Annotated in this window: 108 protein-coding genes, 8 pseudogenes and 1 riboswitch (1 of these 117 running past the window's edge); of the genes and pseudogenes, 73 read left to right on the forward strand and 43 right to left on the reverse strand. The window is 72.2% G+C overall.

Annotated elements, in window-relative coordinates:
- Positions 1-59: 59 nt before the first annotated feature.
- From IE275_RS26060 to IE275_RS26070, 3 genes and pseudogenes are all read left to right on the forward strand, one after another.
- A pseudogene (locus IE275_RS26060) lies at positions 60-615 on the forward strand (ABC transporter substrate-binding protein); the annotation flags it as partial.
- 32 nt (positions 616-647) lie between these two features.
- Positions 648-857: pseudogene (locus IE275_RS47250) on the forward strand (ABC transporter permease); the annotation flags it as partial.
- Positions 858-977: 120 nt separating this feature from the next.
- Positions 978-2,018 (forward strand): ATP-binding cassette domain-containing protein, encoded by a 1,041-nt coding sequence (locus tag IE275_RS26070; RefSeq protein ID WP_373299289.1) that lies wholly within the window; start codon positions 978-980, stop codon positions 2,016-2,018.
- Positions 2,019-2,199: 181 nt separating this feature from the next.
- On the opposite strand, the gene IE275_RS26075 is transcribed toward IE275_RS26070, so the two are convergent.
- Positions 2,200-3,696, reverse strand: coding sequence for a hypothetical protein (locus tag IE275_RS26075; protein ID WP_189713843.1), 1,497 nt, complete (start codon positions 3,694-3,696; stop codon positions 2,200-2,202).
- A 383-nt stretch (positions 3,697-4,079) separates the two neighbouring features.
- Between IE275_RS26075 and IE275_RS26080 the strand changes: the two genes are divergently transcribed.
- The 15 genes from IE275_RS26080 (at position 4,080) to IE275_RS26150 (ending at position 13,654) form a co-directional block, all read left to right on the forward strand.
- Positions 4,080-4,400, forward strand: coding sequence for a gas vesicle protein GvpO (locus IE275_RS26080; RefSeq protein ID WP_189713844.1), 321 nt, complete (start codon positions 4,080-4,082; stop codon positions 4,398-4,400).
- 34 nt (positions 4,401-4,434) lie between these two features.
- Entirely contained in the window at positions 4,435-4,902 is a 468-nt protein-coding gene (gvpJ, locus tag IE275_RS26085) for a gas vesicle protein GvpJ (protein ID WP_189713845.1), read from the forward strand.
- A gap of 12 nt (positions 4,903-4,914) precedes the next feature.
- Positions 4,915-5,664, forward strand: coding sequence for a GvpL/GvpF family gas vesicle protein (locus tag IE275_RS26090; RefSeq protein WP_189714046.1), 750 nt, complete (start codon positions 4,915-4,917; stop codon positions 5,662-5,664).
- Between the two features lies 1 nt (position 5,665).
- A complete protein-coding gene (locus tag IE275_RS26095; RefSeq protein ID WP_189713846.1) occupies positions 5,666-5,920 on the forward strand; it encodes a gas vesicle protein GvpG in 255 nt (84 codons plus the stop codon).
- Positions 5,921-5,926: 6 nt separating this feature from the next.
- Positions 5,927-6,844: a histone protein gene (locus tag IE275_RS26100; RefSeq protein WP_189713847.1), complete on the forward strand. Its 918-nt coding sequence runs from the start codon at positions 5,927-5,929 to the stop codon at positions 6,842-6,844.
- Between the two features lie 6 nt (positions 6,845-6,850).
- The gene (locus tag IE275_RS26105; protein ID WP_189713848.1) at positions 6,851-7,969 is read left to right on the forward strand and encodes an SRPBCC family protein; all 1,119 of its coding nucleotides are present in this window, start codon (positions 6,851-6,853) and stop codon (positions 7,967-7,969) included.
- Positions 7,962-8,354 (forward strand): gas vesicle protein, encoded by a 393-nt coding sequence (locus tag IE275_RS26110; RefSeq protein ID WP_229870577.1) that lies wholly within the window; start codon positions 7,962-7,964, stop codon positions 8,352-8,354. Before IE275_RS26105 ends, IE275_RS26110 begins: the two co-directional genes overlap by 8 nt.
- Positions 8,351-9,154, forward strand: coding sequence for a GvpL/GvpF family gas vesicle protein (locus tag IE275_RS26115; protein WP_189713849.1), 804 nt, complete (start codon positions 8,351-8,353; stop codon positions 9,152-9,154). Before IE275_RS26110 ends, IE275_RS26115 begins: the two co-directional genes overlap by 4 nt.
- A 3-nt stretch (positions 9,155-9,157) precedes the next feature.
- Positions 9,158-9,385, forward strand: a complete 228-nt coding sequence (locus tag IE275_RS26120) for a gas vesicle protein (protein WP_189713850.1) — start codon at positions 9,158-9,160, stop codon at positions 9,383-9,385.
- Positions 9,382-9,660 carry a gas vesicle protein K gene (locus tag IE275_RS26125; RefSeq protein ID WP_189713851.1) on the forward strand — a complete coding sequence of 93 codons (279 nt, stop codon included), beginning with the start codon at positions 9,382-9,384 and terminating at the stop codon, positions 9,658-9,660. Before IE275_RS26120 ends, IE275_RS26125 begins: the two co-directional genes overlap by 4 nt.
- Positions 9,661-9,815: 155 nt before the next feature.
- Positions 9,816-9,971, forward strand: coding sequence for a DUF6131 family protein (locus IE275_RS26130; RefSeq protein WP_189713852.1), 156 nt, complete (start codon positions 9,816-9,818; stop codon positions 9,969-9,971).
- 1,114 nt (positions 9,972-11,085) lie between these two features.
- Complete coding sequence (locus IE275_RS26135) at positions 11,086-12,606, forward strand: catalase (RefSeq protein WP_189713853.1); 1,521 nt, start codon at positions 11,086-11,088, stop codon at positions 12,604-12,606.
- 24 nt (positions 12,607-12,630) lie between these two features.
- Complete coding sequence (locus IE275_RS26140) at positions 12,631-12,789, forward strand: hypothetical protein (protein ID WP_189713854.1); 159 nt, start codon at positions 12,631-12,633, stop codon at positions 12,787-12,789.
- Between the two features lie 254 nt (positions 12,790-13,043).
- Positions 13,044-13,217 (forward strand): CsbD family protein, encoded by a 174-nt coding sequence (locus tag IE275_RS26145; protein ID WP_189713855.1) that lies wholly within the window; start codon positions 13,044-13,046, stop codon positions 13,215-13,217.
- Positions 13,218-13,294: 77 nt separating this feature from the next.
- A complete protein-coding gene (locus IE275_RS26150) occupies positions 13,295-13,654 on the forward strand; it encodes a low affinity iron permease family protein (protein WP_189713856.1) in 360 nt (119 codons plus the stop codon).
- A 70-nt stretch (positions 13,655-13,724) separates the two neighbouring features.
- Here IE275_RS26150 and IE275_RS46110 read toward each other — a convergent pair.
- Together IE275_RS46110 and IE275_RS26160 are read right to left on the reverse strand one after the other, a co-directional pair.
- Positions 13,725-13,931, reverse strand: a pseudogene (locus IE275_RS46110) (hemerythrin domain-containing protein); the annotation flags it as partial.
- Between the two features lie 49 nt (positions 13,932-13,980).
- Positions 13,981-14,928 (reverse strand): annotated as a pseudogene (locus IE275_RS26160) (TIGR03557 family F420-dependent LLM class oxidoreductase); the annotation flags it as partial.
- A gap of 215 nt (positions 14,929-15,143) precedes the next feature.
- On the opposite strand from IE275_RS26160, the gene IE275_RS26165 reads away from it, so the two are divergent.
- Together IE275_RS26165 and IE275_RS46855 are read left to right on the forward strand one after the other, a co-directional pair.
- On the forward strand, positions 15,144-15,695 hold the full coding sequence (locus IE275_RS26165; RefSeq protein WP_189713857.1) for a hypothetical protein: 552 nt from the start codon (positions 15,144-15,146) through the stop codon (positions 15,693-15,695).
- A gap of 92 nt (positions 15,696-15,787) precedes the next feature.
- A pseudogene (locus IE275_RS46855) lies at positions 15,788-16,018 on the forward strand (DUF6766 family protein); the annotation flags it as partial.
- 709 nt (positions 16,019-16,727) lie between these two features.
- Here the strand turns inward: IE275_RS46855 and IE275_RS47255 are convergent.
- Positions 16,728-16,823 (reverse strand): annotated as a pseudogene (locus IE275_RS47255) (IS481 family transposase); the annotation flags it as partial.
- 589 nt (positions 16,824-17,412) lie between these two features.
- A complete protein-coding gene (locus IE275_RS26180; RefSeq protein ID WP_189713859.1) occupies positions 17,413-17,832 on the reverse strand; it encodes a helix-turn-helix transcriptional regulator in 420 nt (139 codons plus the stop codon).
- A 189-nt stretch (positions 17,833-18,021) separates the two neighbouring features.
- Between IE275_RS26180 and IE275_RS26185 the strand changes: the two genes are divergently transcribed.
- Together IE275_RS26185 and IE275_RS26195 are read left to right on the forward strand one after the other, a co-directional pair.
- Positions 18,022-18,657: an STAS domain-containing protein gene (locus IE275_RS26185; RefSeq protein WP_189714047.1), complete on the forward strand. Its 636-nt coding sequence runs from the start codon at positions 18,022-18,024 to the stop codon at positions 18,655-18,657.
- 82 nt (positions 18,658-18,739) lie between these two features.
- Positions 18,740-19,481: pseudogene (locus IE275_RS26195) on the forward strand (Orn/Lys/Arg family decarboxylase); the annotation flags it as partial.
- Between the two features lie 143 nt (positions 19,482-19,624).
- Here the strand turns inward: IE275_RS26195 and IE275_RS26200 are convergent.
- From IE275_RS26200 to IE275_RS26210, 3 genes are all read right to left on the reverse strand, one after another.
- Positions 19,625-19,951 (reverse strand): plasmid stabilization protein, encoded by a 327-nt coding sequence (locus IE275_RS26200; RefSeq protein WP_189713862.1) that lies wholly within the window; start codon positions 19,949-19,951, stop codon positions 19,625-19,627.
- A 561-nt stretch (positions 19,952-20,512) separates the two neighbouring features.
- Positions 20,513-21,604, reverse strand: coding sequence for a hypothetical protein (locus IE275_RS47260; protein ID WP_189713863.1), 1,092 nt, complete (start codon positions 21,602-21,604; stop codon positions 20,513-20,515).
- An 837-nt stretch (positions 21,605-22,441) separates the two neighbouring features.
- Positions 22,442-22,981: an RICIN domain-containing protein gene (locus tag IE275_RS26210; RefSeq protein WP_189713864.1), complete on the reverse strand. Its 540-nt coding sequence runs from the start codon at positions 22,979-22,981 to the stop codon at positions 22,442-22,444.
- Positions 22,982-23,617: 636 nt separating this feature from the next.
- On the opposite strand from IE275_RS26210, the gene IE275_RS47105 reads away from it, so the two are divergent.
- Both IE275_RS47105 and IE275_RS26220 read left to right on the forward strand, forming a co-directional pair.
- Positions 23,618-24,823: a bifunctional class I SAM-dependent methyltransferase/NUDIX hydrolase gene (locus IE275_RS47105; protein WP_189713865.1), complete on the forward strand. Its 1,206-nt coding sequence runs from the start codon at positions 23,618-23,620 to the stop codon at positions 24,821-24,823.
- Between the two features lie 149 nt (positions 24,824-24,972).
- Complete coding sequence (locus tag IE275_RS26220; protein WP_189713866.1) at positions 24,973-26,202, forward strand: phosphodiester glycosidase family protein; 1,230 nt, start codon at positions 24,973-24,975, stop codon at positions 26,200-26,202.
- A 44-nt stretch (positions 26,203-26,246) separates the two neighbouring features.
- Here the strand turns inward: IE275_RS26220 and IE275_RS26225 are convergent, their stop codons facing one another.
- The 6 genes from IE275_RS26225 to IE275_RS26250 all read right to left on the reverse strand — a co-directional run bounded on the left by IE275_RS26225 (position 26,247) and on the right by IE275_RS26250 (position 31,508).
- On the reverse strand, positions 26,247-26,441 hold the full coding sequence (locus IE275_RS26225) for a hypothetical protein (protein WP_189713867.1): 195 nt from the start codon (positions 26,439-26,441) through the stop codon (positions 26,247-26,249).
- Positions 26,442-26,545: 104 nt separating this feature from the next.
- A complete protein-coding gene (locus IE275_RS26230) occupies positions 26,546-27,406 on the reverse strand; it encodes a phosphatidylinositol-specific phospholipase C/glycerophosphodiester phosphodiesterase family protein (RefSeq protein WP_189713868.1) in 861 nt (286 codons plus the stop codon).
- 171 nt (positions 27,407-27,577) lie between these two features.
- Positions 27,578-28,669: an acyl-CoA dehydrogenase family protein gene (locus tag IE275_RS26235; RefSeq protein ID WP_189713869.1), complete on the reverse strand. Its 1,092-nt coding sequence runs from the start codon at positions 28,667-28,669 to the stop codon at positions 27,578-27,580.
- On the reverse strand, positions 28,666-29,850 hold the full coding sequence (locus IE275_RS26240; RefSeq protein ID WP_189713870.1) for an acyl-CoA dehydrogenase family protein: 1,185 nt from the start codon (positions 29,848-29,850) through the stop codon (positions 28,666-28,668). The genes IE275_RS26235 and IE275_RS26240 overlap by 4 nt, the downstream gene beginning before the upstream one ends.
- Positions 29,847-30,824: an NADPH:quinone oxidoreductase family protein gene (locus tag IE275_RS26245; protein ID WP_189713871.1), complete on the reverse strand. Its 978-nt coding sequence runs from the start codon at positions 30,822-30,824 to the stop codon at positions 29,847-29,849. Before IE275_RS26245 ends, IE275_RS26240 begins: the two co-directional genes overlap by 4 nt.
- 111 nt (positions 30,825-30,935) lie before the next feature.
- Positions 30,936-31,508 carry a helix-turn-helix domain-containing protein gene (locus IE275_RS26250; protein WP_189713872.1) on the reverse strand — a complete coding sequence of 191 codons (573 nt, stop codon included), beginning with the start codon at positions 31,506-31,508 and terminating at the stop codon, positions 30,936-30,938.
- A 78-nt stretch (positions 31,509-31,586) separates the two neighbouring features.
- Here IE275_RS26250 and IE275_RS26255 point away from each other — a divergent pair, with 78 nt between their 5' ends.
- The 5 genes from IE275_RS26255 to IE275_RS26275 all read left to right on the forward strand — a co-directional run bounded on the left by IE275_RS26255 (position 31,587) and on the right by IE275_RS26275 (position 36,369).
- Entirely contained in the window at positions 31,587-32,621 is a 1,035-nt protein-coding gene (locus tag IE275_RS26255; protein WP_189713873.1) for an NAD(P)/FAD-dependent oxidoreductase, read from the forward strand.
- A 29-nt stretch (positions 32,622-32,650) separates the two neighbouring features.
- Entirely contained in the window at positions 32,651-34,189 is a 1,539-nt protein-coding gene (locus IE275_RS26260; protein WP_189713874.1) for an ATP-dependent DNA ligase, read from the forward strand.
- The gene (locus tag IE275_RS26265; protein ID WP_189713875.1) at positions 34,186-34,650 is read left to right on the forward strand and encodes an NUDIX hydrolase; all 465 of its coding nucleotides are present in this window, start codon (positions 34,186-34,188) and stop codon (positions 34,648-34,650) included. Before IE275_RS26260 ends, IE275_RS26265 begins: the two co-directional genes overlap by 4 nt.
- Before the next feature lie 71 nt (positions 34,651-34,721).
- Complete coding sequence (locus tag IE275_RS26270) at positions 34,722-36,107, forward strand: NADP-dependent succinic semialdehyde dehydrogenase (RefSeq protein WP_189713876.1); 1,386 nt, start codon at positions 34,722-34,724, stop codon at positions 36,105-36,107.
- A 25-nt stretch (positions 36,108-36,132) separates the two neighbouring features.
- A complete protein-coding gene (locus IE275_RS26275) occupies positions 36,133-36,369 on the forward strand; it encodes a DUF6213 family protein (RefSeq protein ID WP_189713877.1) in 237 nt (78 codons plus the stop codon).
- Positions 36,370-36,410: 41 nt separating this feature from the next.
- On the opposite strand, the gene IE275_RS26280 is transcribed toward IE275_RS26275, so the two are convergent.
- On the reverse strand, positions 36,411-37,637 hold the full coding sequence (locus IE275_RS26280) for an acyl-CoA dehydrogenase family protein (RefSeq protein ID WP_189713878.1): 1,227 nt from the start codon (positions 37,635-37,637) through the stop codon (positions 36,411-36,413).
- 169 nt (positions 37,638-37,806) lie between these two features.
- Between IE275_RS26280 and IE275_RS26285 the strand changes: the two genes are divergently transcribed.
- Positions 37,807-38,451, forward strand: coding sequence for a TetR/AcrR family transcriptional regulator (locus IE275_RS26285; RefSeq protein ID WP_189713879.1), 645 nt, complete (start codon positions 37,807-37,809; stop codon positions 38,449-38,451).
- Positions 38,452-38,539: 88 nt separating this feature from the next.
- Here IE275_RS26285 and def read toward each other — a convergent pair whose 3' ends face one another.
- Positions 38,540-39,079 carry a peptide deformylase gene (def, locus tag IE275_RS26290; RefSeq protein WP_189713880.1) on the reverse strand — a complete coding sequence of 180 codons (540 nt, stop codon included), beginning with the start codon at positions 39,077-39,079 and terminating at the stop codon, positions 38,540-38,542.
- A gap of 157 nt (positions 39,080-39,236) precedes the next feature.
- Between def and IE275_RS26295 the strand changes: the two genes are divergently transcribed.
- From IE275_RS26295 to IE275_RS26315, 5 genes are all read left to right on the forward strand, one after another.
- A complete protein-coding gene (locus tag IE275_RS26295; protein ID WP_189713881.1) occupies positions 39,237-40,475 on the forward strand; it encodes a MurT ligase domain-containing protein in 1,239 nt (412 codons plus the stop codon).
- 31 nt (positions 40,476-40,506) lie between these two features.
- The gene (locus IE275_RS26300; protein WP_189713882.1) at positions 40,507-41,235 is read left to right on the forward strand and encodes a type 1 glutamine amidotransferase; all 729 of its coding nucleotides are present in this window, start codon (positions 40,507-40,509) and stop codon (positions 41,233-41,235) included.
- 214 nt (positions 41,236-41,449) lie between these two features.
- Positions 41,450-42,475: a 6-phosphofructokinase gene (locus tag IE275_RS26305; protein WP_189713883.1), complete on the forward strand. Its 1,026-nt coding sequence runs from the start codon at positions 41,450-41,452 to the stop codon at positions 42,473-42,475.
- A gap of 106 nt (positions 42,476-42,581) precedes the next feature.
- The gene (locus IE275_RS26310; RefSeq protein WP_189713884.1) at positions 42,582-43,532 is read left to right on the forward strand and encodes a cytochrome c oxidase assembly protein; all 951 of its coding nucleotides are present in this window, start codon (positions 42,582-42,584) and stop codon (positions 43,530-43,532) included.
- A 62-nt stretch (positions 43,533-43,594) separates the two neighbouring features.
- Positions 43,595-43,765: a hypothetical protein gene (locus IE275_RS26315; RefSeq protein ID WP_189713885.1), complete on the forward strand. Its 171-nt coding sequence runs from the start codon at positions 43,595-43,597 to the stop codon at positions 43,763-43,765.
- On the opposite strand, the gene IE275_RS26320 is transcribed toward IE275_RS26315, so the two are convergent.
- From IE275_RS26320 to IE275_RS26335, 4 genes are read right to left on the reverse strand one after another with little or no spacing between them, the layout of a single operon-like run.
- The gene (locus tag IE275_RS26320) at positions 43,766-44,971 is read right to left on the reverse strand and encodes a sensor histidine kinase (protein WP_189713886.1); all 1,206 of its coding nucleotides are present in this window, start codon (positions 44,969-44,971) and stop codon (positions 43,766-43,768) included.
- On the reverse strand, positions 44,968-46,752 hold the full coding sequence (locus IE275_RS26325) for a sodium/solute symporter (protein ID WP_189713887.1): 1,785 nt from the start codon (positions 46,750-46,752) through the stop codon (positions 44,968-44,970). The genes IE275_RS26320 and IE275_RS26325 overlap by 4 nt, the downstream gene beginning before the upstream one ends.
- A 13-nt stretch (positions 46,753-46,765) precedes the next feature.
- Positions 46,766-47,164, reverse strand: coding sequence for a hypothetical protein (locus IE275_RS26330; protein WP_189713888.1), 399 nt, complete (start codon positions 47,162-47,164; stop codon positions 46,766-46,768).
- Between the two features lie 2 nt (positions 47,165-47,166).
- Positions 47,167-47,916 (reverse strand): LytR/AlgR family response regulator transcription factor, encoded by a 750-nt coding sequence (locus IE275_RS26335; RefSeq protein ID WP_189713889.1) that lies wholly within the window; start codon positions 47,914-47,916, stop codon positions 47,167-47,169.
- 78 nt (positions 47,917-47,994) lie between these two features.
- Here IE275_RS26335 and IE275_RS26340 point away from each other — a divergent pair, with 78 nt between their 5' ends.
- The 6 genes from IE275_RS26340 to IE275_RS26365 all read left to right on the forward strand — a co-directional run bounded on the left by IE275_RS26340 (position 47,995) and on the right by IE275_RS26365 (position 55,485).
- Positions 47,995-48,486 (forward strand): Lrp/AsnC family transcriptional regulator, encoded by a 492-nt coding sequence (locus tag IE275_RS26340; protein ID WP_189713890.1) that lies wholly within the window; start codon positions 47,995-47,997, stop codon positions 48,484-48,486.
- A gap of 127 nt (positions 48,487-48,613) precedes the next feature.
- A complete protein-coding gene (gene ddaH / locus IE275_RS26345) occupies positions 48,614-49,426 on the forward strand; it encodes a dimethylargininase (protein ID WP_189713891.1) in 813 nt (270 codons plus the stop codon).
- Positions 49,423-50,649: an ornithine--oxo-acid transaminase gene (rocD, locus tag IE275_RS26350; protein WP_189713892.1), complete on the forward strand. Its 1,227-nt coding sequence runs from the start codon at positions 49,423-49,425 to the stop codon at positions 50,647-50,649. The genes ddaH and rocD overlap by 4 nt, the downstream gene beginning before the upstream one ends.
- Before the next feature lie 122 nt (positions 50,650-50,771).
- Positions 50,772-53,324: a SpoIIE family protein phosphatase gene (locus tag IE275_RS26355; protein WP_189713893.1), complete on the forward strand. Its 2,553-nt coding sequence runs from the start codon at positions 50,772-50,774 to the stop codon at positions 53,322-53,324.
- A gap of 67 nt (positions 53,325-53,391) precedes the next feature.
- Positions 53,392-54,633 carry a PP2C family protein-serine/threonine phosphatase gene (locus IE275_RS26360; RefSeq protein WP_189713894.1) on the forward strand — a complete coding sequence of 414 codons (1,242 nt, stop codon included), beginning with the start codon at positions 53,392-53,394 and terminating at the stop codon, positions 54,631-54,633.
- Between the two features lie 129 nt (positions 54,634-54,762).
- Positions 54,763-55,485, forward strand: coding sequence for a lysophospholipid acyltransferase family protein (locus IE275_RS26365; protein ID WP_189713895.1), 723 nt, complete (start codon positions 54,763-54,765; stop codon positions 55,483-55,485).
- 105 nt (positions 55,486-55,590) lie between these two features.
- On the opposite strand, the gene IE275_RS26370 is transcribed toward IE275_RS26365, so the two are convergent.
- The 8 genes from IE275_RS26370 to IE275_RS26405 all read right to left on the reverse strand — a co-directional run bounded on the left by IE275_RS26370 (position 55,591) and on the right by IE275_RS26405 (position 62,605).
- Entirely contained in the window at positions 55,591-57,189 is a 1,599-nt protein-coding gene (locus IE275_RS26370) for an alpha/beta hydrolase (RefSeq protein ID WP_189713896.1), read from the reverse strand.
- A gap of 138 nt (positions 57,190-57,327) precedes the next feature.
- Positions 57,328-58,080 (reverse strand): urease accessory protein UreD, encoded by a 753-nt coding sequence (locus IE275_RS26375; RefSeq protein ID WP_189713897.1) that lies wholly within the window; start codon positions 58,078-58,080, stop codon positions 57,328-57,330.
- 1 nt (position 58,081) lies between these two features.
- A complete protein-coding gene (gene ureG / locus IE275_RS26380) occupies positions 58,082-58,759 on the reverse strand; it encodes an urease accessory protein UreG (RefSeq protein ID WP_189713898.1) in 678 nt (225 codons plus the stop codon).
- A gap of 47 nt (positions 58,760-58,806) precedes the next feature.
- Positions 58,807-59,469, reverse strand: a complete 663-nt coding sequence (locus IE275_RS26385; protein ID WP_189713899.1) for an urease accessory protein UreF — start codon at positions 59,467-59,469, stop codon at positions 58,807-58,809.
- Between the two features lie 33 nt (positions 59,470-59,502).
- On the reverse strand, positions 59,503-61,224 hold the full coding sequence (locus IE275_RS26390) for an urease subunit alpha (RefSeq protein ID WP_189713900.1): 1,722 nt from the start codon (positions 61,222-61,224) through the stop codon (positions 59,503-59,505).
- Positions 61,217-61,528, reverse strand: coding sequence for an urease subunit beta (locus IE275_RS26395; protein ID WP_189713901.1), 312 nt, complete (start codon positions 61,526-61,528; stop codon positions 61,217-61,219). The genes IE275_RS26390 and IE275_RS26395 overlap by 8 nt, the downstream gene beginning before the upstream one ends.
- 14 nt (positions 61,529-61,542) lie before the next feature.
- Positions 61,543-61,845, reverse strand: coding sequence for an urease subunit gamma (locus tag IE275_RS26400; protein WP_028808600.1), 303 nt, complete (start codon positions 61,843-61,845; stop codon positions 61,543-61,545).
- Between the two features lie 136 nt (positions 61,846-61,981).
- Positions 61,982-62,605: a TetR/AcrR family transcriptional regulator gene (locus IE275_RS26405; protein WP_189713902.1), complete on the reverse strand. Its 624-nt coding sequence runs from the start codon at positions 62,603-62,605 to the stop codon at positions 61,982-61,984.
- A 132-nt stretch (positions 62,606-62,737) separates the two neighbouring features.
- Between IE275_RS26405 and IE275_RS26410 the strand changes: the two genes are divergently transcribed.
- Entirely contained in the window at positions 62,738-63,724 is a 987-nt protein-coding gene (locus IE275_RS26410) for an ABC transporter permease (protein WP_189713903.1), read from the forward strand.
- A 55-nt stretch (positions 63,725-63,779) separates the two neighbouring features.
- Here the strand turns inward: IE275_RS26410 and IE275_RS26415 are convergent, their stop codons facing one another.
- The gene (locus IE275_RS26415; protein WP_189713904.1) at positions 63,780-64,058 is read right to left on the reverse strand and encodes a type II toxin-antitoxin system Phd/YefM family antitoxin; all 279 of its coding nucleotides are present in this window, start codon (positions 64,056-64,058) and stop codon (positions 63,780-63,782) included.
- A 73-nt stretch (positions 64,059-64,131) separates the two neighbouring features.
- On the opposite strand from IE275_RS26415, the gene IE275_RS26420 reads away from it, so the two are divergent.
- From IE275_RS26420 to IE275_RS26430, 3 genes are all read left to right on the forward strand, one after another.
- On the forward strand, positions 64,132-64,767 hold the full coding sequence (locus tag IE275_RS26420; protein ID WP_189713905.1) for an ATP-dependent Clp protease proteolytic subunit: 636 nt from the start codon (positions 64,132-64,134) through the stop codon (positions 64,765-64,767).
- A 7-nt stretch (positions 64,768-64,774) separates the two neighbouring features.
- On the forward strand, positions 64,775-65,080 hold the full coding sequence (locus IE275_RS26425; RefSeq protein WP_189713906.1) for a hypothetical protein: 306 nt from the start codon (positions 64,775-64,777) through the stop codon (positions 65,078-65,080).
- Between the two features lie 381 nt (positions 65,081-65,461).
- Positions 65,462-65,632: riboswitch (cyclic di-AMP (ydaO/yuaA leader) on the forward strand.
- Positions 65,633-65,635: 3 nt separating this feature from the next.
- Positions 65,636-66,109 (forward strand): C40 family peptidase, encoded by a 474-nt coding sequence (locus IE275_RS26430; protein ID WP_189713907.1) that lies wholly within the window; start codon positions 65,636-65,638, stop codon positions 66,107-66,109.
- Between the two features lie 37 nt (positions 66,110-66,146).
- Here IE275_RS26430 and IE275_RS26435 read toward each other — a convergent pair whose 3' ends face one another.
- A complete protein-coding gene (locus tag IE275_RS26435; RefSeq protein ID WP_189713908.1) occupies positions 66,147-66,626 on the reverse strand; it encodes an ATP-binding protein in 480 nt (159 codons plus the stop codon).
- Between the two features lie 213 nt (positions 66,627-66,839).
- On the opposite strand from IE275_RS26435, the gene IE275_RS26440 reads away from it, so the two are divergent.
- Both IE275_RS26440 and IE275_RS26445 read left to right on the forward strand, forming a co-directional pair.
- The gene (locus IE275_RS26440; RefSeq protein WP_189713909.1) at positions 66,840-67,700 is read left to right on the forward strand and encodes a helix-turn-helix domain-containing protein; all 861 of its coding nucleotides are present in this window, start codon (positions 66,840-66,842) and stop codon (positions 67,698-67,700) included.
- A 9-nt stretch (positions 67,701-67,709) separates the two neighbouring features.
- The gene (locus IE275_RS26445; protein WP_189713910.1) at positions 67,710-67,943 is read left to right on the forward strand and encodes a DUF397 domain-containing protein; all 234 of its coding nucleotides are present in this window, start codon (positions 67,710-67,712) and stop codon (positions 67,941-67,943) included.
- Between the two features lie 47 nt (positions 67,944-67,990).
- Here the strand turns inward: IE275_RS26445 and IE275_RS26450 are convergent, their stop codons facing one another.
- Positions 67,991-69,118: an 8-amino-7-oxononanoate synthase gene (locus IE275_RS26450; protein WP_189713911.1), complete on the reverse strand. Its 1,128-nt coding sequence runs from the start codon at positions 69,116-69,118 to the stop codon at positions 67,991-67,993.
- Between the two features lie 148 nt (positions 69,119-69,266).
- Here IE275_RS26450 and bioB point away from each other — a divergent pair, with 148 nt between their 5' ends.
- From bioB to bioD, 3 genes are read left to right on the forward strand one after another with little or no spacing between them, the layout of a single operon-like run.
- On the forward strand, positions 69,267-70,508 hold the full coding sequence (gene bioB, locus IE275_RS26455) for a biotin synthase BioB (protein WP_189713912.1): 1,242 nt from the start codon (positions 69,267-69,269) through the stop codon (positions 70,506-70,508).
- Complete coding sequence (locus tag IE275_RS26460; RefSeq protein WP_189713913.1) at positions 70,501-71,781, forward strand: adenosylmethionine--8-amino-7-oxononanoate transaminase; 1,281 nt, start codon at positions 70,501-70,503, stop codon at positions 71,779-71,781. The genes bioB and IE275_RS26460 overlap by 8 nt, the downstream gene beginning before the upstream one ends.
- A 2-nt stretch (positions 71,782-71,783) precedes the next feature.
- Positions 71,784-72,503: a dethiobiotin synthase gene (gene bioD / locus IE275_RS26465; RefSeq protein WP_189713914.1), complete on the forward strand. Its 720-nt coding sequence runs from the start codon at positions 71,784-71,786 to the stop codon at positions 72,501-72,503.
- A gap of 8 nt (positions 72,504-72,511) precedes the next feature.
- Here bioD and IE275_RS26470 read toward each other — a convergent pair whose 3' ends face one another.
- Complete coding sequence (locus IE275_RS26470; RefSeq protein WP_229870599.1) at positions 72,512-74,770, reverse strand: helix-turn-helix domain-containing protein; 2,259 nt, start codon at positions 74,768-74,770, stop codon at positions 72,512-72,514.
- A gap of 118 nt (positions 74,771-74,888) precedes the next feature.
- Between IE275_RS26470 and IE275_RS26475 the strand changes: the two genes are divergently transcribed.
- Together IE275_RS26475 and IE275_RS26480 are read left to right on the forward strand one after the other, a co-directional pair.
- Positions 74,889-75,575 carry an esterase/lipase family protein gene (locus IE275_RS26475; RefSeq protein ID WP_189713916.1) on the forward strand — a complete coding sequence of 229 codons (687 nt, stop codon included), beginning with the start codon at positions 74,889-74,891 and terminating at the stop codon, positions 75,573-75,575.
- Between the two features lie 91 nt (positions 75,576-75,666).
- Positions 75,667-76,344 carry a class I SAM-dependent methyltransferase gene (locus IE275_RS26480; RefSeq protein WP_189713917.1) on the forward strand — a complete coding sequence of 226 codons (678 nt, stop codon included), beginning with the start codon at positions 75,667-75,669 and terminating at the stop codon, positions 76,342-76,344.
- On the opposite strand, the gene IE275_RS26485 is transcribed toward IE275_RS26480, so the two are convergent.
- Positions 76,339-76,713 carry a fic family toxin-antitoxin system, toxin component gene (locus IE275_RS26485; protein ID WP_189713918.1) on the reverse strand — a complete coding sequence of 125 codons (375 nt, stop codon included), beginning with the start codon at positions 76,711-76,713 and terminating at the stop codon, positions 76,339-76,341. The genes IE275_RS26480 and IE275_RS26485 overlap by 6 nt on opposite strands.
- Positions 76,714-76,717: 4 nt before the next feature.
- Positions 76,718-76,996 (reverse strand): toxin-antitoxin system HicB family antitoxin, encoded by a 279-nt coding sequence (locus IE275_RS26490; protein ID WP_189713919.1) that lies wholly within the window; start codon positions 76,994-76,996, stop codon positions 76,718-76,720.
- 148 nt (positions 76,997-77,144) lie between these two features.
- Between IE275_RS26490 and IE275_RS26495 the strand changes: the two genes are divergently transcribed.
- The 9 genes from IE275_RS26495 to mug all read left to right on the forward strand — a co-directional run bounded on the left by IE275_RS26495 (position 77,145) and on the right by mug (position 87,587).
- The gene (locus tag IE275_RS26495; RefSeq protein ID WP_189713920.1) at positions 77,145-77,948 is read left to right on the forward strand and encodes an ABC transporter ATP-binding protein; all 804 of its coding nucleotides are present in this window, start codon (positions 77,145-77,147) and stop codon (positions 77,946-77,948) included.
- Between the two features lie 4 nt (positions 77,949-77,952).
- Positions 77,953-80,520, forward strand: a complete 2,568-nt coding sequence (locus IE275_RS26500; protein WP_189713921.1) for an ABC transporter permease — start codon at positions 77,953-77,955, stop codon at positions 80,518-80,520.
- A 46-nt stretch (positions 80,521-80,566) separates the two neighbouring features.
- Complete coding sequence (locus IE275_RS26505; RefSeq protein ID WP_189713922.1) at positions 80,567-81,457, forward strand: LLM class F420-dependent oxidoreductase; 891 nt, start codon at positions 80,567-80,569, stop codon at positions 81,455-81,457.
- A gap of 108 nt (positions 81,458-81,565) precedes the next feature.
- Entirely contained in the window at positions 81,566-81,991 is a 426-nt protein-coding gene (locus tag IE275_RS26510) for a GNAT family N-acetyltransferase (protein ID WP_189713923.1), read from the forward strand.
- A gap of 174 nt (positions 81,992-82,165) precedes the next feature.
- The gene (locus tag IE275_RS26515) at positions 82,166-83,500 is read left to right on the forward strand and encodes a hemolysin family protein (protein WP_189713924.1); all 1,335 of its coding nucleotides are present in this window, start codon (positions 82,166-82,168) and stop codon (positions 83,498-83,500) included.
- Positions 83,497-84,510 (forward strand): hemolysin family protein, encoded by a 1,014-nt coding sequence (locus IE275_RS26520; RefSeq protein WP_189713925.1) that lies wholly within the window; start codon positions 83,497-83,499, stop codon positions 84,508-84,510. The genes IE275_RS26515 and IE275_RS26520 overlap by 4 nt, the downstream gene beginning before the upstream one ends.
- A 158-nt stretch (positions 84,511-84,668) precedes the next feature.
- Positions 84,669-85,451, forward strand: coding sequence for an SGNH/GDSL hydrolase family protein (locus tag IE275_RS26525; protein ID WP_189713926.1), 783 nt, complete (start codon positions 84,669-84,671; stop codon positions 85,449-85,451).
- Between the two features lie 151 nt (positions 85,452-85,602).
- A complete protein-coding gene (gene purB / locus IE275_RS26530; protein WP_189713927.1) occupies positions 85,603-87,045 on the forward strand; it encodes an adenylosuccinate lyase in 1,443 nt (480 codons plus the stop codon).
- Positions 87,042-87,587: a G/U mismatch-specific DNA glycosylase gene (gene mug / locus IE275_RS26535; RefSeq protein WP_189714048.1), complete on the forward strand. Its 546-nt coding sequence runs from the start codon at positions 87,042-87,044 to the stop codon at positions 87,585-87,587. The genes purB and mug overlap by 4 nt, the downstream gene beginning before the upstream one ends.
- Positions 87,588-87,647: 60 nt before the next feature.
- Here the strand turns inward: mug and IE275_RS26540 are convergent, their stop codons facing one another.
- The 3 genes from IE275_RS26540 to IE275_RS26550 all read right to left on the reverse strand — a co-directional run bounded on the left by IE275_RS26540 (position 87,648) and on the right by IE275_RS26550 (position 89,807).
- Positions 87,648-88,091 (reverse strand): hypothetical protein, encoded by a 444-nt coding sequence (locus IE275_RS26540; RefSeq protein WP_189713928.1) that lies wholly within the window; start codon positions 88,089-88,091, stop codon positions 87,648-87,650.
- A gap of 68 nt (positions 88,092-88,159) precedes the next feature.
- A complete protein-coding gene (locus IE275_RS26545) occupies positions 88,160-88,885 on the reverse strand; it encodes an ABC transporter permease (RefSeq protein ID WP_189713929.1) in 726 nt (241 codons plus the stop codon).
- A 1-nt stretch (position 88,886) separates the two neighbouring features.
- Entirely contained in the window at positions 88,887-89,807 is a 921-nt protein-coding gene (locus tag IE275_RS26550; RefSeq protein ID WP_189713930.1) for an ABC transporter ATP-binding protein, read from the reverse strand.
- A gap of 117 nt (positions 89,808-89,924) precedes the next feature.
- Here IE275_RS26550 and IE275_RS26555 point away from each other — a divergent pair, with 117 nt between their 5' ends.
- The 3 genes from IE275_RS26555 (at position 89,925) to IE275_RS26565 (ending at position 93,036) form a co-directional block, all read left to right on the forward strand.
- Positions 89,925-91,088, forward strand: coding sequence for a sensor histidine kinase (locus IE275_RS26555; protein ID WP_189714049.1), 1,164 nt, complete (start codon positions 89,925-89,927; stop codon positions 91,086-91,088).
- Between the two features lie 14 nt (positions 91,089-91,102).
- Entirely contained in the window at positions 91,103-91,765 is a 663-nt protein-coding gene (locus tag IE275_RS26560; RefSeq protein WP_189713931.1) for a response regulator, read from the forward strand.
- Between the two features lie 98 nt (positions 91,766-91,863).
- Entirely contained in the window at positions 91,864-93,036 is a 1,173-nt protein-coding gene (locus IE275_RS26565) for an ROK family transcriptional regulator (protein WP_189713932.1), read from the forward strand.
- 77 nt (positions 93,037-93,113) lie between these two features.
- Here the strand turns inward: IE275_RS26565 and IE275_RS26570 are convergent, their stop codons facing one another.
- Complete coding sequence (locus IE275_RS26570; protein WP_189713933.1) at positions 93,114-93,875, reverse strand: GntR family transcriptional regulator; 762 nt, start codon at positions 93,873-93,875, stop codon at positions 93,114-93,116.
- Positions 93,876-94,190: 315 nt separating this feature from the next.
- Here IE275_RS26570 and IE275_RS26575 point away from each other — a divergent pair, with 315 nt between their 5' ends.
- Positions 94,191-95,021: an alpha/beta fold hydrolase gene (locus tag IE275_RS26575; RefSeq protein ID WP_189713934.1), complete on the forward strand. Its 831-nt coding sequence runs from the start codon at positions 94,191-94,193 to the stop codon at positions 95,019-95,021.
- Between the two features lie 183 nt (positions 95,022-95,204).
- Here the strand turns inward: IE275_RS26575 and IE275_RS26580 are convergent.
- Positions 95,205-96,047 (reverse strand): annotated as a pseudogene (locus tag IE275_RS26580) (DMT family transporter); the annotation flags it as partial.
- Between IE275_RS26580 and pdxR the strand changes: the two are divergent.
- The 3 genes from pdxR (at position 96,038) to IE275_RS26595 (ending at position 100,858) form a co-directional block, all read left to right on the forward strand.
- Positions 96,038-97,534, forward strand: a complete 1,497-nt coding sequence (pdxR, locus tag IE275_RS26585; RefSeq protein ID WP_189713935.1) for a MocR-like pyridoxine biosynthesis transcription factor PdxR — start codon at positions 96,038-96,040, stop codon at positions 97,532-97,534. The pseudogene IE275_RS26580 and the gene pdxR overlap by 10 nt on opposite strands.
- 121 nt (positions 97,535-97,655) lie before the next feature.
- Complete coding sequence (locus IE275_RS26590) at positions 97,656-99,230, forward strand: alkaline phosphatase D family protein (protein WP_189713936.1); 1,575 nt, start codon at positions 97,656-97,658, stop codon at positions 99,228-99,230.
- A 221-nt stretch (positions 99,231-99,451) separates the two neighbouring features.
- A complete protein-coding gene (locus IE275_RS26595) occupies positions 99,452-100,858 on the forward strand; it encodes a GNAT family N-acetyltransferase (protein WP_373299285.1) in 1,407 nt (468 codons plus the stop codon).
- A 119-nt stretch (positions 100,859-100,977) separates the two neighbouring features.
- Here IE275_RS26595 and IE275_RS26600 read toward each other — a convergent pair whose 3' ends face one another.
- Positions 100,978-102,162 carry a trans-sulfuration enzyme family protein gene (locus IE275_RS26600; RefSeq protein ID WP_189713937.1) on the reverse strand — a complete coding sequence of 395 codons (1,185 nt, stop codon included), beginning with the start codon at positions 102,160-102,162 and terminating at the stop codon, positions 100,978-100,980.
- 60 nt (positions 102,163-102,222) lie between these two features.
- Between IE275_RS26600 and IE275_RS26605 the strand changes: the two genes are divergently transcribed.
- Together IE275_RS26605 and IE275_RS26610 are read left to right on the forward strand one after the other, a co-directional pair.
- Complete coding sequence (locus IE275_RS26605) at positions 102,223-102,714, forward strand: Lrp/AsnC family transcriptional regulator (protein WP_189713938.1); 492 nt, start codon at positions 102,223-102,225, stop codon at positions 102,712-102,714.
- A gap of 33 nt (positions 102,715-102,747) precedes the next feature.
- Positions 102,748-104,439, forward strand: a complete 1,692-nt coding sequence (locus IE275_RS26610; RefSeq protein ID WP_189713939.1) for a DUF885 domain-containing protein — start codon at positions 102,748-102,750, stop codon at positions 104,437-104,439.
- A gap of 15 nt (positions 104,440-104,454) precedes the next feature.
- Here the strand turns inward: IE275_RS26610 and IE275_RS26615 are convergent, their stop codons facing one another.
- Positions 104,455-104,934, reverse strand: a complete 480-nt coding sequence (locus tag IE275_RS26615) for a rhodanese-like domain-containing protein (RefSeq protein WP_189713940.1) — start codon at positions 104,932-104,934, stop codon at positions 104,455-104,457.
- Between the two features lie 122 nt (positions 104,935-105,056).
- Between IE275_RS26615 and IE275_RS26620 the strand changes: the two genes are divergently transcribed.
- Positions 105,057-105,503, forward strand: a complete 447-nt coding sequence (locus IE275_RS26620; protein WP_189713941.1) for an Lrp/AsnC family transcriptional regulator — start codon at positions 105,057-105,059, stop codon at positions 105,501-105,503.
- Between the two features lie 9 nt (positions 105,504-105,512).
- On the opposite strand, the gene IE275_RS26625 is transcribed toward IE275_RS26620, so the two are convergent.
- Together IE275_RS26625 and IE275_RS26630 are read right to left on the reverse strand one after the other, a co-directional pair.
- On the reverse strand, positions 105,513-108,500 hold the full coding sequence (locus IE275_RS26625; protein ID WP_189713942.1) for an AAA family ATPase: 2,988 nt from the start codon (positions 108,498-108,500) through the stop codon (positions 105,513-105,515).
- Between the two features lie 4 nt (positions 108,501-108,504).
- Entirely contained in the window at positions 108,505-109,665 is a 1,161-nt protein-coding gene (locus IE275_RS26630) for an exonuclease SbcCD subunit D (RefSeq protein WP_189713943.1), read from the reverse strand.
- Between the two features lie 346 nt (positions 109,666-110,011).
- Here IE275_RS26630 and IE275_RS26635 point away from each other — a divergent pair, with 346 nt between their 5' ends.
- Both IE275_RS26635 and IE275_RS26640 read left to right on the forward strand, forming a co-directional pair.
- Entirely contained in the window at positions 110,012-110,404 is a 393-nt protein-coding gene (locus tag IE275_RS26635; protein ID WP_189713944.1) for a hypothetical protein, read from the forward strand.
- A 404-nt stretch (positions 110,405-110,808) separates the two neighbouring features.
- Positions 110,809-112,151 carry the 5' portion of an amino acid adenylation domain-containing protein gene (locus tag IE275_RS26640; RefSeq protein WP_189713945.1) on the forward strand. It continues 994 nt past the right edge of the window, so only the first 1,343 of its 2,337 coding nucleotides appear in the window; its start codon is at positions 110,809-110,811; the stop codon falls past the right edge of the window.

Genomic DNA, 112,151 nt, shown 5'->3' on the forward strand with positions numbered 1-112,151 from the left:
CCTCGCCGTCTGTCTGATCACCCACCGCCATGTCCAGAGGCTTTGTTAGGGCCAGTATGGCGGGCTGGAAGAGCGGCGAGGGCGGCATCCGCGCCAAGGACGGGCAGCGGGCGGCGTTCACCCTGCTCTACCCCTCCGGCGACAAGGTCCGCCAGGACCACGCCCTCGCCTACGCCTCCGACGCCAAGAAGGCCGGCATCGACGTGACGGTGGAGAGCGCGACCTGGGAGGTCATCGAGCCGCGCATGAAGGACGACGCGGTCCTCGCGGGCTTCGGCAGCACAGGCGACCCCGACTTCGGCCTCTACACCCTGCTGCATTCCTCCCTCGCCGGAAACGGCTTCAACAACATGGCCCGCTACGACAACCCGGGCCGTGGACAAGGCCCTCGACACCGGCCGCCGCTCCCAGGACGAGGCCACGCGCGAGACGGCGTACGACACCCTCCAGCGCGAACTCGTCAAGGACCCCGGCTACACCTTCCTCACCCACATCGACCACGTCTACGTCCTCGCCGACCGCTGGCAGGGGCTGACCACGCAGTTGGACCCGCACGAGCACGGCTTCGCCAGCGGCCCGTGGTGGAACATCGAGGACTGGCAGCCGAAGAAGTGACCCGGCCGCCCTGGGGCGCGATGGCGCGTCTGGCGGGGCGGCGGGCGCTGTTCGCCGTCCCGATCCTGCTCGTCGTCACCTTCGGTGTCTTCGCCATCGCCGCCGCCTCCCCCTTCGATCCTGTGAGGGCGTACGCCGGTACGGCCGCCCTCGGTGCCGACCAGGAGACCCTGGACCGGCTGCGGGACAACCTCGGCGTGGACGAGGGCTTCGCCGTCCGCTGGTGGCGGTGGCTGACCGCCGCGCTCGGCGGCGACCTCGGCCAGTCGAGCGTGCTGCGGCAGCCGGTCGGCCAGGTCATCGGTGAACGCCTGCTCTGGTCCACGCTGTTGTGCGCCGTGGCCTTCGTCGTCGCCGTGCTGGTGGGCACGCTGCTCGGGGTGCTGGCCGCGCGCCGTCCGGGGTCGTGGCTCGACCGGATCGTCACCTCGCTCGCCTACACGCTGGAGGCCGCGCCCGTCTTCTGGATCGCGCTGCTCGTCATCTGGCTGTTCGCCCTCCAACTGGGAGTGTTCCCGGCGGGCGGGCTGACGGACACCGCGAGCGAGCAGGTCACGCCGGGGCAGGTGGCAGATCATCTGGTGCTGCCGGCGGGCGTGCTCCCCGTCTCCCAACTCCCCTGGTTCACCCCGTACGTACGGCAGGGAGTGGGCGACGCGCTGGCGGAGGACCCGGTGCGCGGCGCCCGCGCACGCGGGTCGAGCGAACGCACCCCTGTGGCGCGGGACGTCTCCCTGACGATCACGCCCGGCGAGGCCGTCGGGCTGCTCGGTCCCAGCGGCTGCGGCAAGTCCACCCTTGCCCGCGTCGCTGCACTCCTGCACCGCCCCGACTCCGGCACCCTTGTCCTGGAGGGCACGCCGGTGCGCCGCTGGCGCCACCGCGCCCCGCGCGAACAGCGCACGGCCGTCGGCATCGTCTTCCAGCAGCCCCGGCTCTCCGCCGACCCCCGGCTGCGGCTCCACGATCTGATCGCCGAGCCCCTGCGCGCCACCGGCCGCCGCGAGGCCGTCCCCGACCGGGTCCCCGAACTGGCCGAAGCCGTCGGACTGACCCCCGACCTGCTGAGCCGACGCCCGCACGAAGTCAGCGACGGCCAGTTGCAGCGCGCCTGCCTGGCCCGCGCCCTCGTACTGCGCCCGCGCTGGCTGGTGTGCGACGAGATGACGGCGATGCTCGACGCCTCCACCACGGCCGCGCTGGTCACGGTGGTCGAGGACTACCGCCGGACGACGGGCGCCGGCCTGCTCGCCGTGGGCAACGACCGCGTACTCCTGCGGCGCTGGTGCGACCGCACGGCCGACTGGGACACGCTGGGCGAGGAGGCCCCTGCGGCAGAAGGGCTCCCGCAAGTCATGTCCTTGCGGGAGCCCTCTGTCGTGCCGCCTGCCAGTGAAGGTTGAGAAGACGATCTCGGTGAGCGTGACGGCGAGCGGGGTGCCGTGGCGGTCGAGTCTCACCGTCGTGCCGCCTTCGTGCAACCTCCACCGGGTAACGCCTGCGGCCGGCTCGCGCAGGGAGCTCGGCCGGATGCGGTCTTCGACCTTGATCTCGGCGGCGACGATCCGCACGTGCGCTCGGGTGTCAACCTTGACCAGGGAGGCCGCGACCAGCGGGGGTGCGTCCGCCGGGGTCGACGAGTCGGACCGCACCCACATCGGCATGGCCATGCAGGTGGCGGTGATCACGGACATCGGATACGAATCCACCGGCCGTTCTGCGTGCTGTTTCGTGCCGGGACCAGCAGCTTCGCACCTGTAAGTGCCGCTCCGCTCCGTCCGCAGCGGCAAGGACGCCGAGGATCACCAGGACAACCACGACGAGCAGAAGCAGAAGGGCCACGGAGGCGGGCGTGGGGTAGTTCCACAGGAAGAGGGTGAGGCCCCCGGCGCCGATGACGACGCTCGTCGTCAGGGGTCGGTTCGTGCGCAGCCATTGTCCGACGGCACCTGTCGTCAACCCCTTCCGGGCGAGCGCGTGCCCGGCGGTCTCGGTACTTCGGGCTGCGGCTGACCGCACAGCGACGGCACCGCGGCCACGTCCGTACAGATACCCCGCGATCACGGTGAGCAGGGCCATGAGGAGCACGGTGAGGATGGCCTGCCGCAGGAACCTCACCAGGGTGTCGTAGACGGCTGCTGCGGCATCCTGCGACTGGGCGATCGGAGTCACCGCGTCCAGATAGATCTGGCGCATGACGGCGAGTCCGACGAGAAGCCCGCACATCATGATGGCGACGCCGATGCCGCCGGCCATCAGCGCAACCCGGCGGGAAGGCGCCGCCCAGATGCCCAGCCCGGCGAGCACCACCACCGCCAAGGGCAACCACGGGCCGACAACGCCGAGCCAGCGGGCGGCATCACGGGCCTCGCTCAGATTGTCGTTCCGAACCAGCACGATCGACTTGTCGGCCCCGGGAATGTCTGCTGCTTCGACAAGCGTCACGCCGATCAGCTGCTTCTGCAGTTCTTCCATCACCGTGCCGACGTTCAGCGTGATGGTGTCGCCCCTGACCTCAAGCGCTCCGTCGCCCTCCCCCGTGAGGACACTCGTCGCGGTGGTGTGCGCGCGGCGGTGGATTTCGTTCCACGCCTTGGCGAAGGCGTCGCTCGTCACCACCTTCTCGACCGCGAAGCGCACGCCGGTCGTCAGTCCGCCCTTGAGCTGTTCGTCCAGCGACCGGGCCGCGTCGACGAGGAAGCGGGGTGCATCACGGTCCGCCAGCGTGTCGGCGAGCGCGTCGGTGATCTTGCGCGTGTCAATGTCCTCAATCAGGCGGTCAGTGACACGGTCAATCATGAGATCTTGGACGGCGGGGTCCCTGGCCAGTGGCGAGACGGTCTGCTCATACCGATCAACATCGGTGACCATGGAATTTACCCAGGTGGCGAAGACGGTGACCGGTGCGAGCAGAACGGCCAGCGTGAGAAACAGGGAAGCGCCGCAGAGTCGCAGTCGCCGGTGTCGCGTGCCGACAACGCTCCGGAGTCGCTCGTACTCCGCTCGTTCGGCATTGTTCAACGGGTCGCTCGGCCTATGTCGGCCATGCTCCTCCGGGCCGGAGGCGGCGGGTGGGTCCACGGCGAACTCCCTCCGCCGCGGGTCGGCGCGCTACGGCGGTATGCGCCCTGGGGGGCGGAAGCTACAGAACCGGCCGGCCCCTGTCTCTCCATCGTCGTTCATCGGCAACCGGCACGCAGCTTGCCCAGGCACAGGCAGAGCTTCCCTGCGGCCGGCCTCTTCTCCCAGGAGACCCCAGAAACCACGCAGGGGCCCGGCCCGCCCCGCTCAGAGGATCAGGCACCTGACCTGGTATGTCGCTGCCTTGAAGTGAGGGGCTCGGGCGCCGTCGTCCGTGACCTCGCCAAGGGATCGATCGCAGGCGACAGCAGCGCGGCCCGGCACGTGCGCCCGTCTGCTCCGCTCAAGGTGCGTGTCGTCCCATACCGATCAGACTTGTATTCATGGCAGAAGAACGTCGGCCGCGCGCCGGGAAATCCTCGACGACAGCCGCGCGCCGCACGGCATCCGTGCGGGGAGCGGAGCATGCCGCGCGTGCTGCTTGCCGGAGCATGGAGGGGCTGATCGGCCACCCCACGGAGGGCGTATCAGCGGTGAGACGCACCGACGACGGTTGGTGCGTCGTCGTGGACGTCCTCGAGCTGCCCCGGATTCCGGACACGACGAGCCTTCTTGCCTCGTACGAAGTGCAGCTCGATCAGGACGGCGAACTCCTGGAGTACTGCAGGATCCGCCGCTACCGGCGAGGGTCCGCCGATGAGTGACCCCAGGTTTGCCTGACAAGCGGAAGGACGCCCTATGCCTGCGACCACCTACTCCGACGAGGTAGTGGCGTGCCCACCGCGCGCCGGCACGTTGTACGACGTGCTGGAACTCATCCTTGATCGGGGCATGGTGATCGACGTGTTCGTCCGGGTCTCCCTGGTCGGCATCGAGATCCTCAAGATAGACGCGCGCATTGTCGTGGCGAGTGTGGACACCTACCTGAGGTTCGCGGAGGCGTGCAACCGGCTGGACCTGGAACGAGACTCCGGCAGCACCACCGTTCCCGAGCTGTTCAGCGGAAGGGCCGCCAAGTCGATCGGCAAGCGCAAGGTCCGCGACGCCGCGGAAAGCGTGGGTGACACCGTGCGCAAGGTGGTCGGGGGCCGGGGCGACGACACCGACGAGCCTGATGAAGACGAGGAAGAGCAGCAGGAACGGCCGAGGAAGCGGCGTGCTCCCGCCCGTGGCGGTACGAGCCGACGACGACCCGTGGAGGCATGAGTCGTGACAGTCGTGACAGCCGACGGTGTGTACGTCTACGCGATCGTCCGGGCGAGGAGACGATTGCCGAAGGGCATGAGCGGTGTGGGCAGCCCGGCTGCCCCGCTGCGGACGATCGAGCAGGGGCAGGTCGCCGCTGTCGTCAGTGAGGCTCCCCCGAAACTCCGCGCCAGACGGCGCGATCTTCTGGCGCACCAGGATCTGTTGCTGCGTCTGTCGGACCAGGGTCCGGTTCTGCCCATGCGGTTCGGGATGGTCGCACCGGACGAGGAGACGGTGTGCGGTCAGCTGGCAGCCGGCGAGGCGGACCACGTGGCTGCACTGGAACATCTCTCCGGCGGGGTCGAGGTCAACGTCAAGGCGTTCCCGGCACAGCACGCGTTGAGAAGCCTCCTCGTGGACGACAAGAAACTTCGGCGGCTGCGGGACGAGGCACTCAGGCGGCCCGGTTACGAAGCCAACCTCCGGCTGGGTGAAGCTGTGGCGGCTGCTCTGGAGAGCAGGGCCGCGGAAGCCGGTCGCGGGCTTCTGCGCGAGCTCACCCCCAGGGCCCGCGCGGTTGCCTCGGGGCCCGAAGTCCAGGGATGTGTGCTGAACATGTCGTTCCTCGTCGACCGCGGCGACAGCGACGACTTCCGAAGCGCGGCGGAGCAATTCGCCGAGACGCACTCCGAACGTGTCGAGTTGCGCCTCGCGGGCCCACTGCCCTGCTACAGCTTCGTCTCCGCGGAAGGCACTCGCGTCCGGACCGTCGGAGTCTGACATGGGACTGATCACCGGACTGCTCACGCTCCCCATCGCACCGGTCCGCGGCGTGATGTGGGTGGCGGAGAAGCTCAACGACGCAGCTGAGCGCGAGTTGCACGACCCAGGAGTGCTCCGTGCCCAGCTGGCTCAGCTGAACCGGGAACTCGAAGACGGAGACATCAACTTGGAGGAGTTCGAACGGGAAGAGGAACGGCTGCTCGACCGGCTGCATGCCGCACGGGTCTGCTCTGCGCCGAACGATCGAAGGTGAGCACTCATGGATGACAAGGAAAAGGTGGCGCTCGCGGCCGCTGTAGTGGGCGGCTATGTGCTGGGCCGGACGAAGAAGGGCCGGCTGGCCCTGTCCATCGCGACCTATATCGCGGGTCGGCGATTCGGCCTTGAACCTCGTCAGCTCGCGGCCGAAGGAATGCGCAGGCTGGGGGAGATCCCGCAGGTCGCCGAGTTGCAGGAGCAGTTGCGGGGGGAGGTCCTCGAAGCGGGCCGCAAAGCGGTGACCGCCGCTGCCGACCGGGGCATGAGCACGCTTGCCGACGCCCTCAGCGACCGCACGGCCCGGGTCGGCCAGAAGGCGGACGAGGACGAGGAGGAGTACGCGCCGGAAGACGAAGACGCGGAGTACGAGGAAGAGGAAGAGGAAGAGCCGGAGGAGGAAGAGCCGGAGGCCGAGTACGAAGAGGACCAGGAGGCTGAGGGAGAGGAAGAGGGCCAGCCGGAAGACGAATACGAAGACGAAGACGAAGCCGAAGACGAGGCCGAGGGCGAAGAGGAAGAGGAAGAGCCGGAGGAGGAAGAGCCGGAAGAGGAGCGGCCCCCGCGGCGCCGCGGTTCTCCGCGATCGGCTCGGGCACGCAGGACTCCCGCACCGGCGGCACGCAAGAAGACCGCTCCCGCGGCTCGGGCGGCCAAGGCCGCGCCACGGAAGGCTGAACCGGCCAAGAAGACGGCGGCGAAGAAGACCGCCGCCGCCAAGAAGGCCGCTCCCGCCAAGAAGACCGCGGCCAGGAAGACGGCGGCGAAGAAGACCGCTCCTGCCAGGAAGACGGCGGCGAAGAAGACCGCTCCTGCCAAGAAGTCCGCGGCGAAGAAGACCGCTCCTGCCAAGAAGTCCGCGGCCAGGAAGACGACGTCATCGAAGCGAGCAGCATCCAAGCGCGTCGATCGTCGGAGGTAGCCAGTCATGACCAAGACGGAGAAAGACCAGCCCACAGAGGAAGCGTCGGGTGTGGACCGGCTCCGCGAAGAGCTGGCCAACTTCCTCTCCGCACAGGTGGAGAATCTCGCAGAGAAGGCCGGCGACAAGCTGACCGACGTTACCGGGAAGCTTTCCGATGCGGCCGAGAACGGTGGCTCGCTTCCCGCGATCGGCTCCCGCATCCTCCAAGGCGACTCCCCGGTGAAGGCGTTCGTTTCGGAGAAGGCCAAGGGTGTCAAGGACAGCGTTGTAGGGAAGGCCAAGGAAGCCTTCGGCGGGGGGAAAGGGAAACGCAAGTCCAGCGGCGGCAAGGTCATGAACATCATCGAGGTTCTCGATGTGGGAGTGCCCCTGCGTGACGCTTACGACCACTGGACGCAGTACGACAAATTCAGCAGCTTTGCGAAGGGCGTTCGCGACGTCTCGAAGAGCGACGAGCTGGGGAGCGACTGGAAGGTCAAAGTCGGCCCTTCCTCGCGCAGTTTCAAAGCGACCGTTCAGGAACAGATTCCCGACGACCGCATCGTCTGGACCTCCGAAGGAGCCAAGGGCACCACCCGCGGCGTGGTGAGCTTCCATGAACTGGCACCCACCCTGACGCGAATCGTCCTGGTCGTGGAGTACTACCCGTCCGGGTTCTTCGAGAAGACGGGCAACCTGTGGCGGGTCCAAGGGCGCCGCATGCGACTGGACTTCAAGAACTTCCAGCGGTACGTCACCCTCACCAATGAAGAGCCCGAAGGCTGGCGCGGTGAAATCCGTGACGGGGAAGTCGTCGTGTCCCACGAGGACGCCATGGAAGAGGAGGAGGCCGAGCAGGAGGACTCCGAGGGCGAGGAGCCCGAGGGCGAAGGCGAAGGCGAAGGCGAAGGCGATGCAGAGGGAGGCGCCGACTCCGCATACGAGGACGAGGACGAGGACGATTCCGAAGGCGTCTACGAGGACGAGGAGGTAGAAGAGGACGAGGAGGGAGAGGGGGCGGAGGACGAAGGCGAAGCGGAAGGCGCATACGAGGACGAGGACGAGGAAGCGGAGGACGAGGCGGAGGACGAGGACGTATCCGGGTCCAGGAAGCGACGAGGACAGAGGCGGCGCCGTGTCTGACGTCGACTTCCGGCAGAGGTCCTATCCCGTCTCCGGCCCCTCCGGCCCGCCGACCACCAACCTTGCCGACATCCTTGAGCGCGTTCTCGACAAAGGGATCGTGATCGCCGGGGATATCAAGATCGACCTCCTCGACATCGAGCTGCTCACCATCCGGCTCCGCCTGTTCGTGGCATCCGTGGATACCGCGAAGAAGGCCGGAATCGACTGGTGGGAAACCGATCCGGCACTCAGCTCGCGCGCTTCCCGAAACGCTCTCCAGGACGAGAACCGCGCATTGCGTGAGCGTCTGGAGGCGCTCGAATCCGGCATGAAGGACGAATTGCCCGAGCGGCGACACCGCAACGATCCCCCAGCAAGGACCAAGGAGAACCGAGGCACATGACGGAGCGCGGCCTTGAGCCTTCGGACGCCGACGCCACCTATGTGTTCGCTGTCTGCCGGAACCCGGACCCGTCGGCCGTCGTCGGGCTGCCAGGTGTCACCGACGAGGCGCCTGTGAGCACGCTGCCGCTGGAGACACTGACAGCGATCGTCCAGACCGTTCGAGCACGCGACTTCACCAACGAAGCCTGGCAGGCACGCCTGTGTGACGAGCAGGAACTGGAGCGGTACGCACGCGCCCACCACGATGTCGTCTCTGCGGTCGCTGCCTGCTGCCCCACGGTTCCCCTGCCGATGGCCACGCTCTACCAGAGTGAGGAGAGGGTGCGGGAGGCGCTGGCCAACGAGGCGGACCGGTTCCACGCAGCCCTCAATCGCATTGCGCACCACGCCGAATGGGGCGTGAAGGTGTACGTGCCGTCCTGCCAACCGGACGATTCGAGCCGCAGCACCACGCCGACCGGCCGATCTCGCCCGGCGCCCGGAGCCGGCCTCGCCTACCTGGACCGCAAGCGGGGCGCGCAGGAGCGCCGCGAGCGGCGTCAGGACGAGGCGCTGCAGGCTGCGGAAGCGGTGGATGCCGAAGTCCGCGGCCTCGCCACAGCGTCCCGAAGGCTGCGGCTGCACGGCCCCCAGCCTTCCGGGGAACAGCGGGTTCAGGTCCTCAACGCGACCTATCTGGTGGCAGAACACCGCGCCGACGAGCTCACCCTGCTGACACAGGCGCTGCGGGAACGGACCGGGACGCAGATCGAGCTCTCGGGGCCGTGGGTGCCCTATTCATTCGTCGGCGAGGTGTAGACCGTGACCCATGACGTGGTGCCCTGGGACAACCCCGGCCCCCTGGACGGTCCCATCGGGGTGCCGCTCGTCGACCTACTGGACCGTGTCCTGGCGACCGGCGTAGTGATCAGCGGTGACCTGGTCATCGCCATCGCCGACGTCCCACTGGTACGGCTGTCGCTCCATGCCCTGTTGTCGTCCGTCAGTGAACGCGTCCCGGCACCCTGGGCGGATGGAGGCCCGCTTTGACCGCCTCTCGACTTGACCTGGACTCCGAACAGGTGGGACGTGACCTCGTCACCCTGGTTCTCACCGTGGTCGAACTCCTCCGGCAGTTGATGGAGCGCCAGGCGATTCGCCGTGTCGAGCAGGGCGATCTCAGTGATGAACAGGCTGACGAGATCGGGACCACGTTGATGCTGCTCGACCAGCGGATGACCGAACTCTGCGAGCAGCACGGAGTGCGTCCGGAGGATCTCAATCTCGACCTCGGACCACTCGGAACCTTGTTGCCCCGAAACTGACGGTGTCGGTGAGGCTCGGCCCCGGTCGCGGCCTGGGGGCAGTCCCACGGGCATCCCCGGCTGCGAGGAGTCCGGTCGTCCTGCGAAGTCACCATCACAAAATGGGACGGAGCTACCCTGGAACGAGGGGAACCTGGATCACATCGGAGGCCCCCATGATCGTGCTTGGAGTCATTCTCCTCGTCGTCGGCCTGGTGGCCGGCCTCGGCATCCTGTGGACCATCGGGATCATCCTGGTTGTCATCGGCATCATTTTGTGGATCCTGGGATCGGTGGGGCACGCCGTCGGCGGACGCCGGCACTACTGGTAGCGGTAGAGGCCGCCTTGAGCCGTCTTCGTCCGCTGCTGCTGGTGTCAGCCGCTGGTGTCAGACATCGGTGGGGGGCTTGACGGCGGCCTGGATCGGGAGCAGCGGCACAGCGAAGGCGCTCGGCGCTTCCTGGCCATGGAGGCCGGCCGCCTCGGTTCCGGCCCCGTAATCCGCCAGACCGCGGAACTCGTCCGTCCACGATCGGCGCGCGCATCCCGCAGAGTGGTTTTGCCCCCCGTCTCAAGGGCACACGACCAGTGAGATTCTGCGGAGGTACCGAGATGAGCGCCGGAGAAAGGGCCAAGGCAAAGGCGGAGGTATTCGTCGGAAAGACCGTGCGAAAGGCGGCTCACGCTGCGCACAAAGGAACGCTCGAAGCGAAGGGCGCCGCACTCGAAGCACGGGGCATGATGCGGGGCGCGAAGGAGCGGGCCAAGGGGTCCCTGAAGAGCTGACACGGTCATGAAAGGCAGTGGCCCGCCGCAAGCTCGTGGACAGATGTCTTCCCCTCCTCCTCAATCCACCACCTGCCCGAGCTCCCGTCCCGTACGCCGTCGACCGACACACCGTGGAGCGGGCGTGGTTCATGGCGTCCAGGTGGAGCGCGCCACTGTACGAACGACCTGGACGCCAGGGGGCCGCGTCTACTCGGCTCTGCCTGGGTCGATGGCGTACGGGATAGGAGCGCCCCGCGCACGCCCCGTACGGAGCCGCAGCCGGGAACGGCGCCCCTCCACCCCGGTGCCGGCCGGTCCCCCGCCGGAGGCATCGTCTTGACCGTGGCCCGCCTGTGCGGACTGCGTCTCTGTCGGCTCCTGTTTGCTCAGTCTTCGAGCTGAACCGCTCACGCAGAGCCCTGCGTCGTCGGACCGACCTGCCTTCCGATTGAGCGATATTCCGCCGGGTACCCGTTCACTTCAAGTATGCCAAATCTTCGAGAGGATTTCCGCGGAGCGATCCAGGGAAGTCAAGGCCCTCCGGGCCGGACAGTCGAGGGCGGCTGTATCCAGGAGATCCCGTTGCCCGGAGGACGTTTGACGTGGCTGCTCGGGGTCACGCGCTTTGTGGGTCCCGAAAGGGACGAGTGCGGACCCCAGCAAAAACGAGGAGTGTCATGACGGAGATCCATAGCGCCACTACGACCGACTCAGGTGCTCCGGCGGAGAGCGATGAACATTCACTGACTGTGGGACCCGGGGGGCCGGTCCTTCTGCAGGACGCCTACCTGATCGAGCAGATGGCGCAGTTCAACCGGGAGCGAATTCCGGAGCGCCAGCCGCATGCGAAGGGGAGCGGCGCTTTCGGTCACTTCGAAGTGACCCACGACGTGAGCGCCTACACCAAGGCGGCCGTGTTTCGGCCGGGCACACGCACCGAACTGGTCATTCGGTTCTCGACTGTGGCGGGGGAGCGTGGCAGCCCGGACACCTGGCGTGACCCGCGCGGCTTCGCGGTGAAGCTCTACACCAGCGAAGGCAATTACGACATGGTCGGCAACAATACACCGGTCTTCTTCATAAAGGATCCGATGAAATTCCAGCACTTCATCCGGTCCCAGAAGCGCCGTGCGGACAGCAACCTGCGCGACCACGACATGCAATGGGACTTCTGGACGCTCTCCCCGGAATCTGCCCACCAGGTCACCTGGCTTATGGGTGACCGTGGCATTCCGCGTACGTGGCGTCACATGAACGGGTACTCGTCGCACACGTACATGTGGATCAACGCCGATGGTGAGCGGTTCTGGGTGAAGTACCACTTCAAGACTGACCAGGGTATCGAGTGCTTCACCCAGCACGAGGCCGACCAGATGGCCGCCGTCGACACGGATTACCACATGCGTGACCTCTTCGAGCACATCCGTGATGGGGATTGTCCCAGCTGGACCCTCCATGTGCAGGTCATGCCGTACGAGGACGCCGCGAACTATCGGCTCAACCCCTTCGACCTCACCAAGGTGTGGCCGCACGGCGACTACCCGCTCATCCCGGTCGGCCGTATGAGGCTCGACCGCAACCCGACGGACAACCACGCCGAGATCGAGCAGGCGGCTTTCCAGCCGAACAACTTCGTCCCCGGCATCGGGCCGAGCCCGGACCGGATGCTCCTGGCCCGCCTGTTCTCGTATGCGGACGCGCATCGCCACCGGATCGGCGCCAACTATCAGCAGCTTCCCGTCAACGCGCCCGTCGTCGACGTCCACAGTTACTCCAAGGACGGCGCGATGGCCTACCGCAAGACGACGGACCCCGTCTACGCCCCGAACTCCAAGGGCGGTCCGGCCGCCGACACAGCCCGTCACGGGACCCCTCCCGGCTGGGCAGCGGACGGCGAGATCACGCGTGCCGCATACGTGTCACACCCGGAGGACGACGACTGGGGGCAGCCGGGCACCCTCGTACGCGAGGTCATGGACGACGCGGCCCGTGACCGCCTGGTCGACAACGTCGTCGGCCATCTCCTCAACGGGGTGAGTGAGCCCGTCCTCGAACGCGCCTTCGCGTACTGGTCGAAGATTGACGAAACGATCGGCAAGCGCATCACCGACGGCGTTCGAGCGAAGTCCGACGAAAAGGACCCGAAGGCGGCGGAACAAGGTAACCCCGCGCGCCGCGCCATGCAGCACAAGGCATAGGGCCCTTCAAGAGAGGAGAACCTCATGAAGACCCCCGGCGACCACGACACGCCCCCGGTCGACGACAAGACGCGGCAGCGGTCGGCGGAGCAGAGGAACGTCACCGCACCCACTCCGCGAGATGTCCGGGACAGGGCCAAGGACAAAGACGAGCCCGAGTCTCCGACAGGAGACACCTCCTGACCGCCGCGCGACGGAATGCCGTCGCATCCCGACGGCATTCCGGCCCGACGCCATCTCGGGTGGCCGGCTGCCGGTCTTCGGGGTCGGACCCCCGCCGGGAACCCGCAGGACATCGGTCCGGTGGGCCTTTTGTTCTGCGCACCCACCACCGCGCGACGCCCCGACGAACAGCCGGGCCACCTGTTCGTCCCGACTGACAGGGGGTACCCGGGGTGTGTTCACGATCCCCCACCCGACCAGGACGGTGAACAACAATGGCGAAAGAACAAAAGGCAAAGGGAAAGATGGAAGAGGCCGAGGGAAAGGCCAAAGAGGCGGTCGGCCGAGCCGTGGGCAACGAGCGGATGATGGCCAAAGGGCAGGCCAAGAAGTCGAAGGGCGCGGCCCGTCAGGCCAAGGAGAAGACGAAGGACGTTTTCAAGCACTGACCAGGAAGTCACCGAGCGGGATCCCGTGGCGGGGATCCCGCTCCTTTGCACCCTGAGCCCCGGGAGGAGAGGAGATCATGGCCGTTCGACATCCTGCTGAGAGAGGCAAAGGGAGATTCGAGCGGTTCGCTGAATCCGCATCGAACATGACGAGCACACCCGCGTTCTACGTGTTCTGCATGCTGCTGGTCGCCTTCTTCCTCGCCTCGCATGCCGCGCATTTGTCCGTCACGCAGCAGATGCTGGCCGGAGATCTGATGACCAGCGTCACGCTGCTGTTGCTGGCGCTGCTGAAGAACTCGGAGCGCCGGGCCGAGCGCGCTGTCCAGCGGAAACTTGACGCGATCGCCGCGGCGCTCCTGGAACAGAGCGAGAGCAAGACACGCGAGGCCCAGAAGGACCTTCGGAGGGCGATAAGAATGGAAGAGGATCTCTGAACAGGTTGCCCCGGCGGCCGTCAGGACTTGCCGCGGCCGGTTTAGGACTTACCGCGCCCCGGGAACTGGCCTGCCGCAGCATCAGGAACAGGTTGCCCTCCTCGTCCTGGACGTGGGCGGCGACGTCGCCCATGAGCTGTGGCAGCAGCGGACTCATCCGGAGTCGTCTGTGTCGGTCTCGGTGACCGCCCGGCAGCTCCTGGATCCGGGCGAACAGCTTCTCGACCTCCCGGTGGTCGGTCATCAGCTCCGCAAGCGCATCTCCACCGTGTCCCATCGTCTGTCCGCCTCTCGCTGGTCATGCCCGGGTCGGGACGGGTCCCGCCCAGCCGTGGCCGGACCTTGGTGCGGTAGAAGTCGAAGAAGCCCTGCTGGTACTTGTCGATCCGGTTGACCTACACGGTGTCGAACCCCGCGTCGATGAACGCGGTCAGCGCCTCGGCATGGGCATCCGGATCGTCGCCGCAGGTCACGGACTCGGCCACCTGCTCCTCGGTGACCAGCTAGGACGCCTGCGCGAAGTAGGCCGGGATCAGCAGGACCTGCGGGAGCTCGCCGGGCAGCTGTTCGTTGGCCTCAGCCGGTGTGCGGTGCGGACCACCTCCCGCTCGTCAGAGCCCCAGCAGACCACGAGGCCGCCGTACACCGGCTTGGCACCACCACCGCCGCACCGGAAACGCTCGACCACGGACTCCTCGGGCATCATCGAGATCAGCCCGTGGCCGATGCGCGCGGCGACCTCGGCGTCCTGCGGGCCGAACGCCGACACATCGATCGGCTCCGGCTCCTTGCGCAGCGTGTACAGGCGAGCGTTCTTCACGGTGTAGTGCGCGCCGCGGTGACTGATCCGCTCTCCAGTGAACAGTCGCCGGATGATCTGGTGCGCCTCCTCCAGCATCTCCAGCCGTACCGGCGCCTCCGGCCAGACGGTCCCGAGGATGTGCTCGATGAGCGCCTCGCCCGTGCCCACCCCCAGCCGGAAACGCCCGCCTAGCTGCACCGCGCTGGTCTCGGCCGCCTGGGCGATCACCGCGGGGTGGGTACGCACCAGCGGGCAGGTCACCGCCGTCTCCACGGGCCACGAGACTGCCTGGGACAGGGCGCCGATCACCGACCACACGAAAAGGGCTCTGCCCCTGCCCGTCGTGCCACGGGTGGTAGTGGTCCGATATCCAGAGCGCCTCGAACCCGGCATGCTCGGCCATCCGCGCCTGCTCGACGAGTTCCGCCAGGGTGTGCTCCTCGCACGACAGGAAATATCCGAAGCCGGCCATCATGTCTCCTGAACCGCGTCGGTGAGGCGGGACGGCTGCCGAGTGCCCGAAGAGCACCGAGTTGCGCGTGGAGTTCTGCATGGCGGGCCGACCGGACGACGTCCGTCGCTTGAACCCGCCACAGTCCGTTGAGGCACCACGAACCAGGGGTACCCGGCTGCCGAGAGCCACCGTGGAACCGTCTCGTCGAGCTCTCGGTGACCGGAGGGAAACCCATGAAACCGACAGGACACGGATCGGGCGACGGTCCAGGAAGACAGAAGATCCTGGACATCTATCTGAACGATCACCTGGCCGGCGCGACAGCCGGCACCGCGCTCGCTCGACGTATGGTCGATGAACACCGGGATTCGGCATACGGCAGCGAGCTGAAAACCCTGGCCGCCGAGATCTCCCACGACCGGCACTATCTGCTGCGGCTCCTGGACGATCTCGACGTCGCGGTGAGCCACTACAAGGTGTACGGCGCATGGCTGGGCGAGAAGGCCTCGCGGGCGAAACCCAACGGCCGGCTCCTGCGCCGCTCCGGTCTCACGCTCCTCGTCGAGCTCGAAACCATGCGGGTGGGGGTGCAGGGCAAGGTCTTGCTGTGGCGCGCCCTGCTTTCGGCCTCGGAAGACGAGCCGCGCCTGGAGCACGACTGGCTGGAACAGCTGCTGGAGAGGGCAGAGCAACAGCTCAGGATGTTGGATTCACTGCACGCCCGTGCCACGACGGCGCTGCTGTCCGCCGCACCACCCCAGCAGACGGCGGACGCGGCGAGGTAGGGGAAGGGCCCCGTAGCCCGACCGTGGCCGCGTATAGCCCGAGCGCTCTACGCTCGCCTGGCGTCCGGCGGGCGGCTGCTCCGGTGATCGGGCTGCAGAACTGGGAGTCCGAACTCCTCGCCGTGGCCTCGATGGCCATCCTGTCGGTCTACCTGCGCCAACGCGGATCCCCCGAATCCAAGCCCGTCGGCGCCGCCCAAACCGCCACGGTGTCGTACACGCTGTGCGTGATCACGGGCACCCGCCGGTTGGACAAGGCGCTGTCGGTGGCACGTCGGCAGATGGCAGACGCCACCGCGGAGCAGCCGCTGCTGAGGCAGTGAGGACAGCGAGTCCGTCCGCGAGGTGACTGCGAGCCTCGAGTGAAAAGCTGGGTGTGAGGCTTGTCCGATCGTCACGTGTAGCGGAGGACGACGTGGACTGGGGTCGGTTCGCGGAGCAGATGGCGTCCATGGCACGGGATCTGCTGGCACAGGGGTCGATGCCACCCTGCAGCGGATCACCGCGTCTCACCAAGCTGGCCCACGGCTATGACGCGGCCGGCATCCTCGTACTGCACGACTCGAAGGTGACGACGCTCGCCCCTACCCACCAGTTGGTCATCGACAGCGACCGGCTGCAGGAGTGCTTCGACGCCGCCCGGAGCGGGCAGGGCGAGCGGGTCTTCCGCATCGCCGACCTCACCGACGAGCACCAGCGCCTACGCCCCCAGGCCCGTCGGCTCGGCACGGGCAGCATGATGGGGTTCCTGCTGTTCACCGACGACAAACCTCGGCGCGCTGAACCTCTACTCCCGCAGGCCCGGCGCGTTCAGCAAAGCCGGCGAGCTGGCCGGATGGCTGCTGGCCTCCCACGCGGCGGTCGCCTTCTCCAGCGTCCGCGCACATCGCCCAGCCGCAACAGGCCCTTGCCGCCCGCCATGCCATCGGCGAGGCCATGGGCATCATCACGGGCAGCCTCCACCTGACCGAAAAACAGGCGTTCGACGTTGCTGCGCTGCTACTCCCAGGCAAACAGCATCGGCACACCTGCTCCGACCACGCCGAGGTCAGCCAGGTCCTGCAGCCAGGCGAAGTTCTTGCGGCAGGGCCAGGCGTTGTCGGTCAGCACCCGCTCGATGCGGTCGACTCGTGAGAGGGGTCAGCAAGTTCCGGAAGAGCACTCGGATGACGAGAGCATCACGATGGACCGCGCGGACGTGGCTGATCACAAGGCAATTCGTTGAACGCACCGTGACGTTGTGGGACGAGGACGAACCTTCCGTGGCCTTCGCCGCCCTGACGGGCGTGTACTGGCTGGACAGCTGCGAGGAGCCTGCCCTCGGCACCGCAATCCCCTCACTACTGTCGGCAAAAGCCCTCCCGGCCGCAGACCTGACCGGCGCCCCGGAACGGCGGGCGACAACGGCCAGGGCGTCACGCGTGAGACGATGCGCCGACGCAGACCGACGTCGCCTCCGGCGCTCAGAGGGGCCTAAGCCTGCGGTCCGATGGTCAACGGCGCACATGTCATGACGTCGCTGACATGCAGAGTTGTGTGAAGTTGTTCCGCGGGGCGGGCAGTGCTGTCACCGCCCCTAGGCCTCCCGAGTACCCACCTCCCGCTGCCTGGCTGCCGTCACGCTCGCGGCCAGATACCTCATACCTGCTCGAGGGTTGGCGGTCTGAGTCGCGACCACGCGTAGCCGCCAGCTGGCATCTGGCGAGGGCCTCGGGGGTCACGCGCTCGGGACATGGCTGTTGCGGGGCCCGTCGTCTGTCGGCGTTCCGGGGTTGAGGTGTGGCCGTTCATCGAGTGCGGCTGGCGAGGGTGAGCCGGGTGCGCGGTTGTGGCGTTGGTCGTCGTGCTGGAGGAGGAAGACGAGGAGTTCGGTGACGGTGAGCCCGGCTTCTGCCGGGTGGCGCAGGATGGTGTCCCTCTGGATGCGGTAGGAGTTTGTCCGGCCCTCGCGGGTGTGGGTGAGGTATCCGGCGGTCTCGAGATCGCTGATGATCTTCTGTACGGCCCGTTCGGTGAGCCGACAGCGTGCGGCGATGTCGCGGATCCGGGTGGAGGAGTCGCTGGCGATGGCCGCCAGCACGCGCGCGTGGTTGGTGAGAAACGTCCAGCCGGTGTGCGGCTCAGGCACCTGTCCCATCAACCCAGACTAGGGCACATGGTTCACGCATTCAAAAACCTGAAATGGATTTCCGGTAAATCTTGACGCCCATCGGCGTGCGGGGGAACCTGGTGGCACGACAGTTGCCACCCAGGGGAGGCAGCCATGCGCCAGGTACGGGTCTTTCCGCAGCGTCGCACCGCACCCACCGCGGCGGCCGATACTCAGATGACGGCCGTGCCGTCCCGGCCGGCGGTCTGTATTTCGCAGCGGAACAGTCGCGTGAGCGTCGTCGAACTCCGCGGAGAGCTGGACATCGACGGCGGGCAGCTTGTGAGGGGCGCGCTGGAGGACGTCCTCACAGGGTGCACGGACCGGGTGGAGCTGGATCTGAGCCGGGTCACGTTCTGCGACTGCTCGGGGCTGCACGTCCTGCTGGCCGCGCACGAACAGGCGCTGGCCCAGGGCACGACCCTGACGGTGCGGGCAGCAGGCCCCGCCGTGCAACGAATCATGGACATGACCGGCACGTCGGAGCTGCTCACCGGCAGCCGACCGGAGGAGGACACCCTGAGCGGGGAGGAAGACCTCCAGACGGAGGTCACGCAACTGCGCCGCGCCATGCGCACGCGCCCGCCCATAGACCAGGCCATAGGCGTGCTCATGGCCACCTTCTCCCTCAGCCCCGAGGACGCCTGGAACGTGCTGGTCGCGGTGTCGCAGAACACGAACACCAAACTGCACCGCATCGCCGAACAGCTCCTGGCGACCGTCCAGGGCGAGGCGCTGCCCGGCGAGCTGCGCCCGCACATAGCCGCGGCCGTCGACGCACTGCGCAGCACCGACGGCGGCCCTCCCGAATGACGCAGGCTCCGGAGGCTGCAAACGCACGCGAATGCGGGTGAGCGACTTCATCATGGCGACAGGCGACAGGGCCATCACGGCGGGCGACCTCGTCGACGCGGCCGAACCCGCATCCCGCGCCAACCTCCTCGGCACCACCAGCCCCAGCGCCCATATCTACGCCGGACTGGACGCCTGGCGGCGCCAGATGGTCCAGCACGGCACCAGCTGATGGGCGCCGCGCTCGGGCTCGCCGCCCGGGTGCGGGCCGCCGCCGAAGAGATCGACGGATCCACCTGAACGACGTCGGTGACTTTTGCGGCCCGGACCTGGCCGCCGAGTTCGATCCGCTGCCGGTCGTCATGGACATCACCCAGCTGGGTACCACCGGCTACGCGGCCGCCGGCTGGCTGCGCGAACGCCACCACGTCGACATGCGCCTCTTCGACCACCGCCGGATCAGCGCCCAGCTCACCCGGGCCGACGACGACAAGACCAGCGACCGCCTGCTCACCGCCCTGCGCGACCTCGCCGCACACGCGCCGGAGCTGCACGGCGCGCCGTCCGTCGAAGTCCCGGTTCCGTCCGAACTGCGCCTCGCCCAGGCGTACCTGCCCAGGGACGCCTACTTCAACGAGCACACCGACATCCCGTTCGCCGAGGCGGCCGGCCGGGTGGCGGCGGAGATGATCACGCCGTACCCGCCGGGCATCCCGACCGTCCTGCCCGGCGAACGCCTCACCGAGCCCGTGCTGCGGTACGTCGCCACCGGTGTGCGGGCCGGCATGCACCTCCCGGACCCGGCGGACCGGCAGCTGAAGACCGTGCGGGTGGTTGCGGAGTAGCCGCACCGGAACGCCCCGGGCAGCGGAGCCGAGAGGGCGAGTCCGCGGAGGGCGCGCGACCGCACAACGGGCCGCCGCCGGAATGAGCGAACCTCTGGGGCATCCCGGCGGCGATACCTCGAACGAGCCCTCTACGTCCGGCGTCAGCGGCCCAGGGCGTTCTTGAGCTCGCTTTTCGTCATCGACGAACGGCCGTGGATGTTCTTCTTCCTGGCTTCCTCGTAGAGCTGGTCCCGGGTGGGACCCTCCGCACCGCTGTGTGAGTGCTGCCCACCGCGCTGCGGGGCGGACTTGGGGTCCCGTGTCGAGGTCCGGCTCGCCGTCTTCGACTCACCGGAGCGGGCCCGCTCCTTGTTGACCGTGCGCGCCGCGATCTCCTCGGCCCGTTTGGTCGACTCGCCCCGGTCCTTGGCGCTTTCCTTGATGTGTTCGTACTGCCGTTCCCGTTTGGCATTCGATCCGGCCGGCATGCTGGTCTCCCTTCCCCGGCCGCGGCTGGCTTTGGCGGAGCAAGCAGCGGAGTGACTCGCGGCCGCGATGTCAGTCCTCGCCTCGGACGATATGCGCTTCTGCGCTGGCGCGCGCGTACGGTGCCGGAACATCACCCGCTACGGCGGTCAGGCAGGTACGCGGCGCCCCGCGGCACCGACGGCGGGCTTCGGCCCAGCCGCTTTGCGCCGCTCGAAGGGCACTGCTTCTCCCTCCGTTCGACTTGTCATGCGGCCTGATCTCCTCCCCGAAAATCGTCTGTGCACCGAGTTGCCCCGCCTCGTGCACAGAAACGTCGGCACCGACAGCGCCTCGACCTCGCCTTCGGCGGCGGTGCGGGTGGCTCTGTTGCCGTGGTAGCCCCAGTGCCTGCGCGGTGACAGGCGCCGGACCGGAGCCTGGAGGGGAAGCTGATGTCCCACGTCCGGCGTTGTTTGCCGAACGGCGATCCGGCGACTCGGAACGGACCAGTCCGCTCGGGCCGGTTTGGTCATGGCGTCCGGCCGCCGGTCCGCACAGCGACGGAGGGCACGCATGACCCGCTACGGATACTTCCTGGCCAGCGAGGAGTTCACTCCCGGCAAGCTGCTGGAGCAGGCGCGCGCGGCGGAGCGGGCGGGCTTCGAGGCGCTGGCGATCTCCGACGCGGTGACCGCAGCCAACTGGCATCGCCCCCAGACGCCCAAGTGACCAGCCCAGCAGACTTCAATGACCAGCCCGCCCACAATTCGGGACGAAGGGGTCATCATCCAAGGTCTCACCGCCACGCTTCCGCCGGCGCGGCTTGCTCTGGTCGACGGCAAGGCAGCGTGACTGAGGCCAGTGAGGGTGTCGCGAGGCACACGCGTGCGTGGTCGGTCGGCGCGCCCGCCGTCGTGGCTGACTGTCGTCGGCTGAGGTTCAAACAAGGCCCATTCGTCGAGCCACTCCCCACAAAGCTCGCTCAGGCCTTCCTGTGGTGGTGTCAGGCAAGGACACCGGCTCACCGCGAGGAGCACGACCCAGACGGCGGTGATTCCCTGCTCGTCGACGGTGCGGGCCCAACGTGCAAGCGTCTCCGCGCTGTAGACGTTCTGCTCGGTGGTGGCCGGCGTCTCCCACAGGGTCAGTTGGCCGTCCTTGGACAACGTGCTCACCCTGATGCCGTCAGCACCCACAGCGGTCAGCAGCTGGCTTCCATCGGGCAGGGTCGTTGTGCTCGTCTCGTCACCGTCCGAAGAAAGAACCGACGACGGCACGTCGTTGTGTACGGTCGGGCGCGTGATGTTGAGCGGGTGCGCGTAGTTCCCGTCTCCGAGACTGAACGTGAGCGTCTGGCCAAGCTCTTCGTACTTCTCCACGCCCGGTGCCTGAAAGAGTTCCAGTCCGGTCGTCTCGGTCAGCAGGTCGGTGAGCTTCTGGACGCTTGCGCCCTGCGCCGGTGCGACTTCATCGATGGGGGCCATGGACTGAGGGTCCGTGCCGCCTTCGCCCGCGTATTCGGATGGGCTGACGATCTGCGGCCCGGTGGACTCGTCACCCTTCTCACGATTGTCGGTCGCGAGTGCCCCGGTAGCCGAGCCGACCGCAAGGGCGGCGGTGACCAGGCTTAAGACGCTCATGCGGGCAGCGCGGCGCACGATGTGGTTCTTCACGTAGTTTCCCCTCCGTAGAGTTCGACCGACCGTCATCCGGCGCTGGTCAGGCGCCGACGGCTTCGGCCACTCGAAGGTCAACGCACATGACATGGCCGGGGCGAATTTGTCGGATTCGAACGGCTTGGCTTGTTGTGCTCCCCGTTGATGCTCGCGCGGTGCTTCGCCGAGGCACCAGGCCGCTTCAGCGACCCACGGGCTGGAGTACCACCCGGACTACAACGGCCTGATCCCCCGCCTGTCCTGCGTGTTCTGCGTGTTCTGCGTGCCGGGCCCCTTCGACGTTCTCGTGCGCGCCGCCCTGCCTGCTCGACCAGCTCCGAGCCGCTGGGCGGCCGGCCTACGCGGCGGTGCCGGTTCTGCCAGCGGGGCCGGACGGCCACAGCCCCCGGCCACAGACGCTCTGCTTCCAGCTTCCCGATCGCTACGCGAGTTGCCGCAGACACACCGCGGATCCGGCGAACCGGAAAACCTCTTATGGGCCGCCAACACTCCGCGCGCAGCCCTTTCGGACGCCTGCGCGACATCGGTCTTTGGGGTCAGCATTCCGTCGTCTTGCCACGGTCCGTACTGCCCGCGCATGCGATCACCGCGAGCCCGCTCCGCTTCGAGTGCTCTTACTTCTCACCGATATCCCTGCACTCTCTTGACGACGAGTGATGCCCGAACTCATCAATGCGTGCTCTCGCTCAAGACTTACGCAGCCAGCGGGGCGACCGACAACGGCAAGTCGGCACAGCGCATTGGCCCTGGCGGACACGCCGAGCCGCGGCAGGCTGTTCATCCGCGTGACCGGGTGGGCGTCGGGCAGCTGCCCGACGCCCACCCAAGGGCTTACTAGTCCACAGCCTTGATGCTGAAGGTCTGGTTGGGGTTCGTGGTGCACGACCACAGCCGTGCGGGGGCGCCCGCCTGCGTGCTCCAGTCGGCTATCTCCAGGCACTTGTTCGGGGCGTACCTGAAGTCCATGACGAAACTGAACTGGCCGTGGAAGACCTGGTTGAGGCCCCAGTGGCAGTCCCACTGGTTGGCGGTCGCACCGTTGTTGCGCCCCCAGCCGCCGATCTCCATGCACTTACCACTGTTGACGTTCTCGTAGTAGTACGCCCCGTGGTCATCCGCCTGGGAGTAGCGGCGCCATTTCTGGTTGGCGCCACCGGTGCAGGGCCACTGGCGGACGGCCGCGCCGTTCGCCGTGCTCCAGTCCGCCACCTCAAGACACTGGCCGGAGTGCTCCGCGCGGATCTCGACGATGCCCAGGGAGTGGCGGGCCGACGCGGCCTGGGCCGGAGCGGCCGAGAGGCCGAAGACGAGACCGAGGGAGGCGGCAAGAACAAGCAGGCCGTGCCGGACACGGACGAACGCGGTGGGTTTCATGGTCCTCTGCAATCGATAAGGGAGAATCCGGCGAATGGCCGGAAACGCTTTTCATGATCGCATAGGTTTGCGACGCAACTGATCTTCCAAGTCGCCAACTTGGGCCGTGATACGTCACGCGGACCCGCCAGATCGTCGGAATTGATTCCTCCGCTTCTCTCGCCCTGGTCAAAGCCCAATCAGCGCCGCCGGGTCGAGGCGGACAGCGCCCAGGAGGCCCCCTTCGGACGCCTTGGCCAGCCGGACGGGCCGGTACTCGGCGATCGAACAGAGGTAACTGAAAGGGGGTTCAGGGAGACTTGAGATCGGATTAGTTGATTCCAGTAGTAATTCCCGGCGCGAAATGGCCGGCCGCTGCGATCTCACAGCCCCGGTTCCACGCTTACCGACCTTCAGCCGTCGAGCTTGGACCTGAGCGTGCCAGGATGCCGAGGACAGCGTCCGCGGCATGATCGGCCGGACGGGTCCGCGGGCCGCTCCGCCCGTGTCCGTGAGCGCACGGGCCCCGGCCCCACAGCGCACGACGCGCTCACGCGATCCACGCTGCGGACCCGCTCGGGTCCGTCCCCGTGATTGCCCGCCCCCGCCCCCGGCAAGAATCGCCTGGCCCGCCCCGCGACGTCCGGAGGTCCTCCCATGCCGCATCCGCTCGCCCCCGGCGGACCCGAGTCCGTCAACGCCGCCGTCTGGCAGGACTACGCGGCCCACCATCTGCGGCGCGGCACGGTCCTCGCGGAGGCGGAGCGGATCGACTGGGGGTTCCCCGGCGCGGGGCCGGACGAGGCGTTCCTCGGGGAGCTGAGGGGGCGGCGCGTCCTGGACCTCGGCTGCGGTACGGGCCGGTACGCCGCCCGGCTGGTGCGGGCGCACGGCGCGACCGTGGACGCCGTCGACTCAGCGCCGGGCCAGATCGAGCGGGCCCGCGCCCGGTACGGCTCGCTGCCCGGGCTGCGGCTGGTCCACGCGGACGCCGTCGACCATCTGCGCGCCGCGGAACCGTACGACGTGATTCTCTCCGTGAACGCGGTGCCGTACGTCGATCCGCGCCGGCTGCTGCCCGCGCTGGCCACCGGGCTCGTGCCGGGCGGGACGCTGTGCTTCTCCGTGCTGCACACCGACTCCCTCGGGCACGGGCCGGTCTCCGACGTCACCCCCCGCCCGGAAACCCTGCGGTTCGCCGGTGGCGGCGAGGCGACGGTCCGGATGTGGGTGCTCACCCCCGAGCGGTGGACGGAACTCCTCACCGACCACGGCCTGCACGTCGAGCGCATCGAGACGGTGACCTCACCCGACGCCGGCAACCCGGCCTCCTACCGGGTCTTCCGGGTCCGCCGCCCGCCGCGGGTCTCCGCCCGCCCGCGCACCGCGCTCCCGCCCGTCGCCGGGGCCGCGCTCGGCGTCGGCGCGATCCTGTACGGGCCGCGGGGGCTGCTGCTGGGCCGGCACCGGCGGGGCACCTGGGAGCTGCCCGGCGGCACGGTGGAGCTCGGGGAGGCGCTGGAGGAGACGGCCGTTCGGGAGGTGCGCGAGGAGACCGGGCTGTCGGCCGACCCCTCGGACGTGCGGCTGCTGGGCACCCTGGTCGACCGGGCCGAGGGGGTGGTCCGGATGACGGTCGGCGCCGTCCTCACCCGCTGGCGGGGCGAGCCGGCCGACCAGCCGGGCGAGAGCGTGGGCGACTGGCGCTGGTACCCGCTGGACCGGCTGCCGCCGTCCCTGTTCGTGTGCAGCGCCCAGGTCCTCACCGCGTGGCGCCCGGACCTGCCGATCGACCACGCTCCGGCCCACTTCACGCCGTACGCGACCACCGGGCCGGGCAGCGGTCCCGGCGCGCGGGGGTGAGCCGGGGGCACACGCGTACGGACGGCGGACGAAACCACCCGTGGGGGTGGGCGTTTTTCACTCGTCCGCGTGGAGTTGCCCGCCGGCCCTCCCGGGGACGTTCCCGCAGGCCATGAGATGGTTGCGGCCGAAACCACCCAGGGGGGTCCATGACACGACATCAGAAACCGTACGGGGTACGCAGAACCACGCTGACGCTGCTGACCGCGCTCGGGACGCTGGCCGGCGGAGCCCTCGCGGGGGCGGCACCGGCGGGCGCCGCGACCTGGACCGGTGTCGCGGCGGGGGTGACGTACCGGCAGTACGACCTGTCGGCGGCCGCCGGGGTGACGCACGCGCACGTGCTGAGCGTCGACCTCACCAACACCCATGTGCGCCTCGGACTGTTGTACCCGGGAGCGGTCGCGGCCAACGCCACCGTCTCCACGCTGGCCAACGGCCAGAAGGCCGTCGCCGGCGTCAACGGCGACTTCTTCAACATCTCGGAGGCCCAGCACCCCGGCGTCACCGCGACCGGAGCAAGCGTGGGTCCGGCGATCGCGAACGGGGCGGTCCTCAAGGGTGCCGTCCCGGACGCACAGCGGTTCGGGCCCGAGCTGCCGCCGGGCACGGACACCGAGGCCGTGGTCGGCGTGGACACCACCGGACGGGCCCGGGTGGACCGGCTCTCCCTCGGCGGCACGGTGACCGTGTTCGGCCGGCGGCTGACGCTGGGCGGCCTCAACCAGTACGCCCTGCCGGAGAACTCGATCGGCGCGTTCACCTCCGCCTGGGGCCGCGTCTCGCGCAAGCGGGCCGTCTGCGGCACGGACACCAGCCGGGCCGCCGGGTGCAGCACCGGCACCTACGAGGTCACGGTCAGGCGGGGCCGGGTCGTGTCGGCGTCGGCGACGCCCGGCGGCGGCGCCATCGCCGCGGGCACCACGGTGCTCGTCGGCCGGGAGGCGGGCGCGGCACGGCTGAAGCGGCTGAGGGTCGGTGAGCGGGTGTCGGTGCGGTACGGGCTGAACTCCGCCTCGTCGGCGGCGTACCGCTTCGCGCTCGGCGGCTACCCGGTCCTGTCGGACGGCCGCGCGCTGCCCGGTCTCGACACGCGGGTCTCGGCGGTGCGGACGGCCGTGGGCATCGGCAACGGCGGCAGGCGCGTGTTCCTGTTCGCGCTGGACGGCGCGGCCGCGTACCGCAAGGGTCTGACGATCGCCGAGGTCGCCGCCGCACTGAAGAGCCTCGGCGCGACCGAGGGCTTCAGCCTGGACGGCGGCGGCTCGACGACCCTGGTGGCCCGCCCGTCGGGCGGCACCAGGGTGACGGTCCGCAACCACCCGTCGGGCGGCACCGAGCGTGCCGTGGCGAACGGCGTCGGCGTCTTCACGCAGTAGCCGCCCCGGGGGTCACCGGACCGTGCCGGTGACCCCGCGCCGCCTCACGGCCGCAGACTGCCGACCAGGTCGGCGGTCGCCGTGAGACCGCTGTGGATGGTGGGGGCCATGCTCGTGCCGGCCAGGAAGAACCCGAGCAGCAGGCACACCAGTGCGTGCGAGACCTTCAGTCCGCTGTTGCGCACGAAGATCACCGCCAGGATGAACAGCAACAGCACCACGGAAATGGAAACGGCCATCCTCAACCTCCTCCGCCACGTCCGCTTTCGCGGCGTTCGGCCGCAAGTGTGGCGTAACGGAGGGTTCGTCCGGGCCGCTGACCTGTCCGCCGAACGAGTGGTGTCTACGCCGTCCGGTGGGCGTCGAGGAAGGATTCCAGGCCCGCGAGGTCGTCGGTGTTGAGGTGGTCGACGCCGGCGGCGAGGAGTTCGCCCCACAGTGCGTCGCGGGCCGGGCCGGGCAGGTCCGGGGTGGCCCAGAAGCGCACCTTCTGCCCGCGCTCGTGGGCGGCCGCGACGATCCCGCGCAGCTTCTGCCGCTCCGCCTCGGGGAAGGCGCCGACGCCGAGCCACGTGAAGTTGAGCGTCCAGTTGTCGCTGATCAGCGAGGCGAAGGAGGCCTCGGTCGTCCCGAGGTCGGCGAGCCGGCCGTCGTAGAAGGCGTGGCGGACGGTCTGGGCCGCCAGGGGGCCGCGGGCGGCGCGGTCGCCGGAGATCACGGCGGTGACCGCCCCGGGGCGGACCCGGCCGTGGGCGTAGGTGGTGAACAGCCCTCGGTGGCGGCGGAGCTGCCGGTCCAGCTCCAGATAGGTCGAGGATCCCTCGGTCTTGATGTCGATGAGCAGTTGCAGGGGCTGCCGGTATCCCCGGTACACCGCACCGTGGTTCGCCTTCACGCGGGTTGCGAGCGGGGCGAGGTAGAGGGACTCCAGGGTGCGGGTGGGGTCGAGCTGATCCGCCGAGTGGGCGACGAGGAGATCGCCGTCCACGAGGAAGATGTCGGCCTCGACGCTGCCGAAGCGGTGGTCCAGGGCGTCGAGGAGGGGGCGGGGGTGTTCGTAGTCGTTGTGGGCGTGGGCCCGCCACAGCGGGCGGGGGCCGTGCCGCTGCCCGTCGGCGAAGGCGCTGCCGGCCGGCGGGGCGAGCACCGCGGCGAGCGTGGCGCCGAAGCCGGTGAGAACTCTGCGGCGGGTGACGAAGGGCATGTTGTTCCTCCCTGTGGGGCGGGTCCGAGCCACAGGGAGTATGAGGCGGCCGAAGCGCCGATGAACCTGTACATGCCAGGAGTTGGCCGGACTGCCGCCCCTCGTTCACTCCTTCCGCGCGGGCGCACGGAAAAGCCCGCCCCAGGTGGGGCGGGCTTCACCGGGCGACGCTCAGGGAGCGCGCAGGTCGACCAGTTCGGCCAGAGCCTCACGGTGGGCGCCGGCCGTGCCGTACGCGATCGAGTCGGCCTTGGCCCGCTTCAGGTAGAGGTGGACCGGGTGTTCCCAGGTCATTCCGATACCGGCGTGCAGTTGCAGCGCCTCCTCCGCGGCGTGCACGGCGACCCCCGCCGCGTAGGCCTGGGCGACGGCCACGGCCACCTCGGTGTCCACGCCGGTGGCGAGCGCGTCGGCGGCGGCACGGGCGGCGGCACGGAGGTTGACGACCTCCAGCCACAGCTGGGCGAGCCGGTGCTTGAGCGCCTGGAAGCCGCCGACCGGGCGGTTGAACTGCTTGCGCTCCTTGAGGTAGCGCACGGTCTCCGTCAACAGCCATTCGGCGAGGCCCAGTTGCTCGGACGCGAGCAGTCCGGCACCGGCGCGCAGGGCGCGGTGCACGGCCGGACCGGCGTCGCCGAGGCGACGGCCGGGGGCACCGGCGAGGGTGACGCCGGCGAGGGGGCGGGTGAGATCGAAGGAGATCTGCGGGGTGACGGTCACCGCGTCCGTGTCCGCCACGGACACCGCGTACAGGCCGCCGTCCTCGGCGGGAACCAGCAGCACATCGGCGGCCACCGCGTCCGCGACACCGGTCAACTCCCCGTACAGGGCGCCTTCTTCGACACGTACGGCGGTGAAGGCGGCGCCGGGAGCGAGGTGCAGCCCGACGGCCAGCGCGGCGATGGTCCGGCCGGACGCCAGCCTGCCGAGCAGCTCCTCGTCACCGCAGGCCAGCAGCGCCTCCGTGGCGACCACGGCACTGGTGAGGTACGGCACGGGCGCGACCGCGCGGCCCAGCTCCTCCAGGACGACGGCGGCTTCGCGGTGCGTGGCACCCTGTCCGCCCAGGTCCTCGGGGACGAGCAGGCCCGCGAGGCCCATGCCGTCGCCGAGCGCCTTCCAGGCCGCCAGGTCGTGCGGGGCGTCGGACTCCGTTCGTGCGATCACGCCCGGTGCGTCGCAGTGGTCGGCCAGCAGATCCCGTACCGCCGACCGCAGCGCCTCTTCCTCCTCGGAGTACAGCAGATCGGGCTGTGCGCTCATCGGGCCAGGTCCTTCCAGGCGACGTCCTTGTCGGTGCGCGGCTCGGACGGCAGGCCCAGGACGCGCTCGGCGACGATGTTCAGCAGGACCTCGGTGGTCCCGCCCTCGATGCTGTTGCCCTTGGAACGCAGGTAGCGGTACCCGGCGTCCCGGCCGGTGAAGTCCACCAGCTCCGGGCGGCGCATGGTCCAGTCGTCGTACAACAGGCCTTCTTCGCCGCGGAGTTCGACCTCCAGGCCGCTGATCTCCTGGTTGAGGCGGGCGAAGGCGAGCTTCATGCCGGCTCCCTCGGGGCCCGGCTGTCCGGCGACGAGCTGCTGGCGCAGCCGCTCGGCGGTGAGGCGGGCGGCCTCGGACTCCACCCACAGCTTCAGCAGGCGCTGGTGGAGGTCGTGGGTGCGCAGTTCGGGGCGTTCGCGCCAGGTCGTCGCGGCCTTGCCGATCATGCCGCCCTCGCGGGGCAGCCGCATACCGCCGATGGCGACACGTTCGTTGTTGAGCGTGGTCTGCGCGACCCGCCAGCCGTCGCCGATCCCACCGAGGCGGCGGGCGTCGGGGATGCGGACGTCGGTGAGGAAGACCTCGTTGAACTCGGCCTCACCGGTGATCTGCCGCAGCGGACGGACGTCGACGCCGGGGTCGGTCATGTCGCAGATGAAGTAGGTGATGCCCGCGTGCTTGGGCACGGTCGGGTCGGTGCGGGCGATGAGGATGGCCCAGCGGGAGTTGTGCGCGCCGGACGTCCACACCTTCTGCCCGTTGACCACCCAGTCCCCGCCGTCCTCACGGACGGCCCGGGTGCCGAGGGCGGCGAGGTCGGAGCCGGCGCCGGGCTCGCTGAACAGCTGGCACCAGACCTCCTCCCCGATCCACAGGGGCCGCAGATAGCGCCGTTTCTGCTCCTCGGTGCCGTACTTGAGGATCGTCGGGGCAGCCATGCCGAGCCCGATGCCGTTGCGGCGCGCGTCGTTGTCGGGGGCGCCGGCCGCCTCCAGCGCGGTGTCCACGACGACCTGGAGGGAGCGCGGGGCGCCGAGGCCGCCGAGGCCCTCCGGGTAGTGCACCCAGGCCAGCCCCGCGTCGAAGCGGGCCTTGAGGAAGTCGAGGCGGTCGGTGGTGGCGGGCGGGTGCGCCGCCAGCAGTTCGGCCGTGCGGCGCTCCAGTTCGGCTGTGCCGGTCATGCTGCGGCTCCGTTCTCCAGCGACGGGACGACGGCGACCCGGCCGGTCGTGACACCGTCGGCGACCCGCTGCACGGCCGCGGCCGCTCCGGCGAGCGGCACGCGCTCGCTGACCAGCGGCTTGATCGCACCGCGCGCGGCGAGCTCGGTGAGCTGCTCGTGGCAGTGCAGGACCAGCTTCGGGTTCTTGGTGTTGTACAGGCCCCAGTGGAGACCGAGGATCGAGTAGTTCTTCACCAGGGCGTGGTTCAGTGCGGGACTGGGGATGGTGCCGCTGGCGAAGCCGACGACCACGATCCGGCCCTCGAAGGCGACGACCTTCGTGGACTGGGTGTAGGCGTCGCCGCCCACGGGGTCGTAGATCACGTCCGCGCCCCGTCCGCCGGTGGCCTCCTTCACGGCGGCGACGACGTCCTCGGCACGGCGGTCGATCACCACGTCACAGCCCGCGTCCCGGGCCGCGACGGCCTTGTCGGCGCCGCCCACGACACCGATGACCCGGGCCCCGGCGGCCTTGCCGAGCTGCACGGCCGCGCTGCCGACGCCTCCCGCGGCGGCGTGGACGAGCAGGGTCTCGCCGGCTTCGAGGCCGGCCCGCCGGTGCAGGCCGAACCAGCCCGTCTGGTAGCCGATGTGCAGCGCGGCGGCCTCGGCGTCGTCCAGCGCCTCGGGCGCGGGCAGCAGGGCGGCGGCGTCCGCGACGGCGTACTCGGCGAAGCCGCCGTACGGCAGGGCCGGGTTGGCGATCACCCGGCGGCCGTCCTCGGTCTCGCCGCAGATCTCCACGCCCGGGGTGAACGGCAGCGGCGGCCGGACCTGGTAGTGACCCCGGCACATCAGCGCGTCCGGGAAATTGACGTTCGCGGCGCGCACCCTGAGCAGGACCTGGCCGTCGCCGGGCGTGGGCCGCTCCACGTCCGCGAGCCGCATCACCTCGCTCGGCTCGCCGTTCTCGTGCACCTGCCATGCCTGCATGCGGAGCCTCCACGGGACTGCGTCGTCCGACCGGCGTACTGACCGGTCGGATTCTGACCGGTCGACCGCATACTAAGCGGTCGCTTGCCCATCAGGGAACAGTCGGGTGCGTCACGCCCGCGACGGCCGCGCCCTGACGTGCATCCGTTCGCCCTGCGGACCGAAGAGACTGAGGAACTCCGCGGGTCCCTCCCCGGTCGATCCGAACCAGTGGGGCACGCGCGTGTCGAACTCGGCGGCCTCTCCCGCCGCCATCACCACGTCGTGCTCCCCGAGCACCACCCGCAACCGCCCCGACAGCACGTACAGCCATTCGTAGCCCTCGTGCGTGCGCGGCTCCGGCTCCTCCTCGCGCTGGGGCACCAGCACCTTGAACGCCTGGAGTCCGCCGGGCTGCCGGGTCAGCGGCCAGAAGGTGCGCCCGTGCCGCACCAGCGGCTTGGCGCGCACCCGGGGGTCGCCGACCGGGGGTGCGCCGACCAGTTCGTCCAGCGGCACCTGGTGGGCCTGCGCGATCGGCAGCAGCAGTTCGAGGCTCGGCTTGCGCAGACCGGACTCCAGCCGGGACAGCGTGCTGACGGAGATCCCGGTCGTCTCGGACAGGGCCGTCAGCGTCACCTCCCGCTCCTTCCGGATCCGGCGCAGGCGGGGACCCACTTCCGCGAGAACATCCTCGGCACTCATACCGTTCATTGCAGAATCGGCAAAGACATTTGTCAATCCCGTGAGGTCGGAGTCACCTTCTGGGTGGAGGTGGTCCCCATGACCGAGAAGCAGGCCGAGAGCCGGACCGAGAAGCAGAGCGAGAAGCGGAGCGAGATCCAGGCCGAGCCGCGGGCCGAGCGTTACGAAGTGGTCGTGATCGGCGGCGGGGCGGCGGGCCTGTCGGCGGCCCTCGTCCTGGGCCGGGCCCGGCGCCGCACCCTGGTGATCGACGCGGGCGAACCGCGCAACGCGCCCGCCGCCCATATGCACGGCTACCTCACCCGGGACGGCATGCCACCCGCCGAGTTCCTCGCCACCGGCCGCGAGGAGATCGCCCGGTACGGCGTGGAGCTGGTCCGGGACCGGGCGGTGGACGTCGCCAGGGGGCCGGGCGCCCCGGCGGGCCGGGACGAGGACTTCGTCGTCGCCCTCGCGGGAGGGGGGACGGTGCGCGCCCGGCAGCTGGTCGTCGCCACCGGCCTGAAGGACGAGCTGCCCCCGCTCCCGGGTCTGGCCGAGCGCTTCGGCAAGGACGTGCTGCACTGCCCGTACTGCCACGGCTGGGAGGTCCGTGACCAGGCCTTCGGGGTGCTCGCGACCAGCCCGCTGAGCGTGCACCAGGCACTGATGGTGACCCAGTGGTCGAAGGACGTGACCTTCTTCCTGCACACGGTCGCCGAGGAGGAGCTGACCGACGACGACCTGCGCCGACTGGCGGCGGCCGGCGTCCGGGTCGTGCCGGGCGAGGTGGCCGGGCCGACCGTCGAGGACGGCCGGCTGACCGGGGTCCGGCTGGCGGACGGGACGGTGCACGAGCGTGAGGTGCTGTTCGTCGCGCCGCGCGCGGTGCCGCAGACCGACCTGGTGGCCCGGCTGGGCGCCGAGATGAGCGAGACCCCCTTCGGCAGCTACCCGGTGGTCGACGGCCTGGGCCGCACCACGGTCCCCGGCCTCTGGGCGGCCGGCAACGCCTCCGGCTTCGCCGAGCAGGTCGTCAACGCGGCCGGCCGGGGCTACCGGGCCGGGGCCACGATCAACGGGGAGCTGCTGATGGCGGACCTCGACGCGGCGGTCGCGGCCGTGCGGGTGTAGTCGCGGCGGCGGCGTTGCACCATGGCTGCATGCTGCTGTCCCGGCTCGCCGACGTGTCCCGTGAGGTCGCGGCCACCTCGGCCCGCTCCCGCAAGATCGCCCTGCTCGCCGAACTGTTCCGGGAGGCGGAGGCCGACGAGGCGCCGATCGTCATCCCGTACCTGGCCGGGCGGCTCCCCCAGGGCCGGCTCGGCGTCGGCTGGAAGACGCTGGGCCGGCCGGTCGCGCCGGCCGCCGCACCGGCGCTGACCGTGCGGGGGACGGACGCCCTGCTCACCGCGCTCGGCTCGGTGTCCGGCCCCGGCTCGCAGGCCGAACGGGCCCGGCTGGTCGGGGAGTTGATGGGCGCGGCCACCGCCGAGGAGCAGCACTTCCTGCTCGGGCTGCTGACCGGCGAGGTCCGCCAGGGCGCCCTGGACGCCGTGGCCGTCGAGGGTCTCGCCCAGGCGACCGGGGCGCCCCCGGCGGAGGTACGGCGGGCGGTGATGCTCGCGGGCTCGCTGCAACCGGTGGCACGGGCGCTGCTCGCGGACGGACCGCCGTCCCTGAAGACGTTCCGGCTCACCGTCGGCCGCCCGGTCCTGCCGATGCTCGCGCACAGCGCGTCCTCGGTGACCGAGGCGGTCGGCAAGCTGGGCGCCTGCGCGGTGGAGGAGAAGCTGGACGGCATCCGGGTGCAGGTGCACCGCGACGGCGACGACGTCCGCCTCTACACCCGCACCCTCGACGACATCACCGACCGCCTGCCCGAAGTGACGTCGGCCGCACGGGAACTGACGGAGCGTCGTTTCGTGCTGGACGGGGAGGTCATCGCCCTCGGCGAGGACGGCCGCCCCCGTTCCTTCCAGGAGACGGCCGGCCGGGTCGGCTCCCGGGTGGACGTGACGGCGGCCGCCGAGGCGGTCCCGGTCTCCCCGGTCTTCTTCGACGTGCTGTCGGTGGACGACCGCGACCTGCTCGACCTCCCGTTCGCCGAACGCCACGCGGAACTGGCCCGCCTGGTCCCGGAGCCGATGCGGGTGCGCCGGACGGTCGTCACCGGCCCGCAGGACGCGACGGCGGCGGAGGAGTTCTTGGCCGAGACCCTGCTGCGGGGCCACGAGGGAGTCGTCGTCAAGTCCCTGGACGCCCCCTACAGCGCGGGCCGGCGCGGTGCGTCCTGGCTGAAGGTCAAGCCGGTGCACACCCTCGACCTGGTGGTCCTGGCCGCCGAGTGGGGCCACGGCCGGCGCACCGGCAAGCTCTCCAACCTGCATCTGGGCGCCCGCACGGCCGACGGGGGCTTCGCCATGCTCGGCAAGACCTTCAAGGGCATGACCGACGCCATGCTCACCTGGCAGACCGGCCACCTGAAGTCCCTCGCCGAACGGGACGACGGCCACGTGGTCACCGTACGTCCCGAACTCGTCGTCGAGATCGCCTACGACGGTCTCCAGCGCTCCACCCGCTATCCGGCCGGGGTCACCCTCCGCTTCGCCCGTGTGGTCCGCTACCGACAGGACAAGCGGCCGGAGGAGGCCGACACCGTGCAGACCCTGCTGGCCGCCCATCCGGAGGTGCACCCGTGACGCAGAGACGGAGCGCGGGCCTGCTGCTGTTCCGCCGCACCGCCGACGGCACCCAGGTGCTGCTGGGCCATATGGGCGGTCCCTATTTCGCGAGGAAGGACGCCGGCGCCTGGACCGTCCCCAAGGGCGAGTACGAGCCGGACGAGCCCGCGTGGGACGCCGCCCGGCGAGAGTTCCGGGAGGAACTGGGGCTGGCCCCGCCCGACGGCGAGGCGATCGCGCTCGGCGAGGTCCGGCAGACGAACGGCAAGATCGTCACCGTCTGGGCCATCGAGGCGGATCTCGATCCGGCGGCGGTCGAACCCGGCACGTTCACCATGGAGTGGCCGCCCCGGTCCGGGCGGCGGCAGGAGTTCCCGGAGCTGGACCGGGTCGCCTGGTACGGCCTGGACCGGGCCCGCGCGGTGATCGTCACGGCGCAGGCCGCGTTCCTCGACCGGCTGGCGGAGCACTCGGCCTGACGCGCACGCGTTGCGGGCTCCCGTGCGGCGCGGGAAGGTCGAAGCACAGCCAGCTCTGCGGGAGGTCGGTCATGCCCATCGCGACGGTGAACCCGGCGAACGGCGAGACGCTTCGGACGTACGAGGCCATGGGCGAGGAGGAGCTGGAACGCCGGCTCCAGCTCGCCGAGGCCACGTTCCGTACGTACCGGACGACGCCGTTCGCGGAGCGGGCACGGCTGCTGAACCGGGCCGCCGAGCTGCTCGACGAGGACCAGCGGGACATCGGCCGCACGATGACCACCGAGATGGGCAAGCCGGTCAAACAGGCCCGCGCGGAGGCCGCGAAGTGCGCGAAGGCCATGCGCTGGTACGCCGAGCACGCGGCGGAGCTGCTGGCCGACGAGCATCCGGCCGAGGCCGACGTGAAGGACTCCGGGGCCTCGCGGGTCCTGGTCCGGTACCGGCCGCTGGGCCCCGTGCTCGCGGTGATGCCGTGGAACTTCCCGCTCTGGCAGGTGATCCGGTTCGCCGCGCCCGCGCTGATGGCGGGCAACGTCGGCCTGCTCAAACACGCCTCGAACGTCCCCCAGACGGCCCTGTATCTGGAGGACCTGTTCCACCGGGCCGGCTTCACCGAGGGCTGCTTCCAGACCCTGCTCGTCGGCGCGGGCGCGGTGGACGAGATCCTGCGCGACGAACGGGTGCGGGCGGCCACGCTGACCGGCAGCGAGCCGGCCGGCCGCGCCGTCGCCGCGACCTCCGGCGCGATGGTCAAGAAGACGGTCCTGGAGCTGGGCGGCAGCGACCCGTACGTGGTCATGCCGTCCGCCGACATCGACCGGGCCGCGCGGGTCGCCGTCACCGCCCGGGTGCAGAACAACGGCCAGTCGTGCATCGCCGCCAAGCGGTTCATCGTCCACTCGGACGTGTACGACGCGTTCGCCGAGCGCTTCACCGAAGGGATGAAGGCGCTGCGGGTCGGCGACCCGCTGGAGGAGGACACGGACGTCGGCCCGCTGGCGACCGAACAGGGCCGGGCCGACCTGGAGGAGCTGGTGGACGACGCGACCCGCAGCGGCGCCGACGTGCTGTGCGGGGGCGAACGCCCCGAGGGCGACGGCTGGTACTACCCGCCGACCGTCCTCGCCGGGGTCACCCGCGAGATGCGCATCCACCGCGAGGAGGCCTTCGGGCCTGTCGCGACCGTGTACCGCGCCGCCGACCTGGACGAGGCGATCCTCATCGCCAACGACTCCCCGTTCGGGCTGAGTTCGAACGTGTGGACGCGGGACGAGGCCGAGGTGGACCGGTTCGTCCGCGATCTGGAGGCCGGCAGCGTGTACGTCAACGGCATGACCGCGTCCCATCCCGCGTTCCCGTTCGGCGGCGTGAAGCGGTCCGGGTACGGGCGTGAGCTGTCCGGGCACGGAATCCGCGAGTTCTGCAACATCACCACGGTTTGGCACGGCGCGTGAGTGCCGCGCGGCTACGATCCCGGGTGTGAACCGCGAAGTGACCCTGCCTCTGATCGTCGACGACCGCGGGACCCTCCAGGTCACCGCGGCCGACGTGAGCAAGCTGCTGCGGACGTTGGGCGGTCGGTGGCTGCACCTCGTCGAGGCCGGGGCGGACGGGCTCGACGAGGACACGGTGGCCGCGCTCACCATCGAGCTGGCGAAGCTCGCCGACCGCATCGACGTGGCGTGCATCGCCCACAGCAGCGGGGGAACGTCCTAGGACCCGCCCGGCCGGACGGGTCCTGGCCGCCTCGGACGGCGCTACCGGATCGGCATCCCCGACAGCGTGCGCGCGATGACGAGCCGCTGGATCTCGCTGGTCCCCTCGAAGATCGTGTAGATCGCGCTGTCGCGGTGCATCCGCTCGACGGGGTACTCCCGCGTGTACCCGTTGCCACCGAGAATCTGGATCGCCTGGGCGGTGACCTTCTTCGCCGTCTCGCTCGCGTACAGCTTCGACATCGAGCCCTCGGCCGCGGTGAACGGCTTCCCGCTGATCGCCATCCAGGACGCGCGCCACACGAGCAGCCGCGCCGCGTCGATCTGCGTCCGCATGTCGGCCAGCTGGAAGGCGACGCCCTGGTTGTCGATGATCGGCCGTCCGAACTGCTCACGGGTCACGGCGTAGTCGAGGGCGACCTCGTAGGCGGCGCGGGCCGTGCCCACCGCCATGGCTCCCACCGCGGGGCGGCTGGCCTCGAAGGTCGCCATCGCCGCGTTCTTCACGCGCTCGCCGCCGGACTTCGCCCGCTCCCGGGCACGGGCCAGGCGCTCGTCCAGCTTCTCCTTGCCGCCGAGCAGGCAGGAACCGGGCACCCGGACCTGGTCGAGGATGACCTCGGCGGTGTGCGAGGCGCGGATGCCGTGCTTCTTGAACTTCTGGCCCTGGGCGAGGCCCGGGGTGCCCGGCGGGACGATGAAGGAGGCGTGGCCCTTGGAGCCCAGCTCCGCGTCGACGACGGCCACGACGACGTGGACGTTGGCGATACCGCCGTTGGTCGCCCAGGTCTTCGTGCCGTTGAGCACCCACTCGTCCGTGGCCTCGTCGTACACGGCACGCGTGCGCATGGAGGCCACGTCGGAGCCGGCGTCGGGCTCGGAGGAGCAGAACGCGGCGACCTTGACGTCGTTCGCGTCGCCGTACATCTGCGGGATCCAGGTGCCGATCTGTTCCTCGGTACCGTTGGCGAGGACGCCCACGGCGGCCAGACCGGTGCCCACGATCGACAGGGCGATGCCCGCGTCGCCCCAGAACAGCTCCTCCATCGCCATCGGGATGCCGAGCCCGGTGGGGTCGAAATACTGCTGGGCGTAGAAGTCGAGGGAGTAGATGCCCACCTTCGCGGCCTCCTGGATGACCGGCCAGGGAGTCTCCTCACGCTCGTCCCATTCGGCGGCCGCGGGTCGGATGACGTCGGCGGCGAAACCGTGCAGCCAGTCCCGGACCTCCTTCTGTTCGTCGTTGAGCTCCATGGTGAACTCGGCCATGTCCCCTCCAGCGGCGGGCGTGCGTGTTACTAGCGGTAACCTGAGTCTGTTACTCGCGGGTAAGAAATGTCAACTCCTGACGACAGCTCGGCATCCCGTTCGATGTCAGGCTGCTGTCAGGTGTTAGTTTGCGCAGGCGTCACCGAAACACCACGGGTGGGGAGAGCACATGGACACCACACAGCGGACCGAGCAGCAGCGATCGGCCGACCGCCGTCGGCGCGAACTGCTGGAGGCCGCGGACCGGGTGGTGCTGCGCGACGGTCCGCAGGCCTCCATGAACGCCATCGCGGCGGAGGCCGGCATCACGAAGCCGATCCTCTACCGCCACTTCGGTGACAAGGGCGGGCTCTACGCCGCCCTCGCCATGCGGCACACCGACGCGCTGCTGGCCTCGCTGCGGGCGGCGCTGGACGCCCCCGCCGAGCGGCGCGAGCGGGTCGAGGCGACCCTGGACACCTATCTCGCCGCCATCGAGGCCCGGCCCCAGGTCTACCGCTTCCTGATGCACCCCTCCGAGGGCGGCCAGGGCGGGGACCACGGCTTCGACGTGGGCAAGCACTCCGCGCCGCTGCTGCGCCGGATGGGCGAGGAACTCGCCCAGGTGATCGAGGAGCGCCTGGACCTCGGTCCCGGGACCCAGCAGCTGGCCCGCGTCTGGGGGCACGGGATCGTCGGGATGATGCACGCCGCCGGGGACTGGTGGCTCGGCGAGCGGCCCTGTTCCCGGGCCGAGCTGGTGCGGAGTCTGGCCGACCTGCTGTGGGGACGCCTCGCGGCCGCGGGGGACAAGGTCGGGGGACCCGGGTTCTGAGGGCCGCCCGGCGAGCGCGGGTCCGCCGCGGCGTGCCACGCCGCTCCCCGCGCCGCCAGGGCGCCCGGACGGCGCCCCGGGTCGTGGCCTAGCGGGACCAGGAGGCCCGCGCCACCTGGCGCGTCAGCCGGCGCTTGCGCCAGCCCTCCACCCGGTCCGCGTACACCATTCCGTCCAGATGATCGCACTCGTGTTGCAAGCATCTGGCAAAGAATCCCGTGCCGTGGACGCGCACGCGGTCGCCCGTCGCCGTGTACCCCTCGACCACCGCGTGGTCGTAGCGCTCCGTCCCCGCCTCCAGGCCCGGCAGGGACAGACAACCCTCGGGGCCGCGCAGGACGATGCCGTCCGCCTCCACCAGACGGGGGTTCACCACATGGCCCACATGGCGGACGTCCTCGTCGTCGGGGCAGTCGTAGACGAAGACCCGCAGCGCCTCGCCGACCTGGTTGGCGGCGAGGCCGACACCCTGGGCGGCGTACATCGTGGCGAACAGGTCCTCGACGAGGCGGGCGAGGCCGGGGCCGAAGTCGGTGACCTCGCGGCAGGGTTCCCGCAGGACGGGGTCACCGAGCAGAGTGAGGGGCCGGACGTGCCCGTGGGAGCCCGGGATGGAGCCGTGTCGCATGGCGGCAAGGGTACGGTCATTTCTGACACGCGCATGCCGCACGAGGCGTGAGGTGGAGCCGCGATTCGGGAGTGCGAATGGATCTCGATAGGCTGACCACCTACCACGTTGCCGTACGGCAGAGGCGCGGCGCGTACGCAAGGAGGATCGAGAACTGATGGCAGGCAACTCGGACCCGCTCACGCCGCGGGCAAAGATCGCCGTGACCGCGGGCAAGGCGGTCGCTGCGGCATCCCGTGCGGCCGGACGCGGCAGCGGCTCGGTGATCGGTGGCCGGGTGGCGCTCAAACTCGACCCCGACCTCCTCGCCCGGCTCGCCCAGAACCTGGATGTCATCCTGGTCTCGGCGACCAACGGGAAGACCACCACCACCCGGCTCATCGCCGAGGCCCTGCGGGCCGCCGGGCCCGTCGTGTCCAACGCGCTGGGCGCCAACATGCCGGCCGGCATCACCTCGGCGCTCGCGGGCGGCTCGGAGGCCAAGTACGGCGTCATCGAGGTCGACGAGAAGTACCTCGCGGGCGTCGCCCGGGACACCGACCCCAAGTGCATCGCCCTGCTGAACCTCTCCCGCGACCAGCTGGACCGCGCCGCCGAGACCCGCATGCTCGCGGAGAACTGGCGTGAGGGACTGGCCGGCTCCAAGGCGGTCGTCGTCGCCAACGCCGACGACCCGCTGGTGGTGTGGGCCGCGTCCTCCTCCCCCAACGTGGTGTGGGTGGCCGCCGGGCAGATGTGGAAGGACGACGCCTGGTCGTGCCCGTCCTGCGGCGGTGTCATGCAGCGCCCGGGCGACGACTGGTTCTGCGGCGAGTGCGGCTTCCGCCGGCCCCAGCCGAGCTGGGCGCTGTCCGGGGACCACGTGCTCGACCCGCACGGGTCCGCCTGGCCCATCCACCTCCAGCTGCCGGGACGCGCCAACAAGGCCAACGCCGCCTCCTCCGCCGCCGTGGCCGCCGTGTTCGGTGTGCCGCCGCAGGTCGCGCTGGAGCGCATGTACCAGGTGCAGGCCGTGGCCGGCCGCTACGACGTCGTCCAGTTCATGGAACGCGACCTGCGGCTGCTGCTCGCCAAGAACCCCGCGGGCTGGCTCGAGACGTTCAGCCTGATCGATCCCGCGCCGGCCCCGGTGATCCTCTCCGTGAACGCGCGCGGCGCCGACGGCACGGACACCTCCTGGCTGTGGGACGTGGACTACACCCGGCTGAGCGGCCACCCGATCTTCGTCATCGGTGACCGCAAGCTGGACCTCGCGGTCCGCCTCGAGGTGGCGAACCAGCACTTCCAGGTGTGCGAGAGCGTCGACCAGGCCGTGCAGCTGTGCCCGCCCGGCCGGATCGAGGTCATCGCGAACTACACCGCGTTCCAGGACCTGCGCCGCCGCGTCGGCAACTGACCACGAACCGACCAAGAAGGGCGCCCACTTCATGAGCGACAACCAGCTGCGGATCGTCTGGGTCTACCCGGACCTGCTGAGCACCTACGGCGACCAGGGCAACGTCCTGGTCGTGGAGCGCCGGGCGCGGCAGCGCGGCCTCGACGTGGCCCGCCTCGACGTGCGCAGCGACCAGCCGATCCCGACGTCCGGCGACATCTACTTCATCGGCGGCGGCGAGGACCGGCCGCAGCGGCTCGCGGCGGAGCGGCTGCGGCGTGACGCGCACCTGTACCAGGCGGTGCAGAACGGCGCGATCGTGTTCGCGGTCTGCGCCGGCTACCAGATCCTGGGCCACGAGTTCGTCAACGACCTCGGTCAGCGCGAGCCCGGCCTCGGGCTGCTCGACGTCACCACGGTGCGCGGCGAGGGCGAGCGGTGCGTCGGTGACGTCCTCGCGGACATCGACCCCCGGCTCGGTCTGCCGCAGCTGACCGGCTTCGAGAACCACCAGGGCGTCACCCACCTCGGCCCGACCGCCCGCCCGCTCGCCCGCGTCCAGATCGGCAAGGGCAACGGCACCGGCGACGGGACGGAGGGGGCGTACAACGACACCGTGTTCGGCACGTACATGCACGGTCCGGTGCTCGCCCGCAACCCGCTCATCGCGGACCTGCTGCTGAAGCTGGCGCTCGACGTGAACGCGCTCCCGCCGACCGACGACCGCTGGTACGAGGCGCTGCGCGGCGAGCGCATCGCCTCGGCGCAGCAGCCCGCCTAGCCGTTCGGGCGACCGCCTGCCCGACTGTACGTTCACCTGATGGTCAGGGTGCCGTCAGCAGCCCGTCTGACGGTACATCCGCACAGGTGAGCAGGCACGTCCAGCAGGCGGACGCGTGCTTCGGCCCCGCCCCCTGATGCCGCTAGGGTGGCGGGGATTCGAGCCGGACGACGTGGTCCGGATCCGGCCCTCGTGGAGAAGGTTGTTTCGGGCTATGCGCATTGGTGTCCTCACGTCCGGCGGCGACTGCCCCGGCCTGAACGCCGTCATCCGGTCCGTCGTGCACCGCGCCGTGGCCGACCACGGCGACGAGGTCATCGGCTTCCGGGACGGCTGGAAGGGCCTTCTGGAGTGCGACTACCTCAAGCTCGACCTCGAGGCGGTGGGCGGCATCCTCGCCCGCGGCGGCACCATCCTCGGCTCCTCCCGGGTCCAGCCCTCGCATCTGCGGGACGGCGTGGAGCGGGCGAAGGGCCACCTCCAGGAACTCGGCCTCGACGCGATCATCCCGATCGGCGGTGAGGGCACGCTGAAGGCGGCCCGGCTGATGTCCGACAGCGGACTGCCCGTCGTCGGCGTGCCGAAGACCATCGACAACGACATCGCCGTCACCGACGTCACCTTCGGCTTCGACACGGCCGTCGGGGTCGCGACCGAGGCCCTCGACCGGCTGAAGACCACCGCCGAGTCCCACCAGCGGGTGCTGGTCGTCGAGGTCATGGGCCGGCACACCGGCTGGATAGCGCTTCAGTCCGGCATGGCGGCGGGCGCCCACGCCATCGTCGTACCGGAACGTCCCTTCGACATCGAGGAGCTGGCCCGGCGGGTCGGCGAGCGGTTCGAGGCGGGCAAGCGGTTCGCGATCGTCGTCGCGGCGGAGGGCGCCAAGCCGCTGCCCGGCACCATGGCCTTCGACGAGGGCGGCAAGGACATCTACGGGCACGAGCGGTTCGCGGGGATCGCGCGGCAGCTGTCCATCGAGCTGGAGAACCGGCTCGGCAAGGAAGCCCGGCCGGTCATCCTGGGGCATGTGCAGCGCGGCGGGACACCGACCGCCTACGACCGGGTGCTGGCGACCCGGTTCGGGTGGCACGCGGTGGAGGCCGTGCACCGGGGCGAGTTCGGCAACATGACGGCGCTCCGTGGCACGGACATCGTGATGGTGCCGCTCTCCGAGGCCGTGGAGACGCTGAAGACCGTTCCGGCGGAGCGGTACGCGGAAGCGGAGTGCGTGCTGTAGCCCGCGTAGGTCCAGTGGCCCCCGGTGACGGAAGTCGCCGGGGGCTTCTCTACTCTTGGGGGCGGCTGGAAACGTACGAACCCCCCACGAATCAGGAGCCTACGGAATGGATCACGGCGGGCACGGCATGACGACGGATCTGCCGCCGTTCACGCTGGGGCGGGGGCTCCAGTGGTCGGCGGATCCGTTCTTCCTCGTCGCCTGTGTGCTGGGGCTCGGGCTGTACGCCTGGGGCGTCGTGCGGCTGCGGCGCCGGGGCGACGCCTGGCCGGTCGGGCGGACCGTGTCGTACGTCGTCGGCGTGCTGACCATCGCGCTGGTGATGTGCACGCGGCTGAACGACTACGGGATGGTCATGTTCAGCGTGCACATGGTGCAGCACATGGTGATCAGCATGCTGTCGCCGATCCTCATCCTGCTCGGCGCGCCCGTCACGCTCGCGCTGCGCGCGCTGCCGGCGGCGGGCCGGGGACGCAAGGGGCCGCGTGAGCTGCTGCTGATGCTGCTGCACAGCCGGTACATGCGGATCATCACGCACCCCGTGTTCACCATCCCGCTGTTCATCGCCTCGCTCTACGCGCTGTACTTCACCCCGATCTTCGACTTCCTGATGGGCTCCGGCGCGGGCCACATCGCGATGATGGTGCACTTCCTCGCGGTCGGTGTCGTGTTCTTCTGGCCGATCATCGGCGTGGACCCCGGGCCGAACCGGCCGGGGTACCTGATGCGGATGCTGGAGCTGTTCGCGGGCATGCCGTTCCACGCGTTCTTCGGCATCGCGCTGATGATGGCGTCCCAGCCGATGGTGAAGACGTTCGAGAACCCGCCCGCCTCGCTGGGCATCGACGCGCTGGCCGACCAGACGGCGGCGGGCGGTATCGCCTGGGCGTTCAGCGAGGTCCCGTCGGTGCTGGTGCTGATCGCACTGCTGTTCCAGTGGTACGGCTCCGAGCAGCGGCAGGCCAAGCGCCAGGACCGGGCCGCGGACCGCGACGGGGACAAGGAGCTGGCGGCCTACAACGCCTATCTTGCGTCACTCGACGCACGCGGACGCTGATCCCGGGGCACCATGGAGAAGGACTCGCCCTGTGGGGGGCGGGCCTTCAGGAGGGTGTCGCGATGGCCGGTTCCACGGACAGCTCCACGAAGACCATGGGGGTGCTCACCCTCGGCGGACTCGTCGTGGTGACCGCCTACACGGTGGCGCTCGGCAGCAACGGCTGGCTGTGGTTCGGCTGGGTGGTGCTCGGACTGATCACGCTCGCGATGATCGTGCTGAAGACCGGCTGATCACTCGGGCAGGACCCGGGCCGCCGAGTGCACGCCCGGCTGGTATTTCGGGACCCGGGTGGTGATCTTCATGCCCGCGCCGACGGCCGTCTCGATCACCAGGCCGTAGTCGTCGCCGTACACCTGGCGGAGCCGGTCGTCGACGTTGGACAGGCCGATGCCGCCGGAGGGGCTGACCTCGCCGGCCAGGATGCGGCGCAGCAGGACGGGGTCCATACCGGCGCCGTCGTCCTCGATGACGACCAGGGCCTCGGCGCCGGCGTCCTGCGCGGTGATCTGGATGTGGCACGTGTCCGCCTTGCCCTCCAGGCCGTGCTTGACGGCGTTCTCCACGAGCGGCTGGAGACAGAGGAAGGGCAGGGCGACCGGGAGGACCTCCGGGGCGATCTGGAGGGTGACGGCGAGGCGGTCGCCGAAGCGGGCTCGCACGAGCGCCAGGTAGTGGTCGATGGCGTGGAGTTCGTCGGCGAGGGTGGTGAAGTCGCCGTGCCGCCGGAACGAGTAGCGGGTGAAGTCGGCGAACTCCAGCAGCAGCTCGCGGGCGCGTTCGGGGTCGGTGCGGACGAAGGACGCGATCACCGCGAGCGAGTTGAAGATGAAGTGCGGGGAGATCTGGGCGCGCAGGGCCTTGATCTCCGCCTCGATCAGTTTCGTACGGGACTGGTCGAGGTCGGCCAGTTCCAGCTGGACGCTCACCCAGCGGGCCACCTCGCCGGCCGCGCGGACCAGGACGGCGGACTCGCGGGGCGCGCAGGCGACGAGGGCGCCGTGCACCCGGTCGTCGACGGTGAGCGGGGCGACGACCGCCCAGCGGACCGGGCAGTCGGCGTGGTCGCAGGTGAGCGGGAAGGCCTCGCCCCGGCCGCTGTCCAGGGGGCCGGCGAGCCGTTCCATGATCTCGGCGCGATGGTGGCCTCCGACGCCGTCCCAGGTCAGGACACCTTCCCGGTCGGTCAGACAGAGGGCGTCGGTGCCGAGCAGGGTGCGCAGGCGGCGGGCCGATCGGCGGGCCGTCTCCTCGGTCAGGCCCGCGCGCAGCGGGGGTGCGGCGAGGGAGGCGGTGTGCAGGGTCTGGAACGTGGCGTGCTCGACGGGGGTGCCGAGGCCGCCCAGGTTCTGGGGGCGGGCGGTGCGGCGGCCCAGCCAGAGGCCGAGGGCGAGGAAGGGGAGGATCGCGATGCACAGGCCCGCCAGGAAGTCGCTCACGCCTCGATCTCCCGGGCCTTGAGGTCCTTCGCCGCCCGGCGTTCTTCCGTCGCCCGCCGCTCCTCGGTCGCCCGGCGTTCCTCCGCGCGCAGTTCCTCGGGGAGGTGGAAGCGCGCCAGGATGGCCGCGGTGCCGGGCGGGACCCGGCCGGGGGTGGCCAGGGAGACCAGGACCATCGTCAGGAAGCCCAGCGGTACCGACCACAGCGCGGGCCAGGCGAGCAGCGCGTGCAGTCCGCCCGTGACCGGCAGGCCCGCCATGGTCGCGGCGACGGCCACGAACGCCGAGCCGCCGCCCACCAGCATCCCGGCGGCCGCCCCGGGCGGGGTCAGCCGGCGCCACCAGATGCCGAGCACGAGCAGCGGACAGAAGGAGGAGGCCGACACCGCGAAGGCCAGCCCCACCGCGTCCGCCACCGGCAGCCCGCCCACCAGCAGGCTCGCCGCGAGCGGGACGGCCATGGCGAGGCCGGTGCCCAGCCGGAAGTGCCGCACGCCCCGGGTCGGCAGCACGTCCTGGGCGAGCACCCCGGCCACGGCCATGGTCAGCCCGGACGCCGTGGACAGGAACGCGGCGAACGCTCCCCCGGCCACCAGCGCGCCCAGCAGGTCGCCGCCCAGACCGCCGATCACCCGGTCGGGCAGCAGCAGGACGGCGGCGTCGGCGTCCCCGGTGAGGGCCAGTTCGGGGGCGTACACGCGGCCGAGGGCACCGTAGACGGGCGGCAGCAGGTAGAAGCCGCCGATCAGGGCGAGGACGGCGACGGTGGTGCGGCGGGCGGCGACGCCGTGCGGGCTGGTGTAGAAGCGGACGACGACGTGCGGCAGGCCCATGGTGCCGAGGAAGGTGGCGAGGATCAGCCCGTACGTGGCGTACAGCGGGCGTTCCTCGCGGCCCGCGGCGAGCGAGGTGGACATGCCGCCGTTGCTGCCGCGCTCGGCGGTGGGGACGGGGGTGCCCCGCGCGAAGGTGAGCCGGGTGCCCGCGTCGATGCGATGGGTGCCGGCGGGCAGGCGCAGCACGGTGCCGTCGTGCGGGCGGCCGTCGACCGTGCCGTCCACGGTGACGGTGAGCGGGCGGTCCAGCCGCAGGTCGAGGGTGTCGTCGACGCGTACGCTCCGCTGCTCGCGGAAGGCGGGCGGTTCGTCGAAGGCGCGCCGGGCGCCGCCGTCGCCCTGCCAGGCGAGGACCAGGAAGAGGGCCGGCACCAGGAGGGCGGTGAGCTTGAGCCAGTACTGGAAGGCCTGGACGAACGTGATGCTGCGCATGCCGCCCGCGGCGACGATCGCGGTGACCACGACGGCGACGATCAGGCCGCCGGCGGAGTCGGGCGCCCCGGTGAGGACGGTCAGGGTGAGCCCGGCGCCCTGGAGCTGGGGCAGCAGGTAGAGCCAGCCGACACCGACCACGAAGGTGCCCGCGAGCCGCCGTACCGCCTGGGAGGCGAGGCGGGCCTCGGCGAAGTCCGGGAGGGTGTAGGCACCGGAGCGGCGCAGCGGGGCGGCGACGAACAGGAGCAGGACCAGGTATCCGGCGGCGTACCCGACCGGGTACCAGAGCATGTCCGGGCCCTGGACGAGGACCAGGCCCGCGATACCGAGGAAGGAGGCGGCGGAGAGGTACTCGCCGCTGATGGCCGCCGCGTTGAGACGGGGGCCGACGGTGCGGGAGGCGACGTAGAAGTCGGAGGTGGTGCGGGAGATGCGCAGCCCGAAGGCACCGACGAGGACGGTCGCCACGACGACCAGGGCGACGGCGGGAACGGCGTAGGCGGAGTTCATCGGCCGGCGGCCCTCACTTGTCCTCGACCAGGCGTACGAAGTCCCGTTCGTTGCGCTCGGCCCGGCGGACGTACCAGCGGGCGAGCAGGACGAGCGGGAGGTAGAGGCCGAAGCCGAGGACGGCCCACTCCAGGCGGTGGGCGTCGGGCATCGCCGCGAAGAGCAGCGGCAGCGGGCCGACGAGCAGGGCGAGGACCGCGAACACCGTGAGGGCGGCGCGCAGCTGGGAGCGCATCAGGGAGCGGACATAGGTGTGCCCGAGAGTGGTCTGCTCGTCTATCTCGGTGCGCGGGCGGTAGTAGCCGGAGGCATGGGGGTACCGCCCGCGCGAGCGAAGCCGAGCGTGGGGGAGAACGCGGCGGGGCGGGCCGGTGACGACGACGCGGCGCTCGGCGGGGTCCTGGCCGGGCACCGTCACGGCCTCCGCATCAGCAGGTCCCGCAGTTCGCGGGCGTGGCGGCGGCTGACCTGGAGTTCCTCGCCGCCGACCAGGACGCTGACCGTGCCGGCGTCCAGGCGGAGTTCCCCTATGTGGCGCAGGGCGACGAGATGGCGGCGGTGGATGCGGACGAAGCCGCGGGCGCGCCAGCGCTCCTCCAGGGTGGACAGGGGTATGCGGACGAGGTGGCTGCCGCGGTCGGTGTGCAGCCGGGCGTAGTCGCCCTGGGCCACGACATGGGTGATGTCGTCGACGGCGACGAACCGGGTGACCCCGCCCAGCTCCACGGATATGTGGTCCGGGTCGGGTTCGTGCACCGGGATGCGGGGTGCGGCGCCCCGCAGTTCGACGGCCCGGCGGACGGCCTCGGCGAGGCGCTCCTTGCGGACGGGTTTGAGGACGTAGTCGACGGCCTTGAGGTCGAAGGCCTGGACGGCGAAGTCCTCGTGGGCGGTGACGAACACGACCAGCGGCGGCCGGGCGAAGCCGGTGAGCAGCCGGGCCAGGTCGAGGCCGTCGAGGCCGGGCATCTGGATGTCGAGGAAGACGACGTCGACGGCCTCGGGTCCGTCGGGTCCTGAGGCCAGGGCGCGGTTGATGCGGCGCAGCGCCTCGGTCGCGTCGCCGGCGCCCTCCACGCTGCCGATGCGGGGGTCGGCGTTGAGGAGGTACAGCAACTCCTCCAGCGAGGGGCGTTCGTCGTCGACGGCGAGGGCGCGCAGCATGAACGTGGAGTGTAGGGGCGATCCGCGCGCCTGGACACGTACCGGGGTGTGGACGTACGTGCTGGATACAGTGCCCCCATGAACAGCGTGCCCGGCCCGTTCGACGAGCTCGACCGGAAGATCATCACCGCTCTGATGGCGAACGCCAGGACGAGCTTCGCCGAGATCGGCGCGGCGATCGGCCTGTCCCCGACGGCGGTCAAACGCCGGGTGGACCGGCTGCGGGACACCGGGGTGATCACGGGGTTCACGGCCACGGTGAAGCCCTCGGCGCTGGGCTGGCGCACGGAGGCGTACGTGGAGGTGTACTGCGAGGGGGCCGCCCCTCCCCGGCGGCTCGCGGAGGTGGTGCGCAACCATCCGGAGATCACCGCGGCGATGACCGTGACGGGCGGGGCCGACGCGCTGCTGCATGTGCGGGCGCGGGACGTGGAGCACTTCGAGGAGGTGCTGGAGCGGATCCGGGTGGAGCCGTTCATCCGGAAGACGATCAGTGTGATGGTGCTGTCGCACCTGCTGCCGGAGAGCCCCGAGGCGGGGGCGAACCAGCTCGCACCGGACGTGCGCTGAGAGCGGGCAAGACGCAGCATTCCTGCGTGGACACGCAGCTCCTGTCGCTTGTCGGGCGTATCCGTCACTTCTTACCGTGGTGTCAACCCTCAGTCGACACCGTTGGAAGAAGCGGAGGAACCCCTCTGTGTCCGAAAGCCGTGCGCTGCGCCCCCGGCGCTTTCTCGTCTGCGAACCCAGACACTTCGCCGTGCAGTACGCGATCAATCCCTGGATGCATCCCGACACCCCCGTCGACGTCGACCTCGCCCAGGAGCAGTGGCAGGCGCTGATCCGCGCCTACCGGGCCCACGGCCACACCGTGGACACCGTGGAGCCGGCTCCGGGCCTCCCCGACATGGTCTTCGCCGCGAACTCGGCGGTCGTCGTCGGCGGCCGCGTCTTCGGCTCCCTGTTCCACGCGCCCGAGCGGCGCCCGGAGTCCGTGCACTACGACACCTGGTTCAAGGCCGCCGGGTACGAGGTGTACCGGCCCGAGTCCGTCTGCGAGGGCGAGGGCGACCTCGTCTGGACGGGCCGCTACCTGCTGGCCGGCACCGGTTTTAGGACCACCCGGGAGGCGCACCGCGAGGTGCAGGAGTTCTTCGGCCACCCGGTGATCAGCCTGACGCTGGTGGACCCGCACTTCTACCACCTGGACACCGCCCTGTTCGTGCTCGACGAGGAGAACGTCGCCTACTTCCCGGAGGCGTTCTCGCCCGGCAGCCGTGAGGTGCTCACCCGGCTGTTCCCGGACGCGGTCCTGGCGACCCGGGACGACGCGCTGGCGTTCGGGCTGAACTCCGTCTCCGACGGCCGCCATGTCTTCATCGCGCCGCAGGCCGAGGCGCTCGCCGCCCGGCTCGGCGAGCACGGCTACCTCCCCGTCCCCGTCGACCTGTCCGAGCTGCACAAGGCCGGCGGTGGCATCAAGTGCTGCACCCAGGAGATCCGCTCATGACCGCGCCCGCACGCACCCGTACCTCCGGCGACCTCATCCGCGCCGAGGAGCCGGTCCTCGCGCACAACTACCACCCGCTGCCCGTGGTCGTCGCGCACGCCGAGGGCGCCTGGGTGGAGGACGTCGAGGGCCGCCGCTACCTCGACATGCTGGCGGGCTATTCGGCCCTCAACTTCGGCCACCGCCACCCGCTGCTGATCGAGGCGGCGCACCGCCAGCTGGACCGCCTCACCCTGACCTCCCGCGCCTTCCACAACGACCGGCTCGCCGAGTTCGCCGAGCGGCTCGCGGAGTTGACCGGCCTGGACATGGTGCTGCCGATGAACACCGGCGCCGAGGCGGTGGAGAGCGGCATCAAGGTGGCCCGCAAGTGGGCGTACGAGGTGAAGGGCGTCCCCGCCGACCGCGCGACGATCGTGGTCGCCGCGGAGAACTTCCACGGCCGTACGACGACGATCGTGAGCTTCTCCACGGACGAGACGGCCCGGACGGGCTTCGGACCGTTCACCCCGGGCTTCCGGATCGTGCCGTACAACGACCTGGCCGCGCTGGAGGCGGCGGTCGACGGGACGACGGCGGCGGTGCTGATCGAGCCGATCCAGGGCGAGGCCGGGGTCGTCGTCCCCGACGACGGCTATCTGGCCGGGGTCCGCGAGCTGACCCGCCGCAACAACTGCCTGTTCATCGCGGACGAGATCCAGTCCGGGCTCGGGCGGACCGGCCGGACGCTCGCCGTTCAGCACGAGGACGTCGTCCCGGACGTGGTGCTGCTCGGCAAGGCGCTGGGCGGCGGGATCGTGCCGGTGTCGGCGGTGGTGGCCCGGCGCGAGGTGCTGTCGGTGCTGCGGCCGGGCGAGCACGGCTCGACGTTCGGCGGCAACCCGCTGGCGGCGGCGGTCGGCACGGCGGTGGTGGAGCTGCTGGAGACGGGCGAGTTCCAGCGGCGGGCGACGGAGTTGGGCGGTGTCCTGCGGGACGGTCTGACCGGACTGGTCGGCCACGGTGTCGTCGGCTTCCGCTCGCGCGGGCTGTGGGCGGGCGTCGACGTCGACCCGGCTCTCGGCACCGGCCGCGAGGTCAGCGAGCGTCTGATGCGCGAGGGCGTCCTGGTGAAGGACACCCACGGCTCGACGATCCGGCTGGCGCCGCCGCTGACCGTCACCGAGGAGGAACTGCGTTCGGCGCTCGGCTCGTTGCAGAAGGTCCTGACCCGGGGGGCCTGAGCGGGCGGCCCCCGGCCGGTTCGCGGCCGGGGGCTCCCGGGTGGCTCGGTCGTCGTCGTGCGGGCAGGGTGAAGACTGAGTCAGGAGGTGGTAGACCACTCTCAGCGACAGAGAGGTCGGCCGTGGGCACACACGACGAGGACGAGGTTGCCCGTCGGCGGTTCGACGTGGCCGACGCCGCGCCCCTGCTGCTCGACGCCCGGGGCGTGGTGACGAGCTGGACCAGCGGCGCCGAGCGCCTGCTGGGCCGTCCGGCCGCCGAGGCGGTGGGCCGGAACCTGGCCGCGCTGCTGACCGACGGGGACGCCGGGCGGGTACCGGCCCTCCTGGAACGGTCACGCCGTGAGGGCGGCTGGGCGGGACTGCTCACGGCCCGCCACCTGGACGGCCGCCCGGTGCCGGTCATGGCCCGGATCAGCCCGGCCGACGAGACCGGCGGCCCGGCGCGCTCGCTGGTGCTGCTGAGCGAGCTGGGCGACGCCCCCGGCTGGAACATGAACCGCTCGATGCTGGAGCAGATGGTGGACGGCTCCCCCGTCGGCATCGCGGTCGTCGACACCGACCTGCGTTTCGTCTGGTCGAACGCCGCGCTCGCCCGGTTCGGCGGTGGCCCGCCGGGACAGCGGCTGGGGCTGCGGGTCGCGGACGTCCAGCCCGGCCTGGACTCCGAGGCCGTCGAGGCCCAGATGCGGCGGGTGCTGGCGACCGGCGAACCCGTCGTCGGCTACGAGCATCTGATGCGGCTGCGCAGCGCGCCGCACCGCGAGACGGCGCACATGATGTCGTTCACCCGGCTCGACGACGACCGGGGTCACCCGATGGGCCTCTACTACATGGTCGTCGACATCACCGACCGCCATCGGGCCCGGCAGCGGCTCGCCCTGCTGGACCGGGCCGGACGCCGGATCGGCCGCAGCCTGGACATCACCCGCACCGCGCAGGAGCTGGCCGACGTGACGGTCCCCGAGTTCGCGGACGCGGTCACGGTGGACCTGCTGGAGCCCGTCCTGTGGGGCGCGGAACCGGCCGGGGCGCCGGTGGCGGGCGGCGCCGCGACGGAGGGCGTCTCGCTGCGCCGGGCGGGGCTGCGGACGGGCGGCGACACCCCGGACACCCCGGGCTCCCCGGGAAGCACCGGTTCCGCGGAATCCCCGAGCACTCCGGTTTCCCCGGGTTCCCCGGGCTCCCCCGAATCCCCCGGTCCCCCCGCGGTGTTCTACCCCGTCGGCTCTCCCCCGGCCCGGTGTCTGACCACCGGGCGCCCGTGGCGGGCCGAGCGGGTCGAGGCGCGCCACGGGACCTGGGCCCGGTGCCTGCCCACGACGGAGCCGGCGGCGGGGGCCGGGACGGCGGACGCGCCGCCGGTCAGTGTGCTGATCGTGCCGGTGCGGGCCCGCGGCGCCACGCTGGGCGTGACGACCTTCGTGCGGCGGCACGGGCAGGAGGCGTTCGACGAGGACGAGGTGGCGCTGGCCGAGGATCTCGTCTCGCGGGCCGCCGTCTGCGTGGACAACGCCCGCCGGTACACGCGCGAGCGCGACGCGGCCCTGGTGCTCCAGCGCAACCTGCTCCCCCACCGGCTGCCCGAGCAGGACGCCGTGGAGGTGGCCGCCTGCTACCGCCCGGCCGACGTGCTGACCGGCCTCGGCGGCGACTGGTACGACCTCATCCCCCTGTCGGCGGGCCGGGTGGCGCTCGTCGTGGGCGAGGTGCCCGGCCACGGCATCGACGCCGCGGCCGCGATGGGCCGGGTACGGACCGCCGTGCGCACCCTGGCCGCCCTGGACCTGCGGCCGGACGAGGTGCTCGCCCATCTGGACGACCTGGTGGCCCGGATGGCGCACGAGGAGGGCCTGGCGTCCGACGGGTCGGACGGCACCCGGACCGTGGGCGCCGGGTGCCTGTACCTCGTCTACGACCCCGTCGACGGGAGTTGCGCGATGGCCGCCGCCGGGCATCCCGCACCGGCCGTCGTCCTGCCCGACGGGAGCGTCACGTTCGTCGAGCTGCCGCAGGGGCCGCCGCTCGGCGCGGGCGGGCTGCCGTTCGAGTCGGCCGAGGTGACCCTGCCCGAGGGCAGCACGCTCGCGCTGCACACGGACGGTCTGCTGGCCCGGTCCGTGGCCGGCGCGGAGTCCGCGCCGGCCACGGACCGGGAGCGGCTGCGGCGGGCGCTGGAGCGCCGCGAGGCCACGCTCGACCTGCGCTGCCGCAACGTGATCGACGCCCTGGTGCCGGACCGTCCGTACGACGACGTGGCGCTGCTGATGGCCCGTACCCGCCGGCTGGCCGCGGACCAGGTGGCGGACTGGGAGCTGCCGGCCGATCCGGCGGCGGTCGCCGAGGCCCGCAAGACCGCGAGCCGCCGGCTGGCGGACTGGGGGCTCGCGGAGCTGTCGTTCACCACCGAGCTGGTCGTGAGCGAGCTGGTCACCAATGCCATCCGGTACGCGGCGGGCCCGATCCGGCTGCGGCTGATCCGTGAGCGGACGCTGGTCTGCGAGGTGTTCGACGGCGGGGCCACCGCGCCTCACCTGCGGCATCCGCGCACCACGGACGAGGGCGGCCGCGGTCTGCTGCTGGTCTCCCAGGTGTCCCAGCGCTGGGGCACCCGCTTCCTGCCCGAGGGCAAGGTCATCTGGGCCGAGCAGTCGCTCACGGACCCCGGCGTGTGACACACGGGCCGCCGGACATCACCTCGCGTGAGAAAATGACGCAATACCGGCGGATGGGGCGTAAGCCATGAACGACTCGGCGATCGACTACGCGGCGGTGTTCCAGGCCCTGCCCGGCATGGTGGCACTGCTGACCCCGGAGCTGGTGTACGCGGACGCCAACGAGGAGTTCCTCCGCGTGTCCGGCCGCCGGCGCGAACAGATGATCGGCCGGTACCTGTTCGACGTGTTCCCGGACAATCCCAACGACCCCGGCGCGAGCGGCATCCGCAATCTGCACGCCTCGCTGCAACGCGTTCTGGTCACCGGTGAGCGGGACGCCATGGCCCTCCAGCGGTACGACGTCGAGGACCCCGACCGGCCCGGGGAGTGGGACGAGCGCTACTGGAGCCCGGTCAACGCGCCGGTGTTCGGCCCGGACGGCTCGGTGGTGCTGCTGGTGCACCGGGTCGAGGAGGTCACCGAGCTGATCCGGGCCCGCGGCGCGCGCGGTGCGGTCCGTCCTGCCTCCCGGGGCCGGGTGCTGGAGGCCGAGCTGTACACCCGTGCCCGTGAGCTCCAGGAGCTCAACGAGCGGCTGCGGCTGGCCCACGCCCGTGAACGCGAGGTGGCGCTCGCCCTCCAGGAGGCGATGCTGCCCGCCCGCCCGGCGGTCGGCCATCGCCGGGCGGCCGTTCGCTACCGGCCCGCGGTCGGCGCGCTGAACGTGTGCGGGGACTGGTACGACCTGGTCGACCTGGTCGGCGGCAACCGTATCGGGGTGTCGGTCGGGGACGTGGTGGGGCACGGGCTGGAGGCGGCCGGGGTGATGGGCCAGCTGCGCAGCGCGCTCACCGCGGCCTCCCGGGTCGCCGAGGGGCCGGCCGAGGCCCTCAACGTCCTCGGACGGTACGCCCATGTGGTGGACGGCGCCGAGGCGGCGACCGCGGTCACCACGTTCATCGACTTCGACCGCCACACCATCACGTACAGCAGCGCGGGGCATCCGCCGCCGGTGCTCGTGCACGCCGACGGCCGGGTGGAGTTGCTCGACGGGGCCACCGACCCGCCGCTCGACGCCCGCCCCGACCCGGTCCCGCGGCCGCAGGCGTGCGTCTCCTACGCCGACGGCGCCACGCTCGCGCTCTACACGGACGGGCTGGTGGAGCGCCGGCACGAGGACATCGACACCGGCGTGAACCGGCTCGCCGACGCCCTCGCCCGCCATCGCGACGCCGACCCCGAGTCGCTGGCCGACGCCGTCCTGTTGGAGCTCCTGCCGCCCGGCGGCGCCACGGACGACACCGCCCTGGTGGTCGTCCGGCTGTGACGGTCCGACGGGTGTCCGGCACGGTTCCGGCCGACCCCGCCTGCGCCTACACTGGCAGCCCGCACCATGCCAGTTGACCTGCTGGAACACGGCGGCGGCAGCGGTCCGCCAGGTTGAGGAGCGATCCCCTTGTTCTACTACCTCCTGAAGTACGTGGTGTTGGGGCCGCTGCTCAAACTGGTCTTCCGTCCTCGTATAGAAGGCCTGGAGCACGTCCCGGAGTCGGGAGCGGCGATCGTCGCCGGCAACCACCTGTCGTTCTCGGACCACTTCCTGCTGCCCGCGGTGCTGAAGCGGCGCATCACGTTCCTGGCCAAGGCCGAGTACTTCACCGGTCCCGGCATCAAGGGGCGGCTGACCGCGACCTTCTTCCGCAGCGCCGGGCAGATCCCGGTCGACCGCTCCGGCAAGGAGGCCGGCCAGGCCGCGATCCGCGAGGGCCTGGGCGTGCTGAGCAAGGACGAGCTGCTCGGCATCTACCCGGAGGGCACCCGCTCGCACGACGGCCGTCTCTACAAGGGCAAGGTCGGCGTGGCGGTGATGGCCCTGAAGGCCCGGGTGCCGGTGATCCCCTGCGCGATGATCGGCACCTTCGAGGCGCAGCCGCCCGGCAAGGTCGTCCCCACCCTGCACCCGGTGCGCATCCGCTTCGGCGAGCCCCTCGACTTCTCCCGCTACGAGGGCATGGAGAACGAGAAGGCGATCCTGCGCGCCGTCACCGACGAGATCATGTACGCGATCCTGACCCTGTCCGAGCAGGAGTACGTCGACCAGTACGCGGCCGTGGTCAAGGCGGAGGAGGCGGCGGCCAAGGAGAAGGCGCGCAAGTTCCCGCGGATGCCGCTGCGTTGAGGGCCGGGAAGCGCCGAGCCTGCGGGAAGCACGGGAACCCCGGGAAGCACGGACGAGGGGCGGCCGGTGTGATCCGGCCGCCCCTCGTCGTCGTACGGCGGTGCGTTACGGCTTCGGCGTGGCGTGCGGCGCGCAGGTCACGTCCGCGGTGTCCAGCTTGCCGGTGAGGAGATAGGCGTCGACCCGCTCGTTGACGCAGGGGTTGACCAGGCCGGTGACACCGTGCGAACCGGCGTCCTTCTCGGTGATCAGGCGGGAGCCCTTGAAGCGCTGGTGCAGTTCGACGGCGCCCTCGTACGGGGTGGCGGCGTCACGGGTGGACTGCACGATCAGGACGCCCGGCAGGCCCTTGTTCGTCTTGACGTTCACCGGGGTCTGCTGCTTGGTGGGCCAGTAGGCGCAGGGCAGGTTCATCCAGGCGTTGGCCCAGGTCATGAACGGGTGGTCCTTGTGGAGCCGCGTGTTGTCGCGGTTCCAGGTCCGCCAGCTGGTGGGCCACTGGGCGTCCGCGCACTCGACGGCCGTGTAGACGGCGTTGCCGTTCTCCGAGGACGCGTTGCCGACGGTGTCCGTCAGGTCGGGGGCGGCAGCGTCGACGAGGGCCTGGGTGTCGCCGGCGACGTACTTGCTGAAGACGGTCGCCACCGGGATCCACGAGGAGTCGTAGTACGGGGCGCTCTGGAAGAACGAGATCAGCTCGGCCGGGCCGACGAGACCGCCGATGGGGTTCTTCTTGGCGGTGGCGCGCAGCTCCAGCCACTTGGCCTGGACGGCGGCGCGGGTGGTGCCGAGGTGGAAGGTCGCGTCGTTGGCGGCGACCCAGTCCTGCCAGTCCTTCCAGCGGCCCTCGAAGGCGACGTCCTGGTCCAGGTTGGCCTCGTACCAGATCTTCTCGCGGGACGGGTTGACCACGCTGTCCACGACCATCCGGCGGACGTGGCCCGGGAAGAGGGTGCCGTAGACGGCGCCGATGTAGGTGCCGTAGGAGACGCCGAGGAAGTTGAGCTTCTTCTCGCCGAGGGCGGCCCGGATGACGTCCAGGTCGCGCACGGTGTTCGGCGTGGTCATGTACGGCAGCATCTCGCTGCTGCGCTCGTAGCAGCCGTCGGCGTACTCGCGGGCCAGCTTGATCTGGGCGAGCTTGTCGGCCTCGCTGTCCGGGACCGGGTCGGCCTTGGGAGCCTTCACGAACTCCTGCGGGTCCACGCAGGAGATGGGCGCGGACCTGCCGACACCGCGCGGGTCGAAGCCCACGAAGTCGTAAGCCTTCGCCGTGTTGGCCCACAGCGGGGCCTTGGTGGTCACCCGGCGCGGGAAGCGCATACCGGAGCCGCCGGGCCCGCCGGGGTTGTACACGAGGGCGCCCTGGCGCTCCTTCTTGGTACCGGTGTTGCCGATGCGGTCGACGGCGATCTTGATCTGCTTGCCGTGGGGCCGGGCGTAGTCGAGCGGCACGCTGACATAGCCGCACTGGATCGGCTTCTCCAGGCCCCAGTCGGCGGGACAGTCCTGCCAGTCGATCCCGGCCTCGGCAGCGCGCTCGGCGGCGATCGCGGCGCCGCGCATCTCCCGGTCCTGCCCCGAACGGGCACTGGTCGCGCTCGCGGTCGGCGCCGTCACGGCACCGGCCAGCAGAGTCGCGGCGACGAGCACGCCGGCCGAGCCGAACGCAGCGATCCGCGTGTTCGGTCGTATGTCCCTCAAGTGGGCTCTCCCCCTACCTAGTTACGACAACATAGGGGGGATCCTCGCGGCTGTGAGGTACCTGAGAACAGGTGTTGTTGACCTTCTTTGCCAATCCGATAACCGGATAGTGACGTACCGCTCACCGGATGTGTGACATCAGCCGAGGTCCGCGAGGGCCTCGTCCAGCACCCGCCGCAGCCGCAGGCCGTCCGGCGCGACGGCCGTCACCAGGGCCGCGGGTCCGGCGAGCGGCACCAGGGCGGCGTGTTCGCCGACGATCCGCGCGGCCACCGGCCGCTCGGCGAACTCCGGCCGTACGACGACGAGCTGACCGACGGCACGGTGTCCCCCGAGCACGGCGGGACCGTCCCAGCCGCCGGGCGCGCCGGGGCCGCAGGCCAGCTCCTGGTCGAGCACGGTCTTGCCCCCGACCCGCAGGACGAGACGGCTGGTGAGCCGTCCCGGTTCCTCCCCCGCCCGCCCCAGCACCTGCTCCTCGCGGAGCACGAGCCGGGCGCCGGGGGCGAGATCGGCATGAGTGGTGACATACAGCTCGCTCCCCCGCGCCGAGATCAACGGCTCGGGCAGCCAGCGCAGTTCGCCGCCGTCGGCGACGGTGAGGCGCACGGCGTAGTGGGCCTCGTCCTTGAGCTGGCCGGGCAGGGCGATGGTGGCGGCGGCCGAGCCGACGTGCAGCCGGGCGCCACCGCCCACCTCCGCCTCGACGCGGAAGCGGTCCCCGCCGAGGGGTCCGCTCATCGCGCCGACGAGCATGACCCGCGCCTCGTCGCCGGCGGCCCGGGTGCGCCGCACCGCCAGCGGGCCGTCGCCGTCGAGGACGGGCAGGGCGGTGCCGCCGCGGCCGTCCGCGCACGCCCGGATCCGCGCGGTGGCGTGCACCCCGCTCATCTCAGGCCGTCCAGGCGCCGAGCCGCGCACGCACCCAGGCGGCGACGTCCCGCACCCCGTCCGCACCGCGCAACGACTGGAAGACCACCGGCAGTTCGGCCCGCTGGGCCTTCGCGTCGGCGGCCATCCGGGCGAGATCGGACCCGACGTAGGGGGCGAGGTCGGTCTTGTTGACGATCAGCAGGTCGGCGGTGGTGACGCCGGGCCCGCCCTTGCGCGGGATGTCGTCCCCGCCGGCCACGTCGATGACGAAGATCTGCGCGTCCACGAGCCCCTTGGAGAAGGTGGCGGTGAGGTTGTCCCCGCCGGACTCCACGAGCACCAGGTCCAGCGGCCCGACGGCGTCCTCCAGGTCCTCCACGGCCTCGAGGTTGGCGGAGATGTCGTCGCGGATCGCGGTGTGCGGGCAGGCCCCGGTCTCCACGGCCGTGATCCGCTCGGGCGGCAGCACGGCCTCCCGCAGCAGGAACTCCGCGTCCTCCCGGGTGTAGATGTCGTTGGTGACGACGGCCAGCGACAGTTCGTCCCGCAGCGCCCGGCACAGCGCGGCCACGGTGGCCGTCTTCCCGGATCCGACGGGCCCGCCGAGCCCGATGCGCAGGGCCCGCCGCGTTCCGTCGGCGCGCCGGGCGTCGGCGCCGACGGCGGCGGGACCGTGGTGGGAGTGGTCGAGATGCATGGGGCGGCTCCTGACTCGGGGGGGTCGGCAAGGTCGTGGTGCGGGCGTTACGAGGCGAACAGGCGTACCGGCCAGGCCGCGTGGATCTCCGCTCCGAGCTCCAGCAGCGGCGCGGAGGCGGCCGGCAGCGCGGGCGGGACCGCTGTTCCCGCCGCCACGGCCCGGTCCACGACCAGGTCCAGCTCCGGGGCCAGCCGGGCCAGGACCGCCGTCGCCTCGAAGGGGTCCAGGCTGAGCAGCCGCACCACGGCCGTGGCCGGGCCGCTCACGCTCTCGTAGACCGCGCAGTAGGCCGCGTCCGAGGGGCCGAGTCCGGCAGCGCGGGCGGTGAGGCCCAGGACCACCGGCTGGTGGGCGCCCTTGGGGAACGCGCGGGCCACGGCGTCCAGTTCGGGGCTCGGCCAGGTCGCGCGGGCCGCGCGCATCAGTTGCCGGCCCAGTTTCCGCGCGGCCAGCCGCAGCGCGGGGGACGGGGTGCGGGCGTCGGCGGCCGCGTCCAGCTCCGCCGGGTCCGCCCCGGCGGCCGCGGCCGCGGCCAGCGCCGCCGCCACCAGCCCCGCCGTGTGCAGCCGGCCCCGGCAGAACGCCTCCAGATCCGCCGCGCCGGTGATCCGTCCCGCCCTGACCGCCTCCTCCGCCCCGCCGGAGTGCGCGTGGCCTCCGGCGGGGAACCGGCCGTCGGCCAGGACGAGCAGCGCTCCTCTGCCCATCACGCTCGCCCGCCCATCAGACCTGTCCGCCCATCAGAAGAGGAAGTAGCGCTGGGCCATGGGCAGTTCCGCGGCCGGTGCCGCCTCGACCAGCTCCCCGTCGATGTGCACGGCGAAGCTGTCGGGGTCGACCTCGACCCGCGGCCGGGCGTCGTTCTCCCGCATGTCCGCCTTGGTCACCCCGCGCGTCGAGTCGATGGCGACGAACCGCTTGCCAAGCTGGAGCCGCTCGGGCAGCCCGTCCTCGATGGCGAGCGGCGCCACGAAGTTGAAGGAGTTCGAGGCCGGGGCCCGGCCGATCGCCCCGTACATCGGGCGCGGCAGGATCGGCTGGGGGGTCGGGATGGACGCGTTGGCATCACCCATCTGGGCGTACGCGATCTGGCCCCCCTTGATCACGAGGTGCGGTTTGACACCGAAGAACGCCGGCTCCCACAGCACCAGGTCCGCGAGCTTGCCGCTCTCCACGGAGCCGATCTCGCGGGCCAGGCCCTGCGCCAGCGCCGGGTTGATCGTGTACTTGGCGACATAGCGCCGCACCCGGTGGTTGTCGGCGCGGCCGTCGCCCGGGAGCGCGCCGCGGCGGCGCTTCATCACGTGCGCGGTCTGCCAGGTCCGCAGGATCACCTCGCCGACCCGGCCCATGGCCTGCGCGTCGGAGGAGATGATCGAGATCGCGCCCAGGTCGTGGAGTATGTCCTCCGCGCCGATGGTGGACGGGCGGATCCGGGACTCGGCGAAGGCCAGGTCCTCCGGGACCGCCGGGTTGAGGTGGTGGCACACCATCAGCATGTCGAGGTGTTCCTCGGCGGTGTTGACGGTGTACGGCCGGGTCGGGTTGGTCGAGCTGGGCAGCACATGGGGCTGCGAGACGACGGTCATGATGTCCGGCGCGTGCCCGCCGCCCGCACCCTCGGTGTGGTACGCGTGGATGCCGCGTCCGGCGATCGCGGCGAGCGTGTCGCCGACGAACCCGGCCTCGTTCAGGGTGTCGGTGTGGATGGCGACCTGGATGCCGGTGCGCTCGGCGACCGTCAGGGACGCGTCGATGACGGCCGGCGTCGAACCCCAGTCCTCGTGCAGCTTCAGGCCGAGGGCGCCGCCCCGGATCTGGGAGAGCATCGCCTCGTGGGAGACGGTGTTGCCCTTGCCGAGGAAGCCGATGTTCAGGGGGTACTGCTCCATCGCCTCCAGCATCCGGGCGAGGTGCCAGGGGCCCGGCGTGACGGTGGTGGCCTTGGAGCCCTCGGCGGGTCCCGTGCCGCCGCCGACCAGGGTCGTGACGCCGGCCGACAGCGCTTCGTCGGCGATCTGCGGGCAGATGAAGTGGACGTGCGCGTCGACCGCGCCGGCCGTCAGGATCCGTCCGTTGCCCGCGATGACCTCGGTCTCGGGGCCGAGGACCAGGTCCGGGTGGACGCCGTCCATGGTGTCGGGGTTGCCCGCCTTGCCGAGGGCGGTGATGCGTCCGTCGCGGATGCCGACGTCGGCCTTGACGATCCCCCAGTGGTCGACGATCACGGCTCCGGTGATCACGGTGTCCGGGGTGCCTTCCGCGCGGGTGGCGCGGGCCTGCCCCATGGACTCCCGGATGACCTTGCCGCCGCCGAAGACCGCCTCGTCACCGGCGAGCCCGGGGCCCCCGGAACGATCCTCCTCGATCTCGATCAGCAGATCGGTGTCGGCCAGCCGGATCCGGTCGCCGGTGGTCGGGCCGAACAGGTCGGCGTAGGCGGCACGCGAGATCTCAGGCATCGAGGGCACCTCCGGTCTCCCCGCGCAGTCCGGGCACGATCCGGGCCCCGGCGAGCGGTACGAGTTCGACGTCGACGGGGAGGCCGGGTTCGAAGCGCACGGCGGTGCCGGCGGCGATGTTCAGCCGCCTGCCGCGCGCGGCGGCGCGGTCGAACTCCAGACCGGGGTTGGCCTCGGCGAAGTGGTAGTGGGAGCCGACCTGCACGGGCCGGTCGGCGGCGTTGAGGACGGTGAGCCGGGTGACCTCGCGGCCCTCGTTGCAGACGATCGGGTCCTCGGCGAAGAGGATCTCTCCGGGAATCATCGCGGCCTCCCCGGTCAGACGATCGGATCGTGGACGGTGACGAGCTTGGTGCCGTCGGGGAAGGTCGCCTCGACCTGGACGTCGTGGATCATCTCGGGGATGCCCTCCATGACGTCGTCGCGGGTGAGCAGCTTGCGTCCGGAGGACATCAGCTCGGCGACCGTACGGCCGTCACGGGCGCCCTCGAGGATGTGCGACGTGATGAGGGCCACCGCCTCGGGGTGGTTGAGCCTCAGCCCGCGGGCCCGGCGCTTCTCGGCGACGTCGGCCGCCACGTGGATCAGCAGCCTCTCCTGCTCGTGCGGGGTCAGTTGCACGTCCCACCTCACCTCCTCGCTCCGGACCGTGCGGGGTCCGGTTGCCGCGGCCACGAGGAAAACCCCTGGTGGCGTGGAGGGGCAGGCTAGTTGGGCCGCATTTCGAGCACGTTAACCAACCTGTGATCAACGAGGGTCACTTCTGCTCGTGCGACATGCTCATCAACGCGCGTAGGCCGTCGCTCAGCACCTCGACGGGGGCGGGACCGAGCAGCGACTGCTGGGCGATGAAGCCGAGCACGGTGGCGACCATCGTGCGTGCCACATGGTCCGGGGGCACGTCGGACCGCATGATCCCGGCGTCCTGGTAGGCCCGGACGACGTCCCCCCAGGCCTCGCGGACGGCGCCGTAACCCTCCTGGAGGACGGCGGAGAGCTCGGAGTTGCGCAGGGTCTCCGTCCACACCTGGACGACCAGGCGCGGGAAGGCCGGCCGGCCGTCGACGGTGAGGGACTCGCGGGCGGCGAGGGTGCGGCTGAGCACCGAGGCGACCAGGACGTCCGGCGGCGGGGGCGGGCCGAGCCGGACCGCCTCCTCGAACGCGGCGCGGACCTCGCCGAGCACCTCGCCGACGATCGCGGCGATCAGCTCGTCCTTGCCGCTGAAGTAGCGGTACACCGCCCCGGCCGACAGGTCGACCTCCTTCAGCACGTCCTGCATGGACGTGGCGTGGAAGCCGTTGCGCGCGAAGCAGACCGCGGCGCCGTCGAGGATCTGCCGGCGGCGGGCGTCGAGGTGCGCCTGGGATACACGAGCCATGGTCACCAACCTAAAACGAACATTCCTTCTTGACAAGGCGCGGCCGCGGCGGGACGGTGGGAGCACGCGCAAAACGAACGATCCTTCTTTTTGGCGTCCGTCCCGCAACTCCACGCACCCCAGGGGAAGACCATGCCCGCCACCCGGCGCCTGATCGCCGTCGTCCTGCTCGTCCCGACCCTCGCCGCCCTGGCCCTGTGGGCCTTCGCCTGGCCGTCCGCCCGCACGGCGCCGCGCGACCTCCCGCTGGGCGTGGCCGGACCGGCCGCCGCCACCGCGCAGGTCGAGAAGCAGCTGGCCACGCACGAGGGCGCGTTCGAGATCCATCACTACGCCGACGAGCCGGCCGCCCGCGAGGCCATCGAGGACCGGACCGTATACGGCGCCGTGGTGGTCACGGCCCAGGGCCCCGAGCTGCTGACCGCCTCGGCAGCGAGCCCGCTCGTCGCCCAGCTGCTCCAGCAGGCGGTGGGCGGGCAGGCGGCCGCCGACGGCACCCCGGTGAAGACGGTGGACGTCGTGGCGGCCCCGGCGGCCGACCCGCGCGGCGCGGTGCTGAACGCGAGCGTGCTCCCGCTGGCACTGGCGGGCATCGTGGCGGGCGCGGCGGTGACCCTGCTCGGGCTGCGCGGCGTCCGCGCCGTCGCCGCCCTGACCGGCGCCGCCGGCCTGGTCGGACTGATCGCGGCGGCACTGGCCCACAGCTGGCTCGGGGCGCTCACCGGCGACTGGTGGGCGGAGGCGGCGGTGTTCGGGCTGTCGACGCTGGCGGTGAGCGCGGCGGTGGCCGGCTGCGCGGCACTCCTCGGCCAGGCCGGCATCGGCCTGGTGTCGTTCGTGGTGATGTTCCTCGGCAACCCCTTCTCCGGGGCGGCCTCGGCGCCGCGGATGCTGCCCGAGCCGGTCGGCGCGATCGGCCAGTGGCTGCCGCCGGGCGCGGGGACCAGCCTGCTGCGCTCGGTGTCCTACTTCGACGGCGCGGCGGCGACCGGTCCGGCCCTCACGCTGGTCTGGTGGGCCGCGCTGGGCCTCAGCGCGATCCTGCTGGGGGCCCGGCTCAAGGCCCGGGACACCCGGACCGGGCCCACCGAGAAGCGCGAGCCCGCGCTCGTCGCCTGACCGTCCGGCAGCCGCGAAGGCCGCGCACCACGGGGTGCGCGGCCTTCGTCGTGCGCTACGTGGCGTTCGGCCCCCGGTGCTCCGCCGCGATCCCGAACCGCTGCCGCTCGCGGGGCGCGGCGGCGACCTCACGGACCCCGGAGACGGCGCTGATCACCGGCTCCTCCACCGGCTGGTCCAGCGCGTCCAGCCGCTCCAGGTCGGCGGCGGAGACGAGGGCGACGAGGGGCTTGCCGTGCCGGGTCACGACGACGCGCTCACCGCCGTACACCACACGGTTGATCAGCTCGGCGAGTTCAGCCCTGGCTTGCGTCACCGGAATCTCGTAGGCCATGACCCCATTCTAACGTCACGTACATCCTGTACATTTTTTACAGATGCGCCCGACGTACAAGGAGGGGTTCCCGATGAGCCGACTGTCCGCCCGCCACGTCCTGCCCGAATTCACCGAGCGCACGAGTTCCGGCCACCGGACGACGGATCCGTACGCGAAGCTCCTTCAGGAGCGGATCGTCCTCCTGGGGACGCCGATCGACGACACCGCGGCGAACGACGTGACGGCCCAGTTCATGTACCTGGAGCACAAGGACCCGGACCGGGACATCGCGCTGTACATCAACTCCCCCGGCGGCTCCTTCAGCGCGATGACCGCGCTCTACGACACGGTCCGCCACATCACCTGCGACGTGGAGACGGTCTGCCTGGGCCGGGCCGGCTCGTGCGCGGCGGTGCTGCTGGCCGCGGGCACGCCCGGCAAGCGGTTCGCGCTGCCGGGCGCGCGGACGGTGATCCGCCGGCCGTCGCTGCCCGAGCCGGCCGAGGGGCAGGTGAGCGACCTCGTCCTGCGGGCCGAGGAGCTGGCCCGCACCCGCGCCCTGCTGGAGGAGATGCTCGTACGGCACACCGGGCGCACCCCGGAGCAGGTGCACGCGGACATCGAGCGGGAACGGATCCTGACCGCGCCCGAGGCGGTGGAGTACGGCCTGGTGGACGCGGTGGTGCCGAGCCGCCGGGGCCGGGCCGGCGCGCCGGGCGCGAGGTGAGGCGTCGATGGTTCCCGAGCTGCCGCCGCTGCCCGCGCTGACCCGGGCCGAGGCCGAGCTGATCGACCGTTACCTCGACGTGGTCGACCTGCTCGGCCGGATCAACCCCGCGCATCACGGGGACACCTACCGCGGGCTGCGTGCCGCCCAGGCGCTGGTGGCCAGGGCGACCGAGCTGCGGGACGCGCTGACGCTGATGCACCAGCGGGGCGAGAGCGAGCTGCACGCGCCGACGCTCGCGCGGGCGCTGCGCGTCCTGGACGGGGAGCGCCGGACGGCGCGTGTCACGCTGCCGCCGCGCTCGGACAGTTGACGGGCGGACGGTCCGGAGCGGGCCGTCCGCGCCCCGCACGAGACGTCAGGACCGGGGCTGAAACGCACCAGACGGGTTACCCCCGTTCGGCGTAGGAACCCGTCCGGCCGGGAGCCCTCCGGAGTTGCGCAACACCCCCCGCCCTGGGGCGGAATGAAGGGTTCCAGCGCAGGTCGGGGGCCCTTTGGCGCCCTTGACACCTGATCCCCCATCAGGGTGTCCACCCGAACGGGTGAGTGGTGAGTAACCCCACAAATCCCCGGTTTCATTGGGATTTTCGGTCAACGGTGAGTCAAGATCCCTGTCTGACGACAAGCCCCCGCCACAAGCGGCGGGGCGGTCCGGGCGGACGCCGAGTCCTGCCGCCGCCCGGATGACCGGTCGACAGAAGTGCATCGGCAGGAGTGGAGGACCCAAGCACGACGGGTCGCCGGAACGGTCACGCCATGACCGGGCCGAGCAGCCCTTGGGGTGAAGCCGCGTCAGCGGCCGGGCAACTTTGTCAGCCCGAATCCGACAGGTCATCCTTCACAGGCGGCTGACGAAGGGTTGCGCATGACTGCGCTGAATCGTGTCCCGTCGCTCATGGCTCGGGCCGGTACGGCCTCGGCTTTCGCCATCGCCGCCGTCGGCGGGTCGATCGTGGTGCCGGGTGTCGCATCCGACGCCGCGGCCGCCACGCCCGCGACCAAGGCGCTCCAGATCGCGGCGTCGAAGAAGGGTGCCCCGTACAAGTACGGCGCCACCGGCCCGAGGAGGTTCGACTGCTCCGGGCTGACGCAGTACTCGTACAAGAAGGCGGGCAAGACGCTGCCGCGTACGGCGGCCCAGCAGTACAACAAGACCCGCCACATCTCGGCGTCCGGCCGCAAGGCCGGGGACCTCGTGTTCTTCCATTCGGGGTCGAGCGTCTACCACGTGGGCATCTACGCGGGTAAGGGCAAGATCTGGCACTCCCCGAAGACCGGGGACGTGGTGAAGCTCCAGAAGATCTGGACCAAGAGCGTCTGGTACGGGCGGGTTCGCTGAGTCTCCCGGGGCGGTGACGGCATCCCTGACACGCCGTTCACCGCCCCGGGATCTCGCCCTCCCGCGGGGCGGCCATCGCGCCCGCCACCGGCTCCGCCGGGATGCTCCACGGAAGCTGGACGATGACCGTCTTGCCGCCCTCGCGCGTGGGGCGCACCCCGAGCTTTCCGCCGCACTCGGCGGTCAGCCAGCGAATGATCACCATGCCTCGGCCGTTGTCCTGCTGGACGGCGGCCGGCAGTCGTTTGGGGAAGCGCGGATGGCTGTCGGTGACGCCGATGCGCAACTGTTCGTCATGGTCGAGGGCCAGGTCCACCGTGAAGGTGGGTGACTGGCCGAAGGTGTGCTGTACGGCGTTGGTGGCGAGTTCGGAGACGATCAGCACGATGGTGTCGGCCGCCTCCGAGTCCTGGGGCAGACCCCATTCCCCGAGCGTGTCGGCCACGAAGCCGCGGGCCGTGGAGACCGAGGCGGGATCGCTCGGCAGAGTGACGGATGCTTCCAGGTGGTCTGCCATGGCGACGTCGTCCCTTTCCCACGGGACCGGGGTCCGACACGGTGCGGATGGTTCGAGTACGGTCCCGGACTGGTGCTTCGCCGCCAGACTGCCATCACGGGACCCGTCACGGGGGGCGATCCACCAAGATATGCATATATCTGTCGCCCGATGCGGTGAACTCTGCCAGGGCGGACTGTATCGGGACGTCCCGTGAGGAGTAAGGAGGAGCCCATGCAGCACGGTCCCGCGGTACGCCGCCGGAAACTGGGCGCCGAACTGCGCACCCTGCGCACTCGGGCCGCTCTCACGAGCGGTGAGGCGGCCCGGCTCGTAGGCTGGCACCAGTCGAAGGTGAGCCGCATCGAGACGGGCACCAGCGGTGCCAAACCGGCCGATGTCCGGTTACTGCTCGACGCCTACGGAGTGGCCGATCCGCAACTGCGCGAGCTGATGCTGGCGCTGGCGGGCTCCGACGGTGACGGGGAGCGCGACCACTGGTGGCACGCCTACCGCGGGATCCTGCCCCCCGCGTACCGGGACTTCATCAGCCTGGAGTCCCAGGCCACCGCGATGCGCACGCTGGAGACGACGGTCGTCCCGGGACTGCTCCAGACGCCCGCGTACGCGCGCGCCGTGACCGGGGCCGCGGTCGAGGGGGTCGACGAGGGGCAGCTCGACCGTCTGGTGGAGGTGCGGCTGGCCCGCCAGGACGTGCTGCGCGGCACCCCGCCGCTGGAGCTGAGCGCGGTGCTGGACGAGGCGGTCCTGCGGCGGGAGGTGGGCGGTCCCGAGGTGATGGCGGACCAGCTCCGCCGGCTGGCGGAGGCGGCGCGACTGCCCCAAGTCCGGCTCCAGGTACTGCCGTTCGCCGCGGGCGCGCACATCGGAGTAACCGGCCCTTTCGTTATCTTGTCATTTTCGAGCACTTCTGATCTGGATGTGGTTGTACTCGACCACTTGACGAGTAGCCTCTATCTCGAACGGAAAGAAGACCTCCAGGCTTACACGGAGGCCTTCAACGCCCTCAGGGCGCAGGCCCTTTCGCCCGAGGACACACTCCATCACCTCGCCGCGCTGGCCGACGGCGCGTAAGGAGGCACCATGACGGCACTGCCTCGGAACGTCCCCTCCAGCACCGATCCCCACCATCTCCCCGGCGTGCGCTGGCTGCGCAGCAGCTACAGCACGGGAGCGAACAACTGCGTCGAGACCACCCGTCCGGCCGCGGGACCATGGGCCGGACTGCTCGCCGTACGCGACTCCAAGGACCCGGCCGGACCCGCCCTGCTCTTCTCCCCCGAGAGCTGGTCGGGATTCACGGCCGCGTTCCACTGAGCACGCTCTGATCCGTCAGCGGCGACCCACGGCCGTGTCACGCCGACTCATGGTCGTGTCTCGTCGATCACCCGTACAGCGCGTTCCAGCTCGGCCCCGGAGAGGTCCGCACGAGCGGTCAGCCTGAGGCGTGAGACGCCGTCGGGCACGGACGGCGGACGGAAGCAGCCCACGGCCAGTCCGGCCGCCCGGCAGTCCGCCGCCCACCGCACGGCCTTCTCCGGGGACGGGGCGCGCACGGAGACCACCGCGGCGTCCGGCCGTACGGCCTCCAGGCCCGCCGCCGTCAGCCGGGTGTACAGCTCGTCCGCCACCGCACGCGCGCGTGCCGCCCGCTGCGGCTCACGGCGCAGCAGCCGCAGGGCCGCGAGGGCCGCGCCCGCCGCCGCCGGGGCGAGGCCGGTGTCGAAGATGAACGTCCGGGCCGCGTTGACCAGGTGGTCGACGACCCGCGCGGGGCCGAGCACGGCACCGCCCTGGCTGCCCAGCGACTTGGACAGCGTGACCGTCACGACCACGTCGTCCGCGCCCGCGAGCCCCGCCGCGGCCGGGGCGCCCCGGCCGCCGGCGCCGAGCACGCCGAGGCCGTGCGCGTCGTCGACGACCAGCCCGGCCCCGTGCTCCCGGCAGGCGGCCGCGAGGGCGGCCAGCGGGGCGGCGTCGCCGTCCACCGAGAAGACCGTGTCGGAGACGGCCACGGCGGGGCCGTCGTGCGTGCCGAGCGCCTTGCGCACCGCGTCCGGGTCGGCGTGCGCGACGACCTGGGTGGTACCCCGGGCCAGCCGGCAGCCGTCGATGAGCGAGGCGTGGTTGCCCGCGTCGGAGACGATCAGGGAGCCGTGCGGGGCCAGCGCGGTGACCGCGGCGAGGTTGGCCGCGTACCCGGAGGAGAAGACCAGCGCGGCCTCGAAGCCGCAGAAGTCCGCCAGCTCCCGCTCCAGCTCGCCGTGCAGCTCGGTGGTGCCGGTGACCAGCCGCGAGCCGGTCGCGCCGCCGCCCCAGGTCCGGGCGGCCGCCGCGGCCCCCTCGGTGACCTCCGGATGGCGGGCCAGGCCGAGGTAGTCGTTGCTCGCGAGATCGAGCAGCGGCGACTCGGCCGGCCGGGGCCGCAGGGTCCGTACGAGACCTGCCCGGCGGCGCAGCTCCGCCTGCTCGTCGATCCAGCCGAACGCCATGGCTCCTCCGGGGCTTTTGTAGGTAGCGGACAGACCCTAGCGTCAGCTACCGCTACCCACGGTGTGGCAATACCCACACGTCGAACCGGGTGTGTTGTGTGATCCCTACCTTGGCCCGAGGCGGGTCGGTAGGACAGGATCGGCTCTCATGGACCTGCTGAACACGCTGGTGGACAAGGGGCTTCGGCGCGAGATGCCGACCCGCGAGGAAGCACTGGCCGTCCTCGCCACTTCCGACGACGACGTGCTGGACGTGGTGGCCGCGGCCGGGAAGGTGCGTCGGCACTGGTTCGGGCGACGGGTGAAACTGAACTACCTCATCAACATGAAGTCGGGGCTCTGCCCCGAGGACTGCTCGTACTGCTCCCAGCGGCTCGGCTCGACCGCCGGGATCCTGAAGTACACGTGGCTGAAGCCCGACGAGGCGTCCCAGGCCGCGGCGGCAGGGCTCGCCGGGGGCGCGAAGCGGGTGTGTCTGGTGGCGTCCGGGCGCGGCCCGACGGACCGGGACGTGGACCGGGTCTCCGAGACCATCAAGACCATCAAGGACCAGAACGAGGACGTCGAGGTGTGCGCCTGTCTGGGCCTGCTCTCCGACGGCCAGGCCGAACGGCTGCGCGAGGCCGGCGCGGACGCCTACAACCACAACCTGAACACGTCCGAAGCGACGTACGGGGACATCACGACCACCCACACGTACGCCGACCGGGTGGACACGGTGCAGAAGGCGCACGCGGCGGGGCTCTCGGCCTGCTCCGGCCTGATCGCCGGCATGGGCGAGTCGGACGAGGACCTGGTGGACGTGGTCTTCTCGCTGCGCTCGCTGGACCCGGACTCGGTGCCGGTCAACTTCCTCATCCCGTTCGAGGGCACCCCGCTCGCCAAGGAGTGGAACCTCACGCCGCAGCGCTGTCTGCGCATCCTGGCGATGGTCCGGTTCGTCTGCCCGGACGTCGAGGTGCGCATCGCGGGCGGCCGCGAGGTCCATCTGCGCACCATGCAGCCGCTCGCCCTGAACCTGGCCAACTCGATCTTCCTCGGTGACTACCTCACCAGCGAGGGCCAGGCCGGCAAGGCCGACCTGGAGATGATCGCGGACGCCGGCTTCGAGGTGGAGGGCGCGGGCGAGGTCACGCTGCCGGAGCACCGGGCGGCCGCGGGCGGCGGCTGCGGGTCGCACGCCGAGGCCGGCTGCGGCTCCGGGTGCGGGGGCCACGAGAGCGCGGGCTGCGGGTCGCACGAGGGCGGCGGTGTGTGCGGTTCCGCCGCGGCCGCCGCGCCGGCGGAGTCCGCCGCTCCGGTGGCCGCTCCGGTGGCCGGCGAGGCGCGCACGGACCTGGTCGCCGTACGCCGCCGGGGCACGGGCACGGATCTCGCGCCCAATGCCTGAGCTGCCCGTCGCCGAGCTGCTGGAGCTGGACCGGCGGCATGTCTGGCACCCTTACGGGCCGATGCCCGGCCGGGCCGAACCGCTCGTCGTGGAATCGGCGAGCGGGGTCCGGCTGCGGCTGGCGGACGGCTCGGGCGAGCTGGTCGACGGGATGTCGTCCTGGTGGTCGGCGATCCACGGCTACAACCACCCGGTGCTCAACGAGGCCGCGCGCGAGCAGCTCGGCCGGATGAGCCACGTCATGTTCGGCGGGCTCACGCACGAGCCCGCCGTACGGCTGGCGAAGCACCTTGTCGACATGTCACCCGAGGGTCTTGAGCATGTGTTCCTGGCCGACTCGGGGTCGGTGTCGGTCGAGGTCGCGGTCAAGATGTGCCTCCAGTACTGGCGTTCGCTGGGCCGCCCGGAGAAGCAGCGGCTGCTGACGTGGCGCGGCGGCTACCACGGCGACACCTGGCAGCCGATGTCCGTGTGCGACCCCGACGGCGGGATGCACGACCTGTGGACCGGGGTACTGCCCCGCCAGGCCTTCGTGGACGCGCCGCCGGTGGACTACGAGGAGGCCTACGCCGACCGGCTGCGCACGGCGATCGAGCGGCACGCCGGTGAGCTGGCCGCGGTGATCGTGGAGCCGGTGGTGCAGGGCGCGGGGGGAATGCGGTTCCACTCCCCCGCGTATCTGCGGGTGCTGCGGGAGGCGTGCGACGCCCACGACGTGCTGCTGGTGTTCGACGAGATCGCGACCGGTTTCGGCCGTACGGGCGCGTTGTTCGCGGCGGAGCACGCGGCGGTGACGCCGGACGTGATGTGCGTGGGCAAGGCGCTGACCGGCGGCTACCTCACCCTGGCCGCGACCCTGTGCACCGCCCGGGTCGCCGACGGGATCTCGCGGGGCGAGGTGCCGGTGCTGGCGCACGGTCCGACGTTCATGGGCAACCCGCTCGCCGCGGCCGTCGCCTGCGCCTCGATCGAACTGCTGCTGGGCCAGGACTGGCTCACGGAGGTCAAACGGATCGAGACCGGGCTGCGGGAGGGGCTGGCGCCGGCCGCCGAACTCCCCGGGGTGCGGGACGTCCGGGTCCTCGGGGCCATCGGGGTCGTGCAGCTCGACCACGAGGTGGACATGCGGGCCGCCACCGCGGCCGCCGTGCGCGAGGGTGTCTGGCTGCGGCCGTTCCGCGACCTGATCTACACGATGCCGCCGTACGTCACCGGTGACGCCGACCTGGCACGGATCGCGCGCGCCGTGTGCGCGGCGGCACGGGAGGGATGAACATGCCGATCCTGGTGATCACGGGGACGGGCACGGAGGTCGGCAAGACCGTCACGACGGCGGCCGTCGCCGCCTGCGCGCTCGCGGCGGGCCGTTCGGTGGCCGTCCTGAAGGCCGCGCAGACCGGCGTCGGGCCCGCGGAGCGCGGGGACGCGGACGAGGTCGCACGGCTCGCGGGCGGGGTGACGACGGCCGAACTGGCGCGCTATCCCGAGCCGTTGGCGCCCGGCACGGCGGCCCGGCGGGCGGGTCTGGCGCCGGTGCGGCCCTACGACGTCGTCGAGGCGGCGCAGAAGCTGGCCGTGGACCACGATCTGGTGCTGGTCGAGGGCGCGGGCGGGCTGCTCGTGCGGTTCGACGAGGCGGGCGGGACGCTGGCCGACGCGGCCGAGGCGCTGCGGGCGCCCGTGCTGGTGGTGGCCACGGCGGGCCTGGGCACGCTGAACACCACCGAACTGACGGCTCGTGAACTGCGGTTCCGGGGCGTGGAGTTGCTGGGCGTGGTGATCGGCGGCTGGCCCGAGTCCCCGGATCTCGCGATGCGGTGCAATGTGACCGACCTCCCGGACGTCGCGGGCGCCCCGCTGCTGGGGGCGCTGCCGATGGGCGTGGGCGCGCTGTCGCCCGCCGACTTCCGTACGGCGGCGCCCGGTTGGCTGGCACCACGGCTGGACGGGGCCTGGGAGGCGGACGCGTTCCGGGTACGGGCCACGGGATCCTGACTCTCCGCCTAACCCTCCGTCTCCGCGAGGAGGCGGACGAGTTCGATGCGGGAGCGGATGCCCAGGCGGGTGAAGACGCCTCGCAGGTGGTGGTCGATGGTGCGGGGGCTGAGGGCGAGGCGGGCCGCGATCTCGCGGTTCGTGGCGCCGTCGGCGGCCATCCGGGCGACCAGCATCTGCTGGGCGGTCAGCCGGACCGCCGGGCTCTCGGTCGCGCGGGCCGGGCCGGCCGGGGCGCCGAGGGCCCGCAGTTCCGCGCGGGCCCCCGCGGCGCAGTACGGGGCACCGAAGGACTCGAACGCCTCCAGGGCGCTGTGCAGCCGGTCGCGGGCCTCCGCGCGGTGCCGCAGCCTGCGCAGGGCGCTGCCGAACAGCAGTTCCGTGCGGGCGCGTTCGAAGGCACGGGTGCCGTCGGCGTGCAGGTCGAGGGCGGTGCGGTAGTGCTCGACGGCGTCGGCGCCCGGGGTCAGCAGGGCCCGGCAGCGGGCGCTGAGCGCGAGGTCGTCGGGGCTGCCGACGGCGCGGGCCCAGCGGTCGTAGTCGGCGTGCGCGGCCCGGGCTATCCGGGTGTCGTCGGTGCGGACGGCCGCCTCGACGTAGTGCGGGGTGGCCAGGTGGCGGATGGCCCGGTGACCGTGTCCGGGGCCCGAGGCCGCGAGGGCGCGCAGCCGGGTCGCGGCGGCGTCGAAACGGCCGGCGCCTAGGTCCAGGAAGGCGAGCGCCCACTGGGCGAGCGCCGCGGGCAGCCCGAGCCCGTGCGTCAGGGCGTGCGACCGGGCCGCCGCCGCGCGCTCCCGGCACAGGTCGCCGTCGCCGGTGAGCGCGGCGAACATGGCGAGGGCGGCCTGGAGGTGGCAGGCGCCGTTGTCCTGCCCGGTGGTGTACGCCTGCCGCAGGGCGTCGAGGGCGGTGGCCTCGGCGGCGCGCGGACGGCCGGTCCAGAAGTCGGCGTAGGCGCGGAACTCCATCGCCTGGGAGACGGCGTCCGTGACGCCCCGGGCGCGGGCGGCGGCCGCCGAGCGGACGGTGGCGGTGGCGGCGCGGGTGTGGTCCCCGAGCATCAGCGCGGCGATCCCCGCGTGCAGGAGGTCGGTGGGGTCGCCCCCCGGTCCGCAGCGCCCGGCGGTCGCCTCCAGCAGGTCCCGCGCGTCCTCGTACCGTCCGTCGACGGCGGCGACGATCCCGCCCAGCAGCCCCGGCGGCACGATGTCCAGCCCGCGGGCCACCGCCACCGCCTCCCGGCACCGCCGCAGATCGCCGGTGTAGACGGCGGCTTCGGCGGCCCGGGCGAGGAGGTGGCCGGCGGCCGGTACGGGCGCGGCGGCCGGTACGGCGGCGACGGGGGCGGGCCGTGCGCCCGGCTCCCCGGCCGGCTCCCGGCCCGGCGCCTCCGGTCGCGCCGACCGGGCCGCCCCCGCCACCAGGGCGTCGAAGGCCTCCGCGGCCGGGCCCGTCCGCAGGGTGAGGAGGGCGGTCAGGGGTTCGGTGTGGGTGCGGGCGGCCAGGGTGCGGGCCCGGTCGGGGGATCCGGCGTGCCAGGCGTCGGAGGCGGCGTGGGCGAGGAGCCGGGACCGGTCGCGGGGGTCCGGGGAGAGCAGGGCGGCGCGTTCGGTGAGGGCGGCGGCCAGCGGCGGGTCGCCGGCCCGGCGGGCGCGGGCGGCCGACGCCGTCAGTTCCGCCGCGAGGCGTCCGCTGGGGCCGAGCGCGCCCGCGCCCCGGTGCCAGGAGCGGCGGGGCCGCTCGGCCTCGTCGTGCAGCACGCGGGCGAGCAGCCGGTGGACGTCGCGCCGGTCGTCCGGCGCGGCCGTCTCGTACACGGCGATCCGGGTCCAGGCGTCACGGAAGCCGACCCCGCCCACGGTGGCGTGGGCGATGCCGGCGGTCTCGGCGGCCTCCAGGGGCCGGGTGTCGAGCCGGGCCGCGGCGACGGCGCGCAGGAAGGCGTGGGTGGCCACCGGGTACTGGTCGGCGGCGGCGAGCAGGAGCAGCAGCCGGGTGTCGTCCGGGAGGGTGCGGATCTCCCGGCGGTGGGCGCTCAGCACCTCGGGGGCCAGCTCGGCGGGGTCGGTGGGCAGCGGGTCGAGGCCGGCCGCCTGCTGTTCGGTGAGCCGCGCCGCGAGTTCGGCGGCGGCGCGCGGGTCGCCGTGCACCAGGCGCAGCACGCGCAGCCGGACGCCCTCGGGGAGCGCGGAGACCGGGCGCGGCCCCGCGGCCGTGGGCGGCGGTGGCGAAGCGCGGTCGAGAGGTGGGGGGTTCACCGGAGTCACCACACAACTGACGTTACTGGCGAGTTAATTGAACCGTAAAGACCGGCGATTTCACCGATGCGGCGCGCGTAGACCCGACCGGACACTCCTGGCAACCCCACCCGTTTCAGGAGGCATCATGCAGCGCGGCAAGCGTCGCATCGCCACGGCCGTCGCGGCCGTGGTCCCCTCGCTCCTTCTGTCACTGTCCGTCTCCGCCCCCACGGCACACGCGGCCACCCACAACCCCATCGTGTTCGTCCACGGCATCAGCAGCTCGTCGAGCAGCTGGGACGAGTGGGTGGACTACTTCCAGGCCGACGGCTACACGGCCGCCGAGCTGGACGCCTGGTCGTACAGCTGGTCCCAGTCGAACGTCACGACCGCCTCGCAGCTGAACACCGAGATCAAGAACGTGCTGGCCCGGACCGGTGCGAGCAAGGTCGACGTGGTCGTCCACTCCATGGGCGCGCTCAGCTCCCGCTACTACCTCAAGAACCTCGGCGGTACGGCGTACGTGGACGACTTCGTCTCCGTCGCCGGCACCAACCACGGCACGTCGGTCGCCTCGCTGTGCAGCTGGCTGTACACGTCGTGCGCCGAGATGAGCACCGGCAGTTCCTTCCTCACGGCGCTCAACTCCGGTGACGAGACGCCGGGCAGCGTGTCGTACGCGACCTACTGGTCGAACTGCGACGAGGCGATCAACCCGGACTCCTCGGCACTGCTGAGCGGGGCCACGAACGTCGGCGTCGGGTGCATCTCGCACACCGACATGAACGACGACCAGGGCGTCTACGAGCAGGTGCGCGACTTCGTCCAGTAGCGCGCCGGCCTTCCGCGTGCGGGCAGCGGGGGTGCGGCGGGGCCGTACGGGGCAGAATCCTGGGTGGGTCCGTCCTGCCCGGGAGGTCGCCATGCCGATACGGTCCGCCGGCTCCGGCCGGGTGTCCGGTGATCCCGTCCACCATCCGCTGTTCGCCCGCTGCTACGCCCGGTTCAGCGCCGTCGCGGAGACCCGCGGGGGCGTGTCGGCCGTCCGGGAACGGCTGCTGGCGGGTCTCTCCGGCCGGGTCGTGGAGATCGGCGCGGGCAACGGGCTGAACTTCGCGCACTATCCGGCCGCCGTCTGCGAGGTGGTCGCGATCGAGCCGGAGCGCCGGCTGCGGCGGCTGGCGCTGGAGGCGGCGGTGCGCGCCGAGGTGCCCGTCGACGTCGTACCGGGCGTGGCGGAGGCGCTGCCGGTCAAGAGCGAGGCCTTCGACGCGGCGGTGGTCTCGCTGGTGCTGTGCAGTGTGCGGGACGTGCCCCGCGCCCTGGGCGAGCTGCGGCGGGTGCTGCGGCCCGGTGGCGAGCTGCGGTTCCTGGAGCACGGGCCGGGGGGCGGCGGGGCGATGCGTCTGACCCAGCGCGCGCTGGACCGCACGGTGTGGCCCTCGCTCGCCGGCGGCTGTCACCTCACCCGCGACACGGTCCGCGCGCTGCGGGACGCGGGGTTCGAGCTGGGGCCGTACCGGCGGCTGTCGCTGCCCGAGGGCGGGCCGAGGATGCCGTACTCCTTCTGTGTGCTCGGCAGTGCCGTGCGGCCCTCATAGGCTCCAGCGGCGCAGCTCCTGCGCGATCTCCTGGACGGAGACCTCGCCGCTCTTGACCGACCGGGCCAGTTCACGGACCTGTTCGGGCGAGGTGACCACCTTCAGGCCGCTGGCGACGAGGTAGGCGTACGCGACGGCACAGGCGAAAAGGGCGTTGGAGCGCTCCAGCGCCGGGACGTGGATGAGGAGCTGGAGCAGCGCGGCCGCACGGGCGGGCGGGTCGTCGTAGACGGGGACGTCGAAGATCTCGGCCCGGTGGCGGGCGACCGCCGCGACCAGGGCGCCCCAGTCCGTGACCTGGGGGTCTCCCGGGGTCTTCTGTTCGGCGAGCATAAGCAGCCAGGCGAGGTCGATCCGCAGGTCGTTCAAGGGATCAGCGGCGACCTTCGCGCGGGCCGCCCTCGCGGTCCTCGCCCGCTCCCGGCTTCGCCCGAGCGGGGGCAGCCCCGTCGAATTCCTCGGCGAAGACGCCCTCGTACTGCTTCATGAAGTCGGCCGCGGCCTCCACGAAGGTGTGCCCGATCTCTCCGGCGTCCCTTCTGACCAGCTCCTCGATGTAGCGGTTGACGCTGATCCCGCGGGCCGTGGCCCGCTCCCGGGCGGCCTGGGCCGTGCCCTCGTCGACGCGTACGTTCAGCTGGGTCTTCGCCATGTCTCGACGCTAGCGCCGGGGCGCTAGCAGCGGCAAGGGCGCACCGGAATCGAAAAGTGATACCGAGTGTGCGCCGGGTCACACTACTCTCGGCCGGACAGAGTGGAAGAAACGAGCCGATCCAGTCCGCGCGAGCGAGGAGGCAGTCTTGTCCACACCTGCTGCGGGGCCCGCCCCCGGTACGGCCACGGCCGACGGGACCGCGGCCCGCGCCCGCGGGCTGACCAAGGCCTACGGCTCGGGCGAGACGGCGGTGCTCGCCCTGGACTCGGTGGACGTGGCCATCGCGCGCGGCCGGTTCACCGCGGTCATGGGGCCCTCGGGTTCGGGGAAGTCCACGCTGATGCACTGCCTCGCGGGACTGGACACCGTGTCGGCCGGTGAGGTGTGGATCGGCGACACCGAGATCACCGGGCTGAAGGAGCGCGAGCTGACCCGGCTGCGGCGCGACCGGATCGGGTTCATGTTCCAGTCGTTCAACCTGATCCCGACGCTGAACGCGGTCGAGAACATCACCCTTCCCATGGACATCGCCGGGCAGAAGCCCGACCGGAAGTGGCTGGACCAGATCATCGACACGCTGGGGCTGCGCGACCGGCTGAAGCACCGGCCCGCCCAGCTCTCCGGCGGCCAGCAGCAGCGGGTGGCCTGCGCGCGGGCGCTCGCCTCCCGCCCCGAGCTGATCTTCGCGGACGAGCCGACCGGCAACCTGGACTCACGGGCCGGTCTGGAGGTGCTCGGCATTCTGCGCGAGGCCGTCGACAGCCTGGGCCAGACGGTCGTCATGGTCACCCACGACCCGAACGCCGCCGCCCACTCCGATCTGGTCCTCTTCCTGGCGGACGGCCGGATAGTGGACGAGATGGCCGAGCCCACGGCGGAGGCGGTGCTGGAGCGGATGCGCCTGTTCTCCGGGAGCGGCACCCAGGCCACCGCCCCCGAGGAGGAGTGACCCGGTGCTGAAGGCGACACTCAGGAGTTTCCTCGCACACAAGGGCCGGCTGCTGCTGTCGGCCCTCGCCGTCGTGCTGTCCGTGGCGTTCGTCGCGGGCAGTCTGATCTTCTCGGACACGGTGACCCGTACCTTCGACCGGCTCTTCGCGTCCACGGCGGCGGACGTCACGGTCGAGCCGAAGGACGACCTGAACGCGTCCGTGCCGACCGGCGCGGTCCAGACCGTGCCCGCCGCCCTCGCCGCCGAGGTGGCCCGCGTCGACGGGGTCGCCTCCGCCCATCCGGACGTGGGCGTGGAGAACATCACCGTCGTCGACAGCGAGAACAAGTCCGTCGGACCGACCACCGGCGCCCCCACCATCGCCGCCGACTGGAACGTCACCGACCGCAGCCCCGTGAAACTCACCTCCGGGCACGCACCGGTCGGCGCCGGCGAGGCGCTGCTCGACGCGGACACCGCCGAGAAGAAGCACGTCGGCATCGGCGACACGCTCACCGTGATGGCCCAGCCGGGCTCCTTCCGGGTGAAGATCGTCGGCATCGCCACCTTCACCACCACCAACCCCGGCGCGGCACTGGTCTTCCTCGACCCGAAGGTCGCCGCGAGCGAACTGCTCGGCTCCGCCGACCGGGCCACCAGCATCTCCGTCGACGCGGCCCCGGGCGTGACCGACGCCGAGCTGAAGCGCCGGGTGAGTGCCGCGCTCGGCCCGGGGTCCTACGAGGTGAAGACGGCCGACGAGCAGGCGGAGTCCTCGGCGGAGTCCCTGGGCGGGTTCCTCGACGTCATCAAGTACGTGATGCTCGGCTTCGCCGGGATCGCGGTGCTGGTCGGTGTGTTCCTGATCGTGAACACCTTCTCGATGCTGATCGCCCAGCGCACCCGCGAACTGGGCCTGCTGCGCGCGCTGGGCGCCGACCGCCGTCAGGTCCGGCGCTCCGTGCTCACCGAGGCGGTGCTGCTCGGGCTGGTCGGCTCGACACTGGGGCTCGCGGCCGGCATCGGCCTGGCGGCCGGGCTGATCAAGCTGATGAGCGCCTTCGGCATGAACCTGAAGACCACGGAGATGGTCGTCGGCTGGGCCACCCCGGTGTCGGCGTACGTCGTCGGCGTCGGCGTCACCTTCGTGGCGGCCTACCTCCCGGCCCGGCGCGCGGCCTCCGTCTCGCCGATGGCGGCCCTCGCGGACGCCGACGTCGCCGGGGTGGGCCGGCCGCTGAAGGTGCGCGCGGTGGTTGGGGCGGTCGTCGGGGCGCTCGGCGCGGCCGCGCTGGTGGGCTGCGCGACCTCCTCGGAGACGGCGTCGGCGGCCTCCCTGCTGGGTCTGGGCGTCGTCCTGACCCTGATCGCGACCGTCATCGCGGGCCCGCTCCTGGTCCGCCCGGTGATCCGGGTGCTGGGCGGGGCCTTCCCCGCCCTGTTCGGCCCGGTCGGCCGGATGAGCCAGCGCAACGCCCTGCGCAACCCGCGCCGCACGGGCGCCACGGCGGCCGCGCTCATGGTGGGCCTGGCGCTGGTGGGCGGCATGTCGGTGGCGAGCGCGTCGATGTCCAAGTCGTTCGACGAGCAGATCGACAAGACGCTCGGCGCCGACTTCGTGATCCAGAACGCCAACTTCACCCCGTTCTCCCAGGAGGTCACCGACGCGGTCCGCGCCACCGACGGCGTCGGCCTCGTCGTACGGCAGCGGTTCGCGCCGCTCGCCGTACGACTGCCGAACGGGGACCGGGTCGAGACGACGGCCGCCGGGTACGACGACCGGGTCGACGACGTCGCCCATGTCACCTACGCCGAGGGCGACACGGCGGCCGCGCTGGCCGACGGCGCCCTCGGCATGGACGCCGGCTTCGCGAAGGACCACGGCGTACGGATCGGCAGCGTGCTCCCGGTCGAGTTCCCCGGCGACCGCACGACCTCGCTGAAGGTCGGCGCGCTCACCGACCAGGACTCCGCGGACGGGTTCGGGATGCAGGGCGGGCTGTTCTTCGGGATGGCGACCGTCGAGAAGTACGTACCGGGCGGCCAGGACTCCGCGCTGTACGTGAACGCGGCCCCCGGGACCGGCGCCGACCAGCTGCGGCCGCGGCTGGAGAAGACCCTCGACCCGTACCCCCAGGTGCAGGCGCGGGACCAGGCCGACTACAAGAAGCTGGTGCACGATCAGATCGCCGTGCTCCTGTACCTCGTGTACGCGCTCCTCGGGCTGGCGATCGTGATCGCGGTGCTCGGCGTGGTCAACACCCTGGCCCTGTCGGTGGTGGAGCGGACCCGGGAGATCGGGCTGCTGCGCGCCATCGGACTGGGCCGGCGGCAGCTGCGCCGGATGATCCGGCTGGAGTCGGTCGTGATCGCGGTGTTCGGCGCCGTGCTCGGGCTCGCGCTGGGCCTGGTGTGGGGTGTGTGCATACAGCAGGTACTGGCGCTCCAGGGCATGAAAGCACTGGCCATCCCGTGGGGCACTGTGGTCGCGGTGGTGATCGGATCGGGGATCGTTGGAGTCGTGGCAGCGTTGCTCCCGGCGATGCGTGCATCCCGCATGAACGTGCTGGCGGCGATCGCCCACGAGTGATGGAATCGCGACGAATGCTCAAGTCGGTCACCGCTGAGGAGAGTTCATGTCGCGTCCGTTCCGTTTCGGGGTCAACCTGGTCGAGCCCTCGCCCGCCGCCGAGTGGCGCGCCAAGTGCCGCCGGGCCGAGGCACTCGGTTACGACGTGCTGCTGGTCCCCGACCATCTGGGAATGCCCGCGCCGTTCCCCGCGCTGATCGCGGCCGCCGAGGCCACCGAGCGGCCACGGCTCGGCACGTCCGTGCTCAACGCGGGGTTCTGGAACCCCGCGTTGCTCGCCCGTGAGGTGGCCACCACCGACGCGCTGACCGGCGGCCGGCTCGAACTCGGGCTCGGCACCGGGTACGTACGGGCGGAGCACGACGCGGCGGGGCTGCCGTGGGGGTCGCCCGGCGAGCGGGTGGACCGGCTGCTGCGGACGGTGGAGGAACTGGACCGGCTCCTCGGCTCGGACGACTTCCGGCCGCGGCCGGTGCAGGAGCCGCGGGTGCCGGTCCTGATCGGCGCCAACGGCGACCGCATGCTGCGGCTGACCGCCGAGCACGCCGACATCGCCTCGTTCACCGGCCGCTACCTGGTGCCGGGGAGCACCTCGGGGCAGCTCGCCCCGATCTCGGCCGAGCGGATGGACGAGCGGGTGGCGACGTACCGGGAGCTGGCCCGGGGCCGCAAGGAGGAGGCGGAACTCAACCTCCTGGTCCACTGGGTGATCGTCACCGACGACCGGGAGGCGGCCGTCCACGGCCTGATGGACCGGATACCGGACCTCACGCTGGAGCAGGCGATGGAGCTGCCCATCCTGCTGGTGGGCACCGAGGAGGAGATCGCCGCGCAGGTACTGGCGCAGCGGGAGCGGTACGGGTTCTCCTATCTGACCGTGCTGGAGCCGTTCATGGAGGCGTTCGCGCCCGTCGTGACGGCCCTGCGGGGGCGCTGACCACGCACGGCCGGCCGGGTGCGCGCCCCGGCCCGCGGTGCCCTCCTGCGGCCCGTCCGGATACTGGAATTCCGCACCCGCGCGAACCCTCCGTGGTGGGATCGCGGCATGTCTGATCTGCGTATACGGGCCGCGGCGCCCGACGACCTGGACACCGTGCTGGCCTTCTGGAAGGCCGCCGCCGAGGGCACGAGCATCAGCGACGACCGTGCCGGGGTGGAGCGGCTGGTGGCCCGCGACCCCGAGGCGCTGATCCTCGCGGAGCTGGACGGCGAGCTGGTCGGCACGGTGATCGCCGGGTTCGACGGCTGGCGGTGTCATCTGTACCGGCTGGCGGTCCACCCGGAGCGCCGCCGCCGGGGCATCGGGTCGGCGCTGCTCACCGCCGCCGAGGAGCGTTTCGTCCGGCTGGGCGGGCGTCGCGGGGACGCCATGGTGCTCACCCGCAACGAGACGGCGCATCATGCCTGGCGCGCGGCGGGGTACGCGCCCGAGGAGCGGTGGCGGCGCTGGACGAAGCCGCTCACCGACTGACCCACCGCACTTTGCCGACCCTTTACCATGAGGGGGGCCGTACGTTCCGTACGGTCCCCCGTCCCGTCATGAAAGGTGTGAGCGTCCGCCCATGGGCGAGCCTCCCAGTAGCAGCCGCACGCGACATCGCGCGTTCCTCCCCACCCTGTCCGACCATGGGACGGAGGTGACCCGATGACGGAAGTGCTCCTGCTGCTGGTGGCGGTCCTGCTGTCGTTCGCCTGCGGTGCCTTCGTCGCCGCCGAGTTCTCGCTGACCACGGTCGAGCGCAGCGAACTGGAGCGGGCGGTGGAGCGCGGCGAACGCGGCGCGTCCGGCGCCCTCAAGGCCGTCCGCAGCCTCACCTTCCAGCTCTCCGGCGCCCAGCTCGGCATCACCGTCACCAACCTGGTCGTCGGCATGCTCGCCGAGCCGTCGATCGCCAAGCTGATCGCCGGGCCGCTGGAGTCGGCCGGCGTGTCCAGCGGCGCGTCCAGTTCGGTGGCGCTGGTCCTCGGTACCGCCCTGTCGACGGTGTTCCTGATGGTCGTCGGCGAGCTGGTGCCCAAGAACTGGGCGATCTCCTCGCCGCTGGCGGTGGCCAAGGGGGTGGGCAACGCGCAGCGCTGGTTCAGCGCCGCCTTCCGGCCCTTCATCAGCCACCTCAACAACACCGCGAACCGCATCGTGCGCCGCCTCGGCGTGGAGCCCACCGAGGAACTGGCCGCCGCGCGCGGCCCCCAGGAGCTGGCGGCACTGGCCCGCCACTCCGCCCGGGAGGGCGCCCTGGAGGCCGACACCGCCGAGCTGTTCGTCCGCACCCTGAACCTGGCCGACCTGACCGCGGAGAACGTGATGACCCCGCGCGTCCAGGTCATCTCCCTGGACACCCAGGCGAGCTGCGAGGACGTGGCGAACGCCACCCGGGCGACCGGACTGTCCCGCTTCCCCGTCCACCGCGGCACCCTGGACGCCGTCGTCGGCACCGCGCACATCAAGGACGCGCTGGCGATCCCCGCCGAGCGCCGCGCCCGGGTGCAGGTCTCGGAGATCATGCGCGAGCCGCTCCTCGTCCCCGAGTCGCTGACCGTGGACCGGCTGCTCGACCGGCTGTCCGGCAAGCGCACCATGGCCGTCGTCATCGACGAGTACGGCGGTACGGCGGGCGTGGCCACGCTGGAGGACATCGTCGAGGAGGTCGTCGGCGAGGTCCGCGACGAGCACGACCCGCACGAGACGCCCGACCTGGCCCCGGCGGGCACGGACGACGACGGCCGCGCCCTGTACTCGGCCGACGGCTCCGCCCGCACCGACCAGCTCGCGCGGGTGGGCCTGCACGCGCCGGACGGGCCGTACGAGACGCTCGCCGGCCTGGTCGCCACCGAACTGGGCCGCATACCGGCCGTCGGCGACATCGTCGAGGTCGCCGGCTGGCGCATGGACGTGGTGGACGCGTCCGGCCGCCGGGCCGCGCGCGTGCTGCTGCACGCGCCGCTCGACGACAACCACACGGAAGGGGTCGACCGGTGACCGCGGTACAGCTACTGGTCGCGCTGGCGACCCTGGTCGTCAACGCGTTCTTCGTCGCCGCGGAGTTCGCGCTGATCTCCGTGCGCCGCGCCCAGATCGAGCCGTACGCCGAGCAGGGCGACCGGCGCGCCAAGAGCGTCCTGTGGGGCCTCCAGCACGTGTCGGCGCTGATGGCGGCCGCGCAGCTGGGCATCACCCTGTGCACCCTGGTCCTCGGTGTGGTCGCGGAACCGGCGATCGCGCATCTGCTGGAGCCGGTGTTCCACGCGCTGGGCGTGCCCGAGGGCGCGGGTCACGCGGTGTCCTTCGTGATCGCGCTGGCGGTCGCCACCTATCTGCACATGCTGCTCGGCGAGATGGTGCCGAAGAACATCGCGCTCGCGGAACCGGTGCGCAGCGCCCTGCTGCTGGGCCCGCCGCTGGTCACGCTGTCCCGGGCGCTGCGCCCGGTGATCTTCACGATCAACGCCTTCGCGAACGCCGTGCTGAAGCTGATGCGGATCGAGACCAAGAACGAGGTCGCCGCGGCCTTCTCGGACGCCCAGCTGGCCCAGATCGTCAAGGACGCCGGCGAGGCGGGGCTCATCGACGACCGCGCCAAGGAGCGGCTGTACGACGCCCTGGAGCTGGGCCGGCGGCTGGTGCGGGACGTCGTCCTGCCGCTGGAGCGGGTCGTGTACGCGCGCGTGGACGTCACCCCGGAGGAGCTGGAGCGGCTGGCGGCCGAGTCCGGGTTCTCCCGCTTCCCGGTGGTGGACGAGGGGCGCCGGATCGTCGGATATCTGCATGTGAAGGACGCCCTGGACGCCTCGCCGCGGGACGAGCCGTTCCAGCTGCGGGGCATGCGGCCCATCGCGCGGGTGCGGGAGACGACACCGCTGGACGACGTGCTCACCGCGATGCGGGGCAGCCGTACGCATCTGGCGGCCGTGCTCGGCCCGGACGGGCGGCTGTCCGGTCTGGTGACGATGGAGGACGTGCTGCGGGAGCTGTTCGGGCAGCCGGTGTAGGCCCCGGCGGGCGGTGGCCCGGGCCCGGGTGCGGTGGCCCGGGCCCGGGTGCGGTGGCCCGGGCCCGGGTGCGGTGGCCCGGGTACGGTGGCCCGGGCCAGGGTGGCGTGGCCCGACCGACTGGCGGGTATGGGCCTCGGGCTACCATCTGTGTCGCCATGCAGACGAACCCCAGATACACCAGCCTGGTCGCGGTCGGCGACTCCTTCACCGAGGGCATGTCGGACCGGCTGCCCGACGGCTCCTACCGGGGCTGGGCGGACCTCCTCGCCTCCCGGATGGCCGCCCGCACCCCCGGCTTCCGCTACGCCAATCTGGCGGTGCGCGGCAAGCTGATCGGACAGATCGTCGACGAGCAGGTGGACGTGGCGGCCGCGATGGGCGCCGATGTCATCACCCTGGTCGGCGGTCTGAACGACACCCTGCGCCCCAAGTGCGACATGGGCCGCGTCACGGACCTGCTCACGCAGGCCGTGGAACGCCTGGCCCCCTCCTGCAAGCAGCTGGTGCTGATGCGCAGCCCGGGCCGGCAGGGCCCCGTCCTGGAGCGGTTCCGGCCGCGCATGGAGGAGCTGTTCGCCTGCGTCGAGGACCTCGCCGCCCGGCACGGGGCGCTGGTCGTGGACCTGTACGCCGCCCCGTCGCTCTCCGACCCCCGGCTGTGGGACGTCGACCGGCTGCACCTCACCGCCGAGGGGCACCGGCGGGTCGCCGAGGCGGTCTGGCAGAGCCTCGGCCACCCGCCCGAGGACCCCGAGTGGCGCACGCCGATGCCCGTGACACCGCCGCCCGGCTGGGGCACCCGGCGGGTCGAGGACGTGCGGTTCGCCCGGCAGTACCTGCTGCCGTGGATCGGCCGCCGGCTGACGGGCCGCTCCTCGGGCGACGGCCGCCCGGCGAAGCGGCCGGAGCTGCTGCCGTACGAGGGGCCCGCGGAGTAGCGGGCGGGTGTGGGGGCCTGCGGGTCGGCGGTGCGGGCGGGTGGGCCTGCGGCTCGGCGCTGCGGGCGGGCGACTGTGTGCCGCGTCTCGTAGTTTCCGCCGAATGCCCCGCGGCGCCGACCTGCACGATTCGCCAGTAGAATCCGGTCACGTGACTTCTGCGCCCGCCAAGCCCCGTATCCCGAACGTCCTCGCCGGACGCTACGCCTCCACCGAGCTCGCCACGCTCTGGTCCCCCGAGCAGAAGGTGAAACTGGAGCGTCAGCTCTGGCTCGCCGTGCTGCGGGCCCAGAAGGACCTGGGGATCGAGGTGCCGGACGCGGCGATCGCCGATTACGAGCGCGTCCTGGACACCGTCGACCTGGCCTCCATCGCCGAACGCGAGAAGGTCACGCGGCACGACGTCAAGGCGCGGATCGAGGAGTTCAACGACCTCGCCGGGCACGAGCAGGTCCACAAGGGCATGACGTCCCGCGACCTCACGGAGAACGTCGAGCAGCTCCAGATCCGGCTGTCGCTGGAGCTGGTCCGCGACCGTACGGTGGCGGTGCTCGCGCGCCTCGGCAAGCTGGCCGGCGAGTACGGCGAGCTGGTCATGGCCGGCCGCTCCCACAACGTGGCCGCCCAGGCCACCACCCTCGGCAAGCGTTTCGCGACCGCCGCCGACGAGCTGCTCGTCGCCCACGCCCGGGTCGAGGAGCTCCTCGGCCGCTACCCGCTGCGCGGCATCAAGGGCCCGGTCGGCACCGCGCAGGACATGCTCGACCTGCTGGGCGGCGACGCGGACAAGCTGGCCGACCTGGAACAGCGGATCGCCGACCACCTGGGCTTCTCGCAGGCCTTCACCTCGGTCGGCCAGGTCTACCCGCGCTCGCTGGACTACGAGGTCGTCACCGCGCTGGTGCAGCTGGCGGGGGCGCCGTCCTCGCTGGCGAAGACGATCCGGCTGATGGCCGGGCACGAGCTGGTCACCGAGGGCTTCAAGCCGGGCCAGGTCGGTTCGTCCGCGATGCCGCACAAGATGAACACCCGCTCCTGCGAGCGCGTCAACGGGCTCATGGTCATCCTGCGCGGGTACGCGTCGATGACCGGCGAGCTGGCGGGCGACCAGTGGAACGAGGGCGACGTGTCCTGCTCGGTGGTGCGCCGGGTGGCCCTTCCCGACGCGTTCTTCGCGCTCGACGGTCTGCTGGAGACGTTCCTGACGGTGCTCGACGAGTTCGGCGCCTTCCCGGCCGTCGTCGCCCGCGAGTTGGACCGCTATCTGCCGTTCCTCGCCACCACCAAGGTACTGATGGGCGCGGTGCGCGCCGGTGTGGGCCGTGAGGTCGCGCACGAGGCGATCAAGGAGAACGCGGTCGCCTCCGCGCTGGCCATGCGTGAGCGGGGTGCCGAGCGCAACGAACTGCTGGACAAGCTGGCCGCCGACGAGCGGCTGCCGCTCGACCGCGCCGAGCTGGACGCGCTGATGGCGGACAAGCTGTCCTTCACGGGCGCGGCGGCCGCGCAGGTCGCCACGGTCGTCGGCCGGATCGAGGAGATCGTGAAGCAGCGCCCGGAGGCGGCCGGTTACACCCCCGGGGCGATCCTCTGACGCGCTTCACCCAGGCGGAGCTGGAGGCCGCCCGCGACCGTCTCGTACCGGACGTCGTCGCGGGCGGTCTGCGTGTGCTGTTCTGCGGGATCAACCCGGGGCTGATGACGGCCGCGACCGGCCATCACTTCGCCCGCCCGGGCAACCGCTTCTGGCCGGTGCTGCACCTCTCCGGATTCACCCCGAGACTGCTGAAGCCGTCGGAGCAGGGCGAACTGCTGTCGTACGGGCTCGGCATCACCAATGTGGTGGCGCGGGCGACCGCGCGGGCCGACGAACTGAGCGCCGAGGAGTACCGCGAGGGCGGGCTGCTGCTGGCGGAGAAGGTGCGCGGGCTGAGGCCGCACTGGCTGGCCGTGGTGGGCGTGACCGCCTACCGGGCCGCGTTCGACGAGCGGAAGGCCGGGGTGGGGCCGCAGGAGCGGGTCATCGGGGACACGCGCGTATGGGTGCTGCCGAACCCCAGCGGGCTGAACGCGCACTGGACGGCGGAGACGATGGCGCGGGAGTACGCGCGACTGCGGGTGGCGGCCGAGGAGTAGTGGTTCCGGGTCCGGGTCCGGGTCCGGGTCAGCAGGATCCGGGTCGGGTCAGGATCCGGGTCAGGGCGGGTCGATCTCCGTGACCAGCGCGAGGAGTTCGAAGGGCAGTTCCCTGTCCCACTGGGAGACGCCCAGGGCGACCCAGCGTGCCGAGCCCGGATGCCGCCACAGATGGACGTCCGGGACGTGCTGGCTGAGCCAGGCCCAGGGCCGGGGTATGTCCTCGCCGTCCATCGAGCGCTCCAGGGTGCGGGCGAGGCTGATGTGGTGCGGCGGGCCCCAGCGGTCGGTCAGCCGCTCCCTCAGGCCGTCCCGGTCGGCCTCGTACTGGTCCTCCGTCTCCTCCCGCCGTGTGCCGTCGTCGTCCCAGAAGTCGTCGCTGGTCTCTAAGGCGGCGACGAGATACCCGGGACCGCCCTGCCCCGCGTCCGTGCCGCCGTGCTCCCGGGGGAAGTCCCGGGAGCACAGCAGGTCGACGGTGGCGAGGCAGCGCGCGATGTCCATGCGTTCCAGTAAACCGGCCGCCACTGACAATTGGCGTGGTGTCAGGGGCTCGGCGGCGTCCCGGTGGCTCAGGCGTCCCGGCGCCGCAGGCTCCATGCCCCGGCGAGCAGCGCGGCGGCCGTCCACAGCGCGGTCACGGCCAGTCCGGACCACGGGCCCAACGATCCGTCGTACGTCTCGTACAGCACCACCTGGCCCGCCCGGTCGGGCAGGAAGTCGGTGGCGCCGCCGGCGGTGTCGCCGATCACGAACGACACGACGAGGACGAACGGGATCAGCACGGACAGCGCGCCCGCCCCGCTGCGCAGCAGGGCCGTGAGGCCGGCCGCGAGCAGCGCCATCAGCGTGAGGTAGATCCCGCAGCCCACGACCCCGCGCACCTGCTCGCCCGAGGTGAGGCCGTTCGCCGCGTCGCCGAGGCCGGCGCGCGCGGCGACGAGAGCCGCGAGGGCGGTGACCAGGCCGACGGCCAGCACCGGCAGGGCGATGGCGGTCGCCTTGGCCGCGAACCACCGGCCCCGGCGCGGGACAGCGGCGAGCGAGAGCCGCAGCGCGCCGCCGTGGAACTCCGAGGACACCGCCGTCGCGCCGAAGGAGACGGCGGCGATCTGGCCGGGCATGACTCCGGAGAGCGCCATGAACAGGGGGTCGAACTCCGGGTCGGACGTCTCGGAGCCGCCGGCGATCGCGGAGAACGCCGTGGTGGCCGCGAACAGCGCCAACAGCGTGCCGGGAAGCGAGCGGAGGGTGCGGATCTTCAGCCACTCGGAGTGCAGGACGGGTGCGAACGACATGTCAGGCCTCCTGCGGCTGGGCGGTGAACTCGGTCTCGGTGGACGTCAGATCGAGGTAGGCCTGTTCCAGCGTGGCCTCCTCCGAGGACAGTTCGAGGACGGGCACACCGGCGGCGGACACCAGCCGTCCGATGTCGTCCACCCGCGCGTGCTCCACGGTCCAGTGCCCCGCCTCGTGCTCCACGGCGTCGTGGCCGCCGCGTGCGAGGGCGCTCGTCAGCGCGGCCGGGTCGGTGGTGCGGATCCGTACCCGGGGCCGCACGCGCGCGTGGATGAACTCCCGCATCGGGGTGTCGGCCAGCAGGCGTCCCCGGCCCAGGACCACCAGGTGGTCGGCGAAGGACGCGGTCTCGTTCATGAGGTGGCTGGAGACCAGCACCGTGCGCCCCTCCCCCGCGAGCCGGCGCAGCAGCCGCCGGATCCAGATGATGCCCTCCGGGTCCAGACCGTTGGAGGGCTCGTCCAGCATGACCACCCCGGGATCGCCGAGCAGGGCGGCCGCGATGCCCAGCCGCTGACGCATGCCCAGCGAGTACGTCCGCACCCGGCGGCGGGCGACCGCCGCGAGACCGGTCTCCTCCAGCACCTCGTCGGCCCGGCGCTGCGGTAGCCGGTTGCTGGCGGCCAGGGTCCGCAGATGGTCACGGGCGGTACGGGAGCCGTGCGCGGCCTGCGCGTCGAGCAGGGCGCCGACGTGCCGCAGGGGTTCGCGGAGGGTGGCGTAGGCGTGGCCGCCGAGGGTGGCGGAGCCGGAGGTCGGCCGGTCGAGGCCGAGCACCAGCCGCATGGTGGTGGACTTCCCTGCGCCGTTGGGGCCGAGGAAGCCGGTGACACGGCCGGGGAGGACGTCGAAGGTGAGGTCGTCCACGGCTCGCCGGGTGCCGTACTCCTTGGTGAGATCGCGGACTTCGATGCTGGTCATGGCAGGAGCATGGCCGCCGGGCGGGGGCCGGGACCTCCCCCGCCGGTGGAGATCGTCTCCCCCGTGCGGGGGAGGTCCGTTGTCGGTGGCGGCTGGCACGATGGCTGCATGGTCCGCATGATCCGCATGATCCGCCCGTTCACCCGGGCGGTGACGTACACACGGTGGCTGCATCTGTTCATGGCCGTCGTGTGGCCCGCCGTGTGGTACCTCATCGACAACACCCGGATGTACCTGGCGGCCCTCCTGCTGGCCCTGGCCGGGCTCGTGCCCGCGATGCGGGTCGTGGAGGGCCTCCAGGCGCGGCTGCTGCTGACCGGGCAGCGGCACGACGGGCCGGACACGGGGATCGTGGTGACGCCGGCGGTCACCTGGGGCGACCGGGGCCGCACCGTCCTCTGGCTCCAGACGCGGCTGTTCCTGGGCGGTGCGGTCGCCTTCCTCACCGTCCATCTTCCCATGCTCACCGACGACCTGGTGCGCACGGCCCGGGGCGGCGGCCCCGACCCCGCCACGTTCGTCCAGGTTCCGGGCCACCACTGGTGGTACGCGCTGCTGGCGCCCCTCCCCCTGGTCGCGCTGGCGGCCGTCGTGGTCGCCGCCGGGAAGCTGATCACGGTCGTCGCCCGGCACCTGCTGGGTCCCTCCCCCACGGAGCGGCTCGCCGCGCTGGAGGAGCGCACCGAACAACTCCTGGAGCGCAACCGGATCGCCCGCGAGCTGCACGACTCGATCGGCCACGCGCTGACCGTCGCGGTGGTGCAGGCCGGTGCCGCGCGCGCGGCGCGCGATCCCGCGTTCACCGACAGGGCGCTGGACGCGATCGAGGAGACGGGCCGGGCCGCCCTGGAGGACCTGGAGCGGGTGCTGGGCGTGCTGCGCGAGTCGGGGCGGCCGGTGAGCGGCCGGCCGACGCTTGCCGACGCCGACCGGCTCCTGGAGTCCGCCCGCGCCTCCGGGGCGAAGGTCGACGCGGATCTGGCCGGGCCGCTGGAGACCCTTCCGGGTCCGCTGTCCCGCGAGGGGTACCGCATCCTCCAGGAGTCGCTGACGAACGTGCTGCGGCACGCGGGCGCCGTCCCGGTCAGGGTGCGCGTCGAGGTCGGCGGTGGATCGCTCGGCCTGGAGGTCCGCAATCCGCTGACCGTCGGGATACCCGGGCCCGGCCGGGGCAGCGGTCTGCGCGGGATACGCGAGCGCGCGGCCCTGCTCGGCGGCCACGCGCACACGGGACCGCACGAAGGGGACTGGCGGGTGCGTGTGGAGCTGCCGCTGCGCTGATCTACGCTGGCCGGATGCCGGTGACCGTACTGCTCGTCGACGACGAACCCCTGGTCCGCGCGGGGTTGCGGGCCGTGCTGGAGGCACAGCCCGACATCGAGGTCGTCGGTGAGGCGGCGGACGGGGCGGCGGTGATCCCGCTGGTGCGCCGGCTGCGGCCCGACGTGGTCGCCATGGACGTACGGATGCCGCTGATGGACGGCATCGAGGCCACGCGCGCGGTGCTGCGGATGGTGGACGGGCCGCCCAGGATCCTCGTCGTGACGACCTTCGAGAACGACGAGTACGTGTACGAGGCGCTGCGCGCGGGCGCGGACGGATTCCTGCTGAAGCGGGCCCGGCCCGCCGAGATCGTGCACGCGGTGCGGCTGGTCGCGGAGGGCGAGTCGCTGCTGTTCCCGGCGTCGGTGCGGCGGCTGGCGGCCGAGTACGGCGACGGGGGCGGCAATCGCGCCGCCCGGGACACGCTGGAGCGGGCCCGGCTGACCGAACGGGAGGCGGAGGTGCTGCGGCTGATGGCGCGCGGGCTGTCCAACGCGGAGATCGCCGCGCGGCTCGTGGTGGGCACGGAGACCGTCAAGTCGCATGTGAGCGGGGTGCTGGCGAAGCTCGGGGCGCGGGACCGCACTCAGGCGGTGATCACGGCGTACGAGTCGGGGTTCGTGGCGCCGGGCTGAGCCGCCGCGGGCGGCGGCCTGTGCGATTCCGCACTCGCCGGGGTGCGCCGGGCCGAGTACGATCCGCCCAACACGCGCACGAGCTGGGAGGAAGGACGTTGGGGCGGCTGACCGGCGGGGACCCCTCGCTGCTGCGAAGGATCAACTCCGCGGTGGTGCTGCACGCTCTGCGTGCCGCGGACTGCGCGACGCTGACGGAGATCACCCGGGTGACGGGACTGTCCCGGCCGACCGTCGAGGGAGTGGTCGAGGACCTGATAACGGCCGGACTCGTCGTCGAGAAGGCGGCCGACGAGAGTGTCGCCCGGCGGCAGGGGCGGCCCGCGCGGCGGTTCCGGTTCCGGGCCGAGGCCGGTCATCTGCTGGGCCTGGAGATCGGGCCGCACCGGGTGGCCGCGCTGCTGGCCGACCTGGACGGCCGGGTGCTGGGCGCGCAGGCCAAGGACGTCGACGAGTCGGCGCCGGCGGACGAGCGGCTGGAGCGGCTGCGCACCGCGGTCGCCGAACTGCTGCGCCGGGCGGGTGTGCCGCGCAGCTCCCTGCGGGCCGTGGGGGTCGCGACCCCGGGGATCGTCGAGGCGGACGGGACGATACGGCTGGGCACCGCGCTGCCGGAGTGGACGGGGCTGCGGCTGGGTGAACGCCTGAGCCGTTCCTTCAAGTGCCCGGTGCTGGTGGAGAACGACGCCAACGCGGCGGCCGTGGCCGAGCACTGGAAGGGCTGCGCCACCGAGTCCGACGACGTGGTGTTCGTCCTGGCCGGGCTGAGCCCGGGTGCCGGCTCGCTGATCGGCGGGCGGCTGCACCGGGGGTACGGCGGGGCGGCCGGGGAGATCGGCGCGCTGCACCTGCTGGGCCGTGAGGTGACCCCGGAGACGCTGCTGTCCACCACGGACGAGCCGCTGCACCCGCTGGACGAGCAGGCCGTGGCCGAGGTGTTCGCGAAGGCCCGCGAGGGCGACCAGCGGGCCCGGGCGGCCGTGGACCGCTTCCTTCAGCGGCTCGTCCACGACGTGGCGGCGCTGGTGCTGGCCCTGGACCCGGAACTCGTCGTCATCGGCGGCTGGGCGGCCGGTCTCGACGGTGTGCTGGAGCCGCTGCGGCGGGAGTTGGCGCGGTACTGTCTGCGGCCGCCGAAGGTGGCACTGTCGCTGCTCGGTGAGGCGGTGGTGGCGACGGGCGCGCTGCGGCTGGCCCTCGACCATGTGGAGGAGCAGCTGTTCGCGGTGGAGGGGACGGTGACGGGCCGCGGCGCGGTGGGCCGTCCATGACGCACGCCGCGCCCCGGAGAGGCTCCGGGGCGCGGTCGGGGTGACGTGTCGTCGAGGGGATGCCGGTTGGACGGCGTTCAGGACGCGCGGCGTTCCGGCCCGTGGTGTATCTCCACCCCGCCGGCCGCGCCGAACGTCAGGCGGCACGTGTCAGCGCGATAGGTCGCCACCGAGAGCGCGGCCGTGCGGCCGCCCGCGAAGAAGCGGGTGGTGACGACGAGGACGGGCGCGCCGGGCAGCCGGTCGAGTTCCCTGGCGTCGTCCGCGCGGGCCGAGCCCAGCTCCACGGCGCGGTCCTGGCGGTCGAGCTCCAGGCGCTGGAGCTCGCGCAGCACGGCACGCGCGCGTGCGGCCTGGGACGGGGCGTCGATCGCGGAGAGGTCGGGCACCGAGGTGTGCGGCACGTAGAGCAGTTCGGCGGCGACCGGCTGGCCCTGCGAGACCCGCGAGCGGCGCACGATGTGCACGGTCTCCTCGCGCGCGGTCTCCAGGGCCGCGGCGACGGCCGCCGGCGGGGCCGCGACCGCGCTGTCCACGGCCTGCCAGGCGTCGTCGCCCCCGCCGGGCCAGGCCTGCTCGCCGGTGCCGACGGCGACACCCATGCGGGGCGGCGCGACGGTCGTACCGACGCCGCGGCGGCGCTGGAGCCGGCCCTCCAGCTCCAGCTGCTCCAGGGCCTGACGGAGCGTCGCGCGGGCGACGCCGAAGCGGGCGGCCAGCTCACGCTCGTTCGGCAGGATCTCGCCGACCGTGAACTCGGAGTCGAGCGCCTCGCTGAGCACGGTCTTGAGATGCCAGTACTTCGGTTCCGGTACCGATTCCAGTTGCGTGGTCCCCACCCTGTCCTCCGCAATCGCCGTGGTCCCGCGGCGTTTTCGCGCCCTTGTTTATTAAAGGTTGTTGTACTTCTCAGCGACCATAGGGCGGCCCCCACCCTTGGTCAAGACCAATCCTCGATCCCTCCGGAGGCCACCGGACGCCCGGAAGCGGAGGTTTCACGGGGCGTTCGCACGGGCCCGGTTTCGTGACGTCGCGGCAAAGTTCCCGTCGCGAAAGGAGAAGGCCGGGTGACCCCCATGGGGCTACCCGGCAGTAGCAATTGCTGACAAGCTGTCTACGGCGTCCGTCCGCCAGTCCAGACGAGGAGCTCCCGCATGACCGCCACCGTCTCCTTCCCGGTGCCCACCCCCAGCGGCCCGCAGACCGTCACGGTCTCCTACGCGCGCGTGGGCAGCGGTGAACCGCTGCTCCTGCTGCACGGCATCGGCCACCACCGGCAGGCCTGGGACCCCATAGTGGACATCCTCGCCACCGAACGCGACGTGATCGCCGTGGACCTGCCCGGCTTCGGCGCGTCCCCCGCCCTCCCGGACGGGCTGAACTACGACCTGCCGACCACGACCGCCGTGTTCGGCGCCTTCTGCGAGGCGCTGGAGCTGGACCGCCCGCACGTGGCCGGCAACTCCCTGGGCGGCCTGCTCGCCCTGGAGCTGGGCCGCGAGAAGCGCGCACGGTCCGTCACCGCGCTCTCCCCGGCCGGGTTCTGGTCCGAGGCCGAACGGCGGTACGCCTTCGGCATCCTGCTGACCATGCGCCGGATCTCCCGGCGGATGCCGCTGCCGCTCGTCGAGCGGCTGGCCCGCTCGGCGGCCGGCCGGACGGCCCTCACCAGCACCATCTACGCCCGTCCGGCCCGCCGTTCACCCGAGGCCGTGGTCGCCGAGACGCTGGCCCTTGCCCAGGCCACCGGGTTCGACCAGACCCTGCGGGCCGGCGGCTCCGTGCTGTTCACCGACGACGTCCCGGGGATCCCGGTCACCGTCGGCTGGGGCACCCGCGACTGGCTGCTCGTACGCCGCCAGGGCGTCCGCGCCAAGCAGGTCATCCCCCGCGCCCGCCTGGTACGGCTGCCCGGCTGCGGCCACTGCCCCATGAACGACGACCCGGCGCTCGTCGCACGCGTGATCCTCGACGGGAGCCGCTGAGGGATCGCCGGGGGCGGACGCGGGCACCTCGAATCCCGTCGGCCCCTTGGTCCCCGTCGGCCCCTGGGTCCCCGTCGACACCTTGACCCCCGTCGGCCGCCTGGTCCCCGTCGTCGCGCCCCACGCCACACCGGCCCCCACCAGCGCGCTCCCCACGGCCTGCGCGGGGCCGTAGGCGCCCGTGCCGACGAGCGGAGCGGTGCACGCGGCGGCGACGGGGATCAGGCCGGAGAAGAGGGTGGCGCGTTCCGCGCCGATCCGCTGCATGCCCATGTACCAGCACACGAAGCCCACGACGGTGACCACCGCCGCCTGCCACAGCAGCGCGGCCGCCTCCCCGGCGTCCGGCCGCCGCAGCCAGTCCCCGCCGTCGGCCACCAGGCCCACGGCGGCGGATTCGGCGGCGGCGAGACCGCAGACCGTGGCCGAGAGCAGCCGGGGCCCGAGGGGCCGCAACACGGGCACCGCGAGCAGCGCGAAGCCGGCCTCTCCGGCGAGCGCGCACCCGGAGCAGGCGAGACCCGCCCCGTCGGTCCGCCCCCACCCCTGCACCGTGAAGGCGCCCACCGCGACGAACGACGCCCCGAACAGGACCGTGCGCCGGGGCCGGCGCCCCTCCAGGAGCGGGACGAGGACCGCCACGACCACCGGCGCGCAGCCCACGAAGACTCCCGGTACGGCGGGTTCCGCGGAGCGTTCGGCGGCCAGGACGGCCAGGTTGAAGCCGACCATCCCGACCGCCGCGAGCAGCGCGAGCCGCGCCCACTGACGGGCGGTGAGCGCGCTCAGCCGGTCCAGGGCCCCCGCCCCGGCCAGGGGGACGAGCAGCAGACAGGCGAGGGCGTAGCGCAGGAACTGCCCGCCCGCGTACGGGTAGGCGCCGAGGACGCTGTTGGCGGTGAAGGACGCTCCGACGAGGACGCAGGCGAGCGCGGCGAGCAGGCATCCGCGCGTGGTGGTGGCGTTCATGACGGTGACGCTAGGCAGCGCGGCGGCCCGGTCTAAGGTCCACTTCCATGACGTCATCGGGGACCAATCAGGACGGGCGGGCCGCTCCGTCGGCCGCGTGGGAGGTGCTGCTGCCGGCCGTCTCGGCGCCCGCCCGCGCGCGGGGGCGGGCGTTGCAGGCCGCGCTGCGGGAGGCGGTGCGCTCGGGGCGGCTCGCGCCGGACACCCGGCTGCCGTCGAGCCGGGATCTCGCCGCCGACCTGGGGGTGTCGCGCGGGCTGGTCACGGAGGCGTACGAGCAGCTGACCGCGGAGGGGTATCTGCGCAGCGGCCGGGGTGCCGGTACCTGGGTGGGCGGTGCGGTGCGGGCGGCACCGGCACGCGCCGCGCGTGACCTCGCCCCGGGTGCGACGGACGCGGCGGTCGACTTCGTGCCGGGCACGCCGGACCTGGCGCTGTTCCCGCGCGCGGCCTGGGCCGCCGCGCAGCGTGGTGTGCTGGCGGAGTTGCCGCACACCGGGCTGGGCTACCCCGACCCGCGCGGACTGCCCCGGCTGCGGACCGCGCTGGCCGCGCTGCTCGCCCGCCGCCGGGGTGTGGTCGCCGACCCGGAGCGGCTGGTGATCGTCTCCGGGGTCGCCCAGGCGACGGCACTGCTGGGGCTGGCGATCCGGGCCCGCGGGTGGGACACGGTCGGTGTGGAGGATCCCGGGAGCCCCCGGCACGGCGCCCTGTACACGGCGGCGGGCGTCACCCCCGTACCCCTGCCGCTGGACGGGGAGGGGCTGGCGCTCGGGCCGTTGCGGGCGTCCGGGGTGCGGGCGCTGGTGGTGACTCCGGCGCACCAGTTCCCGACCGGGATCGCCTACTCGGCACGGCGGCGCACCGAGCTGCTGGACTGGGCGCGGTCGGTGGACGGTTTCGTGCTGGAGGACGACTACGACGGTGACTTCCGCTACGACCGGGCTCCGGTGGGCGCGCTCCAGGGCCTGGACCCGGAGCGGGTTGCCTACACCGGGTCGGTCAGCAAGTCGCTGGCACCGGGGCTGCGGCTCGGCTGGCTGCTGATCCCCCAGGCGCTGGCGGAGGAGGTCGTGGAACGCAAGCGGACCATGGACCTCGGTCATCCGGCGCTGGACCAGGCGCTGTTCGCGCGGTTCGTGGAACGCGGGGACTACGACCGCCAGTTGCGCCGCTGCCAACGGGCGTACCGGGAGCGGCGGGACACCCTCGTGGACGCGCTCCGGGAGCACTTCCCGGGGGTGCGGGTGTCGGGGATCGCGGCGGGGCTGCACGTCATCGCGGAGCTTCCGGGGCGGTACGGGCCGCAGGAGGAGTTCCTGGCGCGGACGGCGTCGGCCGGGGTACGGGTGCGGGCGCTGACGGAGTACGCACACGCGCCTACCGGCGAGAGCGAAGGCGAAGGCCAAGGCGGTGGTGGGGCCGCCGGAGAGCCGGGCGGGGACGGGGACGGGGTGCGGCTTGTCCTGGGGTACGCGCATGTGCCGCCCGGCCGGATCCGGGACGGCGTACGGGTGATGGCACGGGCGGCTCGCGCGCGTTGACGCGGCGCACCGCCCTTGCGGCCACGGGGAGTTGTTCACTTGCGGTTTGCGTGCGCGCCGTGGCGCACCAGTAGGTCTGACGGTGCACACCGGCCGGTTCTCGTCCCAGGAGGCCTCTGTCATGTCACACCGTCCGCTCCCCGGTCGCCGCGGCGTGCTGCGCGGCTCGCTCGCCGCGTCCGCGGCCCTGACCCTGCCCGTCGCCGCCGGCGCGGCTCCCGCGCTCGCCCTGTCCGGGCGGCCCAGGGCCGGCTGGGGCGTGCAGACCGGGGACGTCACCACGGACTCGGGGCTGGTGTGGGTGCGCTCCGACCGGCCCGCCCGGATGATCGTCGAGGCCGCGGCGACGGAGTCGTTCCGGGGCGCCCGCCGCTTCCAGGGGCCGCTGCTCGGCGCGGGCACCGACTTCACCGGCACGACCAGGCTGCACGGGCTGCCGTCCGGCGAGCAGATCCACTACCGCGTGACGCTGGCCGACCCGGACGACCCGCGCCGCACCGGCGAGCCGGTGACCGGCACCTTCCGCACGGCGTCCCGCAAACGCCGCGACGGCGTGCGATTCGTGTGGTCCGGCGACCTGGCCGGGCAGGGCTGGGGCATCAACCCGGAGCTGGGCGGCTACCGCATCTACGACGCGATGGGCGCGCTCGACCCCGACTTCTTCCTGTGCAGCGGCGACAACATCTACGCCGACGGCCCGCTCGCCGAGACCGTCGCCCTGCCCGACGGGCGGACCTGGCGGAACATCACCACCGAGGAGAAGGCGAAGGTCGCCGAGACCCTCGCGGAGTTCCGCGGCAACTTCCGCTACAACCTGCTGGACGAGAACCTGAAGGCGTTCAACGCCCAGGTCCCCTCCATCATCCAGTGGGACGACCACGAGGTCACCAACAACTGGTACCCCGGCGAGATCTTCGCGGACACCCGCTACACCGAGAAGAGCATCGACGTCCTCGCCGCCCGCGCCCGGCAGGCGTTCTCGGAGTACTTCCCGATCTCGACGCTGCGCCGCCCCGACGGCCGCGTCCACCGGGTGGTCCACCACGGCCCGCTGCTGGACGTGTTCGTGCTGGACATGCGCACCTACCGCAACGCGAACTCGCCGGACGACCAGACCACGGACTGGCAGGGCATCCTCGGCCGTGAGCAGCTGGAGTGGCTCAAGCGGGAGCTGGCCCGCTCCCAGGCGGTGTGGAAGGTGATCGCCGCCGACATGCCGATCGGCCTGGTCGTGCCGGACGCCACGGACGGCAGGCCGAACATCGAGGCCGTCGCGCAGGGCGACCCGGGCGCGCCGCTCGGCCGTGAGCTCCAGATCGCCGAGCTGCTGCGGTTCGTCAAGCACCGCCGGATCACCGGCACGGTGTGGCTGACGGCCGACGTCCACCACACCTCGGCCCAGCACTACGACCCGTCGCGGGCCGCGTTCAAGGACTTCGCGCCGTTCTGGGAGTTCGTCTCCGGGCCGCTCAACGCGGGCGCGTTCCCGGCGAGCGCGCTGGACGGCACCTTCGGCCCGGACCGGGTCTTCGTCAAGGCGCCCACCACGGCCAACGTCTCCCCGGCGGGCGGCTACCAGTTCTTCGGCGAGGTCGACATCGACGGCCACAGCGGGGAGCTGACGGTCCGCCTGCGCGAGCAGGACGGCACCGTGCTGTTCACGCAGACGCTCCAGCCGGGGCAGGTCGGCCAGTAACTCCCGTCACCTTTTCTCGGTGTGCCGCGCACCGGCGTCGTCCCCCGGTGCGTGGTGCGCCGCGGTGCGCGGTGCGATCGTGGGGGCGCCGGGAGCGGCTCGCCGGGCGCAACGCCGTAGAAGAATTAACAATCCGGACAAAAGTATCCTTTACCCGCCAGTCACAAATCGTTCGTGATCACGCAACACCATTCCTCCACAGTGGCTGCATGACTCGAGACATGACTGATGTGACGCGCGCCGGACACAGGCGCCCCGTGCACCACTGGCGGCGGGACCTCGTGGAGCTCGCCGCCCTCTTCACGGCGGTCGCGGTGGCCGACGTGGTGGCGAACCTCGTGGGTCACGGCCCCGACGGCCCCGAACTGCTGGTGGGCTCCGCGGCCGCGCTGGTCGCCACGGCCGGTTTCCACACCTGGTGGTCACGCCGCCACGGGCACGCGCCCCCGACGAGTGATACCGATGCCCGGCCGCCCTCCCCCGAGGAGCAGGCCGGGCCGTCCGCACTGCCGGCCGGTGTCACCGGCGAGAGCACGCTGTGGCGGATGCGGACCACGGTGAAGGACGAACCCGGGGCACTGGCCGCGCTGTGCACGGCACTGGCCGGCCAGCGGGTGGACATCCTCAGCCTCCAGACGCACCCGCTCGGCGCGGACACGGTCGACGAGTTCCTGCTGCGCGCCCCCGGTGCGCTCGGGGCCGCCGAGATCACCCGGGCCGTGGCGCAGGCGGGCGGGTCGAGCACCTGGATCGAGCGGGCCGACGCCCACGACCTGGTGGACGCCCCGACCCGGGTCCTGGGCCTGGCCACCCGCACCGCCCTGGACGCGGCGGAACTTCCGCTGGCGCTGCGCCAGTTGCTGGGCCGGTGCACGATCCGCTCGCTGCCGGCCAAGCCCGTGGGCGGCGGGCGGGGTCCGGCCGGGGTGCCCGTGGAGGGAGTGCTGGAGGACACCGTGATGCGCCTGCGGGCGCCGGAAGGCGGAGTGATCACCGTGGAGCGGCCGTATCTGCCGTTCACCCCGACCGAGTTCGCCCGCGCGCGTGCCCTGGTGGAGCTGGACGCCCGGCTCGGCTCCCGGGTGCCGCGCGGCCAGGACGTGCTGACGCTGCCCGAGGGCAACGACATCACCGTGCGCCGGGCCGACACCGGCGATCTGGTGGCGGCCCGCGAGATGCACGAGCGGTGCTCGACACGCACCCTCGGCATGCGCTACCACGGCCCCGTCGGGGACGCCGACCGCTACCTCAACCACCTGCTCAGCCCCCGCTTCGGCCGCACCCTCGCGGTGCAGACGCCGTCCGGCCGGATCGTCGGCCTGGGTCACCTCCTCTGGGACGGCGACGAGACGGAGGTCGCGCTGCTCGTCGAGGACGAGTGGCAGCGGCGCGGGATCGGCGCCGAGCTTCTCGGCCGGCTGGTCGCGATGGCCGTCGAGGCGGGCTGCGAGAGCGTGTACGCGGTGACGCAGTCCTCCAACACCGGCATGGTCGCCGCCATGCGCGGCCTGGGCCTGCCCCTCGACTACCAGATCGAGGAGGGCACCCTGGTGATCACCGCCCGGCTCGACCGGCCCGGAGCGCGGGCCGACTCCGCGGTCGGCGGGGAGCGGATCGCCCGCGACTGACCCGGAACGGCCATCCGGACCGACGGCCCCGGCACAGTCACCGGGGCCGAGGCGGGACGGCCACCGGTCATGACACGGAACAGCCCCGAGGGCCCGGCGGTGCGACCGCCGGGCCCTTCTCATACGCGGACGGCCGCGCCGAGCGCCCCCGTCAGGTCCTGCCAGAGGTCCTCGACGTCCTCCAGCCCCACCGACAGCCGCAGCAGCCGGTCGCTCACCCCGGCGCCCCGGCGCTCGTCCGCGTCCACGATGCGATGGCTGATGGACGCCGGGTGCTGGATGAGGGTGTCGACGCTGCCGAGGCTCACCGCCGGGGTGATCAGCCGGACGCCCGCGATCACCTCGTGCGGGTCGCCGTGCACCTCGAAGGCGACCATCGCGCCGCCGATGCGCGGATAGTGAACACGGGCCACGCGCGGGTCGGCGGCCAGCCGCCCGGCCAGTTCGGCGGCGTTCGCGGACGCCGCCCGCACCCGCACCGGAAGCGTCGCGAGGCCGCGCAGCAGCAGATAGCCGGCGAGCGGGTGCAGCACCCCGCCGGTCGCGAACCGCACCTGCCGCAGCCGCCCGGCGAACTCCTCGTCGCAGGCCACCACGCCCGCCAGGACGTCCCCGTGGCCGCCCAGGTACTTGGTGGCGCTGTGCAGCACCAGCCGCGCGCCCTGCTCGGCGGGCCGCTGGAGCACCGGGGTGGCGAAGGTGTTGTCGACGAGCAGCGGCACGGATCCGCAGGCGTGGGCGACCGCCCGCAGGTCGACCTCGGCGAGCGTCGGGTTCGCCGGCGACTCGACCAGCACCAGACCGGTGTCGGGGCGCAGCGCGTCCGCGATCCCGGCCGGGTCGGTCCAGGTGACCTCCGAGCCCAGCAGCCCGGCCGTCAGCAGATGGTCGCTGCATCCGTACAGCGGCCGTACGGCGACGACGTGCCGCAGGCCCGTCGAGGCGCGCGCCAGGAGGACCGCGCTCAGTGCCGCCATCCCGCTGGCGAACGCGACCGCGCTCTCGGTGCCCTCCAGCCGGGCGAGGGCGGTCTCGAAGCGGGCGACCGTCGGATTGCCCAGCCGGCCGTAGACGGGCGGCCCCTCCGGTTCGGCGCCGGTCGCGGCGAACGCGTCGATCCGGGCGGCCTCGGCGCGGCTGTCGTAGGACGGGTACGTGGTGGACAGGTCGATCGGCGGGGCGTGCAGACCCTGCCGGGCCAGGTCGTCCCGTCCGGCGTGCACGGCCTCGGTGGCCAGGGCACGGGGGGTGACGGACGCACGTACCTCGTCGTACGCGGGGATGCTCACTGCGGCTGTGTCCATGGACGGCAGGGTGAACACCGAACGGGTCTCACGAATCGAACACCGTGCTACGTTCGGCCGATGGCCGAATCTGTCGCACTGGACCCGGTGGACCTCCAGCTGCTGCGACTGTTGCAGAACGACGCCCGGACCACGTACCGCGACCTGGCGGCGCAGGTCGGCGTCGCCCCGTCCACCTGCCTGGACCGGGTGACCCGGCTGCGCCGCTCCGGGGTGATCCTCGGGCATCAGCTGCGACTGGATCCGGCCAAGCTCGGCCGAGGCCTCCAGGCGCTGCTGTCGGTGCAGGTCAGGCCGCATCGGCGGGAGCTGGTGGGGCCGTTCGTGGAGCGCATCCGGGCGATGCCGGAGGCACTGAGCGTGTTCCATCTCACCGGGCCCGACGACTATCTGGTGCATGTGGCGGTCGCGGACATGGCGGATCTGCAACGGCTGGTGCTCGACGAGTTCACGTCCCGGCGCGAGGTGGCCCGGGTGGAGACCCGGCTGATCTTCCAGCAGTGGGAGTGCGGCCCGATGCTGCCACCCGCGCCTTCCGGACAAACGCCATGACGTGCGCCGTCCCGTCGTACGAGGATGGTGTCCATGTCACAGACCAACAGCCCGCTGCCCCGCGAGGTCGCCGACGCGTACGTCGACGACCTCATCGCCCTCGACCCGGTCACCGGTACCTTCCTCGGCGCGCCGGAGAGTTCCGGCCGGCTGCCCGACTACTCTCCCGCGGGCCAGGCGGCGCTCGCGCGGCTCGCGCGGGACACCCTGGCGAAGCTGGCCGAGGCCGAACGGCGGCCCGGCGCGGAGAGTGACATCGAGCGCCGGTGCGCGCGCCTGCTGCGTGAGCGTCTCACCGCGGAACTCGCCGTGCACGACGCCGACGAGGGGCTGCGCTCGGTCGGCAACATGTCCACGCCGGCCCACCATGTGCGCGAGGTGTTCACCGTGACGCCCACGCAGACCGACGCGGACTGGGCGGCGATCGCCGAGCGGCTGCGCGCGGTGCCGGCGGCACTGGCGGGCTACCGGGAGTCCCTGGCGCTCGGCCTGGAGCGCAAGCTGTACGCGGCGCCCCGCCCGACCGCCACGTTCGTCAAACAGCTCACCGAGTGGTCGGACACGGACGGGGCGGGCCGCGGCTGGTTCGAGGACTTCGTCGCCCCGGGCCCGGACGCGCTGCGCGCCGAGCTGGACGACGCGGCCCGCGCGGCGACCGCCGCCGTGGTGGAGCTGCGGGACTGGGTGCGGGACGTGTACGCGCCGACCGTCCAGGACGCGCCGGACACCGTCGGCCGGGAGCGGTACGCCCGCTGGTCGCGCTACTTCAACGGCACCGACCTCGACCTGGACGAGGCGTACGCGTACGGCTGGGCGGAGTACCACCGGCTGCTCGGCGAGATGCGCGAGGAGGCCGAGAAGGTCCTGCCCGGCGCGGCCACGCCCTGGGTGGCGCTCGCGCACCTCGACGAGCACGGCCGGCACATCGAGGGCGTCGACGAGGTCCGCGACTGGCTCCAGGGCCTGATGGACCAGGCGATCGAGACGCTCGACGGCACCCACTTCGAACTCGCCGAGCGGGTACGGAAGGTGGAGTCGCGGATCGCCCCCGCGGGCAGCGCGGCGGCCCCGTACTACACGCCTCCGACGGAGGACTTCTCCCGGCCGGGCCGCACCTGGCTGCCGACCATGGGGAAGACCCGCTTCCCGGTCTACGACCTCGTCTCGACCTGGTACCACGAGGGCGTCCCCGGTCACCATCTCCAGCTCGCGCAGTGGGCGCACGTCGCCGGGAACCTCTCCCGCTACCAGGCCACCGTGGGCGGGGTCAGCGCCAACGCGGAGGGCTGGGCGCTGTACGCGGAGCGCCTGATGGACGAGCTGGGCTTCCTCACGGACGCGGAGCAGCGGCTCGGCTATCTGGACGCGCAGATGATGCGGGCGGTCCGGGTCATCGTCGACATCGGCATGCATCTGGAGCTGGAGATCCCGGCGGACTCGCCGTTCCACGCCGGCGAGCGCTGGACCCCAGAGCTGGCGCAGGAGTTCTTCGGCTCGCACAGCAGCCGGCCGGCGGACTTCGTGGAGAGCGAGCTGACCCGCTACCTGAGCATCCCCGGTCAGGCGATCGGCTACAAGCTCGGTGAACGGGCTTGGCTGCTGGGCCGGGAGAAGGCCCGCGAGCGCCACGGCGACGCCTTCGACCTCAAGGCCTGGCACATGGCGGCCCTTTCGCAGGGTTCGCTGGGCCTGGACGACCTGGTGGACGAGCTGGCACAGCTCTGATCCCAGGGCGGCGCGTCAGCAGCCGCAGTCGGCCGCGTCCACGGGCGCGGTCAGCGGGTCGGCGGCGCGCCGCTCGCCGCCCTCCCAGGTCTCGAACGCGAAGCCCTCGCGCACCCAGTACTCGAAGCCGCCGAGCATCTCCTTGACCTGGTAGCCGAGTTCGGCGAGCGCGAGGGCGGCGCGGGTGGCGCCGTTGCAGCCGGGGCCCCAGCAGTACGTCACCACCGGCACGTCCTTGTCGAGGAGCTGCTCGGCCTGCTCGGCGATGAGCGCGGTGGGCAGGTGGACGGCGCCGGGGACGTGGCCCTGGTCCCAGGAGGCGGTGGAGCGGGAGTCCAGGACGACGAAGCCCGGGTCGCCGCCGGCGGCGAGCACCGAGGCCACGTCGGAGACGTCGGCGTGGAAGACGAGGCTCGCGCGGAAGTAGGCGGCGGCCTCGGCGGGGGCGGCGGGGGCGACGCGCAGGACGGGGTTCACGCTGGTCGTGGCGTTCATCGGGGGCCTTTCTCCGGTGGTGTCCGACACCCGGAAATCTACGGCCGTTGATCATCTTCTTGAAGGGGTGTTCCACGGCCCGGACCTTGCCTCGCCGGGGATTCCCCTGCTATTCCTCGGTCATGACCGTGTATTCCCCGGACGCCACCGACTGGCGCATCCTCGAGGTCCTCCAGCGCGAGGGCCGGGCCAGCTTCGCCGATCTGGCGCGGGCCGTGTCGATGTCGGCGAGCGCCGTGACCGAGCGGGTGCGCCGGCTGGAGGAGGCGGGCGTCATCCAGGGGTACGCCGCCGTGGTGGACCCCGAGCGGCTGGGACTGCCGATCCTGGCGTTCGTGCGGCTGCGCTATCCCAACGGCAACTACAAGCCGTTCCACGACCTGGTGGCCGTCACACCCGAGATCCTGGAGGCGCACCACGTGACGGGCGACGACTGCTTCGTGATCAAGGTCGCCGCCGGTTCGATGCGCCATCTGGAGGAGGTGTCGGGCAAGATCGGCACCCTGGGCTCGGTCACCACGAGCGTCGTGTACTCCTCACCCCTGCCCCGGCGCCCACTGGGCCGCTAGGAGGGGGCGTCAGGCCCGCTGGCGTACGGTCGAGCCCGACCGGCCCTTCACGACCTCCAGCTGTGCGTGGACGCGCCGCCGCAGATCGGCGACATGGCTGACGATGCCGACGCTGCGGTCGCGTTCGCGCAGGGAGTCGAGGACGTCGAGGACCTCGTCCAGGGTCTGGTCGTCGAGGCTGCCGAACCCCTCGTCGATGAAGAGGGTGTCCAGCCGGACCCCGCCCGCCTCGTCGGTCACCACGTCGGCGAGGCCGAGCGCGAGGGCGAGCGAGGCGAAGAAGGTCTCGCCGCCGGACAGCGTCGCGGTGTCCCGCTCCCGTCCGGTCCAGGCGTCGACGACGTGCAGCCCGAGCCCGCTGCGGCCGCGGCCGGCCCGGTCGTCGGAGTGGACGAGGGTGTAGCGCCCGGACGACATCCGCTGGAGCCGTGCGGTCGCGGCGGCCGCCACCTGTTCCAGCCGGGCCGCCAGGACGTACGCCTCCAGCCGCATCTTGCGTTCGTTGTCGGCGGAGGTGCCCGCGGTGAGCCCGGCCAGACGGGCCACCCGGTCGTACTCGTCGCGCAGCGGCGCGAGCCGTCGCACACCGTCGGACGCGCGCGCGGAGAGCCGGTCGAGTTCGGCGCAGCGGCGGACGGCCGCGTCCTGGGCGGAGGCGGTCCTGCGCAGCCGTTCGGCCGCCTGCGCCGCGGTCCGTTCGGCCGTGGCGAGGTCGGCGGGCGGCTGTTCGGCGGCGGCCACCGTGTCCGGTTCGGCGAGGACCGCGCGCACGGCGGCCTCCTCGGACTGCCAGGCGTCCAGGCGCCGTTGCAGCTCGCGGTGGGCGGCGCCGTCGAGGAGGGCGTCGGCCGCCGCCTGCGGGGTGTCGAAGCCGGCCCGGAAGGCGGCTTCGTCGAGGCGTCCGTCGGCGGCCTTGAGGCGTTCGGCGCTGTCCTCGGCGGCGCGGGCGGAGTCGGCCGCGGCGGTGAGCAGCGCGGCCCGCCGCTCCAGCTGGGCGGCGCGCGCGGCCACGCTCTGCGCGGCGCCCCGGGCCTGTGCCAGCTCCTCCTCCAGCGCGGTCCGCTCCCGGTCCAGCCGCTCACGGTGGCCGACCCGGGAGGCGGCCCGGACGGCGGCGTCGCGCTGGGCCGCCGTGCGCCGCTGGTGCTCCTGCTCGGCGCGGCGCAGCTCCTCGCGGACGGAGTGCAGCGCGGAGGCGTCCCGCCGCGCCCGCACATGGTCGCGCTCCAGTTCCCCGGCCTCCGCGGCGAGCGCCTCGGCCGGGGTGTCGCCGGCCTCGGCGGCCGCGGCGGCCAGCTCCTGCCGCAGGTCGCCCAGGCGCCGCAGGTCGCGGCCGTGCCGCTCCTCGGCGTCCTGGTGCGCGGCGAGGGCCTGTTCCTCGGCCTCGCGGTCGACGTGCCCGGCGTCCTTGCGGGCCGGGGCGGGGTGCTCGGTGGCGCCGCAGACCGCGCACGGTTCCCCGGCGGTGAGGTGCGCGGCCAGTTCGGCGGCGATGCCGTCGAGGCGCTGTTCCTTGAGGTCCAGCCAGCGGCCGCGGGCGTCGAGCGCGGCCTGCTCCGAGGCGCGGGCCCGCTCCCGGGCCTCGTCGGTCTCGCCGGTCAGCCGGTCCCGCAGCCGGGCGGCCCGCAGCCGCCGCTGCGCGGGCTCGATCCGGACGGCCAGCTGTTCGGCGCGGGTGGCGGACTCCTGCGCGGACTCGATCCCGGCCTGGAGCGCGGCACGGATCGCGTCCCAGTCGGCCAGCCAGCCCTCGCTCTCCGTCAGGACGTCCGCATCGGCCCGTTCCTGCCGGTCCAGGTCCGCCCGCTCGGCGACCAGCGCGGCCAGCCGCCGCTCGCCGCGCCGGGCCGACTCCAGCCCGCCGAGCTCCTCGGCGGCCCGGCGCGCGGCCGTGGCGAGGCCGGCGGCACCGGCCTCCGCGAACCGCTCGGGCAGAGCGGCACGCGCGCGTGCCTCGGCACCGGCCGCCCGCCGGTGCTCGGCGTCGGCGGCCTCCCGCAGCTCCAGCGCGGGCGCCACCGCCTCCGCCTTGCGCGACCGGTCCAGCCGCGCCCGTGCCTCCTGGTGGGCCCCGGCCCGCTCCTCCAGCCGCCGGGCCCGCTCCCGCGCCTCACCGAACCGCCCCTGCAACCGGGCGAGTTCGCGTACGTCGTCCAGGGCGCGCTCGGCGGCGGCCTGCGCGGACTCGGCGGCGAGGCGGCCGCACTCGGCGACCGTCAGGCGCTCGCGGGCGTCGCTGCGGGCCAGGGCGGCCGCGCCCAGCACGGCCTCGGCCAGCCCCGGTTCGCCGGGGGTCAGCTCGGGCGGCTCCATGGTGTCCCCGGCGGCCTGGTGCATCCGGTGCGCGTCGGCGAGCAGCGCGGCGTCGCCCTCGCGCACACGGGCCTCGGCGGTGCGGCGGCGCTCGGCGAGCCGCTTCTCGACCTCGGCGAAGCGCCGGGTGTCGAAGAGGCGGCCCAGCAGCTTGCCGCGGGCCTCGGCGTCGGCGCGCAGGAAGCGGGCGAAGTCGCCCTGGGGCAACAGCACGACCTGGCAGAACTGCTCACGGCTCATGCCGAGCAGCTGGGTGATCTCCTCGCCGATCTCCTGGTGGGAGCGGCTGAGGTCCTTCCAGGCGCCGACGGTCGCGTCGTGTTCGCGCAGCCAGGTCTGGGCCTTGTCGACGATCGTGCCCGTGCCGCGCTTCTTGGGCCGCTCGTGGGGCGGCTGCCGGGTGATCTCCAGCCGGCGTCCGGCGACGGTGAGGTCGAGGGTGACCTCGGTACGGGTGCCGGGCGCGGCATGGTCGCTGCGCAGGGTGAGGCCCTGGCCGTTCTGCCGGGCGCCGGGGACGGAGCCGTACAGCGCGTAGCAGACGGCGTCCAGGACGGAGGTCTTGCCGGCGCCCGTCGGGCCGTGCAGCAGGAAGAGCCCGGCGGTGGACAGCTCGTCGAAGTCGACGTGCTGGGAGCCGCCGAACGGGCCGAAGGCCGTCAGGTCGAGCCGGTGCAGCCTCATCGGGTCACCTCACCTCCTTCACCGTGTCGTCCGCGCGGACCGCGTCGAAGGCGTCCCGCAGCACACCCTGCTCGCGCGCGTCGGGCCCGGCCCCGCGCACATGGGCCACGAAGTCCTCGGCGATCTCCTGGTCGCCGCGGCCGGCGAGCCGCCGGGCGTACGACACGTCGGGTTCGCCCGGGGCCCGCTCGGGGGCGAAGACCAGGCTGAGGGTGTGCGGGAAGCGGTCGGTGAGCCGGGCCATCGGGTCGGCCGGGCGGACGGCGTCGGTGAGCGTGGCCTCGACCCAGGCGTCCTCGTGGCGCGCGAGGGCGGGATCGGCGAGCAGCTCCTCCAGGGTGCCGCGGATCCGGGCGAGCGCGCGCGGCACCGGGCAGTCGATCCGCTCGGCGGCCAGGGAGCCGTCCCCGCCCAGGTCGACCAGCCACATCGTCTTGCGGTGCTCGCTCTCGGAGAAGGAGTACGGCAGCGGGGAGCCGGAGTAGCGGACACGCTCGGTGAGGGTCTGGGAGCCGTGGAGGTGGCCGAGGGCCACGTAGTCGACGCCGTCGAAGACCCCGGCGGGGACGGCGGCGACCCCGCCGACCGTGATGTCGCGCTCGCTGTCGCTGGGCTCGCCGCCGGTGACGAAGGCATGGGCGAGGACGACGGAGCGGGTGCCGGGCGCGCGGGTCGCGAGGTCGGCGCGGACCCGGTCCATGGCGGCGGCGAGCACGCTCTCGTGGCCGGCCCGCTCCACCCCGAACTCGTCCTTCACCAGGGCGGGTTCGAGGTACGGCAGGCCGTAGAAGGCCACGTCGCCGTGGGCGTCGGCGAGCATCACGGGCGTCCCGGCCGCCGCCGGGCTGGTGCGCAGATGGATGCCGGCGCGGCCGATGAGTCCCGCTCCGACGCCGAGCCGGCGGGCGGAGTCGTGGTTCCCGGAGATCATGACCGTCGGCACCCCGAGGGCGGCGAGCCGGTGCAGGGCGTCGTCGAACAGTTCGACCGCGGCGAGCGGCGGCACGGCACGGTCGTACACGTCGCCGGAGACGACCACGGCGTCGACCTCGCGCTCGCGCACGGTCGTGATCAGCCGGTCGATGAACTCGGCCTGGGCGCCGAGCATGCTCACCCGGTGGAAGGCCCGGCCCAGATGCCAGTCGGAGGTGTGCAGCAGTCTCAAGAAAACGCTCCGGCCCGCATGTCTCCCCCGCCCGTGCCCTCGGAACCGGCACCGGCCGGTCCGGGCTCTCCGTCACCTCGGACCACGCTAACGCCTGGCGGCCCGTGCTCCCTCATCGGCCACAGTCTGCCATCGCGGCCGTCGGCTCCGGTCGGTCTGTCCGCTTCGTGGCATGCCCGTCCCCCTGGACAGACGAACAGACGGACAGACCGGTTGACCGGTCTCGATCGAACAGGACCGGAACAGGTTCGGTGACTTTCGGACAATGTGAGAAGAAGCGCTCCGTCGTGTACGGGTGCGCTCCTACATTGGCTCCCTGTTTTGGGTGGGAACACGGGGGAACAGCATGGATCCGGTGACGGCCGTGGCCGCGGCAGGCGTGGCGCTCGTGGCCAAGGGAGCACTCGAATCGGCGGGCCAGGAGGCCGGCCGGTCAGGCTGGAACGGCGGGGCGCGGCTCGTCGAGCGCATCCGCGCACGGTTCCGCGGCAACGCGGACGCCGAAGGGGCGCTGGACCGGGTGACCGGCACGCCCGACGACGAGGACGCCCGGCAGACCCTGGAACGGCAGCTCGCCGCCCACATGCTGCTCGACCCGGACTTCGAGACCGAGATCCGGCGGCTGGTCGACGAGGCCGTGGCGGCACGGGGCGGGGCACAGATCAGCGCGGCGCTGATCAAGAACGCCCAGGTGTTCAACGGCAAGGTCGAGGTCCAGGGGGACTGGAAGACGTCGTAGCGGCGTCGACCGTCCACCGGGGCGGCGGAGGTCGTGGCGATGCCGCCCGTGCGCACGGGCGGCGGACGGCGTGGCGATGTCCACCGTCCGCCGGGGCGCGGGCGTCGTGGCGGCGTCGGCCCCGCCCGCCGGGCCGGGTGGGCGTCGCAGCGGCGTCGGTCCCGTCCGCCGGACACGGGCCGGGCCGGGTCGGGCCGTCCATGCCGTCGTCCTGGTGGCGGGCGCCGTCCCGGAACGCCGTCCGCGCGCCGTCTCCGTACGCCGTGATGTTCGTCCGGTCCGTGCCCCGTTCCCGGCCGGGCACGGCGTGCCCCGGGGGTCCGGCGCCGCGCCCCGTGCGGGCACGCGCGCCGCCCCCGCCCTCCCACCGACCGCACCGCCGATCCGAAGGCCGAAGACCCAGCATGAGCGAGGACACCTCCGCCGAGAGCCCCCGGGCCGGGGCCCGCACCCCGGACCGCCCGGACGAACCGCCCCGGGAGAGGGACGACGTCCGACGGGACACCGGCAAGGACCGGTCGGCCCCGGAGCCGAAGGACGACCGCGCGACCGCCGACGAACCACGCGCCCCCGCCGAGGAACGGGACGGCCCGATCAGCGAGAAGGACGCGCTGCGGTCCCTCACGGAGGCCGGCGCCCACGGCGACGCCGAACGCTCCGAGGCGCTGCGCGCGGGCGCCATCGCCGACGAGATCGCCCGGCGGCTGAACGCCGACGCCTCCGGCACCCGGATCGGCACCCTCGCCCTGTTCAACGAGACCGTCAGCTTCGGCGGCGGCCTCCACACCGGGGCGGGTCGCGGCACGGACCACCGGGCGGGAGGCGCGTCCCTGCTCGCGCTGGACGCGGCCGACGTCGCCGACCACACCGACCTGTACGTCCAGCCCGAGGGGTACGAGGACGCCGTCGAACTCCTGCGTGACCGGCGGCTGCTGGTGCTCACCGGGCCGCCCGGCAGCGGGCGGGAGGCCGCCGCCGTCAACCTGCTGGAGGAGGCCCTGGCCATCGACGGCGGCGGGGGCGGCGGCTGTCACCGGCTCCTGCTGCCCTCGCAGGTACTGGAACCCGGCTGGGAACCGCCGGTGAAGCACTCCGGGTACCTGGCGGCGCTGGAGGACGGACCGGCGGACGTCCGGAGGTTCACCGGCGTGCCCGGCACCGGGAGCGATCCCGGTCCGGCCCGGTGGGCCGCGGTGGCCGCCGCGCTGCGCGGCTCCGGCAGTCTCCTCGTCCTGACCGGCGGTCACGACCTGGAGCTCCTCGCGGCCGGGCCCGGCGGCGACCATCTCGCCCACCACCCGCTCACCCCCCTGGACCCGGTGGCCGTCGTCGAGCGGCGGGTCCTCGGGCACGGCGGCGGCGCCGACGCGCACGCCGAACTGCGCGCCCTGCTGGAACGCACCGGAGCGGCGGCCGCCCTGCGGGAGCAGCCCGCGGCCCGGCACGCGGCCCGGCTGGCCTCCGTCATCAGCGCGGACGGTGACATCGCGGCCGAGGTGGCCCGGCTGCGCGACCCCAGCGAGCAGGTACGGGCCTGGTTCGACCGGTACCGCGAGCCGGAGCCGGTGGCCTTCGCGCTCGCGGCGGCCGTCCTGGAGGGCAGCGGCTATCTCACCGTCGCCGACGCGGCCGTCGCCCTGCGCGCGGCCCTGACCGAACCCGCGGCCGCCCCGCCGGACCTGCGGTTCGGGGATCTCCTCGGCCATGAGCAGCAGTGGATCCGGCTCGAACTGCCGGACGCGGGAAG

Origin of the sequence: Streptomyces phaeofaciens (assembly GCF_014648915.1) — a bacterium.
GTDB lineage: Bacteria > Actinomycetota > Actinomycetes > Streptomycetales > Streptomycetaceae > Streptomyces > Streptomyces phaeofaciens.

Coding starts and splice junctions, on each gene's coding strand:
- IE275_RS26410 (WP_189713903.1), top strand. CDS start 62,738: ATGCCCGCCACCCGGCGCCTGATCGCCGTCGTCCTGCTCGTCCCGACC.
- IE275_RS26135 (WP_189713853.1), top strand. CDS start 11,086: ATGACGGAGATCCATAGCGCCACTACGACCGACTCAGGTGCTCCGGCG.
- bioB (WP_189713912.1), top strand. CDS start 69,267: ATGGACCTGCTGAACACGCTGGTGGACAAGGGGCTTCGGCGCGAGATG.
- IE275_RS26130 (WP_189713852.1), top strand. CDS start 9,816: ATGATCGTGCTTGGAGTCATTCTCCTCGTCGTCGGCCTGGTGGCCGGC.
- IE275_RS26305 (WP_189713883.1), top strand. CDS start 41,450: ATGCGCATTGGTGTCCTCACGTCCGGCGGCGACTGCCCCGGCCTGAAC.
- IE275_RS26210 (WP_189713864.1), bottom strand. CDS start 22,981: ATGAAACCCACCGCGTTCGTCCGTGTCCGGCACGGCCTGCTTGTTCTT.
- IE275_RS26490 (WP_189713919.1), bottom strand. CDS start 76,996: ATGGCGAAGACCCAGCTGAACGTACGCGTCGACGAGGGCACGGCCCAG.
- IE275_RS26540 (WP_189713928.1), bottom strand. CDS start 88,091: ATGGACATCGCGCGCTGCCTCGCCACCGTCGACCTGCTGTGCTCCCGG.
- IE275_RS26440 (WP_189713909.1), top strand. CDS start 66,840: ATGCAGCACGGTCCCGCGGTACGCCGCCGGAAACTGGGCGCCGAACTG.
- IE275_RS26420 (WP_189713905.1), top strand. CDS start 64,132: ATGAGCCGACTGTCCGCCCGCCACGTCCTGCCCGAATTCACCGAGCGC.
- IE275_RS26560 (WP_189713931.1), top strand. CDS start 91,103: ATGCCGGTGACCGTACTGCTCGTCGACGACGAACCCCTGGTCCGCGCG.
- IE275_RS26340 (WP_189713890.1), top strand. CDS start 47,995: ATGAACAGCGTGCCCGGCCCGTTCGACGAGCTCGACCGGAAGATCATC.
- IE275_RS26240 (WP_189713870.1), bottom strand. CDS start 29,850: ATGACCGGCACAGCCGAACTGGAGCGCCGCACGGCCGAACTGCTGGCG.
- IE275_RS26475 (WP_189713916.1), top strand. CDS start 74,889: ATGCAGCGCGGCAAGCGTCGCATCGCCACGGCCGTCGCGGCCGTGGTC.
- IE275_RS26480 (WP_189713917.1), top strand. CDS start 75,667: ATGCCGATACGGTCCGCCGGCTCCGGCCGGGTGTCCGGTGATCCCGTC.
- IE275_RS26100 (WP_189713847.1), top strand. CDS start 5,927: ATGGATGACAAGGAAAAGGTGGCGCTCGCGGCCGCTGTAGTGGGCGGC.
- IE275_RS26150 (WP_189713856.1), top strand. CDS start 13,295: ATGGCCGTTCGACATCCTGCTGAGAGAGGCAAAGGGAGATTCGAGCGG.
- IE275_RS26335 (WP_189713889.1), bottom strand. CDS start 47,916: ATGCTGCGCGCCCTCGCCGTCGACGACGAACGCCCCTCGCTGGAGGAG.
- rocD (WP_189713892.1), top strand. CDS start 49,423: ATGACCGCGCCCGCACGCACCCGTACCTCCGGCGACCTCATCCGCGCC.
- IE275_RS26460 (WP_189713913.1), top strand. CDS start 70,501: ATGCCTGAGCTGCCCGTCGCCGAGCTGCTGGAGCTGGACCGGCGGCAT.
- IE275_RS26180 (WP_189713859.1), bottom strand. CDS start 17,832: ATGGGACAGGTGCCTGAGCCGCACACCGGCTGGACGTTTCTCACCAAC.
- IE275_RS26600 (WP_189713937.1), bottom strand. CDS start 102,162: ATGGACACAGCCGCAGTGAGCATCCCCGCGTACGACGAGGTACGTGCG.
- IE275_RS26080 (WP_189713844.1), top strand. CDS start 4,080: ATGGCAGAAGAACGTCGGCCGCGCGCCGGGAAATCCTCGACGACAGCC.
- IE275_RS26200 (WP_189713862.1), bottom strand. CDS start 19,951: ATGCCGGCCGGATCGAATGCCAAACGGGAACGGCAGTACGAACACATC.
- IE275_RS26435 (WP_189713908.1), bottom strand. CDS start 66,626: ATGGCAGACCACCTGGAAGCATCCGTCACTCTGCCGAGCGATCCCGCC.
- IE275_RS26105 (WP_189713848.1), top strand. CDS start 6,851: ATGACCAAGACGGAGAAAGACCAGCCCACAGAGGAAGCGTCGGGTGTG.
- IE275_RS26395 (WP_189713901.1), bottom strand. CDS start 61,528: ATGATTCCCGGAGAGATCCTCTTCGCCGAGGACCCGATCGTCTGCAAC.
- IE275_RS26235 (WP_189713869.1), bottom strand. CDS start 28,669: ATGAGCGCACAGCCCGATCTGCTGTACTCCGAGGAGGAAGAGGCGCTG.
- IE275_RS26450 (WP_189713911.1), bottom strand. CDS start 69,118: ATGGCGTTCGGCTGGATCGACGAGCAGGCGGAGCTGCGCCGCCGGGCA.
- IE275_RS26605 (WP_189713938.1), top strand. CDS start 102,223: ATGGCCGAATCTGTCGCACTGGACCCGGTGGACCTCCAGCTGCTGCGA.
- IE275_RS26300 (WP_189713882.1), top strand. CDS start 40,507: ATGAGCGACAACCAGCTGCGGATCGTCTGGGTCTACCCGGACCTGCTG.
- IE275_RS26415 (WP_189713904.1), bottom strand. CDS start 64,058: ATGGCCTACGAGATTCCGGTGACGCAAGCCAGGGCTGAACTCGCCGAG.
- IE275_RS26555 (WP_189714049.1), top strand. CDS start 89,925: ATGATCCGCATGATCCGCCCGTTCACCCGGGCGGTGACGTACACACGG.
- IE275_RS26145 (WP_189713855.1), top strand. CDS start 13,044: ATGGCGAAAGAACAAAAGGCAAAGGGAAAGATGGAAGAGGCCGAGGGA.
- IE275_RS26625 (WP_189713942.1), bottom strand. CDS start 108,500: ATGAGGCTGCACCGGCTCGACCTGACGGCCTTCGGCCCGTTCGGCGGC.
- IE275_RS26550 (WP_189713930.1), bottom strand. CDS start 89,807: ATGACCAGCATCGAAGTCCGCGATCTCACCAAGGAGTACGGCACCCGG.
- IE275_RS26285 (WP_189713879.1), top strand. CDS start 37,807: ATGGACACCACACAGCGGACCGAGCAGCAGCGATCGGCCGACCGCCGT.
- def (WP_189713880.1), bottom strand. CDS start 39,079: ATGCGACACGGCTCCATCCCGGGCTCCCACGGGCACGTCCGGCCCCTC.
- IE275_RS26315 (WP_189713885.1), top strand. CDS start 43,595: ATGGCCGGTTCCACGGACAGCTCCACGAAGACCATGGGGGTGCTCACC.
- IE275_RS26590 (WP_189713936.1), top strand. CDS start 97,656: ATGTCACACCGTCCGCTCCCCGGTCGCCGCGGCGTGCTGCGCGGCTCG.
- IE275_RS26545 (WP_189713929.1), bottom strand. CDS start 88,885: ATGTCGTTCGCACCCGTCCTGCACTCCGAGTGGCTGAAGATCCGCACC.
- IE275_RS26525 (WP_189713926.1), top strand. CDS start 84,669: ATGCAGACGAACCCCAGATACACCAGCCTGGTCGCGGTCGGCGACTCC.
- IE275_RS26575 (WP_189713934.1), top strand. CDS start 94,191: ATGACCGCCACCGTCTCCTTCCCGGTGCCCACCCCCAGCGGCCCGCAG.
- IE275_RS26360 (WP_189713894.1), top strand. CDS start 53,392: ATGAACGACTCGGCGATCGACTACGCGGCGGTGTTCCAGGCCCTGCCC.
- IE275_RS26280 (WP_189713878.1), bottom strand. CDS start 37,637: ATGGCCGAGTTCACCATGGAGCTCAACGACGAACAGAAGGAGGTCCGG.
- IE275_RS26220 (WP_189713866.1), top strand. CDS start 24,973: ATGACACGACATCAGAAACCGTACGGGGTACGCAGAACCACGCTGACG.
- IE275_RS26445 (WP_189713910.1), top strand. CDS start 67,710: ATGACGGCACTGCCTCGGAACGTCCCCTCCAGCACCGATCCCCACCAT.
- bioD (WP_189713914.1), top strand. CDS start 71,784: ATGCCGATCCTGGTGATCACGGGGACGGGCACGGAGGTCGGCAAGACC.
- IE275_RS26515 (WP_189713924.1), top strand. CDS start 82,166: ATGACGGAAGTGCTCCTGCTGCTGGTGGCGGTCCTGCTGTCGTTCGCC.
- IE275_RS26325 (WP_189713887.1), bottom strand. CDS start 46,752: ATGAACTCCGCCTACGCCGTTCCCGCCGTCGCCCTGGTCGTCGTGGCG.
- IE275_RS26510 (WP_189713923.1), top strand. CDS start 81,566: ATGTCTGATCTGCGTATACGGGCCGCGGCGCCCGACGACCTGGACACC.
- IE275_RS26185 (WP_189714047.1), top strand. CDS start 18,022: ATGACGGCCGTGCCGTCCCGGCCGGCGGTCTGTATTTCGCAGCGGAAC.
- IE275_RS26295 (WP_189713881.1), top strand. CDS start 39,237: ATGGCAGGCAACTCGGACCCGCTCACGCCGCGGGCAAAGATCGCCGTG.
- IE275_RS26165 (WP_189713857.1), top strand. CDS start 15,144: ATGAAACCGACAGGACACGGATCGGGCGACGGTCCAGGAAGACAGAAG.
- IE275_RS26250 (WP_189713872.1), bottom strand. CDS start 31,508: ATGAGTGCCGAGGATGTTCTCGCGGAAGTGGGTCCCCGCCTGCGCCGG.
- IE275_RS26610 (WP_189713939.1), top strand. CDS start 102,748: ATGTCACAGACCAACAGCCCGCTGCCCCGCGAGGTCGCCGACGCGTAC.
- IE275_RS26595 (WP_373299285.1), top strand. CDS start 99,452: ATGACTGATGTGACGCGCGCCGGACACAGGCGCCCCGTGCACCACTGG.
- IE275_RS26430 (WP_189713907.1), top strand. CDS start 65,636: ATGACTGCGCTGAATCGTGTCCCGTCGCTCATGGCTCGGGCCGGTACG.
- ureG (WP_189713898.1), bottom strand. CDS start 58,759: ATGCATCTCGACCACTCCCACCACGGTCCCGCCGCCGTCGGCGCCGAC.
- IE275_RS26615 (WP_189713940.1), bottom strand. CDS start 104,934: ATGAACGCCACGACCAGCGTGAACCCCGTCCTGCGCGTCGCCCCCGCC.
- IE275_RS26115 (WP_189713849.1), top strand. CDS start 8,351: ATGACGGAGCGCGGCCTTGAGCCTTCGGACGCCGACGCCACCTATGTG.
- IE275_RS26230 (WP_189713868.1), bottom strand. CDS start 27,406: ATGCCCTTCGTCACCCGCCGCAGAGTTCTCACCGGCTTCGGCGCCACG.
- IE275_RS26620 (WP_189713941.1), top strand. CDS start 105,057: ATGACCGTGTATTCCCCGGACGCCACCGACTGGCGCATCCTCGAGGTC.
- IE275_RS26245 (WP_189713871.1), bottom strand. CDS start 30,824: ATGCAGGCATGGCAGGTGCACGAGAACGGCGAGCCGAGCGAGGTGATG.
- IE275_RS26255 (WP_189713873.1), top strand. CDS start 31,587: ATGACCGAGAAGCAGGCCGAGAGCCGGACCGAGAAGCAGAGCGAGAAG.
- IE275_RS26225 (WP_189713867.1), bottom strand. CDS start 26,441: ATGGCCGTTTCCATTTCCGTGGTGCTGTTGCTGTTCATCCTGGCGGTG.
- IE275_RS26140 (WP_189713854.1), top strand. CDS start 12,631: ATGAAGACCCCCGGCGACCACGACACGCCCCCGGTCGACGACAAGACG.
- IE275_RS26270 (WP_189713876.1), top strand. CDS start 34,722: ATGCCCATCGCGACGGTGAACCCGGCGAACGGCGAGACGCTTCGGACG.
- IE275_RS26390 (WP_189713900.1), bottom strand. CDS start 61,224: ATGCCTGAGATCTCGCGTGCCGCCTACGCCGACCTGTTCGGCCCGACC.
- IE275_RS26385 (WP_189713899.1), bottom strand. CDS start 59,469: ATGGGCAGAGGAGCGCTGCTCGTCCTGGCCGACGGCCGGTTCCCCGCC.
- IE275_RS26310 (WP_189713884.1), top strand. CDS start 42,582: ATGGATCACGGCGGGCACGGCATGACGACGGATCTGCCGCCGTTCACG.
- IE275_RS26635 (WP_189713944.1), top strand. CDS start 110,012: ATGGATCCGGTGACGGCCGTGGCCGCGGCAGGCGTGGCGCTCGTGGCC.
- IE275_RS26375 (WP_189713897.1), bottom strand. CDS start 58,080: ATGAGCGGGGTGCACGCCACCGCGCGGATCCGGGCGTGCGCGGACGGC.
- IE275_RS26505 (WP_189713922.1), top strand. CDS start 80,567: ATGTCGCGTCCGTTCCGTTTCGGGGTCAACCTGGTCGAGCCCTCGCCC.
- IE275_RS26425 (WP_189713906.1), top strand. CDS start 64,775: ATGGTTCCCGAGCTGCCGCCGCTGCCCGCGCTGACCCGGGCCGAGGCC.
- IE275_RS26405 (WP_189713902.1), bottom strand. CDS start 62,605: ATGGCTCGTGTATCCCAGGCGCACCTCGACGCCCGCCGCCGGCAGATC.
- IE275_RS26260 (WP_189713874.1), top strand. CDS start 32,651: ATGCTGCTGTCCCGGCTCGCCGACGTGTCCCGTGAGGTCGCGGCCACC.
- gvpJ (WP_189713845.1), top strand. CDS start 4,435: ATGCCTGCGACCACCTACTCCGACGAGGTAGTGGCGTGCCCACCGCGC.
- IE275_RS47105 (WP_189713865.1), top strand. CDS start 23,618: ATGCCGCATCCGCTCGCCCCCGGCGGACCCGAGTCCGTCAACGCCGCC.
- pdxR (WP_189713935.1), top strand. CDS start 96,038: ATGACGTCATCGGGGACCAATCAGGACGGGCGGGCCGCTCCGTCGGCC.
- IE275_RS26095 (WP_189713846.1), top strand. CDS start 5,666: ATGGGACTGATCACCGGACTGCTCACGCTCCCCATCGCACCGGTCCGC.